Source organism: Uliginosibacterium sediminicola (assembly GCF_039631295.1).
Taxonomy (GTDB): Bacteria; Pseudomonadota; Gammaproteobacteria; order Burkholderiales; family Rhodocyclaceae; genus Viridibacterium; species Viridibacterium sediminicola.
The window spans coordinates 53346-167227 of the sequence record NZ_JBDIVE010000001.1; the positions used below are offsets into that span (position 1 = coordinate 53346).

General features: G+C 61.5%; 104 protein-coding genes and 1 tRNA gene (2 of these 105 cut by a window edge). 42 read left to right on the plus strand and 63 right to left on the minus strand.

What is annotated here, in order from left to right; translation table 11 throughout:
* Nucleotides 1-52, plus strand: partial view of a tetratricopeptide repeat protein gene (locus ABDB84_RS00315; RefSeq protein WP_345917668.1) — the 3' end only. The gene continues 1493 nt to the left of window position 1, outside the view; 52 of the gene's 1545 nt are visible here — the last part of the coding sequence; the start codon falls outside the window, past its left edge; the stop codon is at nt 50-52.
* Here the strand turns inward: ABDB84_RS00315 and ABDB84_RS00320 are convergent.
* Nucleotides 10-1083 (minus strand): sterol desaturase family protein, encoded by a 1074-nt coding sequence (locus ABDB84_RS00320; RefSeq protein ID WP_345917669.1) that lies wholly within the window; start codon nt 1081-1083, stop codon nt 10-12. The genes ABDB84_RS00315 and ABDB84_RS00320 overlap by 43 nt on opposite strands.
* A gap of 116 nt (nt 1084-1199) precedes the next feature.
* On the opposite strand from ABDB84_RS00320, the gene ABDB84_RS00325 reads away from it, so the two are divergent.
* Entirely contained in the window at nt 1200-3035 is a 1836-nt protein-coding gene (locus ABDB84_RS00325; protein WP_345917670.1) for an ABC transporter ATP-binding protein, read from the plus strand.
* A gap of 184 nt (nt 3036-3219) precedes the next feature.
* Here the strand turns inward: ABDB84_RS00325 and ABDB84_RS00330 are convergent, their stop codons facing one another.
* Genes ABDB84_RS00330 through ABDB84_RS00355 form a run of 6 tightly spaced genes read right to left on the minus strand, consistent with a single transcriptional unit; the run spans nt 3220 to nt 8859 of the window.
* Nucleotides 3220-3735 carry a response regulator gene (locus tag ABDB84_RS00330; RefSeq protein WP_345917671.1) on the minus strand — a complete coding sequence of 172 codons (516 nt, stop codon included), beginning with the start codon at nt 3733-3735 and terminating at the stop codon, nt 3220-3222.
* Nucleotides 3736-3745: 10 nt separating this feature from the next.
* Nucleotides 3746-5089 (minus strand): response regulator c-di-GMP phosphodiesterase, NosR family, encoded by a 1344-nt coding sequence (nosR, locus tag ABDB84_RS00335; RefSeq protein ID WP_345917672.1) that lies wholly within the window; start codon nt 5087-5089, stop codon nt 3746-3748.
* Nucleotides 5090-5147: 58 nt separating this feature from the next.
* A complete protein-coding gene (locus tag ABDB84_RS00340) occupies nt 5148-7022 on the minus strand; it encodes an ATP-binding protein (RefSeq protein WP_345917673.1) in 1875 nt (624 codons plus the stop codon).
* Between the two features lie 10 nt (nt 7023-7032).
* A complete protein-coding gene (locus ABDB84_RS00345) occupies nt 7033-7869 on the minus strand; it encodes an HDOD domain-containing protein (protein WP_345917674.1) in 837 nt (278 codons plus the stop codon).
* Nucleotides 7862-8035: a hypothetical protein gene (locus tag ABDB84_RS00350; RefSeq protein WP_345917675.1), complete on the minus strand. Its 174-nt coding sequence runs from the start codon at nt 8033-8035 to the stop codon at nt 7862-7864. The genes ABDB84_RS00345 and ABDB84_RS00350 overlap by 8 nt, the downstream gene beginning before the upstream one ends.
* Nucleotides 8032-8859, minus strand: a complete 828-nt coding sequence (locus tag ABDB84_RS00355; protein WP_345917676.1) for an ATP-binding response regulator — start codon at nt 8857-8859, stop codon at nt 8032-8034. Before ABDB84_RS00355 ends, ABDB84_RS00350 begins: the two co-directional genes overlap by 4 nt.
* 358 nt (nt 8860-9217) lie before the next feature.
* Between ABDB84_RS00355 and ABDB84_RS00360 the strand changes: the two genes are divergently transcribed.
* A complete protein-coding gene (locus tag ABDB84_RS00360) occupies nt 9218-10528 on the plus strand; it encodes a diguanylate cyclase domain-containing protein (protein ID WP_345917677.1) in 1311 nt (436 codons plus the stop codon).
* Between the two features lie 7 nt (nt 10529-10535).
* On the opposite strand, the gene ABDB84_RS00365 is transcribed toward ABDB84_RS00360, so the two are convergent.
* Nucleotides 10536-11945 carry an ATP-binding protein gene (locus tag ABDB84_RS00365; RefSeq protein WP_345917678.1) on the minus strand — a complete coding sequence of 470 codons (1410 nt, stop codon included), beginning with the start codon at nt 11943-11945 and terminating at the stop codon, nt 10536-10538.
* Nucleotides 11942-12652: a response regulator gene (locus tag ABDB84_RS00370; protein ID WP_345917679.1), complete on the minus strand. Its 711-nt coding sequence runs from the start codon at nt 12650-12652 to the stop codon at nt 11942-11944. The genes ABDB84_RS00365 and ABDB84_RS00370 overlap by 4 nt, the downstream gene beginning before the upstream one ends.
* 190 nt (nt 12653-12842) lie before the next feature.
* Here ABDB84_RS00370 and ABDB84_RS00375 point away from each other — a divergent pair, with 190 nt between their 5' ends.
* From ABDB84_RS00375 to ABDB84_RS00390, 4 genes are read left to right on the plus strand one after another with little or no spacing between them, the layout of a single operon-like run.
* A complete protein-coding gene (locus ABDB84_RS00375; RefSeq protein ID WP_345917680.1) occupies nt 12843-13769 on the plus strand; it encodes a PepSY-associated TM helix domain-containing protein in 927 nt (308 codons plus the stop codon).
* An 8-nt stretch (nt 13770-13777) separates the two neighbouring features.
* Complete coding sequence (locus ABDB84_RS00380) at nt 13778-14452, plus strand: PepSY-associated TM helix domain-containing protein (protein ID WP_345917681.1); 675 nt, start codon at nt 13778-13780, stop codon at nt 14450-14452.
* Between the two features lie 39 nt (nt 14453-14491).
* Entirely contained in the window at nt 14492-15016 is a 525-nt protein-coding gene (locus ABDB84_RS00385) for a DUF2271 domain-containing protein (protein WP_345917682.1), read from the plus strand.
* 13 nt (nt 15017-15029) lie between these two features.
* The gene (locus ABDB84_RS00390) at nt 15030-16481 is read left to right on the plus strand and encodes a sulfite reductase subunit alpha (RefSeq protein WP_345917683.1); all 1452 of its coding nucleotides are present in this window, start codon (nt 15030-15032) and stop codon (nt 16479-16481) included.
* A gap of 696 nt (nt 16482-17177) precedes the next feature.
* Here the strand turns inward: ABDB84_RS00390 and ABDB84_RS00395 are convergent.
* Nucleotides 17178-20993, minus strand: coding sequence for a CHAT domain-containing protein (locus ABDB84_RS00395; protein ID WP_345917684.1), 3816 nt, complete (start codon nt 20991-20993; stop codon nt 17178-17180).
* A gap of 428 nt (nt 20994-21421) precedes the next feature.
* Nucleotides 21422-21892, minus strand: a complete 471-nt coding sequence (locus ABDB84_RS00400) for a hypothetical protein (RefSeq protein WP_345917685.1) — start codon at nt 21890-21892, stop codon at nt 21422-21424.
* Nucleotides 21893-22305: 413 nt separating this feature from the next.
* Here ABDB84_RS00400 and ABDB84_RS00405 point away from each other — a divergent pair, with 413 nt between their 5' ends.
* The gene (locus ABDB84_RS00405; protein WP_345917686.1) at nt 22306-22773 is read left to right on the plus strand and encodes a hypothetical protein; all 468 of its coding nucleotides are present in this window, start codon (nt 22306-22308) and stop codon (nt 22771-22773) included.
* A gap of 48 nt (nt 22774-22821) precedes the next feature.
* Here the strand turns inward: ABDB84_RS00405 and ABDB84_RS00410 are convergent, their stop codons facing one another.
* From ABDB84_RS00410 to ABDB84_RS20040, 6 genes are all read right to left on the minus strand, one after another.
* A complete protein-coding gene (locus ABDB84_RS00410) occupies nt 22822-23937 on the minus strand; it encodes a TniQ family protein (protein WP_345917687.1) in 1116 nt (371 codons plus the stop codon).
* Nucleotides 23934-24947: a TniQ family protein gene (locus ABDB84_RS20035; protein ID WP_428715054.1), complete on the minus strand. Its 1014-nt coding sequence runs from the start codon at nt 24945-24947 to the stop codon at nt 23934-23936. The genes ABDB84_RS00410 and ABDB84_RS20035 overlap by 4 nt, the downstream gene beginning before the upstream one ends.
* Nucleotides 24944-25918, minus strand: a complete 975-nt coding sequence (locus tag ABDB84_RS00415; RefSeq protein WP_345917688.1) for a TniB family NTP-binding protein — start codon at nt 25916-25918, stop codon at nt 24944-24946. The genes ABDB84_RS20035 and ABDB84_RS00415 overlap by 4 nt, the downstream gene beginning before the upstream one ends.
* 1 nt (nt 25919) lies before the next feature.
* Nucleotides 25920-27890, minus strand: coding sequence for a hypothetical protein (locus tag ABDB84_RS00420; RefSeq protein WP_345917689.1), 1971 nt, complete (start codon nt 27888-27890; stop codon nt 25920-25922).
* 12 nt (nt 27891-27902) lie between these two features.
* On the minus strand, nt 27903-28832 hold the full coding sequence (locus ABDB84_RS00425; protein ID WP_345917690.1) for a hypothetical protein: 930 nt from the start codon (nt 28830-28832) through the stop codon (nt 27903-27905).
* A 192-nt stretch (nt 28833-29024) separates the two neighbouring features.
* Nucleotides 29025-29306, minus strand: a complete 282-nt coding sequence (locus ABDB84_RS20040; RefSeq protein ID WP_428715055.1) for a DNA-binding protein — start codon at nt 29304-29306, stop codon at nt 29025-29027.
* A gap of 93 nt (nt 29307-29399) precedes the next feature.
* Here ABDB84_RS20040 and ABDB84_RS00430 point away from each other — a divergent pair, with 93 nt between their 5' ends.
* A complete protein-coding gene (locus ABDB84_RS00430) occupies nt 29400-29846 on the plus strand; it encodes a helix-turn-helix domain-containing protein (RefSeq protein WP_345917691.1) in 447 nt (148 codons plus the stop codon).
* A gap of 936 nt (nt 29847-30782) precedes the next feature.
* Here the strand turns inward: ABDB84_RS00430 and ABDB84_RS00435 are convergent.
* The 8 genes from ABDB84_RS00435 to ABDB84_RS00460 form a co-directional block, all read right to left on the minus strand.
* Nucleotides 30783-31661 (minus strand): RES domain-containing protein, encoded by an 879-nt coding sequence (locus tag ABDB84_RS00435; protein WP_345917692.1) that lies wholly within the window; start codon nt 31659-31661, stop codon nt 30783-30785.
* A 266-nt stretch (nt 31662-31927) separates the two neighbouring features.
* Entirely contained in the window at nt 31928-32248 is a 321-nt protein-coding gene (locus tag ABDB84_RS20045) for a helix-turn-helix domain-containing protein (RefSeq protein WP_428715056.1), read from the minus strand.
* Nucleotides 32249-32390: 142 nt separating this feature from the next.
* The gene (locus tag ABDB84_RS00440; RefSeq protein WP_345917693.1) at nt 32391-32642 is read right to left on the minus strand and encodes a type II toxin-antitoxin system Phd/YefM family antitoxin; all 252 of its coding nucleotides are present in this window, start codon (nt 32640-32642) and stop codon (nt 32391-32393) included.
* Nucleotides 32643-32784: 142 nt separating this feature from the next.
* A complete protein-coding gene (gene qatD / locus ABDB84_RS20050; RefSeq protein ID WP_428715057.1) occupies nt 32785-33540 on the minus strand; it encodes a Qat anti-phage system TatD family nuclease QatD in 756 nt (251 codons plus the stop codon).
* Complete coding sequence (gene qatC / locus ABDB84_RS00445; RefSeq protein WP_345917694.1) at nt 33540-34805, minus strand: Qat anti-phage system QueC-like protein QatC; 1266 nt, start codon at nt 34803-34805, stop codon at nt 33540-33542. Before qatC ends, qatD begins: the two co-directional genes overlap by 1 nt.
* Nucleotides 34802-35362, minus strand: a complete 561-nt coding sequence (qatB, locus tag ABDB84_RS00450; RefSeq protein ID WP_345917695.1) for a Qat anti-phage system associated protein QatB — start codon at nt 35360-35362, stop codon at nt 34802-34804. Before qatB ends, qatC begins: the two co-directional genes overlap by 4 nt.
* A gap of 306 nt (nt 35363-35668) precedes the next feature.
* Nucleotides 35669-37519: a KAP family P-loop NTPase fold protein gene (locus ABDB84_RS00455; protein ID WP_345917696.1), complete on the minus strand. Its 1851-nt coding sequence runs from the start codon at nt 37517-37519 to the stop codon at nt 35669-35671.
* A gap of 73 nt (nt 37520-37592) precedes the next feature.
* Nucleotides 37593-39737, minus strand: coding sequence for a helix-turn-helix domain-containing protein (locus ABDB84_RS00460; RefSeq protein ID WP_345917697.1), 2145 nt, complete (start codon nt 39735-39737; stop codon nt 37593-37595).
* Nucleotides 39738-40479: 742 nt separating this feature from the next.
* On the opposite strand from ABDB84_RS00460, the gene ABDB84_RS00465 reads away from it, so the two are divergent.
* The 3 genes from ABDB84_RS00465 (at nt 40480) to groL (ending at nt 44023) form a co-directional block, all read left to right on the plus strand.
* On the plus strand, nt 40480-41004 hold the full coding sequence (locus ABDB84_RS00465) for an HAD domain-containing protein (RefSeq protein WP_345917698.1): 525 nt from the start codon (nt 40480-40482) through the stop codon (nt 41002-41004).
* Between the two features lie 912 nt (nt 41005-41916).
* Nucleotides 41917-42207, plus strand: a complete 291-nt coding sequence (groES, locus tag ABDB84_RS00470; protein WP_345917699.1) for a co-chaperone GroES — start codon at nt 41917-41919, stop codon at nt 42205-42207.
* Between the two features lie 169 nt (nt 42208-42376).
* Nucleotides 42377-44023 (plus strand): chaperonin GroEL, encoded by a 1647-nt coding sequence (gene groL / locus ABDB84_RS00475; protein WP_345917700.1) that lies wholly within the window; start codon nt 42377-42379, stop codon nt 44021-44023.
* Between the two features lie 333 nt (nt 44024-44356).
* Here the strand turns inward: groL and argG are convergent, their stop codons facing one another.
* Nucleotides 44357-45703, minus strand: coding sequence for an argininosuccinate synthase (argG, locus tag ABDB84_RS00480; protein ID WP_345917701.1), 1347 nt, complete (start codon nt 45701-45703; stop codon nt 44357-44359).
* Between the two features lie 86 nt (nt 45704-45789).
* Nucleotides 45790-47547: a hypothetical protein gene (locus ABDB84_RS00485; protein WP_345917702.1), complete on the minus strand. Its 1758-nt coding sequence runs from the start codon at nt 47545-47547 to the stop codon at nt 45790-45792.
* A gap of 214 nt (nt 47548-47761) precedes the next feature.
* Between ABDB84_RS00485 and ABDB84_RS00490 the strand changes: the two genes are divergently transcribed.
* The 4 genes from ABDB84_RS00490 (at nt 47762) to mgtE (ending at nt 53539) form a co-directional block, all read left to right on the plus strand.
* On the plus strand, nt 47762-49870 hold the full coding sequence (locus ABDB84_RS00490; protein WP_345917703.1) for a di-heme-cytochrome C peroxidase: 2109 nt from the start codon (nt 47762-47764) through the stop codon (nt 49868-49870).
* A 30-nt stretch (nt 49871-49900) separates the two neighbouring features.
* Entirely contained in the window at nt 49901-51202 is a 1302-nt protein-coding gene (locus tag ABDB84_RS00495) for a cytochrome P450 (RefSeq protein WP_345917704.1), read from the plus strand.
* A gap of 101 nt (nt 51203-51303) precedes the next feature.
* Entirely contained in the window at nt 51304-51993 is a 690-nt protein-coding gene (gene mtgA / locus ABDB84_RS00500) for a monofunctional biosynthetic peptidoglycan transglycosylase (protein WP_345917705.1), read from the plus strand.
* A 103-nt stretch (nt 51994-52096) separates the two neighbouring features.
* Nucleotides 52097-53539 (plus strand): magnesium transporter, encoded by a 1443-nt coding sequence (gene mgtE, locus ABDB84_RS00505; RefSeq protein ID WP_345917706.1) that lies wholly within the window; start codon nt 52097-52099, stop codon nt 53537-53539.
* Between the two features lie 16 nt (nt 53540-53555).
* Here the strand turns inward: mgtE and ABDB84_RS00510 are convergent, their stop codons facing one another.
* From ABDB84_RS00510 to ispD, 5 genes are all read right to left on the minus strand, one after another.
* Entirely contained in the window at nt 53556-54110 is a 555-nt protein-coding gene (locus ABDB84_RS00510; protein ID WP_345917707.1) for an SRPBCC family protein, read from the minus strand.
* Nucleotides 54111-54120: 10 nt separating this feature from the next.
* Nucleotides 54121-56343 carry a RelA/SpoT family protein gene (locus ABDB84_RS00515; protein WP_345917708.1) on the minus strand — a complete coding sequence of 741 codons (2223 nt, stop codon included), beginning with the start codon at nt 56341-56343 and terminating at the stop codon, nt 54121-54123.
* Between the two features lie 151 nt (nt 56344-56494).
* Nucleotides 56495-57109: an outer membrane beta-barrel protein gene (locus tag ABDB84_RS00520; RefSeq protein ID WP_345917709.1), complete on the minus strand. Its 615-nt coding sequence runs from the start codon at nt 57107-57109 to the stop codon at nt 56495-56497.
* A 101-nt stretch (nt 57110-57210) separates the two neighbouring features.
* Complete coding sequence (gene ispF, locus ABDB84_RS00525) at nt 57211-57711, minus strand: 2-C-methyl-D-erythritol 2,4-cyclodiphosphate synthase (protein ID WP_345917710.1); 501 nt, start codon at nt 57709-57711, stop codon at nt 57211-57213.
* The gene (gene ispD / locus ABDB84_RS00530; protein ID WP_345917711.1) at nt 57708-58409 is read right to left on the minus strand and encodes a 2-C-methyl-D-erythritol 4-phosphate cytidylyltransferase; all 702 of its coding nucleotides are present in this window, start codon (nt 58407-58409) and stop codon (nt 57708-57710) included. The genes ispF and ispD overlap by 4 nt, the downstream gene beginning before the upstream one ends.
* A 90-nt stretch (nt 58410-58499) precedes the next feature.
* Between ispD and ABDB84_RS00535 the strand changes: the two genes are divergently transcribed.
* From ABDB84_RS00535 to ABDB84_RS00555, 5 genes are all read left to right on the plus strand, one after another.
* The gene (locus ABDB84_RS00535) at nt 58500-59162 is read left to right on the plus strand and encodes a dienelactone hydrolase family protein (protein ID WP_345917712.1); all 663 of its coding nucleotides are present in this window, start codon (nt 58500-58502) and stop codon (nt 59160-59162) included.
* Nucleotides 59163-59221: 59 nt separating this feature from the next.
* The gene (locus ABDB84_RS00540) at nt 59222-60361 is read left to right on the plus strand and encodes a pectinesterase family protein (protein ID WP_345917713.1); all 1140 of its coding nucleotides are present in this window, start codon (nt 59222-59224) and stop codon (nt 60359-60361) included.
* Nucleotides 60362-60427: 66 nt separating this feature from the next.
* Nucleotides 60428-61162, plus strand: a complete 735-nt coding sequence (gene aat / locus ABDB84_RS00545) for a leucyl/phenylalanyl-tRNA--protein transferase (RefSeq protein ID WP_345917714.1) — start codon at nt 60428-60430, stop codon at nt 61160-61162.
* Nucleotides 61163-61203: 41 nt separating this feature from the next.
* Complete coding sequence (locus ABDB84_RS00550; RefSeq protein WP_345918351.1) at nt 61204-61947, plus strand: arginyltransferase; 744 nt, start codon at nt 61204-61206, stop codon at nt 61945-61947.
* Nucleotides 61944-62813: an NAD-dependent epimerase/dehydratase family protein gene (locus ABDB84_RS00555; protein ID WP_345917715.1), complete on the plus strand. Its 870-nt coding sequence runs from the start codon at nt 61944-61946 to the stop codon at nt 62811-62813. Before ABDB84_RS00550 ends, ABDB84_RS00555 begins: the two co-directional genes overlap by 4 nt.
* A gap of 13 nt (nt 62814-62826) precedes the next feature.
* Here the strand turns inward: ABDB84_RS00555 and ABDB84_RS00560 are convergent, their stop codons facing one another.
* Nucleotides 62827-63075: a helix-turn-helix domain-containing protein gene (locus ABDB84_RS00560; protein ID WP_345917716.1), complete on the minus strand. Its 249-nt coding sequence runs from the start codon at nt 63073-63075 to the stop codon at nt 62827-62829.
* 138 nt (nt 63076-63213) lie between these two features.
* Here ABDB84_RS00560 and ABDB84_RS00565 point away from each other — a divergent pair, with 138 nt between their 5' ends.
* The 6 genes from ABDB84_RS00565 (at nt 63214) to clsB (ending at nt 69310) form a co-directional block, all read left to right on the plus strand.
* Complete coding sequence (locus ABDB84_RS00565) at nt 63214-64125, plus strand: SMP-30/gluconolactonase/LRE family protein (protein ID WP_345917717.1); 912 nt, start codon at nt 63214-63216, stop codon at nt 64123-64125.
* A gap of 265 nt (nt 64126-64390) precedes the next feature.
* Complete coding sequence (locus ABDB84_RS00570; protein WP_345917718.1) at nt 64391-65404, plus strand: TRAP transporter substrate-binding protein; 1014 nt, start codon at nt 64391-64393, stop codon at nt 65402-65404.
* A 125-nt stretch (nt 65405-65529) separates the two neighbouring features.
* Complete coding sequence (locus tag ABDB84_RS00575) at nt 65530-66021, plus strand: TRAP transporter small permease (RefSeq protein WP_345917719.1); 492 nt, start codon at nt 65530-65532, stop codon at nt 66019-66021.
* Complete coding sequence (locus tag ABDB84_RS00580) at nt 66012-67334, plus strand: TRAP transporter large permease (protein WP_345917720.1); 1323 nt, start codon at nt 66012-66014, stop codon at nt 67332-67334. Before ABDB84_RS00575 ends, ABDB84_RS00580 begins: the two co-directional genes overlap by 10 nt.
* An 84-nt stretch (nt 67335-67418) precedes the next feature.
* Entirely contained in the window at nt 67419-68165 is a 747-nt protein-coding gene (locus ABDB84_RS00585; RefSeq protein ID WP_345917721.1) for an endonuclease/exonuclease/phosphatase family protein, read from the plus strand.
* Nucleotides 68162-69310, plus strand: coding sequence for a cardiolipin synthase ClsB (clsB, locus tag ABDB84_RS00590; protein ID WP_345917722.1), 1149 nt, complete (start codon nt 68162-68164; stop codon nt 69308-69310). Before ABDB84_RS00585 ends, clsB begins: the two co-directional genes overlap by 4 nt.
* A 10-nt stretch (nt 69311-69320) precedes the next feature.
* On the opposite strand, the gene gluQRS is transcribed toward clsB, so the two are convergent.
* Nucleotides 69321-70241 carry a tRNA glutamyl-Q(34) synthetase GluQRS gene (gene gluQRS / locus ABDB84_RS00595; RefSeq protein WP_345917723.1) on the minus strand — a complete coding sequence of 307 codons (921 nt, stop codon included), beginning with the start codon at nt 70239-70241 and terminating at the stop codon, nt 69321-69323.
* Nucleotides 70242-70388: 147 nt separating this feature from the next.
* On the opposite strand from gluQRS, the gene ABDB84_RS00600 reads away from it, so the two are divergent.
* Entirely contained in the window at nt 70389-72266 is a 1878-nt protein-coding gene (locus ABDB84_RS00600) for a diguanylate cyclase domain-containing protein (RefSeq protein ID WP_345917724.1), read from the plus strand.
* Between the two features lie 75 nt (nt 72267-72341).
* Here the strand turns inward: ABDB84_RS00600 and ABDB84_RS00605 are convergent, their stop codons facing one another.
* On the minus strand, nt 72342-72998 hold the full coding sequence (locus tag ABDB84_RS00605) for an amidase (RefSeq protein WP_345917725.1): 657 nt from the start codon (nt 72996-72998) through the stop codon (nt 72342-72344).
* On the opposite strand from ABDB84_RS00605, the gene ABDB84_RS00610 reads away from it, so the two are divergent.
* The gene (locus ABDB84_RS00610) at nt 72981-73502 is read left to right on the plus strand and encodes an ankyrin repeat domain-containing protein (RefSeq protein WP_345917726.1); all 522 of its coding nucleotides are present in this window, start codon (nt 72981-72983) and stop codon (nt 73500-73502) included. The genes ABDB84_RS00605 and ABDB84_RS00610 overlap by 18 nt on opposite strands.
* 171 nt (nt 73503-73673) lie before the next feature.
* Here the strand turns inward: ABDB84_RS00610 and ychF are convergent, their stop codons facing one another.
* The 8 genes from ychF to ABDB84_RS00650 form a co-directional block, all read right to left on the minus strand.
* Nucleotides 73674-74765: a redox-regulated ATPase YchF gene (gene ychF / locus ABDB84_RS00615; protein WP_345917727.1), complete on the minus strand. Its 1092-nt coding sequence runs from the start codon at nt 74763-74765 to the stop codon at nt 73674-73676.
* On the minus strand, nt 74762-75364 hold the full coding sequence (gene pth, locus ABDB84_RS00620) for an aminoacyl-tRNA hydrolase (RefSeq protein ID WP_345917728.1): 603 nt from the start codon (nt 75362-75364) through the stop codon (nt 74762-74764). The genes ychF and pth overlap by 4 nt, the downstream gene beginning before the upstream one ends.
* Nucleotides 75364-75963: a 50S ribosomal protein L25/general stress protein Ctc gene (locus ABDB84_RS00625; RefSeq protein ID WP_345917729.1), complete on the minus strand. Its 600-nt coding sequence runs from the start codon at nt 75961-75963 to the stop codon at nt 75364-75366. The genes pth and ABDB84_RS00625 overlap by 1 nt, the downstream gene beginning before the upstream one ends.
* A 235-nt stretch (nt 75964-76198) precedes the next feature.
* A complete protein-coding gene (locus tag ABDB84_RS00630) occupies nt 76199-77155 on the minus strand; it encodes a ribose-phosphate pyrophosphokinase (protein WP_345917730.1) in 957 nt (318 codons plus the stop codon).
* Nucleotides 77156-77245: 90 nt separating this feature from the next.
* A tRNA-Gln gene (locus ABDB84_RS00635) sits at nt 77246-77321 on the minus strand.
* A gap of 21 nt (nt 77322-77342) precedes the next feature.
* Nucleotides 77343-78233: a 4-(cytidine 5'-diphospho)-2-C-methyl-D-erythritol kinase gene (gene ispE, locus ABDB84_RS00640; RefSeq protein ID WP_345917731.1), complete on the minus strand. Its 891-nt coding sequence runs from the start codon at nt 78231-78233 to the stop codon at nt 77343-77345.
* Nucleotides 78234-78241: 8 nt separating this feature from the next.
* Nucleotides 78242-78811 carry a lipoprotein insertase outer membrane protein LolB gene (gene lolB / locus ABDB84_RS00645; RefSeq protein WP_345917732.1) on the minus strand — a complete coding sequence of 190 codons (570 nt, stop codon included), beginning with the start codon at nt 78809-78811 and terminating at the stop codon, nt 78242-78244.
* Nucleotides 78808-80514 carry a tetratricopeptide repeat protein gene (locus ABDB84_RS00650; protein ID WP_345917733.1) on the minus strand — a complete coding sequence of 569 codons (1707 nt, stop codon included), beginning with the start codon at nt 80512-80514 and terminating at the stop codon, nt 78808-78810. The genes lolB and ABDB84_RS00650 overlap by 4 nt, the downstream gene beginning before the upstream one ends.
* 114 nt (nt 80515-80628) lie before the next feature.
* Here ABDB84_RS00650 and mutM point away from each other — a divergent pair, with 114 nt between their 5' ends.
* Both mutM and ABDB84_RS00660 read left to right on the plus strand, forming a co-directional pair.
* The gene (gene mutM / locus ABDB84_RS00655) at nt 80629-81444 is read left to right on the plus strand and encodes a bifunctional DNA-formamidopyrimidine glycosylase/DNA-(apurinic or apyrimidinic site) lyase (protein WP_345917734.1); all 816 of its coding nucleotides are present in this window, start codon (nt 80629-80631) and stop codon (nt 81442-81444) included.
* A 113-nt stretch (nt 81445-81557) separates the two neighbouring features.
* Complete coding sequence (locus ABDB84_RS00660; protein ID WP_345917735.1) at nt 81558-83525, plus strand: dynamin family protein; 1968 nt, start codon at nt 81558-81560, stop codon at nt 83523-83525.
* A 72-nt stretch (nt 83526-83597) separates the two neighbouring features.
* Here ABDB84_RS00660 and ABDB84_RS00665 read toward each other — a convergent pair whose 3' ends face one another.
* Genes ABDB84_RS00665 through rsmD form a run of 3 tightly spaced genes read right to left on the minus strand, consistent with a single transcriptional unit; the run spans nt 83598 to nt 84907 of the window.
* Nucleotides 83598-83852 (minus strand): YfhL family 4Fe-4S dicluster ferredoxin, encoded by a 255-nt coding sequence (locus ABDB84_RS00665; protein ID WP_345917736.1) that lies wholly within the window; start codon nt 83850-83852, stop codon nt 83598-83600.
* Nucleotides 83853-83876: 24 nt separating this feature from the next.
* A complete protein-coding gene (coaD, locus tag ABDB84_RS00670) occupies nt 83877-84368 on the minus strand; it encodes a pantetheine-phosphate adenylyltransferase (protein ID WP_345917737.1) in 492 nt (163 codons plus the stop codon).
* Entirely contained in the window at nt 84365-84907 is a 543-nt protein-coding gene (rsmD, locus tag ABDB84_RS00675; protein WP_345917738.1) for a 16S rRNA (guanine(966)-N(2))-methyltransferase RsmD, read from the minus strand. The genes coaD and rsmD overlap by 4 nt, the downstream gene beginning before the upstream one ends.
* A 111-nt stretch (nt 84908-85018) precedes the next feature.
* On the opposite strand from rsmD, the gene ftsY reads away from it, so the two are divergent.
* The 5 genes from ftsY (at nt 85019) to rpoH (ending at nt 89739) form a co-directional block, all read left to right on the plus strand.
* On the plus strand, nt 85019-86011 hold the full coding sequence (gene ftsY, locus ABDB84_RS00680; protein WP_345917739.1) for a signal recognition particle-docking protein FtsY: 993 nt from the start codon (nt 85019-85021) through the stop codon (nt 86009-86011).
* A 49-nt stretch (nt 86012-86060) separates the two neighbouring features.
* Nucleotides 86061-87227 (plus strand): dienelactone hydrolase family protein, encoded by a 1167-nt coding sequence (locus ABDB84_RS00685; protein ID WP_345917740.1) that lies wholly within the window; start codon nt 86061-86063, stop codon nt 87225-87227.
* Nucleotides 87228-87233: 6 nt separating this feature from the next.
* Nucleotides 87234-87887 (plus strand): cell division ATP-binding protein FtsE, encoded by a 654-nt coding sequence (locus ABDB84_RS00690; protein ID WP_428715058.1) that lies wholly within the window; start codon nt 87234-87236, stop codon nt 87885-87887.
* Nucleotides 87884-88780, plus strand: coding sequence for a permease-like cell division protein FtsX (gene ftsX / locus ABDB84_RS00695; protein WP_345917741.1), 897 nt, complete (start codon nt 87884-87886; stop codon nt 88778-88780). The genes ABDB84_RS00690 and ftsX overlap by 4 nt, the downstream gene beginning before the upstream one ends.
* Nucleotides 88781-88863: 83 nt before the next feature.
* Nucleotides 88864-89739 carry an RNA polymerase sigma factor RpoH gene (gene rpoH / locus ABDB84_RS00700; protein WP_345917742.1) on the plus strand — a complete coding sequence of 292 codons (876 nt, stop codon included), beginning with the start codon at nt 88864-88866 and terminating at the stop codon, nt 89737-89739.
* A 71-nt stretch (nt 89740-89810) separates the two neighbouring features.
* Here the strand turns inward: rpoH and ABDB84_RS00705 are convergent, their stop codons facing one another.
* From ABDB84_RS00705 to ABDB84_RS00720, 4 genes are read right to left on the minus strand one after another with little or no spacing between them, the layout of a single operon-like run.
* Nucleotides 89811-90410: an SCO family protein gene (locus ABDB84_RS00705; protein ID WP_345917743.1), complete on the minus strand. Its 600-nt coding sequence runs from the start codon at nt 90408-90410 to the stop codon at nt 89811-89813.
* 42 nt (nt 90411-90452) lie between these two features.
* A complete protein-coding gene (gene zapD, locus ABDB84_RS00710) occupies nt 90453-91208 on the minus strand; it encodes a cell division protein ZapD (RefSeq protein ID WP_345917744.1) in 756 nt (251 codons plus the stop codon).
* Nucleotides 91205-91879, minus strand: a complete 675-nt coding sequence (gene coaE, locus ABDB84_RS00715) for a dephospho-CoA kinase (RefSeq protein ID WP_345917745.1) — start codon at nt 91877-91879, stop codon at nt 91205-91207. The genes zapD and coaE overlap by 4 nt, the downstream gene beginning before the upstream one ends.
* A complete protein-coding gene (locus ABDB84_RS00720; RefSeq protein WP_345917746.1) occupies nt 91876-92655 on the minus strand; it encodes an SPOR domain-containing protein in 780 nt (259 codons plus the stop codon). Before ABDB84_RS00720 ends, coaE begins: the two co-directional genes overlap by 4 nt.
* Before the next feature lie 106 nt (nt 92656-92761).
* Between ABDB84_RS00720 and ABDB84_RS00725 the strand changes: the two genes are divergently transcribed.
* Complete coding sequence (locus tag ABDB84_RS00725) at nt 92762-93610, plus strand: MipA/OmpV family protein (protein ID WP_345917747.1); 849 nt, start codon at nt 92762-92764, stop codon at nt 93608-93610.
* Here the strand turns inward: ABDB84_RS00725 and ABDB84_RS00730 are convergent, their stop codons facing one another.
* From ABDB84_RS00730 to glnA, 6 genes are all read right to left on the minus strand, one after another.
* A complete protein-coding gene (locus tag ABDB84_RS00730) occupies nt 93611-94327 on the minus strand; it encodes a type III pantothenate kinase (protein ID WP_345917748.1) in 717 nt (238 codons plus the stop codon).
* Nucleotides 94328-94375: 48 nt separating this feature from the next.
* Nucleotides 94376-95173 carry a biotin--[acetyl-CoA-carboxylase] ligase gene (locus ABDB84_RS00735; RefSeq protein ID WP_345917749.1) on the minus strand — a complete coding sequence of 266 codons (798 nt, stop codon included), beginning with the start codon at nt 95171-95173 and terminating at the stop codon, nt 94376-94378.
* Between the two features lie 72 nt (nt 95174-95245).
* On the minus strand, nt 95246-96667 hold the full coding sequence (gene ntrC / locus ABDB84_RS00740; protein WP_345917750.1) for a nitrogen regulation protein NR(I): 1422 nt from the start codon (nt 96665-96667) through the stop codon (nt 95246-95248).
* Between the two features lie 67 nt (nt 96668-96734).
* Nucleotides 96735-97820, minus strand: a complete 1086-nt coding sequence (gene glnL, locus ABDB84_RS00745) for a nitrogen regulation protein NR(II) (RefSeq protein ID WP_345917751.1) — start codon at nt 97818-97820, stop codon at nt 96735-96737.
* A 106-nt stretch (nt 97821-97926) separates the two neighbouring features.
* Nucleotides 97927-98412, minus strand: a complete 486-nt coding sequence (locus ABDB84_RS00750; RefSeq protein WP_345917752.1) for a DUF4124 domain-containing protein — start codon at nt 98410-98412, stop codon at nt 97927-97929.
* A 145-nt stretch (nt 98413-98557) separates the two neighbouring features.
* The gene (glnA, locus tag ABDB84_RS00755) at nt 98558-99970 is read right to left on the minus strand and encodes a type I glutamate--ammonia ligase (RefSeq protein WP_345917753.1); all 1413 of its coding nucleotides are present in this window, start codon (nt 99968-99970) and stop codon (nt 98558-98560) included.
* A gap of 370 nt (nt 99971-100340) precedes the next feature.
* Between glnA and ABDB84_RS00760 the strand changes: the two genes are divergently transcribed.
* The 5 genes from ABDB84_RS00760 (at nt 100341) to ABDB84_RS00780 (ending at nt 103686) form a co-directional block, all read left to right on the plus strand.
* Nucleotides 100341-100793, plus strand: coding sequence for a rhodanese-like domain-containing protein (locus ABDB84_RS00760; protein WP_345917754.1), 453 nt, complete (start codon nt 100341-100343; stop codon nt 100791-100793).
* A 98-nt stretch (nt 100794-100891) separates the two neighbouring features.
* Nucleotides 100892-101992 (plus strand): quinolinate synthase NadA, encoded by a 1101-nt coding sequence (nadA, locus tag ABDB84_RS00765; RefSeq protein WP_345917755.1) that lies wholly within the window; start codon nt 100892-100894, stop codon nt 101990-101992.
* Nucleotides 101993-102105: 113 nt separating this feature from the next.
* Nucleotides 102106-102384, plus strand: a complete 279-nt coding sequence (locus ABDB84_RS00770) for a hypothetical protein (RefSeq protein WP_345917756.1) — start codon at nt 102106-102108, stop codon at nt 102382-102384.
* A 71-nt stretch (nt 102385-102455) separates the two neighbouring features.
* A complete protein-coding gene (locus ABDB84_RS00775; RefSeq protein ID WP_345917757.1) occupies nt 102456-103052 on the plus strand; it encodes a 2OG-Fe(II) oxygenase in 597 nt (198 codons plus the stop codon).
* Nucleotides 103053-103062: 10 nt separating this feature from the next.
* Entirely contained in the window at nt 103063-103686 is a 624-nt protein-coding gene (locus ABDB84_RS00780) for a DUF6817 domain-containing protein (protein ID WP_345917758.1), read from the plus strand.
* A gap of 37 nt (nt 103687-103723) precedes the next feature.
* Here the strand turns inward: ABDB84_RS00780 and ABDB84_RS00785 are convergent, their stop codons facing one another.
* The 7 genes from ABDB84_RS00785 to ABDB84_RS00815 form a co-directional block, all read right to left on the minus strand.
* Nucleotides 103724-105208, minus strand: coding sequence for a glutamate synthase subunit beta (locus tag ABDB84_RS00785; protein WP_345917759.1), 1485 nt, complete (start codon nt 105206-105208; stop codon nt 103724-103726).
* A gap of 19 nt (nt 105209-105227) precedes the next feature.
* Entirely contained in the window at nt 105228-109910 is a 4683-nt protein-coding gene (locus tag ABDB84_RS00790; protein WP_345917760.1) for a glutamate synthase-related protein, read from the minus strand.
* Between the two features lie 275 nt (nt 109911-110185).
* Nucleotides 110186-110878 (minus strand): transposase, encoded by a 693-nt coding sequence (locus tag ABDB84_RS00795; RefSeq protein WP_345917761.1) that lies wholly within the window; start codon nt 110876-110878, stop codon nt 110186-110188.
* A 15-nt stretch (nt 110879-110893) separates the two neighbouring features.
* Complete coding sequence (locus ABDB84_RS00800) at nt 110894-112033, minus strand: deoxyguanosinetriphosphate triphosphohydrolase (protein ID WP_345917762.1); 1140 nt, start codon at nt 112031-112033, stop codon at nt 110894-110896.
* Nucleotide 112034: 1 nt separating this feature from the next.
* A complete protein-coding gene (gene aroB, locus ABDB84_RS00805; protein WP_345917763.1) occupies nt 112035-113117 on the minus strand; it encodes a 3-dehydroquinate synthase in 1083 nt (360 codons plus the stop codon).
* Complete coding sequence (locus ABDB84_RS00810) at nt 113099-113632, minus strand: shikimate kinase (protein ID WP_345917764.1); 534 nt, start codon at nt 113630-113632, stop codon at nt 113099-113101. Before ABDB84_RS00810 ends, aroB begins: the two co-directional genes overlap by 19 nt.
* Nucleotides 113633-113725: 93 nt before the next feature.
* A protein-coding gene (locus ABDB84_RS00815; protein WP_345917765.1) for a type IV pilus secretin PilQ crosses the window boundary here: on the minus strand, nt 113726-113882 show its 3' end. 1979 nt of this gene lie beyond the right edge of the window; 157 of the gene's 2136 nt are visible here — the last part of the coding sequence; its start codon lies off the right edge, out of view — the gene reads right to left on this strand; it ends in the stop codon at nt 113726-113728.

Here is a 113882-nt window from a genome sequence, read left to right on the forward strand (position 1 = left end):
CCTGCTGGCTCAGCTGGAAGACGCGCTGGAGGCGGAATTCGGACTGGCGTGAAAGCCCGCTTCGCTGCTCGGGATTGGCGTGTAATCGGGGCCGAAGGAGACATCGCCCAGGCGCCAGCCGGCCGGACGGCGGAAGGCGCCCCAGAAACGCCGCAGCGCCGCCAGCTGCATGCCGATCAGGCCGCGCTGATTGTCGGCATCGACTACCGGATCGCACACGCCGGTCGGGCGGATCGGTTCCGAGTAGAGCGCGGTCGAGAACAGGTTGTCCCACACCGCGAGCACCTGACCGAAGTTGCAGTTATGCAGATCGGGTCGCTGCGGATCAGCCTCCATGTGATGCAGGCGGTGGAACTTGGGCGACACGAAAATACGCTCGAAGAGCCGGCCAAAGCCGATGCGCACATTGGCGTGCGAGAAGTTCTGCACCAGTTCGCCGAGCAGCAGGATGCCGGCGAATTCGTCCGGCTCGATGCCGACGACCACCGCTACGCCGGCGAGGATCACCGACTGCAGGGCGCCATCCAGATAGCTGCCGCGATCATTGCACCAGCAGCTCATCTGGCGCTGGCTGTGATGCATGCTGTGCAGCGCCCACCACCAGGGAATCGCGTGCTGGGCGCGGTGCATCCAGTAGTAGAGCAAGTCGTAGAGCAGGTAATAGACGAGGAACAAGGCCAGCGGGTGCGCTGCCAGGCCCGGCAGGGCATGCTTGAGATTGAACACCGAGGGCTCGGCCGCCGCCTCGGCCGCATTGCCGGCGCCGAGGAAGAAGTCGGCCAGCGGCGTCAGCACCAGATAGCTGAACAGCGGGAACAGGCCCAGCAACATGATCAGGGTGTAGTACAGATCGACACGCGCCAGCCGGCGGTGCTCCCAGCGCTCGGCCGGGAACCAGTGCTCCAGCGGACGGAAAATGCCGCCGATGACGAAAAGCTGCAGCACGGTGAGCATCAGCGCGCCAGCAATATCGTGCGGATTGAGGCTCGCCGAGGAGAGCTGCAGGTCCGCCAGAACCGGCGCAACCAGAGAGTTTGCCAGCGCATCGACCATGCGCAGCCAGAGATCAGACAGGTAATTCATAAACGAGCCATCAGGACGAGGGACAAAGGCGCTCAAAGCGCCGTCACTCTACGCCGAGAGTCCGCCGGACGCCATGCACAGGCATAATCGAAGCCCCTCCCAGGAGCCAGTCTGCCGTGCTGTCGCGTTTCGAAAACTATATTGACCCCTATCCCGATGCCACGCCCGCCACGCCGCCGCGCGGCCTGTGGCCCTTCATCCTTGCTGGAACTCAGGGTTTGCGCCGCTACATTGCGGCGATGGCGCTGCTCACCGCGCTGATCGGCGTGTTCGAAGCCCTGCTGTTTGCCATGCTGGGCAGCGTGGTCGACTGGCTCGGCGCCTTCAAGCCCGAAACCCTGTGGCAAGAGCATGGCCTGAGCTTGCTGCTGCTGGCCGCCGTCCTGCTGGCCAGCCCGCTGATCATCGCCCTGCAGGCGCTGCTCAAGCAGCAGACGCTGGCCGCCAACTTCCCGATGCTGCTGCGCTGGAACTTCCACCGCCTGATGCTCGGCCAGAGCATGAGCTTCTACCAGGACGAATTCGCCGGCCGCGTCGCCACCAAGGTGATGCAGACGGCGCTGGCGGTGCGCGACACGGTGATGATCGTCACCGACATCCTGGTCTTCGTGATCATCTACTTCATCAGCATGGTGGCCGTGGCGGCGCACTTCGAAGCCTGGCTGCTCGCGCCCTTCCTGGTCTGGGTCGTGCTCTACGGCGCGGCGCTGTACTGGTTCGTGCCCAAGCTCGGCAAGGTCTCGCAGGCACAGGCCGATGCACGCTCGTTGATGACAGGCCGCATCACCGATGCCTACACCAATATCTCCACCGTCAAGCTGTTCTCGCACGGCCGCCGCGAAGCAAGCTATGTGCGCAGCGCGATGCAGGAATTCATGGGTACCGCACATGCGCAGATGCGCCTGGTGACCGGCATCGAGATCGTGAACTTCAGCCTCAACATGCTGCTGATCCTGGGGACCGCCGGCACCGGTCTGTGGCTATGGTCGAGCAATGCCATGGGCATTGGTGGTCTGGCTGCAGCAACCTCGATGGCGCTGCGCCTGAACGGCATCTCGCACTGGGTGATGTGGGAGACGGCGCGCCTGTTCGAAAACCTTGGCACCGTACAGGACGGCATGAACACCTTGTCGCGGCCGACGGCGATTGTCGACGCCCCCGATGCCAAGCCGCTGCAAGTGAGCCAGGGCGCGGTGCGCTTCGAGAATGTGCGCTTTGCCTACGGCGGCAAGGACGCCGTGATCGACCAGTTCTCGCTGGACATCCGCCCGGGCGAGAAGATCGGCCTGGTCGGCCGCTCCGGCGCCGGCAAATCCACCCTCGTCAATCTGCTGCTGCGCTTCTACAACGTCGAGGCCGGACGCGTGCTGATCGACGGGCAGGACATCGCCCACGTGACGCAGGAGAGCCTGCGCGCGCAGATCGGCATGGTCACGCAAGACACCTCGCTGCTGCACCGCTCGGTGCGCGACAACATTCTCTACGGCCGTCCCGATGCAGGCGACGCCGAGATGATTGCCGCCGCCCAGCGTGCCGAAGCGCATGCCTTCATCGCCACGCTGAGCGATCCGAGCGGGCGCAGCGGCTACGATGCACATGTCGGCGAGCGCGGCGTCAAGCTCTCCGGCGGCCAGCGCCAGCGCATCGCGATCGCCCGCGTGATGCTCAAGGACGCGCCCATCCTGCTGCTCGATGAGGCAACCAGCGCACTCGACTCCGAAGTCGAAGCAGCGATCCAGCAAAGCCTCTACACGCTGATGGAAGGCAAGACGGTAATCGCCATCGCCCACCGCCTGTCCACCATCGCCGCGATGGACCGCCTGGTCGTGCTCGACCAGGGCCGCATCGTCGAACAGGGCGACCACCACAGCCTGCTCGCGCAAGGCGGTTTGTATGCGCGGCTATGGGCGCACCAGAGCGGTGGTTTTCTTGGCGAGGATGCCGACAGCTGAGCGCTTGGGTCCAAGGGCGTGTTCACAGTAGGCGAGGGGATTACGTTGAGGACTATGGCTTGCGGGACAAGGCGTGCGACGCGGTGCGGGGTCTCAGTTGGCAAAAGCGCCCGCACAAGGAGCGCAACGCAGTAGCGCAGGCCATAGTCCTCAACGTAATCCCCTCGCCTACTGTGAACACGCCCTAGGGCGATCGGCGATCCACATCGAGCAGCGGATCATCATGCGGACCCCGCCGTACATGCAGCACTCCCGGCTCGTCGGCCGGCAAGTCGTGCAGCACGCCTTCATCGAGCAGACTGTGCTGCAAGCGCTGCTTGCGCGTCGCGGCGACCGCCTGGCACATGACGCTGACGAATTCTTCCTCGTCCCAGGGCTTGAGCATGAAACGCATGATGCCGACATCGTTGATCGCCGACATCAGCACGTCGAAGTCGGTGATGCCGGAGAGGATGACCCGGGTAGTTTCGGGCTGCAGCTGACGGCATGCTCCGAGCAGCTGCAGGCCGTCCATGCCGGGCATGCGGTAGTCACTGACCACGACATCAAAGCTCGCTTCGCTGATGCGCTGCAGCGCCAGCCCAGGCTGCGCGCAGGTTTCGATATACGCAGCGGTGCCGAAGGCGCGCCGCAACAGGCGGCCCAGCGCCGCCAGCACATTGACCTCGTCATCGACGAGCAGAATCCGTACGACTTGCATCGCGGTCTCCTCAACTATCGGTCTTGATGAACACCTGCACATCGCTATGCTCGCGTTCGGCATACTCCTGAATCTGTTTGAGCAAGGTGTCGTCGATCAGATAATCGGCCGCCAGCAACAAAACGCCTTCGCGACTGAGCAGGTCGCGGGCGAGCACCATACCGACGCGCAGATCGGCCACGCGCAGCACCCGTTCGGGCGGCGCCGGCTCGCGGCCCTTGCCCGCCAGGTCGAGGAAGGCATCGACCACCGCCGGGTCGTAGCGCGTGCCGCGCCCTTGCAGGATGTATTCACGCGCTTCGGCGGGCGTGAGTTTGCGCGGGAACAGCACGCCGATCTGCGCCGCATCGAAATCATTGGCCAGCGCGAGGATGCGCGCGCCCGGCGGAATCGCCAGCCCGGCCAGTCCGTCCGGAAAGCCTTGGCCGTCAAAACGCTCGTGATGGGCGCGGATCATCGCCGCCACCTTGCGCAAATGCGGCAAGGGCGTCAGCGCCAGTGCGCCGGCCGCGCAGTGCTTGCGCATCACGCCCAGCTCTTCGCCACTCATCTTCGACACCGGGCGCGACATCACTTCGTCTGAAAATCCGATCTTGCCTATGTCATGCAAAAGGCCCGCCACCATGATCTCCTGCGCTTCATGCCCGCTGATGCCCATGCGCTCGGCGATGCGGCGGCCCACATCGGCAACACGGCGGGCATGTCCGGCAAGCGCACCGGCGCGCATTTCGATCAGGTTGGAGAACACCTGGATGGTGGTGAACAAGCTCTTCTTGAGCTTCTCCTGAGCCAGCGTAAGTTCCTGATTGGCGCTTTGCAGCTCGCCCGTGCGCTCACGTACCTTTTCTTCAAGACTGTTATTGAGCGTCTGCAGCGCCTGATTCTGCTCGGCCGTGAGCCGCTGCAGACGAATCCGCTCCAGCTCCAGCCCGCGCAGATGCAAACCCTGGGCAATGACTTGCAGCAGCTCGGCCTCATCCCATGGCTTGGCCACGTAACGATAGATGCCACCCAGATTGACCGCCGCCACGGTCGACTGGATGTCGGCATAGCCGGTGAGCAGGATGCGTATGCTCTGCGGCCAGCGCTCGCGTACCTGGGCCAGCAATTCGGCGCCGCTCATGCCGGGCATGCGCATGTCGGAGATGATCAGGTCGGCCGCTTCCTCGCCGAGCAGGCGCAAGGCTTCATCGCCGCCATTGGCGATGCGCACCCGGTAGCCCAGCGGGCGCAGCATGCGACGCAAGGCCTGCAGGATATTGGCCTCGTCATCGACCAGCAACACCTCCGGGGCCGACTCGAAGCCCAGCGGCCAGAGCGTGGTTTCGGACGCTTGCAACACGGTCTCGGTCATGCCGGCTCCTTAGGCGTGACGGCCTCAATGCGCTGCGATGCAAGCATGCTCATGCGCCTCATATTTCCCATGCCGTCGGATTCGTAGCCCCAGACTCGGGCGCGGCCGGTGCCGGAGCCTCCTCAGGCTGCACGATGGGCAGCACCACCCGGAAACGCGTGCCCTCACCCAGGCGGGAATCGACCTCGATACGGCCATGATGCTTCTGCACGATGCCGTAAGAAAGTGCCAGCCCGAGGCCGGTGCCGCGCCCGATGGGCTTGGTGGTGAAGAAGGGGTCGAAGATCTTGTTCATCGTCTCTTCGCTCATGCCGCAGCCGTTATCGATGATCTCGACCCAGGCTTCCAGCTCGTCATGGCCGGTGCGCACGATGATGCGCCCGTCGCTGCGCGCGTCCAGCGCATGGGCAGCATTGACCAGCAGATTCATGAACACCTGATTGAGCTGCGAAGGCAGGCACTGCACCGGCGGCAAGGGTGCGTATTCGCGAATGACTTCGGCATGGTATTTGATCTCGTTGTTGACGATGTTGAGCGTGGACTCCAGACCGCGCTGCAGATCGGCCAGCTGCCAGTCCTTGTCCGAATCGACGTGGGAGAAATCCTTGAGGTCGTGCACGATCTTGCGAACCCGCTCAATGCCCTCGCGCGACTCGCGCATCAAGGCCTGCGTGTCCTCCTGCAGGAACTCCAGATCGAGCTGCTTGCGCAGCGCCTCGATACGCTGGCGCAGGGCCGGATCACTGACGGTGGCCTCGGCCTGGTGGTAGGCATTGATCAGCTTGAACAGATCGGCCACATAGTTTTCCAGCGTGCCGAAATTGGAGAACACATAGCCGATCGGATTATTGATCTCGTGCGCCACGCCCGCCGCCAGCTGCCCGATGGAAGCGAGCTTCTCGTTCTGCACCAGCTGGTTCTGTGCCGCCTGGATCTTCGAGTTGGCATCGGCCAGCTTGATGTTGAGCTCTTCCATCTCGGCATAGCGTGCGCGCAAAGCCTGCTCGGCCAGCTCGCGCTTGGCGACGTCCTCTTCGAGCGCCGTCTTCGCGGCACTGAGCTGGGTGGTGCGGCGCTTGACCAGCTCTTCGAGCTCGCCTTGCGTATTGAGCAAGGCCTGCTCGGCATTTTTCAGCTCGCTGATGTCGACCAGGGTCTGCACCGCACCGATGGTCGCGCCGCCGGCATTGCGGATCGGTGCGGCGGTCGACAGCAGCCAGCGCCCGCCCTCGCCCATGCCGGGAAAATGCCCGGTGGATTCCAGCGCGTTGGGGATCAGGGTCGAGCGGCGCAGACGCGAGGTGTCGGCGTAAAGCGTCTCCGCCTCGTCGAAGGGCACGTTATCGACCACCAGATCAGCGAGTACCACATGCGGCCGCTCATAGAACGGCGCCCACTGCCGCCGTGTGCCCACCATGTCCAGCGCGCGAAAGCCGATGATGCGCTCGCACGCGTGGTTCCAGTGCATGATCACGTGATCGGTATTAATCAGGAAAGTCGGCACCGGATTGCCATCGAGCAGCTCGCGCAAGGTGCGGCGCAACTCCTGCACCTCGTTGTCGATACTGGCACTGTTGCGCGGCACGTGCATCTCCACCGCAATCGCCCGCGTGTGCGGCGAACCGCCCTGCAAAGCGCTGGCGGCCAGGCGGCAGCTGCGCTGATCGCCAACCGCCTTGCGTACCTCGATGCAGCCGGCGGCAATCGGATCGCTATAGGCATCGGCCAGCCACTCGCGCAATTTCTCGCGCGGCTCGCTGGCAAAGAGCTGCAGCACATCGCGCCCGACCAGCAGGCTGCTTTGTCGCTCCAGCATGTCGCCGGCAATGGCCGAGGCACGGATGATGGTGCTGCCATGCACGGCAAGCATGCCGATGCCAAGGGTCGACAGCAAGGCGTCTGACTGGCTGAAGATCAGCTGGGGCGCATTCACGTAGGCTCTCCTAAACCATACACACCGCCATCTCGGCGGCGCTATGCATGACACACAGGGCGCGTTGCAGATCGCGCTCGTCGTGGATCACGGCATGCCAGGCATGCTCATCGATCTCATTGATGAAAATGCGTTCCCCCCCCGCCGCGGCATGGCAGGCTGCGAGCAGGTCGGCGACATAGATCAGGCGTGCCAGCGGCATGTCGCAGTCGGCGTGGTAATCGTCGAGCGCCGCGCACAGCGGCTCGGGGAAATGCCATCGGCGTGCTAGCGCACTGCCGATCTGGCCATGCGTCGGCATGCCCAGCGCCAACTCGGCCTCACACCAGCTGGCGGCGTGATCCTTGCAATACTGCTCCAGGCGCGCTTCGATATCGGGATAGAAATAGGCTACCGCGAGCTTGCCGATGTCATGCAACAAGCCAGCCACAAAAGCATGCTCGGCCGACACACCGACACGGCCAGCCAGCTCGCGCCCCGCCACCGCTGTCATGAAGGCATGCGTCCAGAAGTGGCACAGCATGGCCTTGTCACCCTCCCTGCGCATCACCCCGCCGAGCGCGCTGGCCAGCGCAATCGAACGGATGCTGCGCAAACCGATGATGGTGGCCGCTTCGCGAATCGAGCCGACCTTGCCCGCCAGGCCGAAAAACGCCGAATTGGCCACTCGCAAAGTCTTGCTGGTGAGCGCCTGATCACGTTCGATCTTGTGGGTGAGCTGCTCCATATCGATCGATTCGTCGTCGATCGAAGCGACCAGATCCATCACCACGGCGGGCATCGCCGGCAGCGTACCCAGCTTGGCGATCACGTCTTCGATTTGCGGAATCTCCAGCGTCTCAGTCATGGCAGACTCCATTGAAACTGTTGATCACAGCGGTAATCAGGCAGTTACGGATATCGGCCGGAATCTGCGTCGACAAGGCCGCCTCCAGCGCCTGACGCAGCTGCTCGCTACCGGGTGGAGGCTCGGCGATCAAGGGGTCCGCAGGAATTTCGTCTGTCGTGTTCATGTGACCTCCGCCGCCGCCTGACCGATGAATACGAAGAGGCGGCCACGTGGATGATCGGCATGGCCGACGCTGCAGCAGGAGACCTGCAAGCGACCGGCGCCGAGAAGCACTTCATGCGGTAAGGCGTCAATATCTGCGCTGACCATGCTTTGCAGCGAGGGCGGCAAGACCAGATCGGCCGGCATGCCGACCAGGGCATTGGCAAACAGGCGCTGTGCCTGGTCATTGGCGAGGACGATCAGGCCTTCGTTGTCGATGCCGACCACGGCCAGCGGCAGCGAAGCCATCAATTCATGCGCAAAATTGAGTGAGGCCTCACCCATCACGACGCGCTGCTGGCGCTCTTCGAGCAGGCCACTCAAACGCTGGTTGGCTTCGCCGAGCTCCTGCTGCAAGCGACGGTTTTCGTCGCTCATGCGCTTGTTGTGCATCGCCTCGGCGATGTGCTTGCGCAGCAATTCGTCGTCCCAGGGCTTGGTCAGGAAGCGATACACCGAGCCTTCATTGATCGCCTTGGTAACGCTCTCCAGCTCGGTGTAGCCGGAGAGCACGATGCGAATGGTGTCGGGGCAGCGCTGGCAGGCCAGACGCAGGAATTCGGTGCCGGTCATGCCGGGCATGCGCTGATCGGAGACGATCACATCGATGGGCTCACGCGCCAGCACCTCCAGCCCCTCCTGGCCGCCGCCGGCGGTGAGGATGCGATAGCCATCCGGCCGCAGCAGGCGGCGTAGCGAGGAGAGGATGTTCGCCTCGTCGTCGACCAGCAGCAAGGTGCCTGCATGCTCGACCCGTGAAGAGATTGGTGCGTCTGATTCGGCCATGTGCGCTTCGATCCGGAATGCAGCTATCCATGTCATTCATAACGGATATGCCGAACGCCGACTTGAGCAGCATTCCGGCCTTTGCGGATTGCGCAATACCCTAATGCCGGCGTTTGACGCGGCCTTGCCAGCACAGCGATACCACCCCCGCTGAGGGTGAAACGGCCATTTTTACGTCATAACAAGAATGACAGGCCATGCACCGCAAACAGAGTGCACCTGCAGCAAAACCCAGCCGGGCGGGGGAATGTCCTCCGGTTTGAGTAGCGTCAACGCCTATTCACAGGCTTGCTATAGCCTGATCTTCAGCCACTTCTCGTCCTTCAACCCTGGTTTGTCTGTCGTAACCGCCTGATCAATGAGCGCTTCGCCCCTACCTGCCGATCTTGCCAATGCTCTCGTCGAGCAATTGCCGATAGGCATCGTACTGGCTTCACATTCCGGCACACGCTACGTCAGCCAGGGGCTGTACGCGCTGCTGGGCTACCCGGCCAAAGCGGGCGAGAACGCGCTCGCACCGGACGCCCTGGTGACGACCAAGAGCTGGCAACGCTGGCACAGCGCCATCGCACAATTGCTGACCGGCGAATCCAGCGCGGAAACACTGAGCCTCACCGGCATCACGCCCTGCGGTGACCTGATCGAGCTGCAAGCGCAGCTGAGCCTGCTCGATAGCGCTGGCGAAACGACCGTGCTGAGCCTGATCCGCAGCCTGCCGGAGAGCGATCTGGACACCCAGTCGCTCAGCCGTCTGGCCTTCCGCGACAGCCTCACCGGCCTGCCCAACCGCGCCCTGTTCCTCGACCGCCTGAGCCAGTCGCTGCGCTGCAACAAGCGCACGGGGGGCGGCTTTGCCCTGCTGTGCATCGATCTTGACGGCTTCAAAGCGATCAACGATACCCATGGCCACGAGACGGGCGACGAGGTGCTGCGGCAGTTTGCCGCGATCCTGCAGAACGCGATCCGCGAGAGCGACAGCGTCGCCCGCCTCGGTGGCGACGAGTTCATCCTGATCCTGCAGGACACCGACAGCGGCAAGGCCGCCCTGCACGTGGCCGCCAATATCCACCTGGCCCTGCTCGACGGCCTGCAGATCGGCCCACTGCAACTCGAACTGGGTGCCAGCATCGGCATTTCAGCCTACCCCGAACACGGCCACGACATGCACGCCCTGATTGCCGCGGCCGACAAAGCCATGTACGACGCCAAACGCCAGGGCAAAGGCACCTCGCGCTACAAGGCGATGGCCGAAGCGGAACTCTCCAAGCTGGCGCCGATGAATCTGAACTGGTCGGCCGACATGGAGCTGGGCGTAGACTGGATCGACCGCGATCATCGCGCCATGGTCAAGATCGTCAATCGCCTGATCCAGGCCCTGTTCTCGGTCGAGGAGTTTGCCTTCATCCAGTCGCTGATGGAGCAATTCATCAGCACCACTGCCGCCCACTTTGCGCGCGAAGATCGCGCCATGGACGTGCTCAGTGAGGAAGACCGCCTGCGCCACCAGCAGGAACACGCGCAGGCGCTGGCCGAACTGCAGCGCATCCGCGCCAAGCTGGAAGCCTCCAGCCTGTCGCAAACCATCCAGTTCCTCACCAACTGGGTGCGCGAGCACATCCGCCACTCTGACCGCACCTTGTCCGAAGCGCTGCTGCAGAGCGCGCCTTGAACCGCGCCTAGCACGCCCGCCGCGGCAGGCGCAGGCTCACCCGCAAACCACCACCCGCCGCCTCATCGAGCACAATGCTGCCGCCATGTGCCTGGGCAATCGCCCGCGCAATCGGCAGCCCCAGCCCCGTGCCGCCGGTGTGGCGCGCACGCGAGGCCTCCAGACGGAAATAGGGCTCGAACACCTTGTCACGCTGCGCCGCCGGAATGCCCGGCCCGCTGTCGTCGATCTGCAGGGTGACGGCATCCGCAGCGTCGATCACCTTCAGCTGCATCTTGCCACCGCCATACAGGCGCGCATTGTCGAGCAGGTTGGCGATGCAGCGGCGCAGCGCATGCGGCTGCGCCGCAATCGCCTGGGTGACGCGCCCACTGCGTTCAATCTGCGCGCCCAGCTCTTCCATGTCCTCCACCAGACTGTCGAGCAAGGCATCGAGATGAATCATCACCACGGCTTCGGTTTGCGAGCCGGCGCGCAGGAAATCCAGCGTGTGGCCGATCATGCTGTCCATGTCCTGCAGATCTTGCTCGATCTTTGCCTTGAGCCCGGCACTCATCTCCGACTCCAGGCGCAAGCGCATCCGCGTGATCGGCAGGCGCAGGTCGTGCGACACCGCTGCCAACGCCTGGGCGCGCGTCTCGATGATGCGCTTGAGATCGCGTTGCATGGCATTGAAGGCGCTGGCCGCCTGTTGCAGCTCCTGCGGCCCGCGCTCCGCCAGCGGCGCCTGATCGAGATTCCGCGCCAGGCCCGAAGCAGCCTCGGCCAGATTCGCCAGCGGCCGCGTCAAACGACGCACCGACCAGATGGTCAGCCCGGCCACCGACACCCCCAGCAGGCCCAACCAGGCAAGCACGCGATACGGCAAATCCGTCGAGGGCAGCGGCAGCACATGGTGGAAGCTGAGCACGCTGCCATCGCTCAGACGGATCTGGGCGACGAAATTGCGCGGCAGCAGGCGCCCACGGATCGCCCCCACCTCATCATCGTCATCATCACGCTGCCGTCGCTCGGCCGCACTGTGCGGATGCAGGGCGAACATCAGCGGATCGAGCCGTTCAATCGACAGCATCTGGATCTGCAGCGGGCGCTCCAGATGGCGAGCCGCCACCTGCGCAAACAGGCGCGCATCCATCGAATCGTCCTCGCGCCCGCTGACCCAGGGCAGGCTCAAGGACACCGTGGTCGGCAGCACACTCAGCGCCTTGACGAGGGCCGGCCGCTCGGCCGGCTCGGCACTATCGAGCACCGAAGCAATGCCAGCCATGCGCTGTGCCGAATACTCGGCCAGCAACTTGTAATTGAGCTGGCCACGGTCCGTCAGCAGCAGCCACAGCGCCAGCCCCTGCGCCACCACCAGGCCGGTGAACAGGGTCAGCGCAATCTGCCCGAACAAGGTTTTGGGCAAGAGCTTCATGTCTGGCGCTCGACCTTGGCGGCGAGCATATAGCCCTCGCTGCGCACCGTTTTGATCAGCGCCGGATCACGCGCATCATCGTTGAGGCGGCGGCGCAGCCGCGAGATCATCACATCGATGGTGCGATCAGTCGGCCCCGCCTCGCGGCCGGCCAGCGCATCCATCAACTGGTCGCGCGAGAACACGCAATTGGGCGTGTCGACCAGCAGATGCAGGACACGGAATTCGCCGGTCGACAGCGCGACAACGATGCCATCCGCATCAATCAGATGGCGTGCCGCCAAATCCAGGGTCCAACCGGCAAAATGCAGGGCGCGTGCCGGCAGCGCCTGCGCGCCGGGATTTTCCGCACGGCGCAGGATGCTGCGTACGCGCGCCAGCAGCTCGCGCGGATTGAAGGGCTTGGGCAGATAGTCATCGGCGCCCATTTCCAGGCCGATGATGCGGTCCATATCGTCGCCGCGCGCGGTCAGCATGAGGATCGGCAGGCGCGAGCGCGCACGCAGGTTGCGGCACAGCGTCAAACCATCTTCGCCGGGCAGCATCAGGTCGAGGATCAGCAGATCGGGCTGGAAGCGCTCCAGCAAGGCCTGCATCGCCACCCCATCCGCCGCCGTGGCGAGCTGATAGCCCTGGCGGCCCAGATAGTCTTCGAGTAATTGCGTCAGTTCAGGGTCGTCATCGACGACCAGGATTTTCTTGTCCATGTACAGCGGCTCCCGTCATGCCATCCAGCATAGCGGCAGGAAGCGCGGCCGATACGGTTTTTGCGCAAACTGGAACAGCTGCTTACAGCGCATTACATGCCATTCACAATACGCGCAGGCAAGGCCATATCGCATTCACATGCGCGCCGCTAAATGAGCCCCGAACCAATTCATAAACGGGGTACTCATCATGTCGCCATTGCTACGCGGTTTGCTCAAGATCCATCGCTGGATCGCCATCGTCTTCTCCATCCTGTTCCTGCTGGTCATCGTGTCCGGCATGGTGCTGGCGTTCAAACCGGTGGTCGATGCGCAAACCACCGAGCGCATCGCGGTGCCCACCCTGATCAAGGCGCTCAATGCCGCCGACCCGGCCGGCAAAGCGGGCGCCGTCGCCATTGCTGGCGATGCCAGCGTGTTCAGCCTGAGCGGGCGCGGTCGTGGCCCGAGCGGCAATTTCGACATGCAATCCGGCACCAAGCTCTCGGAAGCGGGCTTCGATCTGTTCAGCTTCACCCGCCGGCTGCATGAGAACCTGCTGATCGGCGCCGACTGGCTGGTCACCGCGACCACTATCGCCATGGTCTTCCTGATTGTCAGCGGCCTCTTCTTCGGCTGGCGCACGCTGCGCAACAATGCCACCGGCTGGCATCTGGGCCTGGGCTGGCTGAGCTTGCCGCTGCTCGCCCTCACGCCGGTCACCGGACTGCTGATGGCTTTTCATCTGGGCATGCCGCAACTGCCCGACTACACGCCGGCCAGCCGTCCGCTGCCGCTCGCCGAAGCGATCACCATCGCCAGCCAGCACGCCGATCTCAGCGGTTTGAGCCTGGCGCGCAACTTCCGCGCCGGCGCCGTGATGCTGACGACCAGGACGGACAGCGGTAACGCGCAATACATCGTCTCCGGCAGCGGCGAGTTCCGCAGCATGAGCGGGCCCGGCTGGGTACGCAGCCTGCATGAGGGCACCTGGGCCGGCGCCTGGTCGGGCATCCTGACCTTGATCTCGACCTTCCCCCTGCTGGGTTTGATGGGCACCGGTCTGTGGACCTGGTGGCGTCGCACACAGCAGCGGCGCGCACGCCGCCCGGCCGTAGCCGGCCAGGCTCACGCCTAGAGACTGCGATGAACGCCCCAGAACCCCTGCGCGTCATGCAAGCCGATACCCGACAAAACGCGCCACGCGCCCAATCCAGCGGCCTCAGCCTGCTGATGCGCTGGCACTGGATCAGCTCGGCGCTGAGCCTGGTCGGCATGCTGTTCTTCGCCCTCAGCGGGTTCACCCTCAGCCGCGCCGACTACTTTGAACGGGCGGACTTCGTGGTGATACGCCACAGCGGCATGCTGCCGGCCCCGCTGCTGGCCGAGCTCAAACAGCTGCCGCCCGGCGCGGATAACCCATCCGCTGCGCTGCCGCCCGACTTGCCGCGCTGGCTGCGCCAAGCCTGGTCGCTGTCGATCCACCCCAAGGCGCTCGATGTGCGAAGCGATGAGATCTTCATTGATCTGAAGTCGCCGGGTGTCGACGCCTGGCTGCGGATCGACCGCCAAAGCGGCGCCATCGAGTACGAGTCGGACGACCGCGGCTGGGTCGCCTACTTCAACGACCTGCACAAGGGCAAGAACGCCGGCAGCGTGTGGACCGCCTTCCTCAACCTGTTCTCGCTGGCCTGTGTCGTCTTCTGCCTGACCGGCCTGCTGATCCTCAAGGCCCATGCCCGCTCGCGCTGGATCACCTGGCCGATCACCGGCCTGGGCCTGCTGGTCCCGCTGCTGTTGATCCTGCTCTTCGTGCATTAAAACCAGCCTCGATACGAAAAGAATCAGAAAGGCCTCATCATGAAAAAATCACTCTGCTTGCCCTTGCTGTCGGCCCTCGCCCTCGTCTGCAGCGCCCACGCCGCTGCGGCCGAACTGCAGCTGGACATCCAGCTGCCCGCCCTGCAAGGCGCACGCGTCAAGCGCCCATATGTCGCGATCTGGCTGGAGAAGGCCGGCTCACACGAGTTTGTCGGCAGCTTCGAGGTCTGGTACGACACCAGCAAACGCAACAACGCCGGGACCAAATGGCTGCCCGATCTGCGCAGCTGGTGGCGCGCCAGCGGTGGCCAGGCGCAGCTGTCGCTGGATGCCATCAGCAGCGCAACGCGGCCAGCCGGCCTGCAACACATCGAGCTTTCGTCCTCCGAAGTGCTGCACAAACTGCCGGCCGGCGATTACGAGCTGGTGGTCGAAGCCTCGCGTGAGCACGGCGGCGACGAAGCACTGCGCCTGCCTTTGCGCTGGCCCCTGCGCGGCGCGCTGAAAGCCGACGCCAACGGCACCCAGGAACTCGGCCGCGTCAGCCTGAGCGGCAAGCCATGAACGGAGCTCCATCATGAGTCCCCTCGATCCCGACACCTGGCGCTGGCTCTGCGCTGCACTGATCATCGCCCTGCACAGCACCTTGAGCCTCTATATGTATCGCCGCAACCAGCTCGGCAACGGCCGCGCCAGCGCCCGGCTGAGTCCCGGCGAAGCTGGCGGCAGCGCGCCCCTGCAGCACGCAGCCAAGTTCTACGTGATTTACGCCAGCCAGAGCGGGCAGGCCGAAGCCATCGCCCGCGACACCGCGCAGCACTTGTCGGCACACGGCCAACCAGCGCGCCTGCTGCGCCTGGAGCAAGACTGGCTGAGCCTGCTGCAGCCGGACAGCCGCTTGCTGTTCGTCGTCAGCACCTGCGGCGAAGGCGATGCGCCCGATCACGCCAGCCGCTTTGTCCGCCACCAGCTGCGCCAGGCCGCGCCCGCCCTGCGCGGCATCGCCTACAGCATGCTGGCCCTCGGCGACCGCAACTATGCGCAGTTCTGCGGCTTTGGCCGCCAGCTCGACGCCTGGCTGCAGGCCAGCGGCGCGCAAGCCGGCTTTGCCCGCCTGGAGGCCGATCAGCTCGATGCCGCCACCCTGCAAACCTGGTACGCCCAGCTTGCACAGCCGAGCGACACCCCGCGTGCGGACAGCGCCCGCGCCCCCATCACCCGCACCAGCAGCATGGCCTACGGCCGCTGGCAGTTGCTGTCACGGCAATGCCTCAACGACGGCAGCGCGGGCCAGCCGATGTATCTGATCCGCCTCGCCGCCGAAGCCGGCAGCCCCTGCAGCTGGCAAGCCGGTGATCTGGTGGACATCCAGCTCGCCGGCGCAGACGCGCGTCCGCGCAGCTACTCGATCGCCAATCTGCCGCCCGGCGACGGCAGCCCCGCCGTGCTCGAACTGATCGTCCGCCGCCAGCTGCGCAGCGACGGCACGCCCGGCCTGGTCTCCGGCTGGCTCTGCGAGCAAGCCGCCACGGGCAGCATGCTGTCCCTGCGCATCCGCGCCAATCCGAACTTCCAGCTGCCGGCGGCGGCGCGCACGCCCCTGATCCTGATCGGCGCCGGCGCCGGCCTGGCCGGCCTGCGGGCGCACCTGCAGGCGCGAGCCCGCAGCCTCCAGCACAGCGGCGAGCGGGCACCCACCTACAGCGCCTGGCTGATCTTCGGCGAACGCAGTCGTGCCCATGATCGCCTGTGCCACAGCGAGATCGAAGACTGGCTCGGCAGCGGCGTGCTCAGCCGCATGGACTGGGCCTTCTCGCGTGACGACGCCAGCGCCCCTTATGTGCAGCACCAGCTACGCCGCCACGCAGCCTTGCTGCAAACCTGGCTGGACCAAGGCGCCTGCATCCTGATGTGCGGCAGCGCGCACAGCATGGCCCGCGCACTCGATAAAACCCTGCGCGAGCTCCTCGGCGAAGCCGCGGTCGACACCCTGACAGCCAGCGGCCGCCTGCGCCGCGATGTGTTCTGAAGCCCCGCCGGGCATCTGGCGCAGAGCCTCAATTGTCGTTTGCAGTTCAACTTGAACCCGCAGGAACAAATAAATCAAATAGTTAGGTCAGTGTTTGCAAGGTGAACCTTGCCAGGGTTTGCAGCTCAACTTGAACCTTTTCAGGTTGTTCGCAGTTCAACTTGAACCTTTTTGCGACGTGCTCTATAGGCGTCAGCAGAGCTTGCAAACGGCGCGCGCCAGCCCTAGAGACGCCAGACCTGGCGGCCTCGACTCTGGGCCTAGCAATGCGGATAGGATTGGAGGACGTACAAAGAAAAAATCCACCATTAAGGTGGATTTTTTTACAGAAGTTGAAGCTCAGGAGGCTCTTAACCGTCCATCAGGGCATTCTTGAGCGAGTCACGTACTGTGCCACGGACCATCTGCTTGAAGCCTTTGTCGCGTCGCTCTGAACCAAAACTGGGGCTAATCTTCGGGGCGATGATACGGCTGGCGGTTACGGTGCAGATTCCGGTCCAATTGACCGCTGACGCCGGTGGCCGCTGACTACTCTGCTGGTCGTCACCAAACAACCGTCCCGGTTAAGACGCAAGCAGAGGCTGGCAGCACTGAACGGCTGCTTCTCGGCCAGAACTGTCGTTCAGCCCAAACAATCTGGGCGGCAGTTGTGGAGCGCTAAGCAGACTTAGCAGCGGCTACAAAATCCGGGGCGATTCACTTCGTCATCAGTGCATCTCCGTAGACGCTCATGGCTAACGAGTATTGGGGATTGTCACCTAGCCGCTTTGCCACAACTTCGTTGGCTACCTTTGTGGCTTGTAGGACCGTCGCTCCCGCGTTCCATGCTTTCATGAACGGCTCGAGCCAAGTGTAGGTCACCTTCACATCGAGCGGCCATGGCGAAGCCACAACAGCTCGAACTCCTTTGTCCAGCAACTGTCGTGGCAAGCCAACAGTCCGGTTTCCCCAAGGGTGTTTGTCGATCCGGCCACCGCTGCAGACGAACAGGATGACGAGCTCCACGCCGGCGAGCGATGCAGCCAAGGCCGAGGGAGGCTCAACAAGGTTCTTCTCATCACGGATGCTGTGCAGGTAGCGCCCTTCTTGAGCTAACCCACCATGCGCGGCCACGACGACCAACCCCGCATCTGACATGTCGCCGGGCAGGCGACGGTTTGTGTCGACTGAGAAGCCAAATTCTTCGAATGTTCCGCTCAGCCGTGCCAGAGCGATGTCCAGCGTGCAAGCTGCGTCCGGACCAGAATCAGCAGAAATCCACGCCCGATACGCCCCCTTCCCCGTACGCGCCCTTGCCCTCGTCACCAACAGCCAGCTGAGCGCAGGAACGAACCCTACAGCGGACTGTGAACCATAGAAGCACGCGAATCCACCATCCTTCGGCTGGACGACCACGAGATTGGCTGTGAGTTGCTGCAGCAGAGGTTCGGCGACGATCAGCAGCTTCTCCGACTCTGGCAGGCGCACATTCAGCGCCTCCATTGTGTTGAAGAACTCATTGTTCCCGTGATAAGCGTCGATGAGCCCATAGGCCTTGGGATACTTCTCAAGCCAGACCAGCATGCGCCGGCAGAAGGACTTTTCATGCTTGGGTTGCTCGATGGCTGCCGCCCCCCCCTTGGACACTACGGTTACCGACAGTTCGCCGGCTGTGTTTAAGGCCATGAATGCAACATCCAACCCCTCATCGTTCAGGCTCAGAGCGTATTGCAACGCCCAGTCCTCGGTGAGTTCGGGTGGTGAGCCAAACAAGGTCATGGTCTGGTCTGCCAGAAGCTCAACGGCAAGAGTTTTGGCCTTGCCAGCATCGGCTACAACCCCTGACTCGTTTAACAGTCTTCGCGCAGCCATGCCAACAACCTGTAAATCGGTAGCTGCATCTCCTCCGAACATCGCACGCTCAATACCATTGAACATCGAGACCACTTGGTTCGTGGTCGGGACAAGCGAGGAGGTGGACTCAACGAGTTCAGATTCGCGGGCGCCCACACGCCCAATTAGCACCGTCAAGAGCCTGCGCGCCTCCATGGGTACTGCAATGGACCGCTCATCTGCGGCCCTGACTACTTGACCCAACAGAACTGCCAAGGGCAAAACATCGCTTTTGTCCTTGGCCCGCCCGCATGCTTTGACTATGTCATCAATGAGTGTCGAGACGCTCTGGGTATCCAACCGAGAAATCTCTACTACACGGAGACCCAGCTCTGCCGACACGATGTGCGGGTCCGTCTCTGGGTCATAGCCTAGGTCTGCAATGAGCCCCTTCAGCGCCGGCAAAATCTTACTTGCGAGCTCAGTCATTCCGAGGTCTCGAAGCACGCGAATGACGGCGTAGACCTCTTGCCAAAGGTCTGCCTTCTCGACTGGTGTATCAGTCGCAAACGCGCAGGCAAGACCGACAAGCGCGTCGATGGGGTTCCTGCATCGTTGGTACACGTCTGCGTATGCAAACCATGCCAAACGTCGCCGGACTTCCGTATCCTGCCCAATAGCAAGAATTTGCTCCGCCATGTTTCTCGCGTGCTGGAAACGTCCGGCGTGCGTATAGTGTCCGGCCAGCAACCTCAAAAGGCGCAGGTCTTCGTCCCGCTCTGTAGTCGCGTAGGGTCTAACAGCACTCGCTACGAGCACCAAGTGAGACATGGTGTGCAAATCCATGTCCTCCCTCTCGATTCCCCCGGCATACAACATCATTCGAGAAACCAGCCGGATGACTTTGTCGGCGTAGGTTCCGACTAGCTCCCGAGGTACGACGGTGACGCCGAACTCACCATAGCCTCGTTCAGCAGTCCACTCCATGCAACGCATCAGCGCTTCCTGCGTCGCTACAGCGTCTGCTTTCTCGTCGCCGCTCTCCGAGTCTCCCCGCAGCTCCTTGGGGCCTTTAGCAAGAGGTACGCCTTCGCTGGCAAGGTCCAACATGGTGACTGCAATCATGGGAAGCCCAAGCTCGCCGCAAGCTTCGACGGACAGCAGGCGTGAGAAGGATGCGCGGACGTCTTTGTCTTCCGGATGCTGTGCGAGGAACCTGACGACCGCCATCAAGGGGCTGCGATAATACTCTCGCTCTTCTTGGGGCACACCTCCCTCAAGCATCAGAGCACGCATGGCCGATAAGACAATTTGCGTAGCTTGACGTCCGTAAAGCTGCGACGAAGTGATGAGACTCCCCGCGTAAATGGCATCCAAGTTCTTATCGACCGTCTGCGCGTGCATGGCGCAGCAAATGACTGCAAGATCCAGCCATTCCTTGTCCCATTTCGTCGCCTTCTCGATGAGTTCGGCATAGCGGGGGACAGGGGTCGTCACGGCATCCAGAATTTCTAGATGCCGCGCAGAGAACCCGGCGGTCGTGAAGACATGCCTGCGATGCACCGAGACTTCTCGGCAGTTCAACAAGAGCCGCCGGTCGCGATTCTCGCGAAGTCGCTCGGAGTTCGGAAAGAGCGCAGCAAGCTGAGCATCGTAGCGTTTTATGAGCTCGTCGTCCTCGAGTTCTGTGGCGATTTCTAGTCCTTCTTCGAGCCACATTTCCTCGTTCAAGCCCACGAGGTCTCGAGGCAGTAGTTGTCGAGCGGCTATGTCATCACCGCACTTGTAGGCAATCCGAGCGACTTGAACAACGTTGCTCTTCGTGAATCCCTCTAGGTGTGGTCGAAGCTGTTGCAGTAGCGCCAACGTCTCGTCATGTTGGCCAGCTCGGTACATAAGCTGGAGCAACAGATGTAGTCGCGAGGATTCTGTGAGCTCCAAGGATTGGATCTCGCTGACAGCGTCATCTATCTTGCCTCCCAAGGCCCAAGAAACCCAGACCGTACTGCGGCGAACTACAAACTCTTCAGGATCATTATGCACCCGGAGAGAGACTGGGTAGCAATCCTCGACGGCCTCCAGAATGGCCTCCAGCTCAGGGTTCTGAGGCGGCGTTTCGTCAACATGGATGAATGAGTAGCTTTCCGTCCGACGAACCGCAGCAACGCAGCGCTCGCATAGTCCAGCGACATGGGGAACCCATTGGTCTTCCGCCGTCCGCACGCCAGACAGTCCCACTGGAGCCGCCAATGAAACCGATGTGTCGCGGTACTTGCTTCCATCAGCGATGGCGACCAGACGCCCATCGCTTTCGCGAACAACCAGTTCTGCAAGGTCCGCGGCCTCAAGAGTCACGCAATGAATTACCCGAACATATTTCTTCAGGAACGCCCGTTCATTGTCATCAGGAGAAGTGCCCCGCAGCGCTTCAAGGCCAGTCGTGAGCGCTTCGTGAACGGAGCTCTCATCAACCTTCGATGCTCCTACCGGCGGCAGGATGACCGTGGCGCCAGAGAACATGCGTTTCCCCTCCGGCTTCACACGAACACACATCAAAAAGATGACCGTCTTGCCAATGACCTCTCGGAAAGTGCCACCCTGAATGAGGTCGACACTTTTCAACGTGAAGCCGTGCTTGAACAGTTCCCCCGGCTCAAATCGTTGCGTCAGGACCGCGTCCTTCGACGTCTCTTGCATCATTCGCTCCCTCCTGAATATACATGTTTGGGTTAGCTTAACTCAGGCGCCTCAATTAAGAATTGGCGAGATGCTTCGTCTGTGGCAATCCGGGGACTTTGGCGGCTGTTATGCGAAGGCGTAGCCGTCTGGCGCCGGCAAGCCGGCGCTAACGCCCCCCTTTGATTCGGCCGCTCATCCCTCTATCTGCCGAGCCAACCAGTGACCAGGAAGCAACGGACAGCGTAAGTTCAGTCATGTTTGACATGACAGAATGATCCGCCGCGAAGCAGACATTCGTTCTTTTGTGTCGAGAAGCCACTATCGGTCGGAAGCAGCCTATCGTTTGCATCATGCTCACTGACCGTTTCGGCCGAGAAGTAGCCGTCCAAATGGCCAACGTTGGCGGTCCGGTCAGAGCGCGATTCGACGGCCAAGACCAGCGGCAGAGCTCAGCCGCCACCGGCACAACGGTCGACGAGTAACAGCGCCCGCATTACGGTTTGAATCATTTGGGCGACAGCCCAATTTGGCTTCTGGTAGTGCGCCATCATTGACAGCTCGGAGGTAACTTCAACGGCGGTTTTATCGGTCAGCAGAGGTGGCTTGGAGGTGATGGGGATAACCTGAATCAAGTCCTCACTCGGGCGTTCGAGAACCCGCAGGACGACTGCGAGTCGGCGCTTGGGCATGCTGTATTGTTGGACCGTATCGACGTACCTTTTGTTGCCCCGGACATCACCACTTACTTTCCCGACGGTCAACGCATGCCCGAACTCAACCTCAACGATTGCCCATGGGTGTAGAACCCGACGAACCTTCTGGTTCCGGGCTACAACAATGTTTTTAAGATAGTCCTGTTTGTCAATCTGCGAGCGGCGTTGAAGCACAACAACGTAGGTCAGCGGTGTGACACCCTGCATGCTGCGGACATCGCTTACCTACCTACGGTATTCATGCCTGCCAGCGAATTTCTAGATGGGTGTGCTTGGGGTGGGCTTACTAGGCAGCAGCACCTCATCGATGACGTCATGTGTCTCCGAGCCAAGATGGGTCGTGGTGATAGCCCCCGTGGCGGCATTCACAATCTCTTCTTCGTAACTAACGACAATCATCGTTGGCTGGTAGCGGACGTACTCATAGGAGTAACTATTCTATAGTCAGCGGCTATTCGAAGCATGGTGATTTGACTGACCCACACAGAGCTTCTTTGGGTCATTAAGTCCCGATGGAGGCCAACCACGAGACGATGGGTGACAACCGGGAGGCGTGGACGCTTAGTTCGCCCAGCCCTCTCTGAGATTGATATGCTTATGGTTTTATGCAAGAGGCAGCTATGAAGAAACTCATCGTCCTGGCTTTCGTTGCCATGTCCAAGTTCGCAAATGCCGAATCTTTGGCGGGTATGGATTACGAATGCCGTGAAGCTAAGGTTAACCTTAAGCAAATGCTAGAAAACCATGTACCAGATTCTATCCAGGGAAAGGAACGAATCTCTTGGTTTGAAAAGAATCGGACAGTTTCAAGCCGAATCAAAGGTCGAGTTAACTTCAACGATGGTTTTGGTTCGGCCGATAACGGGAAATTGCGATTGAAAGCACAGGGAGCTTCATTCTCAGACGGCTTGGTACTGCTGCAAGTAGGTGTAGAGTATGTTTTCAAGCAGACCCCCAGTTCTCAATCAGTCTTTCGCTCGACTCCTTCATATGCACTGAAGGGTGAAGAAGTTGGCACGGTTGGTTTTGCAGATGCTGGCGAACACGACATCGATTTTCTCTGCAGCTTCACTCCCGTCCGGAAATAGCTCACTTGGAAGGGCCATCGCATGAAGGAGGCAGGGCGAGAGCTTGAACTATCTCCTCTTAGGGGCTGCGGCGTACCATTCTGCGGCCTTTGCTTCAGCCCTGGCAGTGACCATACCGAGGTCAGAGAGAGTTCGGGAGCTCCCTGTTGGCCACCAGTGGGTACTGCCCCAGAGGTCATGGCAGCCAATGAGCTGCATAAATACGGAAACTGCGTATTTGCCAAACACGCGCATCCCGTCAAGCCCTATAGGAATGCTACTGCTTGGGCCGTCAGCCCCCTGGATGCGGAGCCTCCATAGGTAGTCCTCAAGGTCTTGCTGCTCAGTATTGCGGCCCTCGTTCAAGCAATGGCTCAGCGCGCGCGAAAAAAGCGCATGAACATTCATCTCGGAGGACAAGTCGACCAAGCCATGGCTATCGGTGGTCAAACTAGAAGCGGCATGCATTTGAACGTCTTTCCATATCTGCATGAGCTCCGACCCGGCGGCGATAAGCTGCAGCAACTGCGCCTGGCGTGAGAGCATCACGTAGCGCAGTTCATCGGGTGGAGTGATTGATGTGGCATCACAGATGTCCGCTCCGCATGTGCTGCATTGCCAGAGCTGATGTTCCTTGAAGCCGGCCCGGTAGTTAGGCAACACGTATGGTTTCTGGCACTTGGGGCAAAGCTCTCTCAGAACTGTTCCGTGCAGCGGGCATATATATGTACAGGCGATGCGCCACAACTGCCGCATATACCGAACGGCATCGCCGCGCAGGCAGAGTTCACAGTATCGATAGATAGGTCGCTGGCGCAGAGGGGCGGTCGTTAAACAAGCAAGATGCGAAGCGGAAAGTAGAGAGCCTCGCGGCCATAGGAGCGGTTCAAGACTCTCTTTGTGGCACATGACGACGCCAGAAATTGCCTCAATATCTAACTCTTCAATGCCGGCATCCATCCAATAGCCGGGTGCTTTAACTTTGAATAGGGTTTGCAACACACGCGTTGGAAGTCGAAACCCAATCTGAATACGCAAGAACCATGAGCTGAAACACTCACCCGGCAGCAGCTCCGGAGCTCCTGGTAATCGCGATAGTGTTGAATCAGGCAACGGAAGATAGAGCGAGCTAAGGCCGCCTTGCAGTCGCGCGATTCTCTTCTGACGAGATTCTCCGTTGGTCATGGGTCAAAATCGAGCTCTAACTGCCGGTCGTTGGTTTGCCGCCTTCTACCCAGCCTCCGCCATATATCATGTACATGTTGCTCGTACGCGATTCGCACAAAGCTCAGCTCCTCGTCCTGCATCTCTTGAAGAAAGTATTTATGCACTGGCCCCAAGAGTCTTTCGATGAGGGTGCCTGCTCGCGCAGAGGACGCTGGGTGCTGGGCGGTATTCAGCAACTCTCCGAATCGTCTGGGCCAATCCTCGATTGCTTGGAGAGCCTTCAAAACGATGGCGTCGGCGTCAGCCGACATCGGCTTGATACGACCGTGCCCTACGCTGTAGCGCCCCAATTCGCCTAAACAGTGCCCCAAAAACCACATTGTCTTGCAAAGTCCATCAAGACTCAGGCGGGCTAGCTGTTCATGTTCGAGGATTCCAATACCAGGGTACGGACGAAGCTGTATGTCGTACCCGCTTTGCCACCCAATGAGCTCCGACACCATGAGCCCATGAGGCGAAGCAGGAGCTCCGTCAGTGATTGCCAGGTCGCCACCACAAGCGCAATAGCGCGCCAAGTGACGATTCCATCGAATGGATTTCTTACAACACGGGCAGTGACCAACCAATGCGGTCGAATGGTGAATGCACGAAGTGTAAAAGCTAAGCATCCACTCTCCACGAATATATGCAGCATCCCGAAGGCATGCAGGGCAGACCCGTGCTCTCCTCGTGGCAACAAATGGTTCCTTTGACACCCATTGACCACAGACTTGCCAAGTTCGAGCGCCGTAACAGGTCTTTCTGGAAACGCCAGACAAAGACAACATTTCGTCCAAATGAAGTCGGCAGAAGTGTGCCAAAGGGGCTGCGTCGGCAGTTGTTATCTCTGCTTGTTTTACGCCTAGCACTTCGGATAGGACCGTGTGGATATTTCCCAGTTGATTGCGAGAAGCAACACGTGCCAAGTATCCAAAGACATCTTCGTTCCGCTCGGGCTCTACCCGAAAGATGACACGTGAGCCGGTCATGAGGCGTGCCCGAACGGAGTCGCTTCTGCGCAAGAAATTTCAAAGAATGCGTCCGCCAAGTGCTGCTTTCGAACACGCCGCTCCTCAGCTGACGCCGCGAGAAACACGGCCTCGGCCAGAAGGTTCTTGAGTCGGCGAAAGTTGCCCTGTGTCGCCTGGTGAATCATGGAAAGAAGCTCAGGCTCCGCAAGATTGGAGCGTTCCTCCATGGGCAAGGAATCATCGAGAGCTTCCAGTAGCGCCGAAAACTTTGCGTCGTTCTCGAAGGGCTTGAGATGAAGAACTCCGGCCCAACGTGTATTGGCTTGTGAGTCAGAGTTAACGACGACTTCCAAGCCTGGCGTACCTGCAAACACGAAGGCAATACCGGTCTTGTCGTAGAGTTCTTTCAGGAAATCGCCAACCTCACCGCCTAGCCGGTCCGCCGAACGGTTAATTTTGCCGGTTGTACTCAGCCACAGATGCTGTGACTCATCGAACAGGATGACCCGAACGCCACAGTGCGACATCGCATCAACGACGATTTTTTCCAAGTCACTATTATTCTGATACTTCAGCATGCCTGGGTTAATCCCCAGTATTAGCATAATTGTCAGAAGTATGTCGGACTTACTAGGCCTGCTTCTAAGTGGAATCAGCATTACTTCGCATTGCCGCCATTTTGTCGTATCAACGGGAGGGTGGCGTCGTGAAAATGCGTCTAGCAGGAACGATTTCCCTTGGCCGCCATGGCCCAGTATCCATAGGCCGCCAGGGCTCTTGCTCCTCCTGGCGCGATTGAGTAATCCCTCCATAAACCGCGCACCGACCCGAAAGTCGTCGACATTAATAGATACACTTCGGACAAACTCAGCCCGGGCGGCGGGCAACCCTCGCATAGCGGCAGCCCTAAGGGCTTGGGGCGTCTGGGGCGCCACATTAAATTCGAGCGAGTCCAGGAGCGATGGCGTCTGGCAATCCCCCCCCCCCATGTCATACCCCCCACGAATATCGCGGCGTGTTGGTAACAGGCACCTCAAGCGCCGTGGGCACAATAAGACTCTGTCCTTCGAATGGTGTGGTGACGCTCTGGATTTTTCCCTGCAGTAAGGCATTCGAGTTGATTCCTGCCGTCCTGGCAAGTCGTGCCTTTACCAAGTTTTCTTTCCTATCCACCTCTGCAGCGATGGTGGCGGCAATGTCTAGGCGCGTCTGCAACAACACATCGATTGATGGTGACGCCCCTGCGGCCGACTTTGCCTGTTGCCGCAGATACTTGTGCTGGTAAAGGCTGAGTCCCGATGCGTATTCCGGGCGGGTGCAGCGAACTTTCATGTACTCACCCGAGCGCGGATTCTTAACGTGGATGTGGCCCAAGTCCTCCAAACTCACGGCATACTCGACACTTGTATTCCGACCTGCTTTTTTCATCAGGTCGTGAAGTGCTTCATCGGAGTAGTACAGCCCCATGAATCTGACCCCTTCGTGGGACAGCATGCCTTCGTGGCGAGATCCAAGGATGATGTTCAGTTCATCAACATTGGCTGGATATGGTGGCGGCGCGTTCTGTATTCCCTCATTCCACAACTCCAAAGGTGAGGCTTGGCTTCTGCTATGAGTCTGGATGTTGTGATAATCCACTGCCCACTTGTGCAGCAGATAAATGAGCGTAGAGAAGCGAATGACCGACTGTTTTACTGGGTCGTACCCTTCTCGTTTATGTAGGGCCGCGAACGTTTTGCCGGGCATCGCTTCGAAGAAGGTTTGCTCTAGCGTCAGGAAAAAACGTTCAATGGATGATTTGAGCCATGGTGTCCTGCGTTTGCAGAGTTCGTAAAGCGAACCAAGTGAGGCGATGGCTGCTCGATACCTCAAACTCTGGAAATCCAGACCTCGGTCGGAAACATACAAAGCCCCCAGTCCGTAGGCAGGCCAGGGGTTGACCAAGTCTGGCCAACGCTCATAGGCCATCTGATGGGAATGAAGTGAGTGCTTGATAGCACCAAAAATGCTCGCTAGGCCAGTCTGCTGAAATGAGACATAGAAACCCAAGAGAATCTTGGTGTAACGGTCCTTGATGGCAGTAAGCCACGGCCGTCCAAGTGGTAGATGAACCAGGTCATCTACGGAATAGAGATTGAGAGGTGTGTGGTCTATTTCTACAGCGTCTAGCGGGCGCACTGCCGGCAGGTGGCCCTTAATCATTCTGTACTTACGGTTCGTTTCTTCCCTGCCGTACCGCGCGACATCCACTTCGTACTTGTCGAGCGAATCGATTCGAACGTAGAACGTCCTTTCCGAGACCTTCTGCAGTCGCGGTAACTGCTGACGCGCTCTGTTCCGATTTTCTTGTGCGAGCTTTGCGACGTACATTTCGTACGCCGAACGCGCACTGGGACGAGTATCAACCAGGTAATGTGCGTCTATTGCGTCCTGCACAAAGCGTTCGCTCTCTTCGTCAAATCGCTGCAGGCTAGCTCGATATGTGTTCTTGCTAATCAACGCGACTACTTCTCCGCCGCTCGATATGTACTTACGCCACCACCTACAGACGGTTGAAACGCTCGGACAATTTTGTCCGTCACCGAGCTCTCGCGAAATTTCGGGCAGTATTTTGTCAATTTTCTCCTTCTGACCGACTGAGACTCCTGCTTCGACCAGCTTGTTGATGTATTCGAGTCGTCGGAGCGCCTCCTCCTGGTTGTTTTCTGATACATCGGCCAGCCGAACCGTTGGTGTCGTTTTCAGCTCTTCGCAGATGAGTTTCTTTGGAGACGAGAATGCTCGAACGATGGTAAGCGCACCAGTAGAATATGCTTGCCAGAAATCCGCTTCGATTAAGGTCTCTTGTCGGCCAGTCTCTGGGTTCTCGAAATACAGTTCTGCCGCGTGGCGCGAACGATACTCGAGCAACTCGCTACGCCAAAGAATCACCAACCCTTTTTCGAGGAAAAATTTTGCCATGTCGATTGCTCTTCAACCGGCATCGCGTGCAGGGAAAGGTCGTTTACCAGGCGCGAAATCTCTTCGGCGCTGAGAGTCTCGAGGAAACTGTTCGGTCGGCTCGAGACTACGAAGAGGCGTCTTAAGCGCAGTGCCTCCAACAAATGACCATGGCTCAAGAGGGCAATCGTGCCGTCGCCAAGTCGCCGCATCCGCCAAGAGGCGTCTATCTGTCGGTCGACGACCCATAGCCATCTCTGCCAGAAGACCACCATACCGAGTCGAGCTGAGAACGTCCTCAAGGCGAAGCCCTCCGAAGGGTTGGTCTGGCAGGCTGACAACGGAGGTGTGCCGGTCTAGGCGCGTTCCCCAGTCGAAGCAGAGATGTTTTGTCGCAACTAAGGTCCACACATCAACCAAGGCCAACGATGTCGTGGCCAGCAACTCCGGTACCGCAAGCGGGCCGCGAGTCAGCGCTAACGTCGCCTGTTCTACGACGTGCGTGGGCACGGTGCTGTTTGCATAGCGCCACAAGAGCTCGACGTTTTCTCGGCGAGGCTGGGCTTCGAGTTGAGCGTCCACGAGGAAAGAGAAAGGGAAATGCTGCTGTCGATATGCGGCCGCGATGGCAAGGTACTTGTCGCTGCGAGACCCTCCTTTGGCAAGATGAGCCAGCGACTTCACCTCTATGCGTAGTTGTGGCACAAAGGCATCGACGATGAAGTCGGGCGTATAGCCATGCAGCCTTCCGTCCAACTCGTATGTCTCGGTAATCGGCTGGGATGAAATCTTCCGGACATCGTGGCATAGCACGAAAGTCTTGATGGCTAGCTCTTCGATGTGCGATTCGTACTCGGCGTGGTGGTCCATGAGCCCCTTGTAAAAGCCGCCGCCCGTTGTTCGATGGGGGGAGCACTCCACAAGTGTGCGAACCGCTTTAGCGGTTTTGTCTTTTGACGGCATGACTATCTCCTGTGTCTGCGGCGCAAATGCCCGCAAAAGCAGACATTCACTGGAATTCTGGATACAAAAGGCGTACAGAGCCCTTGACTTCGCTGCAGGACAAGAGAGATACTGAAAGCGCCAACAGTCAGTATTCCCTGCCTATGCAGGGCGAAGCCGGATGAGCCCCAGGGTGAGTCCGGTTTTGTTTTTTTACATTTCGCTCCCCTTGTGGTTGGTCCACTGGGCTCGGTCATGAAGGCGCACGCAGAGCTGCTCAAGGCTGAGCACCGCGCCATCCTTAAGTCCGAGAGCGACCGCTATCCGGTGACTCTGACCTCTCAAGCATTTCCGCTTTCCTTCAAGCACTTGGTACACGAGGTTTGCCGAGAACCCCTGAGCGCGAGCCCATTCCGCTACAGGAATGCCGCTCTCTTCAAACGCTCTGCGGGCTAGCCTTGCAAATTCGCCATTTCTCGATATACTAAAAACCATACAATTTGCCCAAGCGTGTTTGAAAAAGAAAGCAAACGCCTCAAATCTAACACCGTTGTGTTGATTTGTGTGGGCTTGTCACGGACTTTTTGAATGGAAGAACTGGTTCGAGCAATCTCGCCAGGCTTTGGAGAGCGGCTCAAGGAAGAGCGCGAGCGGCTTGGTATGAGTCAGACGGCGCTGGCTGAAGTGGCTGGCATCAAGAGAATGGCTCAGGGACAGTATGAGTCGGAGCTTCGGTCGCCTACTGTCCGCTATCTATCGCTGGTTGCGGCCGTAGGCGTTGATACCCAATATCTACTGTTCGGGATGCGAGGCATTCAGCTCACTGCGTCACAGCGGGGCTTGGAGAAGAAGGCGTTCCAACTGGTCGAGGGTTACGCACGCCAACAGCCGGACGGCCAGTTGGGCGCCGAAGGGCGATACGCCATGTTCGAACTGCTACGTGCGTATCTGAGCCAGCATCTTGATGATGAAGGACAACCGCAAGCCAATCTAGCCGAGCTTTTGGCGGGTTTAGGTAGCCATAGCATGGTCTAGTGGGGTGGCTGTCCTATCCCTCTTGCACTACCCCTCAAGATGAGACTGGGCTGGGCGTGCGGGTCAGGCGCGAAGTAGGGCCGAGCGTGTGCCAAAGTCATGCGGCGACAGTCATGCGCGGTCCTCCTGGACCGCCAGGTGAGGCGGCTTGGCAAAAGTGGCCGCATCAGGCGGTAGCTCGGCGACGCCTTTGCTCTTTCCAGCCCAACCGTTGTTCACGCCGGGTAATTCGCATTCGCCGTAGGCGTCGGAATGTCTATCTAAAGGCCGCTTCAGGACGAAGGGCCAGTATGTCCCGTGAGCACAGTCACCACGGACGGATTGGCTTGCTCAAGACGGTCAAGCTCTACCCGGTATCCGTACAGGCAGTGCAAACTGAGGGCGACTGCGGCCGACCGCGAATAGCCCCCTAGCAATGGACCACTATCGTGTCTATCGATGCGGGCAATCCTTCGACATAGGTACGGATGAGAACCGCTTGTTCGGCTTTAAAAGCGCGAGGCAGCTTTTGTTTGGCGCGCAAGGAGATGTCTCGATTTAGGAAGTCGACGTCTTCGAACTGCAAGCGAAGGAAGAACGCAAACCCATCCAGGGCGGCGGGGGGCGTTCTGGCGCCGTAATTGAAACCACTGCAACTGTTGGCAGACGGGGCAACTTCTCTGCCTCGGTGCGAGAGCATGCAAAGACCTGCCGACCGTTTTCCGGGGTGGGGTGATACAGCTTGCTGACAAGACTTTTCAACCGTGAGGACATGTCCGGTCTCTTCGATTCATCCGTGATTGATGATAAGCGATACATCCAGGGGGGCGGCGGAAACCCTATGCGCTTAGTCAGGCCTCACCTCTGCGAATCGCCACATTGACTTGTCATCGGGCGTGAGCCTTAAGGCCTTGCGCCGTATGGGCGGAACCGTCCCCGGAGGCGGTTCCCGGTTACCTACGATGGAGTCCATAGCGGCTCAAGCGGTAGCCTCATCCCTTCTGTGGGCAGGTCTTCTTGCCACTGGAAATTACCTGCCGCGGTAATCCCAACAACGTGATTGTCTGGGGTAAAGCTGAAATAGCCTTGCGCCAAATGCTTGGCTTGACCGCAGCGCACAGCGTGTAACCCCCAGCCATCCCAGAAAGAGTCGGTGCGGACTGCGAAGTTGATGGCGAATCTCTGCCGTTTGCTTGGGTATGCGATGGCGGAAATGGAAGGTAGCTTGTTGAAGATACTCATCGCAACGCAGGACGATACGCTGTAGTCGTCTTCCTTCGCCAAGCATTCGAACAAGAACGCGTCTGCAATTAGGAGCGATTTTGCTGCTGTTCTATCACAGGCATTGACCATGTCGTTCAGCGCCTTTTGGCTTTCACCAAAGAACCCTTTTCCAGTCCGTTGAACTATATGCAGCGCACCTATCGGTAGCACTCGAATAGATGCTCCTGGCTGAATTGCAAAATCAGCGATAACCATTCGGCCTTGCCTATCTGGTGTGCCTGCTAGTGTTTCACTGAATGCCGTATCGGTATGGATGGCAAGATACAGAACAGAAAAACCTTCTGTGTTCGCACGACCAAGCCTAGCAGGAACGTCCTTTCGCCAAATGACCTCGTCAACATTGTTCGGCAAAGGGTCCGACTCTTCAAGTTTTCTGGCCCGACGAAAGTAGCGACCGGTCAGATTCATGTCCAAATTTAGCGCCGGATGAACTTGCACTAGCCGCCGGATAAACGCCCTTTTTTCATCTAGGGTATAAGTTGAGAACGCTGCAATTTCGGCAATTAACCCGTCCAAAGGGAGTGGCGGAAACTGCTCTGTAATCGTCGGCATGGTCGTTTTTAATTGGCTGCAGGGATGTCAACGCCTTCGTTGACTCTATAAGCAAACCCAGCCCAATCGCTAGGCGCAGGTTTTCTGGTACATGGGAGACAAGTTGTTTGCAGCATCAAGGGAGTCTTTCAAACGGAAGGAGGCTGCGGCGCTTCGGCTCTGAGGGCAATTCTTGCGTTTGAACATGTGGAAGGAAATCCGGCAAACGGTGACAGGGCCCGCTATCCATCAGATGGATAATGGGTGATGCCAGAGCCCCTGCCCCTCTATGATTTCTTGCCCCGGGGCTTGCTGGCGCGCTGACGAGGAGCCGCCGCGCGGGTCAACATCAGCGGGTTAATCGATGGGATGGGTGCAATCACGTCAAGCCAGGACTCACGTCCCAGCGCGCGAACGACCTGAATGAGCGTCCGCAGCGACGAGCCAGCCCCGTTCTCAAGGTTGCGTAACGTGCGAGGGCTGATGCCGGCCCGCTCGGCCAGTGTGGCCTGGTCAAGGTTGCGATGGATACGGAGAGTCTTCAGCCGCTCCCCGAGCTCTACCTCAAGCTCAGCTGACGTTCGATGTTGCTGGGTCGCGTTTGTCATCGTTACTTCGCCACCGCCTGCTCACAATAACAGGCAATATTATGCCGCTTGTTCCGCCGTGGGCAATCTAAGCGGCAGATTATTGCCTTTTGTTGCAGATGGAGCGCACGATGGCGGCCGCTGCAATTGCGGTCGCCGGACGCTACTTACGGAAGGTCACTCCATTGAACATGCTCTCGATGTCAGCGTCATGAGGGGTATCGAGGTCATCGGGCACCTCGAACATTCCTTTGGCGACGCCTAGCCGTTTCCCCGTCACAGCGGCCACGGGGACCAGTTTCGCGACTGGGTGCCCAGCCCTAGTTATGACCACCTCGTTCAACTCACCCCTCTCTAGGCTCGCGACGAGTCGGGACAGCGAAGTTTTGGCCTTTGCGATGTCAACGGTTGCCATGCCCCTCATCTCCTGAATCACGCAGTCGAAGCCATGCCTCGGCTTACTGCCACATTTTAGGCTGTAGCGCCCAGGTGCCGTTTGGCAAACGGCCCTCGTTACCCCTGTGCCGATGGCAATGGTTCGAATTGCATCCGCTCGTTCATTGAGACTGGCGTCCCAGCTCGGTTCGCATCTTTTGGATGAGTCGTTCTCCGTTCACGCAGAGAGTTGTCACGGCTTCCGTCTGCGAAATCGCCCAAGCGGTGGATAGTCCGTCTGCAACTCGCAGGCTGTGCCAAGGCATTACTGGCTCTCCCTCGTACTTCGCAAATGGACCATCGCTTTCCGGCACCACTCTGTCTCGCGGCATTTGTGCGACCAACTTGCGCCCATTGGCCGACTGAAGCATTGCAGGCCCCACGCTGAACCAGCAACCAAGGGCCACGGCCCTCCGCAGAAGGCTCGGAGAATCAGTGAACCAGTGAAGCACGGCTAGCCCAAACCCTTCATGAGCCTGAAGAGTGTCAAGAACCTCAGCTGCCGCCGCCCTGGAATGGATACTTAGTACTCGCCCCCCAAGGCTTTGGCAGCGTTGTATCACTGCCGTGAAGATTTGCAGCTGCAACTCAAAGTGCTGCCGGTATCGCGCCGACCCATCGAGTCCAACTTCTCCAACAAGTTGGCTGTGTTGAATCTGTTCCAAGAGCTGTGGCAACTCACCTTGTTTCTTGTCGGCGACTTCTGGATGCAGTCCCGGTGATAAGGACAAACGAGGGTGTGTCGGCAAAATCTCAGAGGTTGCGGCAAACGCTCTTGGACTGGTTGTGACGAGCCAAGTAAATTCCACTCGGCGCAAAGTCTCGGCGTAGACCTTTCTGGCATCGGGATACAAGTCTAGGTGGCAATGGAAGTCCATCAGAGCAGGCCATCCCGTTTGAGCAGGGCAGCAAGTTCAGCGAGACCTGCTTGCAGCACTTGCCGGTAGGCCGGACGCTCCGCAGGTGAGGCAAAGACAAGAGTTCCACCAAGGAAGCTATCAAGGCCTCGCTCTTCAGCGGAGAGCACAGCAAGCGCAGCAGCCATGGGGTCATCTGGGCCACTCATCTTGTCGGAACCTGCCAAAGAGTCATAGACATACTTCGTGGTGTCTGCGGATGGGTCCCAAGCCAGGAAGGCTGCCTTGCGAATCATGCAAGGAACACATCGACCACAGTGCTTCCGGTTGTAAGTGCGGAACCGCCCGCAGCTTGTTGAATTGGCCGCCCATTGGCGTATCAATGCTTGATTGCGACATTCAACAAGCATCTGTCCCTTGGTCTTGTAGCGGTACGGCAGCTCAAGCGCTACCGCAATGTCCAGACCGGTAAGTAGTTTCTGCAGCAGTTCAATGAATAGAGGGTGGGTCGTACGGGTGCTAAGGCTCGCAACGCGACCGGGAACCAGAGGAGGATTTACGCAGATGAATCCATTTTCCGGCACAAAGACTTGGGCAGGCGTACCAGGGATGCGTGACGCAGCAAGTACAGCGAAGGCATAGAACGCAAGGGAGCGTGCGCGAGTGGAAGGCTCTCGCAGCCCCTTGAAGCTAATGCCATGACTCCATTGCTGATGCGTCGCTGCACCGCCCAGAATTTCAGCGTAGTGTTTCTGTCGAGGGGAGTCCTCATGCGCCAACTGCGATACGAACATCGGTTTGCGCCCATCAGCCACAAGGTTGATGCCTCCAATCAAACTGTCGAGCCCACCTGACAGGAGGCAAATGCAATCACGGTCGTGTTCCTTGTCCTTGCCATCAGGAGGTGGGGCGCCTCCTTCTACGAAGTACACCGTCCAGTAGTCGCCGGTGAGGACTTTGAGCATGTTTTCAATGTGGCCCTTCCATGGCGTCCATCTCAAGGGCTCATGGAGACCTACAGTCAGCTCAATTTTCCGAGTCCATCCATCAGCGCTGGAGCGACGCAGACTCGCAAGGTCGGCGGCACAGACAGCGAGGCAAAACTGCACAAAATCCCACACCTGCGGGCTCGGCCTAAAGCCTTTTCGTTTCAGAGATCCTCGCCAGCTGTTAGCAATAGTGCCAACGCCATCTCGCTTGGCACTCTTGAAAAAGGAAAAAGCACGTTCACCATCCCTCAGATTTACAGGGATGTAGTTTGCCGTGGTACAGATGATTTTTGTCATGCGGCGAATACCTCCAGAGTCGAGGTAAGAACCTCGTGAGCCAACCGCTGAGGGTCTGCTTGGAGGGCTCCGTGTCGCTCCATCACCACCCGTACTTCGCTGGTAACAAATTCCTTCACGTCGTTTCTGTACAACTGGATTTGATGCGCGTCGTACTTCAGCCGTTCGTACGTTTGTCCAAGCAGCAAGTCCATGCGATTGCAGACATCATTTGCAATTGTGAAGCCGATAACCTCTCCGATTTGTTCGTCTGTCAGCGCGAAGATGTCGACTTCGGGCATCAGTTCGTAGAGCTGACCCAACGCTTCGGCGGCTGCATTCCGTAGCGACTCCTCGTCTACGCTTCCTGTATCAGGAAGTACCTCCCCCAGCAGCTCAAGAATCAGGTCATTGGCAGATAAATTCGCCTCGCGAACTCGCTGCACCCAATCGACTATTCGAGGGTCTGAACGGTCTCGCGCTGCAGCGAGAAACTGGCCTAGCTGGCCTGCGCCCTGCGCAGTTCGGCGCATAGTGGACGCAGCTCGCCGCGGCCCCCCCATGCCTTTGCTGACCATGCTTTTGGCGGCTGAGCGCAAAGCATCACGCCCCCCGCCTGACAAGAATCCGGACATATGCGTTCGTGCTGGGGCAAAGCGCCGACTGGGTGCAAGCTCCCCAGTTTCGCCCCCTTCAGGCGCAGTGGAATCGTTCTGGCTTGAGCCGCTGCTGTCCGCGTCCCCATCTGCGTTCGCCACACCTTCTCCATCGGTGCTTTGAGTGCCACCTGACGCAGCTCCGGCATCACCACCAGCCGCGTCAAGCCATTCCGGGTCAAACGGAGAGCCAGAGCCGCCACCTTTGCTGGATGTTGACGTCCCCACTTAGCGCCCACCTTTCTGCTTGCCCTGGATTGCTTTCTTTGAGGTTACTGACAAGTCTGGCTGTTCGGCCCACTTGTCGACAATGGGACGCGCCCAATTTTGCTCATAGAGGTAGGGAATGATGCCTGGACCAATGGCGGGGATGGGAGCCTGCGCCAATAGCGCTGTCGCAGAGGCAGAGAGCTCCGCATACACCTTGCACGGTTCAACAAGCGTCACGACGTCCTCTGCTTGCCGCCAGGTCCGCTTTGCTGCCCTTAGCTGCCAAGCTCTAGCCATGGCTTTGCCGGCCTGATGGGCTCCGGCGGCCTGAATGGCCGAGGTAAGGGGAGCGTTGGCGCCTGTCGCTACTACAAGAGCATCTCGCAATGCGCGGCCTTCTTCTGACATTTCATCAGAGCCAAAGTCTCGTGTGGCGCTATCTCTACTCAGGTGCAAAAGGGGACGAAGGTCCTCCTCTCCCAGTGCAGGATGAAGCTGGAGCCATTCTTTGGTAAAGGCCGTTTCCTTGAATGGTTCTGTTAGAGCTCCGTCCGCACGAGCCGCTTCCTCCGCTACCCTAAGCGCGTCGACTCGACCGTCTGCAGCTGATGTAACCAGCGCGGCAAGAGCGTTCGCCAACGGTTCGTCACACCGTTCAAGGAGGTGCCATTTGGCAAGCGCACGCACATCCAGTTTGATACCTTGCGGTTCGGCCAACGCGGCGCGCAAGAACACGGTATTCAAAAAGCGCTTCATGAGCCGAGGGTTGGCGTTCACTGCACTTGATTGCGCCAGCAATGGCGCCAACTCTCCTGCTAAGTCCATAAGGTCGAGCGCGGGGGCGTTGCCCAGACCTGCGAGGCTGTGCAGAAAGTCCTGTGTGATGGCGTCGCCACGCCAACTGGTTTTCAGGCGCTCCGGGAGTGCGCTAAGCGCATGTTCAAAGGTAATTTTGTCGACTCGGCCTTCGACGTGTTCGCGCTGCAACAACAACATTGCCAAGTACCCCTTGGCTTCGTTTACACCCAAGCGGGGAACATGCAAAGGCACCTGAATAAGTTTGTCGAAGTAGTTCGTTGCAACATCACCGGTGATGCCTGTTCCTTCGAAGTGCACTCTGACTGCACCACGAATGAATTCATTGTCTGCCGCGATAACAAAGGCGCTTCGCTTGAGGAATAACAGCAGTCGAATGGACTCCAAGGTAGAGATGGCTGTGCGAGGAAGACAGCGGTCTAAATCGTCGACGAACACAACCAACGTAATTTTTAGCTCTTCCAGAAGCTCCTCAAGCGCATCGCGGAAGGCTTGGATTTCGCTCGGTAGCGAGACAGGCTCAGCAGACCTCAACAACGCTTGGCTCTCGCCCTCATCCTGGTCGTCGGGGTCGTCTGCTCCACCGGCACCCGACTTGAGGATGTTTCCGCATTGCACGATGGCCCGACCTATGACTCCCACCGGAACACCGGTTGCGATGGTAGCCGCGGCTTCCCCCCCGAGCTGCACCAAACGTAAGAGGTTGATCCGCTGCAAAAGCCGCTTAGCCTTCTTGAGCAAAGTCTCGTCATTTGCGGCACGTCGCAGCACCTCGTCTCCAACCAATTGAAGAAGCGCGTTTCGCGATGTTTCAAAATCCTGGTAGAGCCACGGGTTGAAGGTCACAACAACGTAGGTGTTATCACTGTGGCTGATTGCATCGCTCAAACGTGCGGCAACCATGCGAACAAGTGACGACTTGCCTGCACCCCAACCGCCGGACACCCCAATGGAAATGGGCTCGCCACGCGCCTGCTGAAGCAGCTTCGCGCAGGCGTCCGCAACCACACCGAAGTTGAGGTAATCGACAGTTGTTTCGTTGTCATGCCACATGTTCCTTATTCTCCGCGAACGCCCTGCATATGACTTATTGCTATTTCAAATAAATCTTCCGGGTTGCTGCATCCTAAGGATTTGGCTCAAGTAGCGCGGTGACGTTGCTGAGCGCTCGGGTCCACTCCTTTGCGATAAGTGCCTTTAGCTCATCCTCCAGTCTCTTTCGAGCCTCGTTGTCGAACCACCCCTTGTTATGGGCTGCAACTCTGCTCTTGTAGCCAGGACCTTGCCCCCACTCATCCATGCACTTCTGCCAGAGCATCGGGTCAGCCTTGAGAGCATCCTTGAACACCGTTTGCCCCATCAATTGCACCTTGCGCAAAAGCTCCTCGTACGACGCGGTAAGCACCCTTTCCGCTTGCGTCAGCAGGTCAGCGGCTTCGACATAGCGCGGAGTGGCAGCAAGGATTTTGCAGTGGCCAGCAAAGTCGTGCGCCGCGTTTTCGAGAGCGATTACCGCTAGGCGCCGCGCACCGTAGCCGATGTGATGGGAATAGCTCAGCTGCTGCCACTCTCCCTCACGGCGTACCGCAGCTCGGACGGTGCTCGCATACGCCACCTGTATTTGGGCAAGCAGGCTTTCTTGAACGTGCGCTTGCACCGTGGGAACTGCTGCGTTCATTGATGCCCAAGTGCGCAACGTCTCGCCCGCGTCTCGCAGAACGGCATGGATACGTTCTTCACCATGGTTTTGCAGGAGTGCGCGGGCTCCTGTCATGGCGTCATTGATGCGGGTACGGAACGAGGCACGGGCACAATTGAGCCGCTCAAGTAAAAAACGTTGTGCGTTGGCCGCGGGGTCTTCGTTCGCGTTGTAAAACGCTATTCCGAGGGTCTGCAGCCCAAGTGGCTCCAAAGCCAGCGCAATTTGCTCGCCCTTCAGCTCGTAGCCCTCCTGTACGCTTTCCACCGAAATGCTTGTTGCGTCATCTTTCATGGCTAGCGCCTCAGCTGGCCTTGGCAGCACGAGAAGAGCAGAATTGACGTCCAGCGTCCGAATACCAGCGTCCTTGGCGCGTTCGAGAAGCAAGCGGGTCTCCGCAGCCGGCGCGTTGTTGAATTGGGAACACAAGATGGCAAGCGTGTGAGGGTCATCGAAGTGGATTTCGATGTCTTCGCGTGCTGCGGTTCGGTCGATGCCTTTAGTGTCAATAAACCGCACCGTAAGGTCAGCCGCCTGGAGCAGCTTGTCCGGAATGACCACCTCAATGCGGCGCGGCAAGGTGAAATCAGGGCTTCTGCCGTTGTTGATGGCAGAAAACATATCCCGCAACCATGCCTTGGGCGATTTGCCGGTAGCGCTGTCGTACCAAACGTCTCGTTTGTCGCGCCTATGAAGGTCCATGCGACTCAGCACCTCCACGACGAACTCACGTTGCGTGGCGAATTCGGCAGCAAGCTGTTTCGCCGGGTCGACTGTGATGCGCTTACCGTCGGCGCCCTTGGGCCTTTGAATTGGCAAGCCAGCCATGTTGCGCAGAGCTCGCGCCACCTCTTTGGAAATTCCTTGAGATTCCTGCCCGCCAGGTCCATCGTCGTCAGGGGACGGGGCAGCTCTCAAAATACTGTCCGCCAAGTCCTGGACGTCCTGGCGCAACTCGTCGTCGCTCTTAGGCTCGACGATGAGGCCGAACCCGGGCCCGGTGCGCAGATGCACCTCGCATACTGTAATACCCCCTCCACCGACCTCAAGGACTGGGGTCAGCGTTCCATCCTCCTTTGGAACCTCCAAGCCAGTCATCTTGCAGATAGCCGTAGACTTGCCTACCCCAATGCTGCCAATGAAGGCCACTTGGTGCTCCCGCTTGAGGAGCATCGCGGCACCACGTTCGAGCTCATCAACGTACTCAGAAAGGCGACGCTCGAAGGCGTGCGGTGTATCTGGCTGGTCACGCAGAACTACCAGCTCTCGAGCGACCTGTTCGGCTTCCCACAACAGGTCCTGGTCCGCGTGGTCCAGCGGCGGCCGCGGCAGCACCCGCCAGCTGCGGCGCAAAGCCTTCGCAAGGTCCTCCGCTTCAGGCGTAGCCAGTTGGGTGAGAATGTCTTGAACTTCTTCAAGGGTAACCGGCCTGTCGCCGCTTTCTATGCGGGACAGAACGGCCGGGCTGAGCGAGACGCGCTTAGCCAAATCTGCTTGCTTCACGCCGCTGCGCTCGCGCACCAGCAGGAGATGCCGACCGAGTTCGAACGGTGACCAGCCTTCATCTGTCATAGCAATACCCTCTAAACACGAAAGAATGCCTCAAATCTCTGTATCTAGACCGCACAGACACCTCGACTTCAACCTTCACTTTAGAAAGCCTTCCTGAAATAACAATATTTTTGTGAAACCTTGCTCTGAAGGCGTCAGCTGGCAACAAGCCTGACGGTTGTGGGCGTTGCGGAACTCGGTGAAGAGTAGGGGCGTCCGACCCTGTATGCGGGTTGTTCATGGAGGTCTACGAGGTGCGTCGGTACAAATTTCAGTGAGTGACGCTAGTGGGGGGCGTCTGGAAGGCCTGGGGCACTCGCTTGGGGGCAAGAAGTAACACCTGTGCAAAGTGCAGGTGAATGCATAACCTGAGAAAACTATGAACTTCTGCTTTTCGATAGCAAGGCTTGCATTTGAGCAGCCGAGCGTCCGGTAGCACGAATTGACGGCCACCCCGGGTGGCCGTTTTCTTTTATTTGCCCGCCTGAGTGGAACTCGCACCGCACCAGATTTTTTTATTGAATCAGTTTTTCCTGAAGCATTGCTATTACGGTAATCCCCCCTAAAAAGAGGCTGCCGAGTCACGACGCATCTCAGGCAAGTCTGCCATGTAGGACAGGGCTCATAACATGTTGGTTTTGGAAGTGTGCATCCGTAATAGACTAGCGTTTTTTCTTATAATCAACGGGGGCGTGGATGACCAAAACTCGCACAAGATATTCGTCATTTTCTGCGTTCCAAGCTGTGCCAAAGGCTACGTCATATGCGTTATTTGGTGCTCGCCGCTTGCAATTGGCTCAAGGTGTCTACTGTGAGCTCCGCGAATAGTGGTCCTGTGCAGGTACTGTTCGTCGACTTTGATGGTGTTCTACACGACGCGAATGAGGCCGCGTTTGACTTCGAGGCGCATGTGCTGCTCGACAATCCTCGGCTATTCGAACACATTCCTCTGCTTGCAGAGGCGCTTGCGCCTTATCCCGAATTGCGCATCGTTGTCAGCTCTGATTGGCAATCACTCTTCGATGATGCAGCTTTGGTGCGTCTTCTAGGACCTCTTGGCCCCAGGTTTAGTGGTGTGACTGAGATGCGTGCGCAGACACGTGCTGACTCCATCCTGCGCTGTGCGCAGCGCCTTAAGCTAACCTCATGGCTTGCACTTGACGACAACGAAAGCGTAGTCAAGGCAAGTCGTACGGACTCACGCTTTATCGCTTGTCCTTCAGATAAGGGTATCAGCGATGCTACCGCTTTGCGCGCACTGAAGAAGCGACTTGCTGTGGTCGTGTAGGCAGGGTGAGGTGGCCAGACTGGCGACGAGCACCTTGCTGTCCGCGGCTCTGTCACAGAGCAATAAAAGGCAATATTTTGCCGTTTAAGTGCATTTCCTGAATATAAACAGCAAAATATTGCCTTTTATTTTGGGCGGGGTGTGGAAAGGGGGGGAATTGGCAACGCCAAATTTGCACCCATTCCGACCATTAACCCGTTGACGCTCTCTCGGAACGCCTCGCCGCGCCAGCGTGCAAGTAAGCCCAGAAGCAAGAAATCATGAGAGTCGGAGAACGCCGTGCCTGTACGAGAGCGCCTCACCGCAGAGTCAGTAACAGATGCGTGTGTAGCTTGACAGGGCGGTTGCTTGCCTGGACGCGCTACAAGACCTGAGCCACCCATGAACCGAAGTGCGCTAAAACACCTCCGTAAATAGGCTGCCTTTTCAATGAACCGGCTGCAGCTTGCCGCTGTGGATGTTGATGGGGACGACCTGCTTCCCGCACCTCGTTTTCCAGTCAAGGCGAAATGACGACAGCTAGCTCTCAGTTAATGCGTCTTGGATTCTCTCGTTATGCGTCCATGCTCGGCAGAAACCCTTGTCTGGCAAGCGATGGTTTCTCAGTTTTCTTGGCCTCCCACACAAAGAACTCGCTGCTCAACGCTGCGTGGCTTGCAGGTGGCAAACGAACCCACGCCGCATAGAGGGTTCAAGTTGAACTGCGAAAGGTTCAAGTTGAACTGCAAACGACATCAATTTACAAGGCGCCCCTTGAAATACCCTGGGGGCGCCCCTATTATTAGCACTCGTCAGGGGTGAGTGCTAACAGCCAGCGCCGCGCAAGTTCGTGGCCGCACCCCCGCCTTTCGGGAAATGCCTTGTGGCTTTTTCTTTTGTTTCAAACACATATCCTTCTTTTCAGGAGCGAAAATGAGTATTCGTCCTTTGCATGACCGCGTGATCATCAAGCGTATTGAAGCTGAGCGCACCACGGCCAGCGGTATCGTCATCCCCGACAGCGCAGGTGAAAAGCCCGATCAAGGCGAAGTGCTGGCAGTGGGCAATGGCAAGATCCTCGAAAACGGCAGCGTCCGTCCGCTCGACGTCAAGGTCGGTGACCGCGTCCTGTTCGGCAAGTACGCTGGCCAGACCGTCAAGGTCAATGGCGAGGAAGTCCTGGTTGCCCGTGAAGAAGATATTCTCGGCGTCATCGAAAAGTAAAAACGGGTGCTGCGCTACTGCGCGGCCCGATCTCGATCCTGCGATGCTCGACGTATAGAACATACGTCTGCGCTTCTCGAATCGACCTCGAACCGCTCGCGACGCGCCTCCCCCGTTTTTCGCACTGCGATTACTGAATTCGAATCACAATTTCTGGAGTCATATAAACATGGCAGCTAAACAAGTTCTGTTCGGCGACGACGCACGCGCCAAGATCGTCAACGGCGTTAACATCCTGGCCAATGCGGTCAAGGTTACGCTGGGCCCGAAGGGTCGTAACGTGGTGCTCGAGCGCAGCTTCGGCGCCCCGACGGTGACCAAGGACGGTGTGTCCGTCGCCAAGGAAATCGAACTGAAGGACAAGTTCGAAAACATGGGCGCACAGCTGGTGAAGGAAGTCGCTTCGAAGACCTCCGACAACGCCGGTGACGGCACCACCACCGCAACCGTGCTGGCTCAAGCCATCGTGCGCGAAGGCTTCAAGTACGTGGCTGCTGGTTTCAACCCGGCCGATCTGAAGCGCGGTATCGACAAGGCTGTCAGCGCCATCGTTGCCGAGATCAAGAAGAACGCCAAGCCGACCACCACCAACAAGGAAATCGCCCAAGTCGGTTCGATTTCCGCCAACAGCGACAGCTCGATCGGCGACATCATCGCCAACGCGATGGACAAGGTTGGCAAGTCGGGCGTGATCACCGTTGAAGACGGCAAGAGCCTGGACAACGAGCTGGATGTCGTCGAAGGTATGCAATTCGACCGCGGCTACCTGTCGCCCTACTTCATCAACAACCAAGAGAAGCAAATCGCTGCGCTGGACAACCCGTTTGTCCTGCTCTTCGACAAGAAGATCTCGAACATCCGCGACCTGCTGCCGGTGCTGGAACAAGTCGCCAAGGCTGGCCGTCCGCTGCTGATCATCGCTGAAGATGTCGATGGCGAAGCGCTGGCAACCCTGGTGGTGAACAACATCCGTGGCATCCTCAAGACCGTGGCCGTCAAGGCTCCGGGCTTCGGCGACCGCCGCAAGGCCATGCTCGAAGACATCGCCATCCTCACCGGTGGCCAGGTCATCGCTGAAGAAGTCGGTCTGTCGCTGGAAAAGGCCACCCTGGCCGATCTGGGCCAAGCCAAGCGCATCGAAGTCGACAAGGAAAACACCATCATCATCGACGGCGCTGGCAAGGCAGAAGCCATCCAGGCTCGTGTGACGCAAATCGAAGCGCTGTCGGAAGCCTCCACTTCGGACTACGACCGTGAAAAGCTGCAAGAACGCAAGGCCAAGCTGGCCGGCGGCGTTGCCGTGATCAAGGTTGGCGCAGCCACCGAAATCGAAATGAAGGAAAAGAAGGCTCGCGTTGAAGACGCGCTGCACGCTACCCGCGCAGCCGTCGAAGAAGGCGTTGTGGCCGGTGGCGGTGTTGCACTGCTGCGCGCCCGCGCTGGCATCGGCGCCCTCAAGGGTGACAATGCTGACCAGGACGCAGGTATCAAGATCGTGCTGCGCGCTGTTGAAGAGCCGCTGCGTCAGATCGTGCAGAACGCCGGTGCCGAGCCTTCGGTCGTCGTCGCCAAGGTGCTGGAAGGCACGGGCAACTTCGGCTACAACGCTTCGAACGACACCTACGGCGATCTGGTCGAACTGGGCGTTCTGGACCCGGCCAAGGTGACCCGTTCGGCACTGCAAAACGCCGCTTCGGTGGCCAGCCTGATCCTGACCACCGATGCACTGGTTGCTGAACTGCCGGAAGACAAGGCAGCCGGCGGCGGCATGCCCGACATGGGCGGTATGGGTGGCATGGGCGGCATGGGCATGTAATTGCGCCCAACACACAGCGACTGGTGCGCTGTGTGTCAGCTCTAAACAAACCCCGCTTCGGCGGGGTTTGTCGTTTTGGGCGGCTGCGCACCTAGCGCGGAGGACGGACAAGAAAAGCCCGCCGAACTGGCTGGCGTGTTTTGTCGCAAAGTCCGCAGAAAGACAAAAGGTCCGCAAAGAGAAGCATGAATCGCTTCTTCTTTGCGGACCTTTGCGGACCTTTGCTTTTCCTTCGCGCCCTTCGCGTCTAGATCGCGGGGAACAACAATGCGATGGCCTACAGGCGCTGCATCAGCGCCGAGTGAGCAGGCTTTTTGTCCCTAAAACAGCGACTTACTGCGTGTCGTCGCCGCCGGTCAGCAGGGGAATGCTGCCATCCGATTGCTTGCCGAGCAGGCCGGTACGGCTGTAGATGCCCAGCTTCTGACGCGTATCGCTGATATCGAGGTTGCGCATGGTCAGCTGGCCGATGCGGTCAGCCGGCGTGAAGGCGGCGTCTTCAACCTTTTCCATCGACAAACGCTCAGGCGCGTAGGTGAGGTTCGGGCTTTCGGTATTGAGGATCGAGTAGTCATTGCCGCGACGCAGTTCCAGCGTCACCTCGCCGGTGATCGCGCGTGCCACCCAGCGCTGGGCGGTTTCGCGCAGCATCAGGCATTGCGGGTCGAACCAGCGGCCCTGGTAGAGCAGACGGCCGAGCTTCATGCCGTTCATGCGGTATTGCTCGATGGTGTCTTCGTTGTGGATGCCGGTCACCAGACGCTCGTAAGCGATGTGCAGCAGGGCCATGCCCGGTGCTTCGTAAATGCCGCGGCTCTTCGCTTCGATGATGCGGTTCTCGATCTGGTCGCTGGTTCCCAGGCCGTGGCGGCCGCCAATGATGTTGGCTTCATTGAACAGCGCCACCGAATCGGCAAAGCTCTGACCATTGATCGCCACCGGCACGCCTTCTTCAAAGCGCACGCTGACCGTCTCGGCCTTGACCACCACGTCCTCACGCCAGAAAGCCACGCCCATGATCGGCTTGACGATGTGCAGGCCGGCATTGAGGAATTCCAGATCCTTGGCTTCGTGCGTTGCGCCGAGCATATTGGAATCGGTCGAATAGGCCTTCTCGACGCTCATCTTGTAGTCGAAACCATTGGCGATGAGGTATTCGCTCATCTCCTTGCGGCCGCCCAGCTCGTCGATGAAGCTCTGGTCCAGCCAGGGCTTGTAGATTTTCAGTGCCGGGTTGGCGAGCAGGCCGTAGCGGTAGAAGCGCTCGATGTCGTTGCCCTTGTAGGTCGAACCGTCGCCCCAGATGTTGACGCCGTCTTCCTTCATCGCCACCACCAGGGCGGTGCCCGTGACGGCGCGGCCCAGCGGCGTGGTGTTGAAATAGGTGTTGCCGCCGCTCTTGATGTGGAAGGCGCCGCACTGGATCGCCGCGATGCCTTCGGCCACCAGCTGCGCACGGCAGTCGATCAGGCGGGCGATCTCGGCGCCGTAGGCCTTGGCCTTGCGCGGAATCTCTTCGTAATCGCTCTCGTCCGGCTGGCCGAGGTTGGCGGTGTAAGCACAGGGCACGGCGCCCTTGCCGCGCATCCAGTGCACGGCAGCGCTGGTGTCGAGGCCACCGGAGAAGGCAATGCCGACGCGCTCGCCGGCGGGAATCTTTTGGAGAATGGTTGCAGTCACGTCAGACGTCTCAGGCCAAATCAAGTCAAGCGCGCATTGTAACCCGTCCCCGCGCGCGGTCCCAGCCTCCGCACCGGATGAACGGCTCAGCGCAGCTGGATCGGTGCCTCGATCAGCGCGACCTCGATCTGGCCGCTGGCCGGCGCAAACCAGGCTTCCGCCTGCTGTTCCGCCACTTTGAAGCGCCACAGGCGCCGCCCGACGCGGCTCGCCAGCCAGCCGGGTGCCTTGACCAGGCTGGCAGCGCTGCTCAAACGCCAGCTACGGCAGGCACGTTCAAGCTTGAAGGGGTAGATCGTCAGCCCTTCGGCATCGACGCGCAGGCGCAGGAAGTTCTTGTAGTCGGCGCTGTGCAAGGACGCGAAGACATCATTGTCGTGCATGCCCGAGAATGTGCTCGACGCCGCCAGATAAACGCCAAACAGCGTGCCACCGAGCAGCATGCCCAGCGGGATCAAGCCCGCAACGATGAGCAGCACTTGCCAGGGCGTGGGCGAAGCCATGCTGAACTGGGCTGCCAGCCACCACAGCAAAGCCGCCACGCCGACATGCGCGCAGCCATGCGCCAAGCCCCAGACAGCTTTTTTAAGCGCCTGCCATGCGCGCGGCGGTGCACTGGCAAATCCCCACATGCCGCCAATCGGCAACAGCAACAACAAGACAGCGCCCGGATGATCGCGGAACACGTGCCAGGCATCCAGCGCACACGGACTCGACACCCCGCTGGCCGCCTGCCAGACCCAGATCAGCAGCAGATAGACGCCAGCGAGCAAAAGCGAGAACGCCGGGTTGTAGAAGCAGAACAAGAGATTGCGCCAGCGCATGCCACGCGCCGTCGGCTGGCTCGGGTACTCGATTTTGCGTGCATAGGTCTTCTCGCCCGCAGCCTCTTGCAGCACAAGCGTATCCGGCAAGTCATGCGTGCCATGCAGGAAGGCGCCGCCACCGCCAGCGGTGATGCGATGGCAGCTGCCATCCGCCGCGATGTAATGCGAGTAATGATGCAGATCGCCTGACAGGCTCAGCTTGAGCGTTGCCTTGCTCTGGGCAATGCGTTGCTCCAGAAACTGCAGATTGGGGTGATCGCCGGCCTGGCCGACCTCGCGCGGGATGCGCGGATCGCCCGCCTCCACCCAGCTCGAAACCGCCGGGCAGATGATGACCTTGCTGCCGGGGCCAAGCTGTTCAGCCAGCGATTCGAAATACGCTTTCTGCGGCGCATCGATGTCGCCTTCCAGCTGGATGTCGACCGCCCACAGCCACCAGTCGTGCGGCAGCTTGATGGCAAAGTAGCTGCGCTGCTGACGGGTCCGCCAGCCGCCAATCCAGCGCTGCTGGCAGAACACGCGCAGGAAGCTGGTCAGCCCGTCATACCAGTCATGATTACCCGGCAAGGCAAAGATCACCGGCGCCGCGTTGGCGTCCTCGCTCCAGGGCAAGGCCGCAGCATAAGGCGAGCAAAGCTTTTGCTGATACGCATCGCGCGAGGCAATCGGATACACCTCGTCGCCCCCCATGATGAGGAATTCCCCACGCGGCAGGCTGCGGCCGGCGGCTTCCAGCTGTGGCTGGGCCAGCAGCCAGGCGATGCTGTAACCCGAATCCCAGCCATCGCCCAGATCCGCCGTGTAGTCGAACCACAATACATCCCGCTTCGAGTAGTCATGCACCCGCGGCATATCCTGGCTGAGTGCGGCCTCGACTTCGCGGCGATCAATATGTGCGCCGAACACCGTGCCGATGAGCGCGCGGATGGCAATCTGGATCAGCTGCAACGGATTGAACCAATTGACCATGCGCGCCTGGTCAACATAGAGATCCAGCTGCTTGGGGGGCGTTGTCATCCTGGCTCACTCCACTCGTTTGCGATCATTTCAGCTGCCTGGCATTGTGGGGCGCACTCTGCGAGGCGACAAGCGCGGCACCGGCGACACCGGCCAAGCACAGACTCTGCACTGAATCCTGATGTCGCCCGCCCAGACAAAAGGGCAGGCATACAAGCAGTCAGGCTCACTGCGTGCACACTTCCGTGACTAAAACAGAGAGACGGGGGTCAGCATGGGCACACAATCCTTCCTCAAGATCAAGCTGCGCGTGCTGCTGCGCAAGATCGTCCGGCCACGCATTCTGCTGATCCTGCTGCTGGTCTTCATCGCCCTCCCCGCCGCCTTCACCTACTACTACGAGAACGTCTGGGAATTCCGCGACCACGCGCCGCAACGTGGCGCCAGCGTCGCCACACAGGATATTTTCGGCGATGCCTACACCCAGGTGCGCTATCTCGACCAGGGCTGGAAAGACAACGAAAGCCTGTGGTTCTACACCACCTCGCAAGGCTCGGACCTGCTGCCCTACGACTTCTTCCTGAGCCTGCAATCCGCAGGCAGCGACAAGCCCTTCCGCTCACTCGACAATATCCAGCGCTGGCGCTACCTGCCGCAGGAGCCGAGCGTGCGCAATCCCGATGGCCTGCCGGTCGGCTTCGTCAAGGACAGCTACAAGGGCCGCGAATATCTGGGCTTTTCCTGCGCCGCCTGCCACACCGGCCAGGTCAATTACAAAGGTACGGCGCTGCGCATCGACGGCGGCCAGACGCTCGCCGACATGGACGGCTTCATGCACGACCTGGCGGCGGCCATCAATGCCACCGCCCAGCTCGACGCAGCCGGCCACTGCAAGGTCGAGGTGTGCACGCAATTCGTCGAGCGGGTTCTGGCGCGTGGAAACTACAAGACGGCCGACGAGGTCACCACCGAGCTTGCCAAGTACCGTGACCGCATCGCCGCCTACACGCAGATCAATGCCAGCACCACGCCCTACGGCTATGCGCGGCTCGATGCCTTCGGCCGCATCTTCAACCGCGTGCTGGAGCATGTGATCCAGAAACAGCAGCTAGCCGACATGCTGCCCGAAGTGTTCCAGCGTGCCGAGCTGCAGGCCGTGCGCGAGGCGCTCAAGCCGGTACTCGAAGGCCCGCAGGAAGACCACGTCATCGAACGCGCACTGCCGCTACTCAGCGAGGCGCAACGCCAGCACTTCCTCCGCCACGTCTTCAACTCGCCGAATGCGCCGGTCAGCTACCCCTTCCTGTGGGACATTCCACAGCACGACTATGTGCAGTGGAACGGTCTGGCGGCCAATGCCGGCCTCGGCCCGGTCGGTCGCAATGCCGGCGAAGTGGTCGGCGTGTTCGGCACCCTGGACTGGAGCTACAAGCCGGGCTTTTCGCTGTCCTCGATCATCGGCGGCCAGCCGATCAGCACCAGCCACATCAGCTACGAATCCTCGGTACGCGTGCATAACCTGCGCCGCATCGAAGCGCAGCTGCGCAGCCTGCAATCGCCGCTGTGGCCGGAAGATGTGCTCGGCAGCCTCGACAAGACACGCGTCGAGCGCGGTGAAGGCCTCTTCGACAACCACTGCGCCGCCTGCCACGCCGCGATCGACCGCAAGGCCGAGGATCGGCGCATCGTCGCCAACATGACCATGCAGCCGGTCATCGGCACCGATCCGCAAATGGCGCTCAACAGCGTCACCGCCACCGGCTTCTCGGGCATCCTGCGCAACCAGTACGTGGCCACGCTGACGGCGGGCGACATCCTGATCGACAAGAAGGCGCCAGTCGCTGCCCTGCTCACCAAAGCCACCACCGGCGTGGTGGCGGACCCCTACCCTTCGGGCAACCTGATCGTGCGCGGCTTCAACTGGCTCTACGATCTGGCCACCGCCTTCTTCACCAACGAGATCAAGCCCTCGATCAAGAACGGCAACTACGACCCGGACACCACCGCCAATCCCTACGCCTCCCTGGTCGCCTACAAGGGTCGTGCGCTCAACGGCATCTGGGCTACCGCGCCCTATCTGCATAATGGCTCGATCCCGACGCTGTACGACATCCTGCTGCCCGAGCAGCGCAAGGGCGACCCGGCCGGCGAGGAATACCGGCCCACCAGCTTCGTCGTCGGCTCGCGTGAATACGACCCGGTCAAGGGCGGCTATCTGAGCCAGGGCTATGCCGGCTTCGTCTTCGACACCAAGCTCCCGGCCAACAGCAACGCCGGCCATGAATACGGCACGATCCACGACACGACGCTTGCCGCGCGCGGCCTCAAGCCGCTGAGCCGGGAAGAGCGCCTCGACCTGCTCGAATACATGAAGAGCCTGTAAGCCACACGCCATCACAGAAAGTCCGACACCATGAGCTACCTCGAACAGTTCGATGCCACACCCGATGCCGACAAGCTGCGCCTCGTGCGGCAGTGGATGGACAGCGAACCGCTGCCCTTCTTCAAGGAATTGCGCGAGCAGCGTCCGGTGCTGGTGACGCCCGGCGCCATCCTGCTGGCGCGCTTTGACGATGTCACCGAAGTGCTCAATCAGCCCAAGCTGTTCACCGTCGCGCTCTACCTGCCGAAGATGGGCAACGGCATCTACCTGATGGCGCATGACGACGATGCCCTGCACACCCGTGAAAAATCGATCATGCAGGGCCTGCTCAATCGCGACGACCTGCCGCGGGTGCGCGCCCTGGTCGCCCGCCTGGCCAACGAGATTCTCGACAAGGCGCCGGGCAAGAAGCTCGAAGTGGCCTACGACTACAGCCGCAGCATTCCCGCCGGTCTGGTGCAGGAGTACTTCGGCTTCAGCGGTGTCGAACGCAAGGACCTGATCGAATGGTCGTACTGGAACCAGTACGACACCTTTCACAACCAGCCCTTCGACATCATCGCCGACGAGCTGCGCGACCACATCAGCACACGCCACACCGAGACCGGCGAAAAGCTCAACAAGTACATCCTCGAACTGATCGCGCACCGCCTCATCACGGTCAAGGGCACAGGCTTGTGGCACTGGCTGCGCACCACCTTCAACAAGCTGATCGGCAACAAGGAGGCGGCAAACGACGACATCGTCGCGCGCATGCTGCGCAGCAGTTTTCCGGCGGAAGTCGATTTCGACATCCAGCGCCTGGGCGTCAATGCCGGCGGCCTGCTGATCGGTGCCATCGAGACCACCGCACAATGCGTCACCCAGGTCATCCAGTACCTCGTCGACAGCCCGGAGTGGTTCGCCAAGGCTCAGGCCGCCGCCCGCCTGCCCGACCCACGAGAGTTCGACGGCATCGTCTGGGAAGCGCTGCGCTTCGTGCCACTGGCGCCCTACCTATTCCGCCAGGCCGCCAGCGAATACACCCTGGGTCAGGGCACCGCTTACGCGACCAGGATTCCCGCCGGCAGTTACGTACTGCCGCTCACCCAGTCAGCCATGTTCGACCCGCGCGCCTTCGAGAACCCGGATCAATTCATCCCCAGCCGCAACTGGTATCACTATTTCCACTTCGGCTTTGGCGCGCACGAATGTCTGGGCAAGTACATCGGCATGGTGATGATTCCGGAAATGGTGCGCCAGATCCTGCTGCGCCCCGGCCTCAAGGCCAGCGCACCGATCGACTACAAGGGAGGGCCGTTCCCGGAAGTGTACGAGCTGAGCTGGAGCTGAGCCACTTGGCGGGCGCGCCCGGCTTGACGCCGGCACTTGCCTGAAGCGGCGCACTCTGCAATCCTCTGCGGCCTTGCCTCCGTCCGGCCGCCGTCTTCATCATGTCCTTGCTGCGCCTGTTCAAACGCGCCCTGCTGGTACTCGTCCTGCTGCTGCTCGCCTGGCAGCTGTGGCTGTTCGGTCATGTGCTGTGGTGGAACTGGTTCAATCCCAGTCAGACCAGCTTCATGTCGCTGCGCCTGGACGAGTTGCGCGAGAAAGATCCGCAAGCGCGGCTTAAATACCGCTGGGTGCCGTACAAGCAGATTTCGGTACAGCTCAAGCGCGCAGTGATCGCCGCCGAAGACGACAAGTTCGTCGATCACGACGGCTTCGACTGGGAAGGCATGCAGAAAGCGCTCGAAAAGAACCAGAAAAAGGGCAAGGCCGTCGCCGGCGGCTCGACGATCAGCCAGCAGCTGGCGAAGAACCTCTTCCTCACGCCATCGAAGAGCTACTGGCGCAAGGCGGAAGAAGCGATCATCACGGTGATGATCGAACTGGTGTGGGACAAGCGCCGCATCCTTGAGATCTATCTCAATGTCGTCGAGTGGGGCAATGGCATCTTCGGTGCCGAAGCGGCCGCGCAGCGCTACTTCGGCATCCCGGCTGCCCAGCTCAGCGCGGCACAAGCGGCGCGCATCGCGGTCATGCTGCCCAATCCGCGCAAATTCGAGAAAAGCTATCCGCCGCGCCTGGCCGCCCACGCTGCACGCGTGCAGTCACGCATGAACTTCTCGGAAGTGCCCTAGCGAATTCCGGCCACGAGGCTTTCGCAGCGCACAAGCTGGGTTAAACTCGGCGCCTCATCGCATGCGCCGCCATGCGCCTTCGAACCTCTGCGCATCGCCGGGCATGAACAACACACCCGAACAACTCCATCACGACGAAATGCAGCACACCCTGCGTGATGTGCAGTCCCTGCTCACCCGTCGCAAGCTCGAAGAGGACCTGGTGCACCGCCAGGAGATGAGGAACCACGAACTGGTCGAGAACCTCGTTCACAAGCAGAACGTGGTACGCATCACCGAAAAGCTCAACACCCTGCATCCGGCGGACATCGCCTACATTCTCGAATCGCTGCCACTCGACGACCGTCTGTTCGTCTGGGATCTGGTCAAGGCCGACAGCGATGGCGAAATCCTGCTCGAAGTCTCCGACGCAGTGCGCGAGTCGCTGATCGAATCGATGGCGCCGGCCGAACTGGTCGCCGCTGCCGAACAGCTCGACGCCGACGAACTGGCCGACCTCGCGCCCGACCTGCCCAAGCAGGTGATGGACGATGTCTATCTGGGCCTCGATGCCGAGGAGCGCGAACAGCTGCGCGCGGCCATGTCCTACGAAGAGGACGCCGTCGGCGCGCTGATGGACTTCGACATGGTGACGGTGCGCGAGGATGTCTCGCTCGAAGTCGTGCTGCGCTACCTGCGCCGCTTCGACGAGCTGCCCGACCACACCGACCTGCTCTTCGTCATCGACCGCGAAGAGCGCATGCTCGGCGTGCTGCCGCTGCAGCGCCTGCTCATTAACGACCCCGACAAGCTGGTTGGCGAGCTGATGGTCACCGACATGCTGTGCCTGCATCCGGCCGACAAGGCCGACGACGCCGCACGCGCTTTCGAACGCTACGATCTGGTCTCGGCCCCGGTGACGGATCGCGACCGGCGCCTGATCGGCCGCCTCACCGTGGCTGACGTGGTTGACTACATCCGCGAACAGTCCGAGGCCGACCTGCTCGGTCAGGCCGGTCTGCGCGAAGATGAAGACATCTTCGCCTCGGTCTGGGACTCGGTGAAAAACCGCTGGGCCTGGCTGGCGGTGAATCTGGTCACCGCCTTTGTCGCCTCACGCGTGATTGGCGCCTTCGAAGGCAGCATCGTCAAGCTTGTTGCCCTGGCGGCGCTGATGCCCATCGTCGCTGGCATTGGCGGCAATGCCGGCAACCAGACCATCACCATGATCGTCCGCGCCATCGCCATGGATCAGCTGCAGCCGGGCATGTTCCAGCGCCTGCTGCGCAAGGAGCTGAGCCTCGCCCTGCTCAATGGTCTGGTCTGGGGCGGCCTGCTCGGCGTGCTGTCGATCGTGCTCTACCACAGCTGGTCGCTGGGTCTGGTGCTGACGGCCGCGATGACGCTCAACCTGCTGCTGGCCGCGTTCATGGGGGTGATGATTCCGATGACCATGTACCGCCTCGGCCGCGATCCGGCGGTGGGCTCTTCGGTACTGATCACCGCCTGCACTGACTCCGGCGGCTTCTTCATCTTCCTCGGTCTGGCCACCCTGCTGCTGATGTAAGGCTGGCGCAGCGGGCTCAGCTCATCGGCAAGCCTGCGGCGGCATTGGCCGGCGCATGCACACGCGGCAAAGGAGAAGACGCGAGATGACGCGAAGTCCGCGGTGCGCTATGCACCGTCGGTAATGCCGGCTGACGTTCGAGGTGTTGCAACAGGCCGTCGAAAATGTGGCGCATCAGGCGCGAATGCACGGCGGGGATGTCCAGCACATAGGAGATCAGGGCCACCAGACGGCTGCGGATTTCGAGATCCACCGCATACGAAAGCTGAGTGCCCTTGGCCACCGCCTCCAGCTGCCACAAGCCGGCGCCCAGATAGACGCCACCCACGTAAGCCATGTGCATTGACAGCTGTGGCACGCAGGCCGCCACCTGCAAGCTCAGACGCTTGCCGTTGCGCGGCTCCAGCTCGATCTTGCTGCCGACCACTTCTGGCGTCGCCTGCAAGACATGCACGGTGACCGTGGACGGCCACCACAGCGGGTAGGCCTTGAAGTCGGTCAGCGCTTTCCACACCATGTCGGGCGGAAAAGGCAACGTGATCTGGTCGTAGGCAACACATCGTCTTGTCATGAACAACTCCTCAAGCCCTGCGGGCGGACTCCACGCCCTGCACCTCGGTCACCTGCTGCAAGATGCGCTGCACCAGACTCAGGTTGCTGACTTCGACCGTGAAGCGCATATAGGCGCGCTGACCGCGTGAGACCGTATTGACACCGATAACATTGAATTTGTCGCGCGAGAAAACATCCGAGATGTCGCGCAGCAAGCCTGGCCGGTCGTTGGCCTCGATGGCAATATCTACAGGATAGACCGCATTGCGTGCGCTGCCCAGAGCACCATTAGGCTGCTTCGCGACGCCGCCCCATTCGGCTGGCACCAGCCGCTCAGGGTGACGCTGGGCGATGTTGAGGAAGCTGCGGCAATCCGTGCGGTGAATCGAGACGCCGCGCCCGCGCGTCACGAAGCCTTCGATGGGGTCCGGCGGCAAGGGCTTGCAGCACTTGGCCAGCTGGGTGAGCAGCTGACCAACGCCGACCACCAGGATGCCCTCACCCGACTCGGCTGCACGGCGTTCGCCGATGACCAGATCGGGCGGCGGCGGAGCCGGCGTGGTATCGATCTGCAAGGCATTGTGGATTTGCCGTGCGCTGACATCGCCGCGACCGACCGCAATGAAGAAGTGCTGCGTGTCCTTGAAGTTGATCTTGCCGGCCAGGTCGTCCAGATTGGCATGCGTCTGGCCCGCGCGCTGCAATTCACGCACGACAATCGCACGGCCCTGGGCGGCAGTCTCTTCTTCCTCCTGCTGCACGAACCAGCGCCGCACCTTGGCGCGCGCATTGGCCGTGACCAGATAACCGAGCTGCGGATTGAGCCAGTCGCGCGACGGTCCGCCCTGCTTGGTGGTGATGACTTCAACGACTTGGCCATTGGACAGCGGGGTATCGAGCGGCACCATCACGCCATCGACTTTAGCGCCACGGCAGCGATGGCCCAGATCGGTATGCAATCGATAGGCGAAGTCAATCGGCGTGGCCCCCGCCGTCAAGTCGAGTACGCGACCTTGCGGGGTCACCACGTAGATGGTGTCGTCCAGCGCGGCGCGGCGCGTGTGCTCTTCCCACTGTTCGGCATCGGTGACTTCATCGCGCCACGACAAAAGCTGTCTGAGCAGGGCGATCTTCTCGTCGTACGCGCCGTCCGAGCGCGTTGCACCTTCCTTGTAGCGCCAGTGCGCAGCCACCCCCAGTTCGGCATGCTTGTGCATGTCATTGGTGCGGATCTGCACCTCCAGCGCGCGACCGTCCGCCGCACGCACGGCGGTGTGCAGCGACTGGTAGTTATTGCCCTTGGGCTTGCGGATGTAGTCGTCGAACTCGTTGGGAATCGGCGTCCACAAGGAATGCACCAGACTCAGCACGGTGTAGCAGTCGCTGACATCGTCGACCAGCACACGCAAGGCGCGCACATCGTAGACATGCTCGAACTCGATGTGCTTGGAGCGCATCTTGTTGTAAATGCTGTAGATATGCTTGGGGCGGCCATACACCTCGGCCTTCACGCCCTGCTCAGCCAGGGCTGTGCGCAGGCGCTCGATGGACTCGGCAATGAAGGCTTCGCGTTCGACCCGACGCTCGTCGAGCATCTTCGCCAGGCGCTTGTAAGTTTCCGGCTCCAGGAAGCGGAAAGAGAGGTCTTCAAGCTCCCACTTGAGCTGCCAGACGCCGAGACGATTGGCCAGCGGCGCGTAGAGATCGATGCTCTCGCGCGCAATCGCCGTCTGCGCCAGATCCTTGTTCTCGGCGAAGTAGCGCAGGGTCTGCACCCGCGAGGCCAGGCGCAGCAGGATCACGCGCAAATCCTCGGCCATCGCCAGCACCATCTTGCGCAGGGTTTCGGTCTGCACCTGCAATTCGATCGGTGAGGCATTGGCCGCCGGCCGCGACAGCAGGCGCAAACGGCTCAGCCGCGACAAGCCCTCGACCAGACGCGCCACCGGCGAGCCAAAGCGCGCCTCGATCTGCTCGATATCGTGGCGGCCGCCCTCGCCCACGGCGAACAGCAAGGCAGCCAGCCGCGCGTCGACGTCCAGCCGCAACGAGACCGTGATCAGGGTCATGCCCAGCGCGTGCTGCCAGACTCCCTCGCCGCTGCCCAGCTTGTGTCCTTCGTAGGCGGCTTGCGCCCATTCGATGGCTTGCGCCAGACGCGCACGATCAGTCGGTCCCAAGCCCTCGCCGAGCACATCGGGCAGTGACGCAGCGCCATCAGTATTGGCGACAGAATGTTGTACGGAAACCATACCAAATTATCCCACAGCCGCAGGGCTCACAGCCCGTACTTGTGGGAAGCAAGTAACGGCCCTGCTTTGGCCACTGCCTTGTCCGGACCGGCAGCGCCAGAAACAAAAAAGGCTGCCCGCAGACAGCCTCTCATGCGACCCGATCAGACGCTCAGAAACGAACTTCCGCGCCCAGCGAATAGAGTTCGTAATTGGCCTTGGCGGTCGTACCAAGGTACTTGAACTTGGCGCCACGGAAGGTTTCCGCATCTGCGCGCACCGCAAAGTGCTTGCTCACGCTCCAGCTCATGCCCGCACCGACAAAAGGCACCGTGGACTTGGTCGAGGTTTCGGACACACCGGTACACAATGTGATGCAGTTGTAATCCGTGGTCACACGGGCTACACCCAGTTTGCCATGCATGGCCACGGATTCGGTCACCGTTGCCGTGCCGACCACCGAGATGGCCAGCGCCTTGGTCTTGAACTGGTCAGCCGAGGCATCGCTGCCGATCAGACCGGAGAGCTTGTAGGTGCCAAGGCTGTAAACGCCTCCCTCAACGGCGATCTTGCCCCAGGAATAACCGCCGTACAGTTTGGTCCCACTATCACTCCGGGCGCGCTCTGTCAGGGAAGTGTAAAAAACCAGGTTGTTCGCCTTGGCGCTGACATTCGAAGTCGTCAGGCCGGCACCAGCACCGAGGTAGGCGCCAGAGAAACCATCCGCAAAGGCCTGCGGACTCAGCAACAGGCAAGCGACGATAGCAACCAGTGAGGGCTTTTTCATACTGCACTTCTCCCGTGAATGACAATGCAAACTGAATGAACACAAATTAACATGTTTTATTCAGCAAGATCATCTGTATTCAAGGGCATGCAGCGAGATTGTCATGCAGATTTGCGCGCCAGCAACACCACGGCTTGCGTGGCAATACCCTCACCGCGCCCGAGGTGCCCCATCTTCTCGTTGGTCTTGCCTTTGATATTGATGCACTCGGCCGGCACATCGAGATCGGCAGCCAGATTGGCAATCATCGCCGGCGCATGGGGCGAGATCTTCGGCGCCTGGGCGATGATCGTGGCATCCAGATTGACCAGCAGCCAGCCCGCTTCACGCACCCGCGCATAGGCCTGGCGCAACAGCACACGGCTGTCGGCGCCCTTGTAGGCCGCATCGCTGTCGGGGAACAGGCGCCCGATGTCGCCCAGGCCGGCTGCGCCGAGCAAGGCATCGGTAATGGCGTGCAGCAAGGCATCGGCATCGGAATGCCCGAGCAATCCTTTGTCATGCGGAATCTCGACGCCACCGAGGATCAGCTTGCGGCCAGCGACGAGGGCGTGCACATCGAAACCCTGACCGATGCGGAATGGAAATGCGGCGATGCTCATGAAGTGGAATCCTCTCTTGCCTGCAGGATCTGCGCCGCCAGGGCCAGATCCTGCGGCCAGGTAATCTTGAAATTGCTGGCCTCGGCAGCCACCAGGCGCGGCTGCAGGCCCAGCGCCTCGACAGCGCCTGCTTCGTCGGTCACCGCATCGGTATGCGCCAGCGCACGGCGCAACAAGCCGCGGCGAAACATCTGCGGGGTCTGCGCCTGCCACAGCTGCTCGCGCGGCACCGTGGCACACACGCGGCCCTGTGCATCGGCACGCTTGAGCGTGTCGGCCACCGGCTGGGCCAGCAGGCCGCCGACGGCATCATCGGCCAGCGTGTCGATCAATGCCTCGACCTGTGCGCCACTCAAGCAGGCGCGTGCTGCGTCGTGCACCAGCAGCCAGTCCTCGTCAGCTGCGTCGATGCAGGCGAGGGCATTGCTCACACTGGCGGCACGGGTCGCTCCACCGACATGCAAAGTTGTCAGCTTGCCACCCAAAAGTTGCCAGTCAAACTGCGGCCACCAGGCGTCGTCGGGCGCCAGCACCACATAAACCTGGCTGATACGCGGCACTGCAACAAGAGTCTGCAGGGCATGCCAGATCACCGGCTTGCCGAGCAGATCGAGGTACTGTTTGGGGCGTTCGCTCCCCATGCGGCTGCCGCTCCCGGCCGCTGGGACAATGGCGATGAATCGTTCGGTTCGTGACATATACAGGATTTTACGCTGCGATACCGCGGTTTGGCCGTCCCGGGCGATAAGCTATGCTGGAAGCTCACCGATTCACGCCTCAGCGCCCGCATGCCCTATTTCATCCGCCATACTGAAATCCGCATCCAGTCCGGGCGCATCTGGCTGGATGCGCTGCTCTCGCACGCGCCCGATGTGCGCGGCCTGATCATCGAGGCCCAGCCCTGTCTGTCGCAACTCCCATCCTCACCAGCCTTTCACGCCGCCAGCCTGATTCGCGAGGCCGGCTTCGCCAGCTTGCTGGTCAATATGCTGACCGCCCAAGAGCTGGAAGACGATGAAGATTGCGCCTATGACATCGCCCTGCTCAGCGCCCGCCTGCAGAGCGTACTCGACTGGGTGGCGCAGCAACCGCAGCTGAGCCACCTGCCGCTGGGGCTGCAGGCCAGCGATACGGTGGCCGCTGCGGCGGTGCGCACCCTGGTGCGCTTCCCGCTGCGCGTGGCGGCCTTGTGCATTCGTGACGGCAGGGCAGATCTGGCCGGCGCAGATCCGCTGCGCCAGCTGCAGACCCCGAGCTTGCTGCAAGTGCATGCCGACAGCCCGCTGCGCGTCCCAAGCAGCCAGGCCTACGCCCTGATGACCGCAACACGCGCCTGGCAGGACCTGAGCGACAAGGCCCACCACAGCGCCCTCACCGAGGCCACGCAGAGCAGCCGCGACTGGTTCCTGCGGCATCTGCCCAAGCCTGCAGAGCAAGATCCGAAAGCATAGAATCCCGTCCCGATGGACATCGCATCCACACCACTTGAACACCATGATCAGGAGACTCCATGAATCTGCAACGCCGCATGATCCTCGGCGCCAGCGCCGCTTTGCCGCTCGCCGCCATGCTTGAGGGCTGCGCCAGCACACCGGCGCTGTCGGCCTCGGGCAGCGTGGTTGACGCCGCTTACAGCGGACCGGCCGGCGCGGTCGTCGAGGGCAAGGCTTACTACAAGAGCATCCAGGCCGCGCTGGATGCGGCGCCATCGAATGCTGCGCAAGCCTGGCGCATTTTCGTGCGCAATGGTCGCTATTACGAGAAGCTCGACATCACCAAGCCCAATATCCAGCTGATCGGTGAGAGCCGCGAGAAAACCATCCTCACTTACGATGCCTACTCGGGCCTTGCCAAGCCCGGCGGCGGCAACTGGGGCACCTTTGGCTGCGCCACGTTGATCGTGCACGCCAGCGATTTCCACGCCGAAAACCTGACGATTGAAAACGGCTTCGACTACCCCAGCAACGATGCCAAGGATGCCAAGGATCCGACCCGCACCAATGATCCCCAGGCCGTCGCGCTGATGACCGACACCGGCGCCGACCGCAGCCTGTTCGTCAACGTGAAGATCACCGGCCACCAGGACACCTTGTTCACCAATGTCGGCCGCAGCCTGTTCCGCAAATCCTATGTCAGCGGTAATGTCGATTTCATCTTCGGCGCCGGCCAGAGCGTATTTGAGGAATGCGAGATCGTCACCCGCCCGCGCAGCAAGCCCGGCGTCAATCCGGTCGGTTACGTCACCGCGCCGAGCACCCAGCTGAGCGACAAATACGGTCTGGTGTTCATCCGCTGCAAGCTGCTCAAGGAAAACGACAAGCTGCCCGATGAATCCAGCCCGCTGGGCCGCCCCTGGCACCCGACCAAGAGCTTCCCGGACGGCCGCTATGCCGACCCGAATGCCGTCGGCAGCAGCGTGTTCATCGAATGCTTCATGGACGCGCACATCACCACTGACGGCTGGGCCGCGATGTCTGGCACGCAGAAGAGCGGTCCTGACAAGACCTGGTTCAAGCCTGAGGATTCGCGCTTCTTCGAATACAAGAGCAGCGGCCCCGGCGCCAAGACCGGCAGCAAGCGCCGCCAGCTGAGCGATGCACAAGCGGCTGACTACACCGTCGCCAAGCTGCTCGGCGACTGGAAACCCTGAGGCCGACACGTTTGCTATTGCCACTCAAGCAGGCGACACTTCGCTGTCGCCTGCTTTCTCTGACCCATGCTTCCCTGGCTTCATCCGCATGCTGCGCCCCGTTTCCCGCCCGTGCATCATGCCCTGCGCGAACCTAACGGCCTGCTTGCTGCGGGCGGCGCGATGTCACCGGACTGGCTGCTGAGCGCGTACCGGCAGGGCATCTTTCCCTGGTATTCGGAAGACGATCCCATTTTGTGGTGGAGCCCGGACCCGCGCATGGTGGTGATCCCCGGCGAAATGCGCCTGACCCGCTCCCTGCTCAAGACCCTACGCAACACGCCCTTCACGGTGCGCTGCGATCAGGATTTCAGTGGCGTCATGCAGGCCTGCGCCGACACCCGCGCGCAGACCGGCACCTGGATCAATACCGACATCGTGGCCGCCTACAGTGCCCTGCATCGCCTGGGTTGGGCGCATAGTATCGAAACCTGGCACGGCGAGGAGCTGGTCGGCGGGCTCTACGGCGTGGCCATCGGCCGTGTGTTTTATGGCGAGTCGATGTTCCACCGCCGCAGCGATGCCTCGAAAATTGCGTTCGCCCATCTGGTTCGCCTGCTTGAGCAGCGGAATTTTGCCGTGATAGATTGCCAGATGACGACCTCGCACCTGCAATCGCTGGGCGGACGTGAAATACCGCGCGCACAGTTCTTGCAGGGCTTGGCACAATGGACGACAGAGCAGTTGCAGCCGGAGTCCTGGGCGCACTACGACATGAGTTTTGACTGGCGGGCGGTACCAAGGCATGAAGCAGCACTTTGACCACGTTTTCTGCAGCCGCGCGCGGGAGCACTGAGATGTCCCTGCTCAAAGACCTGCCCTATTCCTTCCTGCAGTTCTATGCGACGGCGCCCTACGCCTGCTCCTACCTGCCCGAACACACGGCGCGCTCGCAAGTCGCGACGCCCAGCCACATGATCGACACCGCGCTGTACAGCGAGCTGGTGCATGGCGGTTTCCGGCGCAGCGGCGTGTTCACCTACCGCCCCTATTGCGACAACTGCCAGGCCTGCGTGCCGGTGCGCATTCCCGTCAATGAATTCAAGCCGGACCGCAGCCAGCGCCGCGCCTGGCGCCGCCACTACGAGCTGATGCCGCGCGAGCTGTCGCTGAGCTTTCGCGACGATCACTACGATCTGTACCAGCGCTACCAACAATCGCGCCACGCCGGCGGCGGCATGGACCAGGACAGCCGCGAGCAATACACCCACTTCCTGCTGCAAAGCCAGGTCGACACGCGCCTGGTCGAGTTCCGCGATCCGCAAGGCGTGCTGCGCATGGTCTCGGTGATCGATTGCCTGACCGACGGCCTCTCCAGCGTCTACACCTTTTTCGACACCGAGTCGGACCATGCCAGCTATGGCACCTACAGCATCCTGTGGCAGATCGAAGCCTGCCGGATGATGAACCGCCCCTATCTCTACCTGGGTTACTGGATCCGCCAGTCGGCCAAGATGAATTACAAGCAGCGCTTCAAGCCGCTCGAAGGGCGCATTGCCGGCAGTTGGAATGTACTGAGCGAAGCGGAGCTGGCGCAGCGGCCATGACCGACAAACCCGCTTTTGGCACGATCCTGCTGACCGGCGCGGCAGGCAAGCTCGGCAGTGTGCTGCGCGAACCACTCGCGGCGCTGTGCTCGACACTGCGGCTCAGCGACCTGCGCCCGCTCACCCAAGCCTGCTCGGCCAAGGAAGAATTCATCGCCTGTGATCTCGCGCAGACCGCCGAGGTTCAGGCCCTGATGCAAGGCGTCGAGCTGCTGGTGCATTTCGGTGGCGTGGCGCACGAGCAAGCCTTCGAACGCATTGCCGCAGCCAATCTGATCGGCCTCTACAACCTCTATGACGCTGCGCTGACGCATGGCGTGCGCCGCGTGGTGTTCGCCAGCTCCAACCACGTCAATGGTTTCTCGCGCATCGATGAAGCGACCACGCCGGCCAGCCCGCCGCGCCCCGACAGTCTTTACGGCGTAAGCAAAGTCTATGGCGAAGCGCTGGCGCGTTACTACTTCGACCGCCACGGCATCGAGACAGTGTGTCTGCGCATCGGCAGTTGCCTGCCGGAGCCCAAGAGCCCGCGCTGCCTGCAAGCCTGGCTCAGCCACCGCGACCTGATCGAACTGGTGCGCTGTGCAGCGACGGCACCGCAAGCGGGCTTTGCCGTCGTCTGGGGTATTTCGGACAATCAGCAAGCCTGCTGGCAAGGCGATGATGCCGAACGCATCGGCTACCAGCCGCAAGACTGCGCCGAGCCCTGGCGCGAGCAGGTCGAGCGCGCACGGCCCGAGATGCTGAGCGATCCACGGATGCGCTTTCAGGGTGGCAGCATCGTCAGCCGCGACTACCGCAAGCCGGCAACGCTGTTCCCGCACCCGGCGCCAGCACTGCCCGCGTGGGATGACAGCAAGGATTGAAGCGACAGCAGACTCAGTGCGCGGCGTGCTGAAGCTTGGCCAGACGTGCCGCCGCCGGACCGATGACATAACAGCCGTCGCTCAGGCGAAGGACGAATTCAGCGCGGATCAGCGACTGCAGCAGGCGCAGGATGGTGCTTTTGTAGAGCCCGGTACGGCGTGCCAACACGGCCAGCGTCAACGGCGCATCGCCCTCCTGAAAGGCGGAGAGGATGAGCAAGGCGCGATCGACTGCGGCAACACCGCTGTGCTCTGAAGTCATGCGGAGAGAAACTCAAGGACATTCAACCTTCATATTTATAACGACATCAAGGGCAATTGGCAAACGATTGCAGTTGATCCTGATCATGTTGACAGCCATTTCACAAGTTTTCACACAAATTCGCCTGGAGAGCACTTCATGAGCACCCGCCATATCGAACACATCATCAGCAGCGCGGCGGTGGTCGCCTTGCCATTTACCAGCCTCTGCGGCGAGAGTCCGATATGGTCCGTCGCCGAACAATGCTTCTACTGGGTGGACATTCCCGGCAAGCGCATTCACCGCTGGGACATGCGTAGCGAGCAGAGTCAGAGCTGGCAGGTCGAGGAAGAGATCGGCTGTATCGCGCTGCGCCAGGGGGGGGGTCTTATCGCTGCGGCCGAGACGGGCATTTTCGATGTTGATCTGTCAGCGCCGGCAGCCGTCCTGAGCCGTCGCGTGAGCATCGAGCATCCGCAGCCGAACATGCGCTTCAATGACGGCCACTGTGATCGCCTGGGGCGCCTGTGGGTCAGCACTTTCATGACACCGACCGACAAGCTGCCGGTCGGCGCGCTGTTCCGCTACACGCCTGAGGGCTTGTCTGCCCCGCAGCTGCCCGGTTTCATGACGCCCAATGGCAGCGCTTTCAGCCCGGACAACCGCAAGCTCTACATCTCCGACTCGCACGCCGATGTGCGCAAGGTGTGGGTGGTGGACTTCGATCTGGCAGCCGGCGCGCTCGGCGAGCGCCGCCTGTTCATCGATATGAGTCCCTATGCTGGCCGTCCCGACGGCGCCACCATCGACACCGACGGCTGCTACTGGGTCGCCGGCATCGATGATGGCTGCATCATGCGCTTTACACCTCAGGGCAAGCTTGACCGCATCGTTCGCGTACCGATGCGCAGCCCGACGATGTGCTCCTTCGGTGGCCCGGACATGCGTCAGATGCTGATCACCTCATTGCAACGCAAGGGTGCTATCGAGTCTGGCGATGTGCATGCCGGTCAAGTTGTACTGATTGATCCCAAGGCACAGGGGATCGCTGAAGTCCCCTTTGCAGCTTGAGCACAAAGCCTTGATTTTGTGTGCACTGCAGCAATCAGACAGCTTTGACTGACAACCCTTGCAGTAATGCAATTGCATGGTATCTTCCGCTCGGCAAGTCCGCGAACGCCTCTGTGACACCTCGTGTCAGCATTCTGAGGGCGACTCGGCTTGCTGGAGACTGCCACGAATTCTGGGACGTGCTGGCACAGACAAACCAGCGCCCCGGGTGTTGTGATTGGTGCAATTGTCGATCGACGTCTGTCACGTAAGAGGAGAATCAAAGATGCGTGCTTCAAAACTGGCTCTGGCCACCTTGATGGCAATCGGTTGCCTGAACATGGTTCATGCGGCGGATGCGCCGAAGATCGAATTGCGTGCTTCGGACGTCTGGGATGACGACTATCCCACCGTGCGCGCGCTGCGCAACATGGGCGAGCTGCTGTCGCAGCGTACCAATGGCCGCATCACGCTGAAGGTGTTCTCCGGTGGCGCGCTGGGCTCCGAAAAGGAAACCATCGAGCAGGTCAAAGGCGGCACGCTCGACATGGTGCGCGTGAACATCTCGGCCATGAACAACACCTGCCCGATCACCATCGTGCCGGCTCTGCCCTTCCTGTTCCGCTCGGTCGATCACATGCACAAGGCGCTCGACGGCGCTCCGGGTGAAGAAATCCTGCGCTCCTGTGAGCCGCAAGGCTACGTCGGCCTGGCTTACTACGACAGCGGCGCACGTTCGATCTACGCCAAGAAGCCGGTACGTTCGCTGGCCGACACCAAGGGCATGAAGATCCGCGTGCAACCGTCCGACATGTGGGTTTCGGTGGCCAATGCGATGGGCGCCAACGCCACGCCGCTGGCTTTCGGCGAGGTGTACACCGCGCTGAAGACCGGCCTGACCGACGCTGCAGAAAACAACATTCCTTCTTATGAAGGCACCAAGCACTACGAAGTGGTCAAGTACTACTCCAAGACCGAGCACTCGATGGCACCGGAAGTGGTGATGTTCTCGGCCAAGAAGTGGGCCACCCTGTCCAAGGCCGACCAAGCCCTGATCCGCGAAGCCGCCAAAAGCTCGGTGACGCAGAACCGCAAATACTGGTCTGACCGCGAAGCGCAATCTCTGGCCAAGGTGACGGCCGCCGGTTCGGTGATCGTCAGCGACGTGGACAAGAAGTCCTTCGCCGATGCAATGGCCCCGGTTTACGCCAAGTTCGTGACCACTGACCAGGCCAAGGCACTGGTCAAGGCCATCCAGGACTTCAAGGAAGCCCCGGCTGCAGCACCTGCCAAGAAGTAATCATTGAGCAGCACTGCCCGGCTGCGCCTGAAGGGGCGCCCCGGGCAAGCCTGTGCCTGACCCGCCCAGCCGCTCACCGGCTGGACGCGTCAGGCACACTTACGAGTTTCACCGGAGAGTTTGCGATGTACACAAGACTTTGTGCAACGCTGTCAAAACTGAGCCTGCAGCTGGCGGCCATCGGCTTGATGCTGATCCTGCTGTGCATGCTCTACATGGTTATTGGCCGCTATGTTTTCAACGACATGCCTGCCTGGGCAGAACGTCTGGCCTTGCTGCTGACGCTCTATGTCACCCTTTTGAGTACCGCTGTGAGCGTGCGCGACGCCGGTCACATCGGTCTGGAGTCCTTCCTCGTGCTGGCGCCCGACTGGCTGCGCCTGAAGCTTGAATACGTCATCCACGGCCTGCTGATCGTCTTCGGCGCGCTGATGCTCTACTTCGGTACCACGCTGGCGATCAGCTATTGGGGCGAAACCATCCCCACCCTGGAATGGGCACCGGATGGCCTGCGTCGTATTCCCGTCGCGCTGTGCGGCGGTCTGATGATCCTGTTTTCCATCGAGCACATCATTGCGCTCGTCAAGGGCACCGAGGTAGAACCATCATGGCACTGACCGTACTGGCAATTGTTTTCGCACTCCTGCTGATCCTGGGGGTGCCCGTGGTCTTCGCCATCGGCCTGAGCTCGGTCGCCGCCTTCGTCGCTTCGAGCGGCGGCCTCGACATGCTCGTGCCGAACCTGAACACCATGTTCAACACGATGATCGGCGACAGCGGCATGAACAAGCTCGCCTTCCTGGCCATCCCCTTCTTCATCTTTGCCGGTGAGCTGATGATCTACGGCGGCATGGCCGACAAGATCGTCAATTTCGCCAAGGCTGCGGTCGGCCATGTGCGTGGCGGTCTGGGCATGAGCAATGTGGTCGCCTGCACGCTGTTCGGCGGCATCTCGGGCTCGGCCGTGGCTGACGTCTCGGCGATGGGCTCGGTGCTGATCCCGATCATGAAGAAGGAAGGCTACGACGCCGACTACGCGGTGAACGTCACCACCCACGCCGCGCTGGTGGGCGTGCTGACGCCGACCAGCCTGAACATCATCCTGTTCACGCTGGCCGCCGGTGGCAAGGTGTCTATCCTCGACATGATCTACGCCGGCATCATCCCGGCGATCCTGCTCACCGCCTGCAATCTGGCTGCGGCTTACCTGGTGGCCCGCAAGCGTGGCTATCCGCGTGGCGAATGGCCGGGCTGGGCGATTGTGGCGCGCAGCTTTGCAGCGGCATTGCCGGGCCTGATGGTGATCGTGATCATCCTGTTCTGCATCACTGCCGGTATCTGCACGGCGACCGAATCGGCCTCGATTGCCGTGGTCTGGGCGCTGTTCCTCAGTGCGGTGGTGTATCGCTCGCTGACCGTGGAACAATTCATCGCAGCCTGCGCCAAGGCCGCCAAGACCACCGGGACGGTGCTGACCCTGATCGGTATCTCGGCGGTGTTCGGCTACCTGCTGGCGATCAATGAAGTGCCGACCATGGCCGGCGAATGGATGTCGCACATCTCGACCAATCCTTTCGTGATCTTCTTCCTGGTCAACATCATCCTGTTCGTACTCGGCACCTTCCTCGACATGGCGCCGACGATCCTGATCTGCACGCCGATCTTCATGCCGATCTGCGCCAAGTTCGGCATGGACCCGGTGCAATTCGGCATCGTCATGCTGCTCAACTGCGCACTGGGTCTGAACACCCCGCCGGTCGGCACGACGCAGTTCGTCGGCTGCGCCATCGGCGAGATCTCGGTCGGCCAGGTGATGAAAACCATCCTGCCCTTCTACGGCTCACTGACCGCCACGATGATGCTGATTACCTACATTCCGGCACTCTCGATGTGGCTGCCGAATCTGGTCCGCAGCTTTGCCGTCGGCTGATTCACACTGAACCGCAACAGCCCCCGCCTTCGCAAGAAGCGGGGGTTTTTAATTTGTGCCTGCGCAAAGGACTACACTAGACAGATGGACCCCCTGCGCCTGTGTAGCTACAACATCCACAAAGGTCTGTCGCAGTTCAATCGCCGCCTGGCGATTCACGAGCTGCGCGAACGCCTGCACCTGCTCAGCCCGGACATCCTGCTGCTGCAGGAAGTGCAAGGCCTGCATCTGGGCCATAGCCAGCGCTTCGTAGACTGGCCTGTTGAGCCGCAGCACGAATTCCTTGCCCGCAATCACTGGCACGCCGCCTATGGGGGCAACGCGCATTACGCGCATGGGCATCACGGCAATGCCATCCTCTCGCGCCTGCCGATTCTCAGCAGCGACAATCACGATGTCACGCGCAATCGCCTGGAGTATCGTGGCCTCTTGCACTGCCGTCTGGCGCTGCCCGATAAACAGGGTGTCGCGCATGCCATTTGCGTGCATCTGTCGCTGACCGAGCACCAACGGCAACACCAGTTGGAGAGCCTGTGCGCCCTCGTCGAGCAAGGCATTCCCGCCGGCGAGCCGCTGATCATCGCCGGTGACTTCAACGACTGGCAACTGCGCGCCAGCCGCACACTGGCCAAGCGCCTGGGGCTGGTGGAAGCCTTTACCGTACTCCATGGCCACCCTGAGCGCAGCTTCCCGAGCAAACTGCCGGTGCTACGTCTGGACCGCATCTACCTGCGCGGCTGGCAGGCGCTCGAAGCACGGGTTCACTGGGGCCAGCCCTGGTCACGCATTTCGGATCACGCTCCGCTGTGTGCGAGCGTGCGCAGGTCATGAATCTATCTCGCGGCAACCAGATCGAGCTGCTGCAAAGCGGTGGCGAATTCTTCCCCGCGCTGTGCGAGGCCATCGCCGGTGCGCAGCAACTGGTCCATCTGGAGACCTATATCTTCGCCCTCGACGAAACCGGTCAGCGCATCAGTGCCGCGCTGTGCGCCGCCGCCCGGCGCGGCGTGAGCGTGCGTCTGGTGATCGATGGCTTTGGCTCGCGCAGTTTCGTGGACAGCCAGCTGGATGCCCTCACTGCAGCAGGCGTCGAGGTAATGGTGTTCCGCCGCGAAATCAGCCTGCTCTCGCTGCGCCGGCAGCGCTTGCGCCGCCTGCATCGCAAACTGGCCTGTATCGACGGCCGCCTGGCCTTTGTCGGCGGCATCAACATCATCGACGACCACGACACACCCGGACAGACACCACCGCGCTTTGATTATGCGATCCGGATTGATGGACCATTGGCACAGCAAGTCCGTCAGACGCAGGAAAACCTGTGGCGCACCCTGCGCTGGAGCCAGCTGCGTAGCCGTACGCACGCGCATGCCATCAAGCTGCCGGCGCCCTCGCATGCCGGCAAGATCCAGGCACGACTGGTGCTACGCGACAACCTGCGTCATCGGCGTGACATCGAAGATGCGTATCTGGAAGCCATCGCACACGCACGCCACGAGATCCTGATTGCCAACGCCTACTTCTTGCCTGGCCGGCGTTTTCGCAACGCCTTGCTCGAAGCACGCCAGCGCGGTGTACGTGTCACCTTGCTGCTGCAGGGGCGCGTGGAGTACTGGCTGCTGCACCACGCCTGCAATGCGCTCTACCCTCAGCTGATGGCCGCCGGCATCCGCATCGTGGAGTACCGCAAGAGCTTTCTGCACGCCAAGGTCGCGGTGATCGACGACAACTGGGCCACGGTGGGCTCCAGCAATATCGACCCCTTCAGCCTGGCCCTGGCGCGCGAAGCGAATGTCATCATCCTCAACGCCGATTTCTGCCACAAGCTGCGCAGCAGCCTGCAAGCGGCGATCGCTGATGGCGGCCACGAACTCTCGGCCAACCACTGGCAGACGCTACCACCGTTGCGTCGCCTGCTCAGCTGGACCGCCTATTCCCTGCTGCGCTGGCTGGCCGAGCGGCTGGCTCCGCCACACTGAGCGCCAGCGCTTACCGCGCGCGCTCATCCAGCAGCAGACTCGGCTGATGCGGCACGGCCGCCAGCGACCAGTGTGCCAGCGCCCATGCCCAGACATCCCTCACCTCGGCCACCTGCAACGCGGGCGGCACCTGCTGGCCGAGAAACTTCAGCGCACGACATAAAGCAGCCGCCGGCGGCAAGGTACTGACCGAACGCGCCAGCGTCTGCTTGGAGAGCTTTTCGCCCGCCGCATTGGTGCCAACCGGCAGATGCGTGTAGGCCGGCGTCGGTACGCCCAGCGCACGCTGCAAGGCAATCTGGCGCCCGGTGGACGCGAGCAGATCCGCCCCGCGCACAACATGGCTGATGCCTTGCGCCGCATCGTCCACCACCACGGCCAGCTGGTAGGCGAACAGGCCGTCGGCGCGCAGCAGGACGAAATCGCCCACATCGCGCTCGACATCCTCGGCCTGCGCGCCCTGCAAGGCGTCGTCCCAGACGATGAGGCCTGCCGGCGCCCGCAAACGCCAGGCGCGAGCACTGCGCCCGGCGGGCAAGCCATGACGGCAAGTCCCCGGATAACGGCGCGAACCGTCACGCGCCAGCGCCGAATCAGCCAGCTCGCTGCGACTGCAGGCACAGGCAAAGACCTGGCCGGCGGCCTGCAGCTGCGCCAGGGCCTCACGATAGAGCGCGATGCGCTGGCTCTGCCAGAGCGGCGTCTCGTCCCACTCGAAGCCCAGTGCATCAAGCTGCTGCAGGATCAGCTCGCCAGCACCGGGCAGGCAACGCGGCTGATCGACATCCTCGATGCGCACCAGCCAGCGGCCGCGCTGGCGACGTGCTTCCAGGCAGGAGCCCAGTGCGGCAACCAGTGACCCCAAATGTAAAGGTCCAGTCGGAGAGGGCGCAAAGCGTCCGACATAAGGCATGCTGCGGGGATGAATCATCTGCGTATGAGCGCTATAGGTGGGCAAGGCAATGACGATAAGTTAGCATGCTGCACTCGCACCTGTTTACCTTGCCGCCCTGTGCTGGCGTCGATGAATGTGAGCAGGGCCTGAATGATCGCCGCTCAAACGCACTTCGGGAAGCCCATGATCGCAGCGGATGCCACATCCCTGACCCAGCATGATCGTGAACAACAGCGCCTGCTGGCCGCCAGCATGCGTATCGGCATGCTTGGCATGCTCGCCGCCACACCGCTGGGCGCCTTGTGGCTTGTCGAACAGGGAGAGGCTAGCTGGGCCGCCTTATGGGCACTCGCCATGGTCACTCAGAGCTTGCTCAGCATGCCTCTTGCCATGCGCCTGCTACGCAGCGGACACCAGCCCGGCATAGCGCAGCGCACCGAGCGCCTCTACGTATTGAAGATGCTGCTCTGCGGTGGCCTCTGCGCAGCACTCAGCTGGTGGCCTGGCGCCAGCGAACATGCGCTGCTCGAACTGGCGCTGATGCAGACCCTCCTGCTGCTGACCAGCTCGGTGGTACTGGTGGTCTCGCGCCTGGCCTTCCCTGCCCTGCTGATCTCGCTGAGCCTGCCGGTGATCGTGCGCCTGCTGCAACAGCCTCCCGCGGTCTGGCCCGAGGCCGGCATCGCCTTCATGATCATCGCCATCGTGCTGGCGCTCGCGCACCAGATCATGCATCGCAGCCTGCGCCGCCTGCTGCAGCGCCGCGATGTCCTGATGCAGGAACAGGAGGCGCTGTTCCATGCGGCCTCCGAGGGCATCATGCTGATTCGCGACGAGCGCATCGTCAAATGCAACTGGCAAGGTGCTGCCATGCTCGGCCTCACGCCCGAAGAAGTCATGCAGACGCGCATCCGCGACTGGCTGCATGATGAGCTGGAATGGTCCAGCTATGAGCAGGAGATGACGCAGTCTTTTACCCGAGGCGAGCGCTTCAGTTTCATCACCCGACTGCGCAAGCATAACGGCGACAGCTTTTTCGCCGAGCTATCGGCCAGTTCGATTGATCCGGATGGTCGCCAGGCTGGAGTGGTACTGGTCGCCACCGACATCTCGGTGCGTCTGGCCACCGAAGCGGAGTTGCGCAACAGCGAGCGCCGCTTCCGTCGCCTGCTGTCGCTGTCCTCGGACTGGTACTGGGAGCAGGACGAACAGTTCCGCTTCACCCAGGTCACCGGCACGCGCCTCGATGCCACCCACGATTCGCTCAGCGCAATCATCGGTCGGACGCGCTGGGAATTCGACACCCCCGGCACCGACGAACAGCGCTGGGCGGCGCACCGCGCCACGCTCGAAGCCCATCTGCCGTTCACTGACTTCATCTACCAGATGCGTACCGGCGAGGGCAAACTGGTCTGGTTCTCGATCACCGGCCACCCGATGTACGACGAGCTGGGCAACTTCTGCGGCTATCACGGCGTGGGCATGGATATCACCGAGCGCATCGCGCACCAGGAGCGCTACCACCACCTGGCGCATCACGACACGCTCACCGGCCTGCCCAACCGCCGCCTGCTATTCGACCGACTCGAACAAGCGACCGCGTACGCACGCCGCAACCAGCAGATCGTGGCGATACTGATGCTGGACCTGGATGGCTTCAAGGCGATCAATGACAGCGACGGCCATGAGGCCGGCGACCAGGTGCTGATCGCCGTCGCCGATCGCCTGCGCTCACAGATTCGCGAAAGCGACACGCTATGTCGCATGGGTGGCGATGAGTTTGTCATTTTGCTGCCCGAAGTGGCCAATGCCAACGCGGCCGAGCTGGTCGCCCACAAGATCATCATCGCGCTCGGCATCCCCTTCGACATCGACCGCAAGCGCTACAAGGTGGGCACCAGCATCGGGATCTCGCTCTACCCCACACATACCGAGGACGCCGAGAAACTGCTCGGCATGGCCGATGCGGCGATGTATCAAGCCAAGCAAGCCGGCGGCAACCAGTACTGCTTCGCCCAGCTCGGTGACCAAGGGCTGCTGCCGCTGGATACGCCGGCCTAAAACCACAACCGCAGCAACAAAAACGCCCCGTGCATCGCAAGGATGCCGGGGCGTTGCGTCCAGCCGAGAGGCTGCTTACTTCTTAGCCAGCTCAGGCGCCAATGGGCTGGTCACCCGTGCCGATGTCGTCTTCTGCCAGCCGTAAGCGAGCTTGAACAAGGTCGGCTCGGCAAAAGCACGGCCGAGCATTTCCATACCAACCGGCTCGACCGAGCTGGCGGCATCGGTGGCTTTGACGAAGCCGGCAGGAATCGCCAGCGCCGGAAAACCGGTGAAGGGACTCATGCGATTATTGCTCCCCGAATTCACGCTCGTGCCGTTGAAGCCCTGCAGCACCGGATAGACCAGCACATCGTATGCGGCACCTTTGCTCACCCCAGTCGTGAAATCCACGTTATCCAGCGCCGCCTTGACGCGCGGAATGACATATTCATCACGCGGAATGAGGTTCTTCTGGTAGGTCGCGTTGGCCTCCTTGTTGGTGCCATTGGTGACATAGTTGTTGAAGTTGCTGACCCGCGTCGGCTCCAGCGTCGCCATCCCGGCCGCAACCTCCTCGGTGGTACGCGGATGCTTATCCACAGCAGATGGCCAGGACGCCAGGTAGTCGGTCAAATCATCGCGGAACTCATAGCTCGACAAGCTTGCATAGGTGCTCAGAATCGTCGTGCGATCGGCCGCTTGCCCCGACGCCTGCTTCACCTCGCCCTGCTGATGCTCCTCAGCGCTCATGTCCACGCCGCCCCCGCGCTTCGCAAAGGGGTCGATCAGGGCGCCTGGCAAGCGGCCATCCATAGCGCCGATCTCCCCCGCGTGCAGCGCCTGCTGCGTCTTGGCACACCGGTCGACACCCGCGACCGCCTCGGCAGCAGCGCCCTGATGCAGGCGAGCGCCATGGCCAAGCCTTTGTTAGCACTGGAACTTCTGAACGCAGGCGCCGATCTCTACGCCACCGATCTGCGTGGCAAGCCGGTGGTTGCCTATGCCGTCGAAGCAAACAGCTGCGAAATTCTGGAGCAGCTTATCCAGCATGGTCTGGTCGTAGACCGCAGCTATGCGGACGGCTACACGGCCCTGATGTGGGCAGCGCAAAACGGGCGTTACCAGGCGCTGCAATGCCTGCTCAAGCACGGCGCGCAGAAGGAATTGCGCAACGCAGCGGGCTTCACAGCGCTCGATCTGGCCCACCAGGCACGACAAGGTGATGTGATTGCCCTGCTGCAAGACGCCTCATGAACGCCTGCTGGCGGCAGCCGGGCGCTCAGAGCGCCAGGGATCAAGCCCATTCCCGTGCAAAGAACGCCGAAGATTGGGTTAAGCCTGGTTAATTTGGTGCATCAGCCGGGTGGCGCGCCGGAAAACAAAAACCCCCGCACGCGGCGGGGGTTGGAAGGAAGCGGGTAAAGCTCAGACGTTGAACAGGAAGTTCAACACATCGCCGTCCTTGACCACGTAGTCCTTGCCTTCGGCGCGCATCTTGCCGGCCTCTTTGGCGCCCTGCTCACCCTTGTACTGGATGAAATCATCGAAAGCGATGGTTTGCGCGCGGATGAAGCCCTTCTCGAAATCGGTGTGGATCACGCCGGCCGCTTGCGGTGCGGTGTCGCCCTTGTGGATGGTCCAGGCACGCACTTCCTTCACACCCGCCGTGAAATAAGTCTGCAGGCCGAGCAGGTCGTAACCGGCGCGGATCAGGCGGTTGAGGCCCGGCTCGGAGAGGCCCAGATCAGCAAGGAAGGCCAGCTTGTCTTCGTCGTCCAGATCAGCGAGTTCCTGTTCGATCTTGGCGCACAGCGCGACGACCGGCGCGCCTTCCTTGGCGGCGTGCTCGCGCAGGCGATCGAGGTGCGGGTTGTTCTCGAAACCGTCCTCCATCACATTGCCCACGTACATCGCCGGCTTGAGCGTCATCAGGCACAGCGGCTTGAGCAGCAGCTTGTCGTCGTCGGAGAGCTTGAGGGTGCGCGCCGGCTGACCTTCGTTCAGGTGCGGCAGCATGCCTTCGAGCAGGGCGACGAGCTTCTGCGCTTCCTTGTCGCCGGACTTGGCTTTCTTGTTCTCGCGCTGGATCGCCTTTTCCACCGCACTCATGTCGGCCAGGGCCAGCTCGGTGAGAATGGTTTCGATGTCGGCCAGCGGATCGACCTTGCCGGAGACGTGCACGACATTGTCGTCATCGAAACAGCGCACCACGTTCACGATGGCATCCGTCTCGCGGATATTGGCGAGGAACTGGTTGCCCAGACCTTCGCCCTTGGAAGCGCCTGCCACCAGACCGGCGATATCGACGAATTCGACGATGGCCGGCTGCATCTTCTGCGGCTTGACGATCTCCGCCAGCTGCTGCATGCGCGCATCGGGCACTTCGACGATGCCGACATTCGGCTCGATGGTACAGAAGGGGTAGTTCTCGGCCGCGATGCCCGACTTGGTCAGCGCGTTGAACAGGGTGGACTTGCCCACGTTGGGCAAACCGACGATGCCGCATTTGAGGCTCATGATGCTTTCTCGCTTTTCGGCGCCGCAGGGCGCACGTTGATGGTACGGGTGGCCGCTTCCCACTCGCCGGCCGCCATTTTCGGCCAGGCCTGCAAGGCGCGGTCGATGGCGGTGTCGATTTCGCTCTGCTCTTCGCGCCGCGCGCGGTTGAGCACGTAGTTTGCCACCTGATTCTTGTCGCCGGGATGACCGATGCCGATCCGCAGCCGCCAGTAATCCTGAGTGGACAAACGCGCGCTGATGTCCTTGAGGCCGTTGTGGCCGCCCAGACCGCCGCCGAATTTGAGCCGCAGCTGTCCCGGTGGCAGATCCAGCTCGTCATGAACGACGAGGATCTCATTGGGCAGGATGCGGTAAAAATGCGCCAGCGCCAGCACGGCCTGGCCGGAACGGTTCATGAAGGTCTGCGGCAACAGCAGCCAGTGCGGCCCGCTGCGGCCGACCACACCGTGGTATTTCGACTCATGATTGAGCGGCGCACGCAGCATCTGCGCGAGGCGCTCACAAAACCAAAACCCGGCGTTGTGCCGGGTTTCGGAATATTCGGGCCCGGGGTTACCGAGCCCGACAATCAGCTTGGGCGCTGCAGCCTGCGTCATCAGGCCGCCGGCGTTGCCTCGGCCTCACCACCACCGCGCACTTGCAGGATGGTTGCAACGACCGGATCGCCTTCACCGTGATGCACGACTTCCACACCCGCCGGCAGCTTGAGCTGCGAGACATGCACCGAGTGACCCGAAGCCAGATCCTTCAGATCGACTTCGATGAATTCGGGCAGGTTGGCCGGCAGGCAGCTGATGTCGAGTTCGGTCAGCACGTGCGAAACGATGCCGCCATCGAGCTTCACGCCCGGGCTGACTTCAGCGTTCACGAAGTGCAGCGGCACCTTGGTGTGCAGCTTCTGGTCAGCGGCGACGCGCTGGAAGTCCAGGTGCAGCACTTGCTGCTTGAACGGGTGCCATTGGGTGGCGCGCAGGATCACGGCTTCCTTGCTGCCTTCCACATCGGCGGTGACCACCGAGGAGTGGAACTTTTCGTTGCGCAGCAGGTGAAACAGTTCGTTGTGATCAAAGGTCACATTGATAACCGGTTGGTTACCGCCGTAGATGATGCCGGGAATGCTGCCAGCGCGACGCAGGCGGCGGCTCGCACCCGTACCTTGTTCTTCGCGCTTGGTAGCTGCAAAAGTGAATGCCATGTCAATCTCCAGATAATCGGTGACGCCCGCGACCAGACTGCCACCACACAAAAAGGGCCACGCCGACGGCGCGACCCTGAAACTTGTCAACCACTACCACCGACCGTGCCCGCTCTAGCAAGAGCGTGGTGCGCCGGGAGTAAAACCTAAGCGGATTTACTGCCGGGCAGCCCCAAGGAAAATCCGCAACCCCCTCGGGGTGGTGCGCCGGTCAGGCGCACCGGGGGCACTACAATCACTCATCCATGAACAAGGACGAAACCGACTCTTCGTTGCTGATCCGCAGCATCGTGTCCGCCATCAGCGAACCAATCGACACCTGTTTGATCTTGCCCGTCGCACGCGCATCGTCACGCAGCGGAATGGTGTCAGTCACCACCAGCTGATCCAGTTCGGAGTCAGCAATACGGCTCACCGCTGCGCCCGACAGCACCGCGTGGGTGATGTAGGACACCACACGTGCAGCCCCCTGTTCCTTGAGCGCCTGGGCCGCCTTGCACAGCGTACCGGCGGTATCCACGATGTCATCGACGATCACACAGGTACGGCCTTCGACGTCACCGATGATATTCATCACTTCCGAGACATTGGCCTTCGGACGACGCTTGTCGATGATCGCCAGATCGGTTTCAAGCTGCTTGGCGACGGCACGCGCACGCACCACACCGCCCACGTCCGGCGACACCACGAGCAGGTTTTCGGCCTGTTCGTTCTTGCGCAGCGCATCGAGCAACAAAGGCGTGGCGTAGATGTTGTCGACCGGAATGTCGAAGAAGCCCTGAATCTGGTCAGCGTGCAGATCAACCGTCAGCACGCGCTGCACGCCCACAGCCTGCAGCATGTTGGCCACCACCTTGGCGGTGATCGGCACACGCGCCGAGCGCGGGCGGCGATCCTGGCGGGCATAGCCGAAATACGGGATGGCTGCAGTGATGCGCCCGGCCGACGAACGCTTGAGCGCGTCGACCATGATCATCAGTTCCATCAGATTGTCATTGGTCGGCACGCAAGTCGGTTGCAGCACGAACACATCCTTGCCGCGCACATTGTCGAGAATCTCGACATTGACTTCGCCATCCGAGAAGCGACCCACGGTCGCAGAACCGATGGACATGCCCAGACGCTTGACAACGTCTGCCGCCAATTTAGGGTTGGCGTTGCCGGTAAAGACCATCAAGCTGCCGTAAGCCATGCAAACCTCATGACAAGTAATCCACCGGCTAAGCTGCGCCGGCTGCATAAAGCACTCGGGCAGACCGCCAAAACGGTCTGCCCGATCATCTGGCTGGGGAAGAAGGACTCGAACCTTCGAATGCCGGAATCAAAATCCGGTGCCTTGCCAACTTGGCGACTCCCCAAAAACTTTTCAAACAACTACTTCAAGCTGCGGCCCAGTCATGCAGCGGATGAACATCCAGCGCCGCTGCCGACCAGACCCGCCACGCGCTGTTTTGCGCGGCGATGAATTCTTTGACCTCTTCTACAACCTGTCTGGCACGGTCCGGGCCATCCAGTGAAACAAAGACGCAAGCACCCGATCCGCTCATGCGCGCCGCACCAAACTGCTGCAGCACTTGCACCGCCTGCGCCACTTGCGGATACAGCCTGCAAGCCACGCTTTCTAGATCATTTCTGGCGTCGTTTTCGAAGCGCTTGATTATGTCCAGCGCCGGAAAGCCCGAGATTATGATCATTTCGCTGTCCCGAGTCAAACCCTTATCGCGAAAAATTTCTGGAGTCGGGACATGAACCCCCGGCTCCACCACCACATACCAGGCTGGCGGCAGGCTCAGAGCCTGCAATTGCTCGCCCACGCCGGTGGCCATCGCGGTACGTCCGTAGATGAAAAACGGCACATCCGCGCCCAGCGACAAGGCCCAATCCTGCAGGGTCTGGCGCGGCACATCGAGCTGCCACAGGCGGTTGAGCGCAAGCATCACGGTCGCGGCATCCGAGCTACCACCGCCCAGCCCGCCGCCCATCGGCAAGCGCTTGTCGACGCGGATCTCGGCGCCAAGCCGGCAGCCGGTTTTCTCCTGCAACAAGCGTGCGGCGCGGATCGCCAGATCCTGCTCGGCCGGCACGCCCGCCACCTCGTTGAGGCGCAGAATGCTGCCATCATCGCGCACGCGCAGCGCCACGCGGTCGCCGTGATCGAGCATACGGAATGCCGTCTGCAAACAGTGGTAACCATCGGCACGACGCCCGGTGACGTGGAGGAAAAGATTGATCTTGGCGGGCGCCAGACACTCAACAAATTCATCACTCATATCAGAACTCAGAACTGCCAGCTTTCAATGGCCAGACGGATGCGCAGCGCGCCACGCTCGATTTCGAGCTGTGCCGGCAAGGCATTCGCCTGCTCGTTTTCATAGGCCAGGATGCGTACGGTCCAGCCTGCTTCCTGCGCGCCCAGCATGCGCCCTTGGGCATCAAGCTGCAGCGCCGCTCCGGGCGCCGCACGCCCGGTCACCCACAGGGCGAGCGCGTCGATCGGCACCGGATCATGGGTCAGCCGGGCGATCAGCGCATCGGCCGAATAGGCCTCGACGCGCTCACCATCGGCGCTCAGCCAGCGCGCGCCCTGCGCATCGCGCTGCAGCTCGGCCAGCTGCATGCCAAGCATGTTGGCGAAGCTGATCGTGTCGCGGCCTTCACTGTGCTCCCAGGACAGATGCACGCTGTCGGCACGCGAGCCCTGGCGGATCACCGCACGCCCTTCAAGGACGAAGCTGGCAAGCGCGTCACGCGGCGGGCGCGGCGTGATGTCCTGACGCAAGCCTGTGGCCGCACAGCCCGCCAGCAGCACAGCGCTGCCCTGCGCAAGAAACGCACGTCGCGCGCTCATTTAAGCAGGCGCCGCACCACTTCGTTGAGCGCTTCGTTATCCGGTTCGCGTAACAGGGCCGCCTTCAGCACGGCGCGCGCTTCGTCCTGCTGGCCGTGCTGCCACAGCACCTCGCCCAGATGCGCCGCGATCTCGCCATCGGCTTGCAGAACATAGGCCTTGCGCAACAGCTCAAGCGCATCGTCATAGCGCCCCTGGCGGAAGCGCAACCAACCCAGACTATCGACGATGGCGCCATTGCCCGGCTCCAGCTTGAAGGCCTGGGCCAGCAAGCCATCCGCTTCATCAAGGCGGATATTGCGGTCAGCCAGCGAGTAACCCAAGGCATTGAGTGCCGAAGCATTATCCGGCTTGGCAGTCAGAACCTGCCGCAGCCATTGCTCCATCTGCTCGTAGCGCTTGAGCTGGTCGGCCAGCATGGCGGCCTGGAAGCGCAGCTCCAGTGCCTCCGGCTTGCTGAGCATGAGCTTTTCGAGCAGCGCCAGCGCCTGCTCGGGCTGCTTGTTGCGGTTGAGCAGTTCGGCCTGGGCCAGGGTCAGCATCACCACGTCGGCCGGGCTTTTTTCCGCCCCCTCGGCCAGCACGCGCAGCGCATCGGCATACTGCCCCTGCTTGCTGGCGAGCAGATCTGCAGCACGCAAGCGGGCGGTCAGGAAATACTTGCCGACAGGCACCGCGCTGTAACTGACCACCGCCTCCTGCGCACGGCCGCTATTGGCCTGGATTTCGCCCAGCTGCAGGTAGAGCACCTCGGAGGCGCGGTACTGGCGTGCCAGCAGTTTCTTGATCAAACCCTCGGCGCGCGCGGTATCACCAATCTGCAGCAACATGCCGACCGACTGAAAACTGAGGTCATCATCATCAGGGAATTCGGCCTGCAGCCTGTTAAAGGCCTCGCTGGCTTCCGCCTGACGCCCCTCGCTGACCAGCCAGCGCGCATACGCCTCACGCGCCAACTTGGCCTGCGGATAGCGCTTGCCGAACTTGCCCAGCTCCTCCATGGCCGCCGCACGGCGCTTCTGCGGTGATGCTTCGGCGCGTACCAGGGCGGCCGCTTCGGCATCGGGGCGAATATCGAGCACCTTTTGCGCTTCGCGCTCAGCCTTGCTCATGTCGCCTGCACTCAGCGACATGATGGCGCGTGTCAGATGCGCTTCCGGATACTGCAGATAAGGCTGGGTCAGGCGTTCGAGCATGGCGGCCGCAGCGGCCTTGTCGGGGTAGCGCGACAGCAGCTGGGGCAGCTGGCCGAGCAAGAGTTCGGTCGGCAAGGTGTCGGATTCGAGCATGCGCCGCAGCGGCGGCTCGATATCGGCCAGATTGGCGTGCTCGCCGGACAAGGCCAGCGCCAGCGCTTGCAGGGCATTGCTGGAATTCGGTTCGAGCGTGCTCCACAGGCGTGCAGCCTTGCCACCCAGTTCGATCTGGCCGACTTGCAAAGAGAGCTCGGTGGCGCGCTTGGCGATCCGCGCGTCCCGCGTCGTCTGCGCCAGATCGACATACAGATACGCCGCCAGCTCAGGCTGCGCGCGCACAGCGGCGGTCTCGGCCAGCATGATGCGCAACAGGACCTCGCCGGTCGACATCTCCTGCTTGACGATGATCGCCGGCTTGGGATCAGCCGTTTGCGCTGCCGCACCAGCGGAGCAGGCCGCAACAGCCAGGGCAAGCAGGGTACGGCGCAAGAATGCGGGGGCAGGCATGGCAACTCCGGTGGGCAATGCAGCGAATGTTAGCAGTTCGCCCGGAAGGCGGCAGCGCCGTGCGGCCGGCCACAGGGAATATCATGTCGCCACCCCATCCGACAGCAGCGCGCCATGCCCGAACTCCCCGAAGTCGAAACCACCCGCCGCGGCATTACCGAGCACATCGGCGGCCAGCAGATCACCGCCATCACGGTGCGCCAGCCGCGTCTGCGCTATCCGGTGCCGGACAATCTGGCCGAGCTGCTGTGCGGCTACCGCATCGATGCGGTCAGGCGACGTGCAAAATATTTGCTGCTCGATATCGCCAGCGGCAGCCTGCTGATCCATCTGGGCATGTCTGGCAGCCTGCGAGTACTGCCCGCCGAGACGCCCGCCGACAAGCATGATCACTTCGACCTGGTACTGGGCGAACGCCTGCTGCGCCTGCATGACCCGCGCCGCTTCGGCGCCGTGCTATGGGTCGCACCGCCAGTGGAGAGTCATCCGCTGCTGGCCAAGCTGGGGATTGAACCGCTCGAAGACAGCTTCGACGGCCCCTGGCTCTACCAGGCAACGCGCAGCAGCAAGACGCCGATCAAGCTGTGGCTGATGGACGCCCAGCGGGTGGTCGGCATCGGCAATATCTACGCTTCGGAATCCTTGTTCCGCGCCGGCATTCATCCCGACACGCCCGCCGGGCGGCTCTCGGCTGCGCGCTGCGCGCGCCTCGTGCAGTGTGTGCAAGAGACGCTGCAGGAAGCGCTGGCGGCCGGCGGCAGCACGCTGCGCGATTTCGTCGCGGTCAACGGACGCTCGGGTTATTTCCAGCAGAATTACTTTGTCTACGCTCGCGAAGGCGAAGCCTGCCGCGTCTGCGGACGCGCCATCCGCAAAGTCGTCATGGCGCAACGCAGCACTTTTTTCTGCGCTCACTGCCAGCGTCGCTGACGGCAGACAAGCGGCGTGCTGCGCTGTGCCAGCGGAATCCCCCTGTTGTTTCAGGCATGCTGTTTCGGGCTATGCTTGAGAATGTTTGCTCATGTACAAGCGGAGGCCCGTTCATGGCCCTGATTGACCAGTTTTCCGAATTTTCGCGCTGGCGCGGCGAGGTCAGCGCCGTCGTGCAGCAGCTGCGTACCTGGCTGCAAAACAATGATTTGTCCGACGCCCAGGCCGACCTGCGCCTGCAGCACGTGCTCGAACGGCTCAAGGACGACAAGCTGGTCGTCGCCTTCGTCGCCGAGTTCTCGCGCGGCAAGTCCGAGCTGATCAATGCCATCTTCTTTGCCCAGTACGGCATCCGCATCCTGCCTTCAAGCGCCGGCCGCACCACCATGTGCCCGACCGAACTGGCCTGGGACGCACACAGCAAACCCGGGATCCAGCTGTTGCCGATCGAGACGCGTCGCCGTCAGGAGAGCGTCGCCGAACTGCGCCGCACGCCGGCCGAATGGCACTTCGAAGCGTTTGATGTAAACAGCGCCGAGAGCCTGCAAAAAGCCTTCATGCGGGTTGCCGAGACCAAGCGGGTCAGCCGCGAAGAAGCCGAGAGCATGGGTTTCCCGGTCGATGACACCGGCGTCGACGGCACCCGCCCCGACGCCGAAGGCCTGGTCGAAGTCGCCTGCTGGCGCCATGCCGTGATCCAGTTCCCGCATCCTTTGCTGGAGCAAGGCCTGGTCATCGTCGACACGCCGGGCCTCAATGCCATCGGCTCCGAGCCTGAGCTGACCCTGTCGATGATTCCCAACGCACATGCCGTGCTCTATCTGCTGGCCGCCGATACCGGCGTGACGCAGAGCGACCTGCAGGTCTGGGAGAAACACGTCAACGTCGGCCGCGCACAGAAAAACGGTCGCCTGGTGGTGCTCAACAAGATCGACGGTCTGTGGGACGGCATGCGCAGCGAAGCGCAGATCGATGCCGAAATCGCGCGCCAGGTCAGCTCGGTGGCAGAAACCCTGCACATCACCAGCGAGCAGATCTACCCGGTGTCGGCGCAGAAAGCGCTGTACGCCAAGGTCAATCACGACCCGGCCCTGCTCGCACGCTCGCGCATCGAAACCCTGGAATCTGCGCTGAGCACCGAGTTGCTGCCGACCCGTCGCCACATCGCTGGCGAGAATGCGCTCGCCGAGAGCAGCGAAGTGATCCGCCGCGTCAGCGAGCTGCTGCAGGTGCGCGAACGCAATCTGCGCGAGCAGCTCAAGGAGATGTCGGACCTGCGCGGCAAGAATCAGGGCGTCATCGAATACATGATGCGCAAGGTGCGCGCCGAAAAGGAAGAGTTCGAGGACGGCCTGCAGAAATACCATGCCGTGCGCAGCGTATTCACCAGCCTCTCCAACCGCCTGTTCGCCCACATCGGCGTGGACACCGTGCGCTCCGAGACGCGCCGCACACGGGCGCGGATGAGCGAGGCGAACTTCTCGCGCGGCCTGCGCGAGGCGATGCTGCAGTTCTTCGGCAGCCTGCGCGGCAATCTGCGCAAGTCCTCGGCCGAGATCAACGAGATCACCTCGATGCTCGACGCGATGTACAAGCGCTTCGCCGTCGAACACGGCCTCAAGCTGGCGCCGCCGGCAAACTTCTCAACCGCGCGCTACGAGCACGAGATCACGCGTCTGGAGCGTGCTTTTGACGACCAGATCAACACCGTGAGCGCCATGCTCACGCAGTGGAAAGGCACCGTCACCCAGCGCTTCTTCGACACCATCGCGATCGAGGCGCGGCGCACCTTCGAACTGGCCAACCGCGACATCGAACAATGGCTGCGCGCGGTGATGGCGCCGCTGGAAACCCAGGTGCGCGAATACCAGCTGCAGCTCAAGCGCCGTCTGGAGAGCGTCAAACGTGTGCACGAAGCGACCAGCACGCTCGAAGAGCGCATCCTTGAACTGCGCGAGGCCGACAACGCACTGGCGCGCCAGCTGCATGAGCTGAACGCGATCCGGCAGGCCATTCAGCAAACCCTGGGCAGCGAACAAACCGAGGACCGCACGCCGCCGCAACACAGCATGGCGGCCTGAGCGGGCGGCCAGAACGCAACAAGGGCGCCCGCGGGCGCCCTTGTTGTTGGCCCAACAACAAGCCAGCCGTGATCAGGCCTTGGCTTCGGTGAGCTTGTAGTACTTCTTCATCAGCTGGTCCTTGTCTTCGACCACATCCGGGTTGAGCGGAATGCAATCGACCGGACAGACCTGCTGGCACTGCGGCTCATCGTAGTGACCGACACATTCGGTGCACTTGTTGGGATCAATCTCGTAGATTTCCGCGCCCTGCGAGATCGCTTCGTTGGGGCATTCGGGTTCGCAGACGTCGCAGTTGATGCACTCGTCCGTAATCATCAGGGCCATCGTTCAAAACCTTTCCATAACAAATCAATTTTCAGCGCGCAATTTGCGTTCGATCCGCTCAACCACGCAGGGCTGCACGAAGCTGGTGACATCGCCGCCGAGCAAGCCAATCTCGCGCACCATCGTCGCCGAGACGAACATGAACTCTTCACCAGGCGTCAGGAATACGGTTTCGACATCCGGATAGAGCTTTCGGTTCATGCCGGCCATCTGGAACTCGTATTCAAAGTCCGACACCGCGCGCAGGCCACGCACAATGATATGCGCGCCGTGGCTGCGGATGAAATCCATCAGCAAGCCGGAAAAGCCAACCACGCTGACATTCGGCAAAGGCGCCAGCACCTCGGTGGCAAGCTCGACCCGCTCTTCGAGCGAGAACAGCGGCCGCTTGCCGGCACTTTGCGCGACACCGACGATCACGCGGTCAAACATATTGGCTGCGCGGCGCACGAGATCCTCATGCCCTCGCGTCAGCGGATCGAAGGTGCCGGGATAGACCGCCAGATTTCGACTCATTCATCCTCTCCAGCGGCAAACAGCTGATAGTGCACCTGGCCGGCCTTTCCCGCCTTGAGCAGACTCAAGCCGGCAAAGGCTGTCAGCGGAGTTTCGGCTTCCACATAAACCCGCGCGCCCGGCCTGAGCAGGCGCGCCACATGCGCTTCGATCTTCTCCAACCAGCCCTGACGATAGGGCGGATCGAGCATCAACAGATCGAACTGGCCGACCTGTTCCTGCACGAATCTTAGCGCATCACCCCGTTGCAACCGAACATTGTTTGGCCCCAGCGCAAGCAGGGTTTTCTGCAAATGGGCATGCACTTTGGCCGAAAATTCGAGCAGCACGACCTCCTCGGCGCCGCGCGAGGCCGCTTCCAGCCCCAGCGCCCCGCTACCGGCAAAGAGGTCCAGACAGCGCCAGCCGGCCAGATCCTGACCCAGCCAGTTGAACAAGGTCTCGCGCACCCGGTCGGGCGTTGGCCGCAGACCCATGGCGTCCGGCACATCAATCAGGCGCGAGCGCATGCTGCCGCCCACGATACGCACCTTGCTCACTATGCTTTCGTCCTCAAGCCGGGCTCTCTGCTAGACTTTGTACCCATTCCATTGCCGCCTGTCTGCACTGTACCAGGCCGGCCTTTGCAGCAGCCCACACAGCACCACACCATGTTCAGTTTCTTCAAGAAATCCGGCGACAGCGCCGCTCCCGAAACCAGCCCCACGCCGGCCGCCGAAAAGCCCGCCGGCTGGCTCGACCGTCTCAAATCCGGCCTGTCGCGTACGCGCGAGCAGTTCGGCGCCATCGGCAGCCTGTTTTCACGCCGCAAGATCGACGAAGAGCTGCTCGAAGAGCTCGAAACGACCTTGCTGATGGCCGACTGCGGCGTGGAGGCTACCACGGCTTTGCTAACCGAGTTAAGGCTGCGCTGGAAGCGCGACAAACTCGAAACCGGCGAAGAGCTGCAAGCGGCGCTGGCTGAAGCGCTCAAGCAACTGCTCGCGCCGCTGCAGGCACCGCTCGACATCAGCGGCAAACAGCCTTTCATCATCATGCTGGCGGGCATCAACGGCGCCGGCAAGACAACCTCGATCGGCAAGCTCACCCACCACTTCCAGGCGCAGGGCAAGAGCGTGCTGCTGGCCGCCGGCGACACTTTCCGTGCCGCCGCGCGCGAACAGCTGCTGGAGTGGGGACGGCGCAACAACGTGACGGTGATCGCCCAGGATGGCGGCGACCCGGCGGCAGTGGCCTTTGACGCTATTGCTGCGGCGCGCGCGCGCAATATCGACGTAGTGCTGATCGACACCGCCGGCCGCCTGCCCACCCAGCTGCACCTGATGGAAGAGATCGCCAAGGTGCGCCGCGTGATCCAGAAAGCCGAGCCGAGCGGCCCGCACGAGGTGCTGCTGGTGCTCGACGCCAACATCGGCCAGAACGCGCTGGCCCAGCTCAAGGCCTTCGACGCCTCGATCGGCGTTACCGGCCTGATCATCACCAAGCTCGACGGCACCGCCAAGGGTGGCGTGCTGGCCGCCATTGCGCGCAGCCAGCCCAAACCGCTGCGCTTCATCGGTGTGGGCGAAGGCATCGAAGACCTACAGCCTTTTGATGCAGGTGAATTCGTGGAAGCGCTCTTTGTGACAAAACCTGCAGCCTGAGGTATGGTGAAGGCATGCTACCGGTAACACACAACAAGGAGACAAACCCATGTTCCGCCTGCCAGGCCTTAAAACGGCGCTGCTCAGCGCCCTGCTGCCCATGATTATCGCGCCCATCGCTCACGCTGCCGAAGCCGACTTCCAGACCGTCGGCATTCAGGACAACATGCCTGCCTTCTACAAGGCACTCAAGGCCAAGCTCAATTTCCAGCTGGCGTGGACGCCGGCCGTCAAGGATCTGCCCGCCTGGCGCAAGGCCGGTCGCGACAAGATGTGGGAGCTGACCCTGCAGTCGCCCGAGCGCACCCCGTTCAACGCCGTGGTGCTCGACGAACAGGACCGCGGCAGCTACCTCGCGCGCAAGGTCGTCTTCAATGTCACCGCCGAGAGCCGCGTACAGGCGCTGCTGCTGGTGCCCAAGGGCAAAGGCCCGTTCCCGGCCGCGCTGATGCTGCACGACCATGGCTCGAAGTTCGACATCGGCAAGGAAAAGCTGATCGAAACCTGGGGCAATGATGCGCGCCTGGAGTCCTCCAAGGCCTGGGCCAAGAAGTACTTCTCGGAACGCTTCCCCGGCGACGAACTGGCCAAGCGCGGCTATGTGGTGCTCGCCACCGACGCGCTGGGCTGGGGCGACCGCGCCGCGCTGGCTTTCGACATCCAGCAAGCCGTGGCGGCCAATGCCTTCAATCTGGGCAGTTCGCTGGCCGGCATCATGGCGCTGGAAGATGCGCGCTCGGCGGACTTCCTCGCCACCCAGGCCCAGGTCGACAAAAAGCGGGTCGCCGTCGTCGGCTTCTCGATGGGCGCCTTCCGCGCCTGGCAAGTGGCTGCGCTGTCTGATTCGATCACCGCGGGCGTGGTCGTCAATTGGCTGGCCACCACCGAAGGTCTGATGGTGCCGGGCAACAACCAGCTCAAGGGCGCCTCGGCCTGGAACATGCTGCACCCGGGCGTCTTGCGTTATCTGGACTTCCCGGATGTCGCCAGTCTGGCCGCCCCCAAGCCCATGCTATTCTTCGCAGGCGAAAAAGACCCGCTGTTCCCGGTGGATTCGGTCAAAGCTTCTTACGACAAGCTGCACAAGGTGTGGGGCGCGTGGAAGGCCGATGACAAGCTCGATACGCGCATGCTGCCGGGCGGTCACGAGTTCATCAAGGATACGCAGGACACTGCCTATGACTGGCTCGACAAGCAGTTTGCCAACACCCGATAAGTCTTCATGATCCAGTTCGATCACGTCAGCAAGCGATACCCCGGCGGCCACGAGGCCCTCATCGACCTTGAGCTCGAAATCCGCCACGGCGAGCTGCTGGTGCTGGCCGGCCATTCCGGCGCCGGCAAGAGCACCCTGCTCAAGCTGATTGCCGCACTGGAAGCCCCGAGCAGCGGCCGCGTCCTGGTCAATGGCCTGGACGTCGGCCGCATGCGCCGCTCGCAAGTGCCTTACCTGCGCCGCAGCCTCGGCCTGGTGATGCAGGAGCATCGCCTGCTGATGGATCGCACGGTATTCGACAACGTGCTGCTGCCGCTGATCGTCTCCGGCGAACGCCCCAGCGACGCCCATGCGCGCGTGCGCGTCGCGCTGGAGAAAGTCGGCCTCGGCGAATTCGAAAAAGCCATGCCGATCACCCTCTCCGGCGGCGAACAGCAGCGCGTGGCGATTGCCCGCGCCATCGTCAATCGGCCGAGCATCCTCATCGCCGACGAACCGACGGCCCACCTCGATCCGGCCTATGCGCGCGAGATCGCAGCGCTGTTCCGCAGCTTCCACGCCGCCGGCGTGACCCTGATCCTCGCCACCCACGACGACACGCTCTACTCGCCCTATGGCGCTCGCCGCGTCGAACTCGCCCATGGACGGCTGCTGGCATGAGCGAACACGTCCACGCCCTGCAGCAAGCGCTGCAACGCCTGATCAGCAAACCCTTCGGCACCCTGCTCTCGTCCCTGGTCATCGCTATCGCGCTGACCCTGCCGGCGCTGGGCTATGTGCTGGTCGATAATCTCGCCAGCCTCGCGCGCGGCCTCACCGGCCGGCCCGAGATCAGCGTCTTCCTCAAGCTGGAGGTCAGCGGAGCGGCCACCCAGGCGGTCGAACAACGCCTGCGCAGCATGCCGCAGATTGCCGGTCTGCGCTTCGTCGCCCGCGACGTGGCCCTCAAGCAGCTGGCCGCCAAGGGCGGCTTTGCCGATGTTGCCGGCGCGCTGCGCGACAACCCGCTGCCCGATGCCTTCATCCTCGACCCGCGCGATGACAGCCCGGCCAGCGTCAAGGCGCTGCAAAGCCAGCTCAGCAAAATGCCCGAAGTGGCCCTGGTGCAGCTCGACGCCGAATGGGTCGAACGCCTCGCCGCCATCGTTGCGCTGGCACGCACGGCCAGCGTGGTGCTGGCGATCCTGCTCGGCACTGCGCTGATCATCGTTACCTTCAACACCATCCGCCTGCAGATCCTCACCCAGCGGCATGAGATCTCGGTCAAGCTGCTGCTGGGCGCCACGCGCAACTATGTGCGCCGCCCCTTCCTCTACTTCGGCCTGCTGCAAGGCCTGCTCGGCGGTCTGCTGGCCTGGGGCCTGGTCGCTGCGCTGGTGGCGGTGCTGGCGCCGCAGATCGCAGCGCTGGCCCAGCGCTACAGCATCGTGCTCAGCCTCAGCGGCCCGCTGCCCTGGCAAGCCGCCGCCCTGCTGATCTTTGCCGCGCTGCTCGGCCTGCTCGGCGCAGCCTTGTCGGTGTCACGCCATATCCACGACGGTCTGGTCGATTGAATCCTGGAACTTTCGCGAGGTGTTAGCACTCCATGCTGGTGAGTGCTAAAATTTCTGCAAGCGTCAGTCTCAAGGAGGTTGCCATGACTACTAGCGCATTGAGTTTTCCGATGCCCAGTGCCCTGGGCAGCATTGATCAGTACATTTCCGCCGCCAACCAGTTCCCGCTGCTCAGCGAAGCGCAGGAGCTCGATCTGGCACGCCGTCTCAAGCGCGACAACGATCTCGAAGCGGCCCGCGCTCTGGTGCTCTCGCATCTGCGCCTGGTCGTCTCGATTGCGCGCAACTACCTCGGCTACGGTCTGGCCCATGCCGACCTGATCCAGGAAGGCAATGTCGGCCTGATGAAGGCGGTCAAGCGCTTCGATCCGGATCGCGGCGTGCGCCTGGTCTCCTTCGCGATGCACTGGATCAAGGCCGAGATCCACGAATACATCCTCAAGAACTGGCGCTTGGTCAAGATCGCCACGACCAAGGCACAGCGCAAGCTGTTCTTCAATCTGCGCAGCATGCGCAGCCAGAACGGCGAAGCCGCGCACAACCTGACCGGCGATGAAGCCGCCGAGATCGCCAAGAAGCTGGGCGTCAAGACTGAAGAAGTGTTCGAGATGGAAGCGCGCTTTGCCGGCGGCGATGTGGCCCTGGACGGCTCTTCCGACGAAGACGACGAATACCGCTCGGCACCCAGCGCCTGGCTCGCCGACAGCGCACCGGAGCCCTCGGAAGAGCTGGCGACGGCGCAGATCGAACGCCTCAACGAAGACGGCCTGCGCAATGCGCTGGCCAGCCTCGACGAGCGTAGCCGCGCCATCGTCGCCCGCCGCTGGCTGGTCGATGAAGACGGCAGCGCCGCCACCCTGCACGAGCTGGCCGCCGAATACGGCGTCTCCGCTGAACGCATCCGTCAGATCGAAGCCAAGGCAATGCAGAAGATGCGTGGCTTGCTCACCGCCGCCTGAGCACGCAGCAAGCGCATACCAAAAGGCCGACTTGAAGTCGGCCTTTTGCATTCTGCGGACAGAACACTTCCCTATTTGCCCGCCATCAGCAGGCGGATGTCACTCAGCAGCTTGTCCGGCGCCTCGCCGTAGCGCACGAACAGGCGGGTGCGGCCCTGCGGATCAAACAGGTAGATGCCGGCCGTATGATCGACCGTGTAACGCCCGCTGGCGATGTCGCCACGCTTCTCGTAAAACACGCCGAAAGTCTTGGCGACCGCCTTGACCTGCTCGGCATCGCCGCGCAAGGCAATGAAATCCGGATTGAACACCGCCACATACTGGCTGAGCATCTCTGGCGTATCACGCTGCGGATCAACACTCACGAAAAGGGTCTGCAGGCGTGCCGCATCGGCGCCCAGCTGCCGCGTCACATCGGCCATCAAGGCGAGACTGGTCGGGCAGGCATCGGGGCATTGCGTGTAGCCGAAGAACACGGCAACGACCTTGCCTTTGAAATCGGCCATGCTGCGCGCTTTGCCATGGCTGTCCGGCAAGCGCAGCGCGGGACCGTAATCGGTGCCGGTGATATCGGTCGCGCTGAAGCGCGTCGGCGCCTCACACGCCGCCAGCCCAAGGCAGAGCAGTGCCGGCAGCAGCCAGCGGCGGAATCTGGACGGGAATTGGATCATGCGCTCACACAGCGGCTCGGAGGCCGCAGCCAAAGACTGCGCTCAGAGATTGCAGAAAGTCAGTTCGAAAGAGACATCCTTGTCGAAGGCCGAGGGCCGCGCAGCGAACTCCAGACCGACAAAACGGATGTTGAAAGCATATTTGTTGGCGCTGATCTCGGGCACGCAAGCCTGTTCCTGCGACAGGCGCACACGCGCCATCTGCGCCGCACGCCCGCTCATCATGATCTGGTAGGAACCCAGGCGCGCCAGCTGCAGCTCGGGCCGCCCGCTCTCGCGCAGCAGGCGCAGCACGATGGTCAGGCCGTCGCGGATCGGGAACATCGGTGCCAGCCAGGCGCGGATATCCTTGCGCCGCAGCTCGGCTTCTTCATGCAGCCAGTGGTGGTAGGAGGGCAGATCGAACTCGCACAGTCCGCCGGGAATCGCGGCCCGCGAACGCACCGCCATCAGCCATTCGGAGTCGCGCACGTACTGGCCGATCTTGCCGGTCATGGCGAGCAAGGCGACGCTGGCCTGTTCGATCTCGCTGAGCACGTCGGCCAGCGCTTCCTTGGAAATCTGCGGATTGTCACGGTAGGCCTGCAGGGTCTGGCGCTGACGCTCCAGCTCCTGGACCAGGTCGACTTTCAGATCCGCGCGCCCGGCGACCTCCAGAATCTCGAACAAGGCCATCAAGGCTGCGTGATGCGCGTAGGCATTGTCTGCCGTGGCAAAGTGCAGCGCCTTGTCGAACAAGGCCTCCAGACGCAGCAGCGTGCGGATGCGCTCGTTCAGAGGATATTCATATGTAATCACTGCACACCGGGCACGGGAGCGGGTTGGACTGAGGGGGAAGGCAAGCTGCCGGACCAAGTCGCGGCAGCAGACAGACAGCGGGCATGCAGGCTATCCACCTGTGCTCGCAAACTATCAAAATCCCCGCCATTGTCAATGATTTCGTGCGCAATCGCACGACGCGCTTCACGGCTGGCTTGCGCGCGGACAATTGCCTGAACTTCCTCACGGCTGATGCCGCTGCGCGACATGACGCGCTCGATCTGCACCGCTTCCGGACAATCGATGAGCAGCACACGATCACAGCGCTGCAACCAGTAGGGATGCTCGACCAGCAAGGGCACCACCAGCACCGCATAGGGCGTGCTCGCAGCGTCCAGCAGGGCCTCGCAGCGGGCGCGGATCAGCGGGTGGAGAATGCCTTCAAGGGTGCTGCGCGCGTCGCTGTCGGCAAACACCAGACGACGCATTGCCGCTCTGTCCAGCGCGCCCTCGGCGTTGATCATCGCGGCGCCGAAAGCCTCGCGCAGCGCAGCAATCGCTGCGCCCCCCGGCGCGGTCAGCTGATGAGCAACCACGTCGGTATCGACCACGCACACCCCCAGCTCGGCGAAGCGATTGGCGGCAGCGCTTTTGCCGCTACCAATGCCGCCGGTCAAACCCAGCACGGGCGGACGTGAGGGAGCGCTCATCCCGCCGCCTTGCAGCTTTGCTGTTCGCTACCCTTGATGCTGTCCTGCGCCGCCTGCAGAAGTCGCTCCAATACGCCGCCCGGCCCCTGGATTTCGACACGTGCGCTGTTGGCGTTGTAGCGCGTGCTCACCGTCGCCCCTTTCACACCACGCTTCTGCAGGGTTTCCAGATGGCGGCGGGCCAGTGTGTCGCCACGGAACAGCCCCAGCGAAATGGCATAGCGATTGGGGCCAGCCTCCTGCACGATGAAGAAGTCTTCCAGGCCGAGTTTGTGCAACTCGGCAGCGCGCCGATCCGCGCCCGCCTTGCCGCCTTGCGGGGGAATATTCACCCAGTAGGCTGATGGCGCGGCTTCGCCCTCGCGCACGACAATCGATTTATCCGCCGCGCGCGCCTGCTGCGTCAGACTCTGCGCCTGATCAGCACTGAGATTACTGATCGCCACGCAGGCCAGCGCCGTGCTGCTCAAAGCGGGCGTGCCGCTCGCACTGACCGCGCTGGCCGCGGCGGGAACTTCGGAAGCAGCGGCCTGCGGCGCGCTGGCCGGCGCTTCAGCGGCCGCCACACTGGCTGCTGCGGCAGGCGCCGACGCGGCATCGGTGCTGGTCGATGCAAGCACGCGCAATTTTTCGGGGAACAGCTGGTTGCGCATGCGCTCAGGCTCGCTGGTGCCCATGAACAGCGGTTCAAATCCCAGCCAGGGCATGGCCGCAACGGCAAGGCAGGCGATATTGAGCACCAGCAGGAAGTAAAAGGAAACGCGCAGACCAGTCATGCACGCGATTATCCTTGCCTCGCGCCGCAGTTCCAAGCCCTCATGCCAAACGGTCGCAGCAAAGAATTCTGCGAGAATGCGGCATTACCTCCGGATACCGCTCACCATGCGCCAGCTAGCTGCACCACTCTGTTTCCTGCTCTGCATCGGCCTCCAGCCTGCCAGAGCAGCCGACTCGACCGATGCGGCACCTGCGCGCAGCCAACCCAAGTGGGAACTGGGCGCGGGCCTGAGCGTGTTTTCGCTGCCGGATTATCGCGGCGCCGATCACCAAACCACGGCGACCCTGCCCTTCCCCTACGCCATTTACCGTGGCGAGATCATCAAGGCTGACCGCAGCGGTGTGCGCGGCATGCTCTTCGACAGCGAGCGCCTCGATCTCGAACTGAGTCTGAGCGGCGGCGTGCCCGTCAAGAGCAAGGACAATGCGGTGCGTCAGGGCATGCCGGATCTGGACCCGACGCTGGAAATCGGCCCGCAGGCCATCGTGCGCCTGCTCGGCAAGGCCAGCGATGAAACACGTCTGGACTTGCGCTTGCCGCTGCGCCAGGTGATCACCTCGGGCGGCGAAGGCCAGGGGCTGACCTTCACACCGGCGCTCAATCTGTCGATCACGCCCCCGGCGGGCTGGCATATCGGCACCCAGATCGGGCTGTATGCCGGTACGCGGCAATATCATCGCTTCCTGTACGCCGTCGATTCGCAATATGCAACGGCCAACCGCCCGGCCTACCAGGCACAGAGCGGCTACGGCGGCTGGCAGATGACTGGCAGCCTGTCACGCCGCTTCGACAAGCTGTGGCTGGGTGGTTTTGTGCGCCTGAGCTCGGTCAAGGGCGCGGTGTTCGACAACAGCCCGCTGGTCGCCCGCAAGACCAATGTCTCCGCCGGGATCGGCATCGCCTGGGTCTTCGCGCAATCGGATGAGCGCGTCATCTCCAACGACGACGATTGATCAGGACGCTACCGGCGCGCTGCGTGCAATCTGCAGCAGACCTTCGAGCACCAGACGCGGCGCCCACACCAGGGGCTCCGCCAGGTGCTCACGCAGCACGCCCGCCGCGCCGCCCGCCAAGAGCAGCGGCGCGCCGGCCGGCAAACTGGCGCGCATGCGCTCGATTGCGCCCAGCTGGGCATGCAGGCAGCCGGCGTAGATGGCATCCGCCGTATTGCGCGGCCGCGCGACCAGACGGCCCTCGGCGAAGGGCAAAGCCGCCGTACCGCTGGCCAGCGCCGCGCGCATCATGTCCAGGCCCGGCAGGATGCAGCCCCCCTCAAACACGCCCTCAGCGCTGATCACATCCACCGTCGTCGCGGTGCCGGCGCTGACCACCAGACACGCCCCCTGCACCTGATGCCAGGCGCCCACGGCAGCCGCCCAGCGATCTGCGCCCAGCTGCGTCGGCTGCGCGTAATCATTGCGCAAGCCGGCCGCCGCCGCACTGGCGCGCACCCGCGTCATGCGCTGGGCATGTGGGCCGAGCAAGCTGGCGATGCGCGCATTGAGCGCCTCGTCCGCCACGCTGAGCCAATGCACGGAATGCGGCTCAAAACAGGCCGGCAAGGCCAGCTGCAAAGCGTCATGTGCCTCGGCCTGCTCGAACAGCCAGTGCTGGCCGTCATGGCCGGCGAACTTTACGCGGGTATTGCCCGCATCGATAAGAAGGTACATAGGCGCCAGGCGCTGAAGTCGGCAAAGGGGAAGATGAATGCGGCGATCTTACGCCTGGACGCGGCGCAAGCTCACCTCGCCACCGAAAACGAAGACCTGCCCCTCGGGCATGTCGATCGCCAGGCGGCCCAGGGCATCCACGCCACCGCAGCGACCATGACGCACCAGACCATGCTGCTCCACCGTCACCTCTGCCCCCAGCATGGCGTGCCAGGGCATCCAGGCCTCGACGAAAGGCGCGAAGCCCTCGCGCGCAAAAGCTTCCAGCACATCGAGCAAAGCCCGCAGCACGGCGGCCAGCAACAGCTCGCGCGCAGGCGGCTCGCCGCATTCGGACAAGGCCGCAAAGGGCTGCGCGATCTCCTCAGCCAGATCCGGCGCCTGGCGCAGATTGAGGCCGATGCCGATCACCACCGCCCACTCGCCTTGCGCGCCCTGCGCGACTTCAACCAGCACGCCGCCGAGCTTGCGACCATCGAGCAGGATGTCGTTCGGCCATTTGAGCGACAGGCCGGACACCTGCAGGCTTTGCAAGGCGCGCACGATGGCGAGGCCGACGACCAGGCTGAGGCCTTCCAGCCGCTGTTGCGCCGCGAAGCGCCAGAGCAGGGAGAAACAGAGATTGCCGCCGGGAATCGACACCCAGCTGCGCCCGCGACGGCCACGCCCGGCGCTCTGCACGTCGGCCACCAGCACGGTGCCCGAGCCGGAACCGCGCTGGGCGCGCGCCAGCAATTGCGTATTGGTGGAATCGCACTGGGCGAGATGGTCGACGTCAAAACGCGAGGCTTGTTCGCCCAGTGCGTCACGTACGCGCCGCAGGTCAAAGGATGCAGTGGCTGCCATGAACCGTGAATGTCATGCAAAAGCAAAGGCGCGATGATACGTCCTGCGCGCCTTGCCGCGCAGCCTGGCGGATCAGTCCAGCTCTTCCTTGCCGCCGTCGATGCCCAGTTCCTGGATCTTGCGGGTGATGGTGTTGCGCCCGATCCCCAGGAGCTGTGCCGCTTCAACACGGCGCCCGCCCGTGGTGGCCAGGGCACGCATGATCAGCGCTTTCTCGAACTCGCGGTTGAGACGGTCATAGACCTCGCCCGGCGCCACCGCCAGCAAGCGGTCGGCTTCAGCATTCAGCGCGGAGAGCCAGTCGCCGGAGAGTGCGGTCGGCGTCGCGCTGGGCGTCGCTTCGCGAATCTCGGAAGGCAGATCGGCCAGATCGACCATCTGCCCCGGCGCCATCACCGTCAGCCAGTGACAGAGGTTTTCGAGCTGGCGCACATTGCCGGGGAAATCCAGGGTCTGGATGTGTTTGACCGCCGCCTCGGTGAGGCGCTTGGATTCCACACCCAGCTGCTGCGCGCTCTGCGCGAGGAAATGGCGGGTCAGGATGGAGACGTCTTCACGGCGCTCGCGCAAAGGCGGCAGGCGCAAACGGATGACGTTGAGGCGGTGGAACAAGTCTTCGCGGAACTGACCTTCGCGCACGCGCTGATCCAGATTCTGGTGGGTCGCGGCAATCACGCGCACATTGGCCTTGACCGGCGTATGGCCACCAACGCGGTAGAAGTGGCCGTCGGAGAGCACGCGCAAGAGACGCGTCTGCAACTCGGCTGGCATATCGCCGATTTCGTCGAGGAACAAGGTGCCGCCCTCGGCCTGCTCGAAGCGGCCGCGCCGCTGCGCGGTGGCGCCGGTGAAGGAGCCACGCTCGTGGCCGAACAGCTCGGATTCAAGCAGATCACGCGGAATCGCCGCCGTGTTGATCGCCACGAAAGGCCCTTCCTTGCGCGGGCTGTGACGATGCAGGGCACGCGCCACCAGCTCCTTGCCGGTACCGGATTCGCCATTGATCAGCACCGTGGCATGTGACTGCGAGAGACGGCCAATGGCGCGGAACACCTCCTGCATCGAGGGCGCCTGACCGAGGATCTCGGGCACAGCAGTCACCTCTTCGACCGCGCCCGGATGATGCTTGCTCTCCTCCAGTGCGCGGCGCAGCAAGTCGATGGCCTGATCGACATCGAAAGGCTTGGGCAGGTATTCGAAGGCGCCGCCCTGGAAGGCCGCCACGGCACTATCCAGGTCGGTGTAGGCGGTCATGATGATGACCGGCAGCTGAGGATAGCGCTCCTTGGCTTTCTGCAGCAGCACCAGGCCGGATTCACCCGGCATATGGATATCGGACATCAGCACCTGGGGCGGCGTGGCATTCGACTCCAGCACCGCCAGCGCCTCGGTCGCCGAGGAAAAGCTGCGGAAGGCAATGTCTTCGCGGGCCAGGGCCTTTTCAAGCACCCAGCGAATGGAGCGGTCGTCGTCAACAATCCAGACAGGATTCATAAAAGGGTCCGTCGTTGTAGTCTGCTGTGATTAGCCAGCATGCGCTGCGCGCATGACAGGCCATACGTCAATTTGAATTCGGTTGGGTCAGCGGCAGCATGATGGTGAACACCGTCCTGCCGGCCACGCTTTCCAGATCAATGGTGCCTTGATGCTGCTCGACAAAGCTTTGCGCAATCGACAAGCCGAGACCGGAGCCACCCTCACGCCCCGAGACCAGCGGGTAGAAGATCTTGTCACGAATCTCGTCCGGAATACCCGGGCCGTTGTCGATCACCTGCAATTCCAATGCCAACTTGTGGCGGCGCTTGGCCAGCGTGACCTGCCGCGCCGCGCGCGTGCGCAACACGATCTCGCCTTCGCCATCCATGGCCTGGGCGGCGTTGCGGGCGATGTTGAGCACAGCCTGGATCAGCTGCTCGCGGTCCGCCGTCACCTGCGGCAGGCTGACATCATAATCGCGCCGCATACTGACCGAAGGAAATTCGGCCTGCACCAGGCGCAACACACGTTCGAGCACATCGTGAATATTGAGCACGATGGGCCGCATCATGCGATGCGAATTGAGCAGGCGGTTCATCAAATCCTGCAGGCGATCAGCCTCTGCAATGATCACCTGGGTGTACTCGCGCCACTGCGGATCATCGAGTTCGCGCTCCAGCAATTGCGCCGAACCACGGATGCCGCCGAGCGGATTCTTGATCTCATGGGCGAGATTGCGGATCAGCTCGCGATTGGCCTGTTGCTGCTCGATCAGCCGCTCTTCACGCGCCACGCGCAGCTGCGCATCAATCGGCCGGAATTCCAGCAGCAAGCGCGCCGGCGACAGATCGACCGGAGTCACCGTGCAATCGAGATGCAATGAGGTGCGATGCACGCGGCGGATCACCACGTTCTGACCGGTATAGCTCCAGTTGTGGGCCAGTGCGCTATCCAGCGCCGCCTTCAAACCCGTGGTATCGCCAAGCAAGGGCAGCAAGGCACGACCCAGCGCTTGCCGGTTACCGACGGCAAACAGATTCTCGGCGGCTGCATTGATGTAGCAGACCGTCAAGGAGTTATCCACCATGATGATGGCGGAGGACAGCAGTTCCAGACCCTGGGTCTTCTCGGAAAAGTGCTGTGAAGGCAGTGGTGCGCTAGGAGGGCTCATATTCCCTGTTGCAGAGCAAGAATTACGCCATCGCGCACCCGAGTGGCGCAAACCTCAGGGCGCGGGCACGCATCAGACGAATCAGAGCACAATCGCGGTGCCCGCATCAGCGGGTATTCCCCAGTTCGGCCTTGAGTTTGTTGATATTGGTCTCGTGCTGCAGCAGCTCTTCACGCAAAGCATTCTGGCGCGCCTGGTATTTGGGCGTCGTACGTTCCTGCGGCGCAGCCTGTTCTATCTCTCGCTGATTCTTGCGCGCCTCGTCCAGCAGGCGCTGCTCAGTGGCCAGCTCCTGCTCGAGTATGCGGCGCCGGTTGCTGTCGCGATCGCGCTGCTGCGCGCCATCCACTCGCGGGAAATCCGCTGGCGAAGAGCCTCCGCCACTTGCTGCGCGCTTGGGTGAGGACAGTGTGGGCGCGCTACCGCCAGAAGGCAGATCGCGCGACAGCAGACTGCAGCCTTTCTGGCCGCGCGGTTTGTCATTCGTATAGGTCACACGGCCCGCCTCGTCGACACACTTATACACGTCGGCGCAGGCCAGACCAGGCAGCAAGGCAAACAGCAAAACAAGCTGGAGACACAGGGATTTCATGGCAAGCGGAGGAATGGGGGCGCAGCCGAGTGTAGGGTGATGCGCGAAAAAAGCAAGCCAAGACCCGCTCTGCGGCAGCCATGAAAAAAGGACGGGTCACCCCGTCCTTTTTTGTCTTGAACCAGCGCCCCGAGGGGCGCGCAGATCAAACCGAGTAGTACATCTCGAATTCGACCGGCGTGGTGGTCATGCGCAGACGATTCACGTCTTCCATCTTCAGATCGATGTAGGACGAGATGAAGTCTTCGCTGAACACACCGCCAACGGTCAGGAAGGCGTGATCCTTCTTCAGGTTGTCCAGCGCTTCTTCCAGGCTGGCGCAAACGGTCGGGATCAGTGCATCTTCTTCCGGCGGCAGGTCGTACAGGTTCTTGTCAGCCGGATCGCCCGGGTGAATCTTGTTCGCCACGCCATCCAGACCGGCCATCATCAGTGCAGCAAAGCACAGATAGGGGTTTGCACCCGGATCCGGGAAGCGGGTTTCGATACGGCGCGCCTTGTCGCTATGCACGAACGGAATACGGATCGAAGCCGAACGATTCTTGGCCGAGTAAGCCAGCTTGACCGGCGCTTCGTAGTGCGGCACGAGGCGCTTGTACGAGTTGGTCAGCGGGTTGGTGATGGCATTCAGCGCCTTGGCGTGCTTAATGATGCCGCCGATGTAGTACAGCGCGAACTCGGACAGGCCGGCATAGCCATTGCCTGCGAACAGGTTCTTGCCATCCTTCCAGATCGACTGGTGAACGTGCATACCGGAACCGTTGTCGCCAACGATGGGCTTGGGCATGAAGGTCGCGGTCTTGCCGTACTGGTGTGCAACGTTGTGCACGATGTACTTAAGCAGCTGGGTTTGGTCAGCGCGGCGCACCAGGGTGTTGAACTTGGTGCCGATTTCGTTCTGACCGGCCGTTGCCACTTCGTGGTGATGCACTTCAACCGGCACGCCAGCGGCTTCGAGCAGCAGCACCATTTGCGCGCGCATGTCGTTGAAGGAATCAACCGGGGGAACCGGGAAGTAACCACCCTTCACCGACGGCCGGTGACCGGTGTTGCCGCCTTCGAACTTCTCGTTCGAGGCCCAGGCACCTTCTTCAGCGTGGATCTTGACGTAGGAGCCGGACATATCGGTCTTCCACTCGACTGCGTCGAAGATGAAGAATTCGGGTTCCGGACCGAAGAAAGCGGTGTCACCAATACCGGAGGACTTCAGGTAAGCCTCGGCGCGGTTGGCGATGGAGCGCGGGTCACGGTCGTAACCCTTGCCGTCGGACGGCTCAACGACGTCACAGGTGAGCACCAGCGTGGTTTCATCGAAGAACGGGTCGATGAAGGCGGTGCTCGGGTCCGGCATCAGCTGCATGTCGGAGGCCTGAATACCCTTCCAGCCAGCGATGGACGAACCATCGAATGCATGCCCTTCAGTGAACTTGTCTTCAGAGAACGCGCTGATGGGCACGCCAACGTGCTGTTCCTTGCCGCGAGTATCGGTGAAGCGGAAATCAACAAACTTGACGTCGTTTTCCTTGATCAGCTTGAGCACGTCTTGAGAGGTCGTCATATACACTCCAAAAAAGAGAATTGAACCAGTTAAGCGGTGAAAACCTGTTTGCCTGTCAGCTTCCGCGCACTGCCGATGCGAAAGCACACCAGAGACAAGAGTCCTTGCTGGTAGCGGGTAATCGGAAAACTGGAAGCATTTAACATGCCACGGGTTCGATTACGCCTTGCTTACAGATCGAGGCGCATTGTGCCACAGACCATGCCCTATCAAAGGGCATCCCGCGCGACATAAGGCCGCACAAAACAGGCGCACCGACACTTTTTGACGCACCAATTCGGAGCATTGCACCGCAGCGGCGCGGCGATTGTCGCCCGCAAGCTGACAGCGCATACTCTCGCCTGCTAGCCAACACCTATCCAGACTCAAGATGAAAGAGATCAGCGACATCCTCAAACTGGCCCACGACCGCGCCAGCCAGCTCAAACTGCCGTATCAGGGCGCCCTCACGCCCAGCGAGGCACATGCCCTGGTGACGCAGAATGCGCAAGCGCGCATCATCGACGTCCGCACCCGTGCCGAGCTGGACTGGGTCGGCCGGATTCCGGGCGCGCTGGAGATCGAGTGGAATTCCTGGCCGGGCAGCCAGCCCAATCCGCTGTTCCTCGAGCAGCTGCGCAAGCAGCACGCCAGCGACGCGCCGGCGCTGTTCATCTGCCGCAGCGGTGCGCGCTCGCACGCTGCCGCCTCGGCCGCGCACGAGGCCGGCTTTGCAGCCTGCTACAACATCCTCGAAGGCTTCGAGGGTGACAAGGACGTCAACGCCCATCGCGGCAATATCGGTGGCTGGCGTCACGCCGGCTTGCCCTGGACCCAGTCCTGAACCGAGGACGCACCCAGCGCCCATCCCAGACACGGGCGGCTGATGGATAATCGCCGCCAACGCGTGCGTGCAGCACGCCCCACGTAGCAGAGCTCAACATGCAAACCGCCACTATTTCCTTTGACCGCTTCAACCAGCTTCAGGATGCCGATGCGCACGAACGCATCCGCGCCGCCAAGGCCGCGCTGGGCAAACGCGTCACCCTGCTGGTGCACCACTACCAGCGCGCCGACGTCTACCAGCATCATGACCTGACCGGCGATTCGCTCAAGCTCTCGCGCCTGGCCTCCGAGTCAGACGCCGAATTCATCGTCTTCTGCGGCGTGCACTTCATGGCTGAAGTCGCCGACATCCTCTCCAAGCCCGAACAGATCGCCATCCTGCCCGACCTGGCGGCAGGCTGTTCGATGGCCGATATGGCCAATCTGGCCAAGGTCGAGCGCAGCTGGCGCGAGCTCAGCGAAGTGCTGGGCAATTGCGATGAGCTGATCACTCCGGTCACCTATATCAATTCGGCCGCCGATCTGAAGGCCTTCTGCGGCCAGCATGGCGGCATCGTCTGCACGTCGAGCAATGCACCGAAAATTCTCGATTGGAGCTTCGCCCAGCGCGAGAAGATCCTGTTCTTCCCGGACCAGCATCTGGGGCGCTGGACCGGCCACCAGATGGGCATCGCGCTTGACGAGATGATCGTCTGGGATCCGGACCTGCCCTTCGGCGGCCACAGCCCGGAAGCGATCCGCAAGGCCAGGATGCTGCTGTGGAAAGGCCACTGCTCGGTGCACCAGATGTTCCAGCCGGCGCACATCATCAAGTGGCGCAACCAGCATCCGGACGGCTTCGTCATCTCGCATCCGGAATCCGCTTTTGAAGTCTGCAAGCAGTCTGATTTTGTCGGCTCCACCGAATACATCCTCAAGACCGTCAAGGACGCCGCCCCCAATACCAAGTGGCTGGTCGGCACCGAGCTGAACCTCGTCAATCGCCTGGCGGAAGAGGTCAAGCACGAAGGCAAGCTGGTGCAGTTCATGTCACCGACGGTGTGCATGTGTTCGACCATGCAGCGCATCGACCCGCAGCACCTGGCCTGGACACTGGAAAACCTGGTCGCTGGCAAAGTGGTCAATCGCATCACCGTGCCGCAAGACGAAGCCGTGCTGGCCAAACTGGCGCTGGAGCGCATGCTGGCAGTCTCTTGAGAAGAACCTGCCCTTTAGGGCATATCCTCGCATTCGTTTCGCCAAGCCTGTTTTAGACTGCTTCGGTGGCGTTATGTCGATGCCATGTCGAGTAAGCAACCCTGGGAGAGAACATGAGTGACAAGACTGAGCGCGAGGACGGCGGCCTGCCGGGCTCGAACTGGGCATTGGCAATGAGCATCCAGAATGCAAGACGTGCCCGTTTGAAAATCAGCGGCAACAGCCTGTTCGCAGATGGCGGCCCCGGCGGCGGTGATGGTGACGGCGGCGGCGGCACGGGTGGCGGTGACGACAGCGACGGCGACAGCGACGGCGATAGCGGCGGCGATAGCGGCGGTGATGGCGGCGGCGGCGGTGATGGCGGCAGTGATGGTGGCGGCAGCGACAACTGAGCACCTGCCCCACGGAGCTGCCGCATGCGCGTGGCAGCTCCGTCTCTGACGACCTACCCCCGAAAGCCCCCATGACCACGCCAGCCCTCGCCTTTGGCGATGTCCGCATTCAGGACGATTTCATTCCCCCCGCACTACACAGCGAACTGGTGCGCTTTTTCCAGGAACCGATCTGGTTTTACGGCTGGAAATCCAATGCCGGCAACAAGCAGGCGCCCAATTCGCACTGGAACGTATTCTTCGCAGGCAACATGAGCAAAAGCCCCGCTGTCGATTGCGAAGCCGAGCTGATGGAAAACGCGTTCTTCCAGCCCATCCAGGCGCTGTGGCAATTACTCAAGGCTGGCCCACTGGCCGGCCATATTCCCGTGCGCATTTATGCCAATGCCCACACCTACGGTACGGATGGCTACGTACACACCGATTCCGAAGACCCCAACTACTACTCCACCGTGGTCTATCTGCACCCGCAGTGGCACCCCAACTGGGCGGGCGAAACGGTGTTCTTCACGCAGGACAAGTCCGACATCACGCGCGCGGTGTTCCCCAAACCCGGCCGCATCGTGAGCTTTCACGGCGCCGTGCCGCATTGCGCCCGCCCACTGTCGCGCGACTGCGGCGCCTTGCGGGTCTGCCTGGTGTTCAAGACCCTGCTGCCCGCAGCCTGAGCGCACGCCAATGGGAGTCCAGGGGCAATCTGCACGGCGCGGCCTGAGCCTGCCTGCGCAGCGCTTGCCGCGCGAGCGGCGCACGCGGCAAGCCATCGTCCTGCTGCAAAGCTTGCATACCGATGGCACGGCGCACGCGCATGGGCGCAGCCTGCTCGAACACCTGGTCGGCACGGCGCAATTGCTGCTGGCCTGGAACGCGCCGCTGGATCATGTGCTGGCCGGTTTGTGCCACAGCGTCTACGGCACCCAAGCATTCAGGAAGATCAGCCTCGCACACGCCCAACGCCCGCGCCTGCAGCAGCTGATCGGGCGGCGTGCGGAAGCGCTGGTGTGGCTGTTCAGCACCCTGCGGCGCCCAGCCTGCCTGCTCAAGGCCAGCGCAGGCGGACATTGCCTGGTGCGCACGCGTGCCGGACGCAGCCGCCATCTCGATCCGGACACGCTGGGCGCGCTGTTCGTCATCGAATGCGCCAATCTGCTCGACCAGGGCGTCTCGCTGGCCCTCGCGCGCCGCCTGCTCAAGCTCGCCCGACGTCACGCCGTCACGCCGCCAGCCATGCTGCAGGCGCTGCAAAAAGAAATGCGGCTGGCACTTTACGCGCGCAGCCGCATTCACATCTCGTCGCACTGAGTCCTGCCCGCTCCAGGCGGCAGGACCCGGCCCTGGCTCAGCGAGGCAGGACGCTGCTGCCCATCAGGAAGCTATCGACCTCACGTGCGGCCTGACGGCCTTCACGGATCGCCCACACCACCAGCGACTGGCCACGACGCGTATCACCGGCGACGAAGACCTTCGGCACATTGGTGGCGTAGCAGCCAGCACCATCGGTACTCGCCTTGGCGTTGCCGCGTGCGTCCTTCTCGATACCGAAGTTCTCCAGCAGGCTGCCCACCGGATTGACGAAGCCCATCGCCAGGAACACGGCTTCGGCCGGGATTTCCTTTTCGGAACCGGGCACTTCGCTCATCTTCATCTGGCCGGTCTTGTCGTCCTTCTTCCACTCGACCTGAGCGGTGACCAGCGACTTCAGCTTGCCGTTCTCGCCACGGAATTCCTTGGTGGTCACCGACCAGGCGCGATCACAGCCTTCGTCGTGCGAAGACGAGGTACGCATCTTGATCGGCCAGTACGGCCACACCAGAGACTTGTTTTCCTTCTCCGGCGGTTGCGGCATCAGCTCGAACTGCAGCACGCTCTTGGCGCCGTGACGGTTGGAGGTACCCACGCAGTCAGAACCCGTGTCACCACCACCGATGACGACAACATTCTTGCCGGTGACCTTGATCTGATCCTTGAGCTTGTCGCCCGCCACAACCTTGTTCTGCGGAATCAGGAACTCCAGCGCGAAGTGCACGCCGTCGAGCTCGCGCCCCGGAATCGGCAGATCGCGCGGCACTTCGGAACCGGCCGCGATCAGCACGGCGTCAAAGTCCTTGGCCAGCTTCTTCGGCGAGAGCTTTTCCTTGGCATCGCTATTGATGCCCTTGGGCAGCTCGGCGTCACCGATAAAGACACCGGTCTTGAAGACCACGCCTTCAGCTTCCATCTGCTTGATGCGGCGGTCGATGATCGACTTGTCGAGCTTGAAGTCGGGAATGCCATAGCGCAGCAGACCGCCGATGCGCGAGCTCTTCTCGAACACCGTCACCTCATGACCGACACGTGCCAGCTGCTGGGCCGCCGCCAGACCGGCAGGGCCGGAGCCGACGACAGCGATCTTCTTGCCGGTCTTCTGGGCCGCCGGCAACGGCTTCACCCAGCCGTTTTCCCAGGCCTTGTCGATGATGGCGTGCTCGATCGATTTGATGCCGACCGGCGCCACATTGATACCCAAGGTGCATGCAGCCTCACACGGCGCCGGACAGATGCGGCCGGTGAATTCCGGGAAGTTGTTGGTCGAGTGCAGCACCTCGATCGCCTCTTCCCACTTCTGCTTATAGACCAGGTCATTCCAGTCCGGAATGATGTTGTTGACCGGGCAACCGTTGTTGCAGAACGGAATGCCGCAATCCATGCAGCGCGCGCCCTGGATCTTGGCCTGCTCGTCGCTCAGGGCCAGCACGAATTCCTTGTAGTGCTTCTTGCGTGATTCGGGCGCTTCATAGCCCTCGTCCTGACGCTCGAATTCCAGAAAGCCGGTTACTTTTCCCATTTCTAATCTCTCCCCTGAATCAGACGGCAGCCGCTGCGGTCTTGCCGCGTGCAGCCACAGCGAGTTCCTTCAGCGCACGGCGGTATTCCTTCGGCATGACCTTGACGAAGGCTTCGCGCGAGGCGTCCCAGCTCTCAAGCAGTGCCTTGGCGCGCATGCTGCCGGTGTAACGGAAGTGGTTCTCGATCAGACGCTTGAGAATCACTTCGTCCGCTTCGGCCTTGGCGCCACGCGCAGCAGCGTGCCAGACATCGGCATCCGTGCTCTCGGTCTGCTTGGCGACCGGCAGCACCGGCTCCAGATCGACCATCGCGGTATTGCAGCGCGCAGCAAACAAACCGTCCGGATCGTAAATGTAGGCTACGCCGCCCGACATACCGGCCGCGAAGTTGCGCCCCGTCTCACCCAGCACAACCACGGTGCCGCCGGTCATGTATTCGCAACCGTGGTCGCCGACACCTTCGACAACCGCCGCAGCGCCCGAATTACGCACCGCGAAGCGCTCGCCACCGACGCCGTTGAAGTAGGCCTCGCCGGCAATCGCGCCGAACAACACGGTGTTGCCGACGATGATGTGTTCCGGACCAAAGCCGCGGAAGTCATTCGGGCAACGCACGATGACGCGACCACCCGACAAGCCCTTGCCGACGTAGTCATTGCCTTCGCCAACCAGATCCAGGGTCACGCCATTGGCGAGGAAGGCGCCGAAGCTCTGCCCTGCCGTACCGTTGAGCTGGACGTGGATGGTGTCGTCCGGCAAGCCGTCAAAACCATAACGCTTGGCCACTTCGCCGGAGAGCATCGCGCCGACCGAACGGTTGACGTTGATGATCGGCTGGATGAAGGACACGCGTTCGCCCTTTTCGAGCGCCAGCGCCGACTTTTCGATCAGCTTGTGGTCGAGCGCCTTTTCCAGCAGGTGGTCTTGACGTTCGGTGACACGGCGCGTCGAGTCGACTTGCGGCACGTAGAAGATCTTCGAGAAGTCCAGACCCTTGGCCTTCCAGTGCTCGATGGCCTTCTTCTTGTCGAGCAGATCGGCGCGGCCGATCAGATCGTCGAACTTGCGGATGCCCAGTTGCGCCATCAGTTCGCGCACTTCTTCAGCGATGAAGAAGAAGAAATTGACGACGTGTTCGGGCTGGCCGGAGAAGCGCGCGCGCAGCACCGGATCTTGCGTCGCGACGCCGACCGGGCAGGTATTGAGGTGGCACTTGCGCATCATGATGCAGCCTTCGACCACCAGCGGCGCGGTGGCAAAGCCCATTTCATCGGCACCGAGCAGCGCAGCGATGACCACGTCACGGCCGGTCTTCATCTGACCGTCAGCCTGCACGATGATGCGGCTGCGCAAGCCGTTCATCATCAGCGTCTGTTGCGTCTCGGCCAGACCCAGTTCCCAGGGCGAACCAGCGTGCTTGATCGAGGACAGGGGCGAAGCACCCGTGCCGCCATCGTGACCGGCGATCACTACGTGGTCAGCCTTACACTTGGCGACGCCGGCGGCGACGGTGCCGACACCGACTTCCGACACCAGCTTGACCGAGATGTCAGCCTTGGGATTGACGTTCTTCAGGTCGTGGATCAGCTGTGCCAGATCCTCGATGGAGTAGATGTCATGGTGCGGCGGCGGCGAGATGAGGCCGACACCCGGCACCGAGAAACGCAGTGCGCCGATGTACTCGGACACCTTGCCGCCGGGCAGCTGACCGCCCTCACCGGGCTTAGCGCCCTGCGCCATCTTGATCTGGATCTGGTCGGCCGAGCTCAGGTATTCGGTGGTCACACCGAAGCGGCCCGAGGCGACCTGCTTGATCTTGGAGCGCAGCGAGTCACCCTCTTGCAGCACCACGTCACGCTCGATGCGATCCTTGCCGATGATGCCGGCCAGGGTCTCGCCCTTCTTGATGAAGATGCCCTTCATCTCGTTCTTGTAGCGTGCCGGATCTTCACCACCTTCACCGGTGTTCGACTTGCCGCCGATGCGGTTCATGGCAATCGCCAGCGTGGAGTGCGCTTCGGTCGAGATCGAGCCCAGCGACATGGCGCCGGTGGCAAAGCGCTTGACGATTTCCTTGGCCGGCTCGACTTCGTCGATCGGCACCGCCTGGCTCGGGTCGAACTTGAATTCGAACAGGCCGCGCAGGGTCATGTGGCGCTTGCTTTGATCATTGATGATCTGCGCATATTCCTTGTAGGACTGGAAGGAGCCCGAGCGCGTTGAGTGCTGCAGCTTGGCGATCGCGTCCGGCGTCCACATGTGCTCTTCGCCACGGATGCGGAAGGCGTATTCGCCGCCGGCATCCAGAGCATTGGCGAGCACCGGCGAAGCGCCGAAGGCTTCTTCGTGCAGACGCAGCGCTTCTTCAGCCACTTCGAAGATGCCGATGCCTTCGACATTCGAGGGCGTGCCGGCGAAGTACTTGTCAATCAGCGCCTTGTTGAGGCCGATGGCTTCGAAAATCTGCGCGCCGCAGTAGGACATGTAGGTCGAGATACCCATCTTCGACATGACCTTGTTGAGGCCCTTGCCGATGGCTTTGACGTAGTTCTTGACGGCCTTGTCCGGACCCAGATCGGCCGGCAAATCCTTGGCCATCTCGTGCAGGGTTTCCATCGCCAGGTAGGGATGCACGGCTTCTGCGCCATAGCCGCCGAGCAAGGCGAAGTGATGCACTTCACGCGCCGAACCGGTTTCGACGACCAGGCCGGTCAGCGTGCGCAGGCCTTGCTTGACCAGGTGCTGATGGATCGCCGAGGTTGCCAGCAACGCCGGGATGGCGACGTTTTCAGCGTCGATCTTGCGGTCCGAGATGATCAGGATGTTGTAGCCCGAACGCACGGCTTCAGCCGCTTGCGCACAGAGCGAAGCCAGGCGCGCTTCGACGCCTTCCTTGCCCCAGGCCACCGGATAACAGATGTCCAGTTCGAAGGACTTGAACTTGTTGTCGGTGAACTTCTCGATGTCACGGATCTTCGCCATCGCCTTGAAGTCGAGCACGGGCTGCGAGACTTCCAGACGCATCGGCGGGTTGATGTTGTTGAGGTCGAGCAGGTTCGGCTTGGGGCCGATAAAGCTGACCGTCGACATCACCATCGCTTCGCGGATCGGGTCGATCGGCGGATTGGTGACCTGCGCGAACAGCTGCTTGAAGTAGTTGTAGAGCGACTTGTTCTTGTTGGACATGACGGCCGGCGGCGAGTCATTGCCCATCGAGCCGATCGCCTCCTCGCCCGAGGTGGCCATCGGCGCCATCAGGAACTTGGTGTCTTCCTGCGTGTAGCCAAAAGCTTGTTGCAAATCCAGCAGCGCCGCGCGCGAAGCGACTTCAGGCGCCGGCCCCTCGATCTCGTCGAGCTTGACCTGGATGCGCGAAATCCACTCACGGTAAGGCTTGGCATTGGCCAGCGCGTCCTTGAGTTCCTTGTCGTCGATGATGCGGCCGGCTTCCATGTCGATAAGGAACATCTTGCCCGGCTGCAGGCGCCACTTCTTGACGATCTTGCTGGCCGGCACCGGCAGCACGCCGGCTTCGGAAGCCATGATCACCAGGTCGTCGTCGGTGACGATGTAACGCGCCGGGCGCAGACCGTTGCGGTCCAGCGTGGCGCCGATCTGGCGGCCGTCGGTGAAGGCGATGGCGGCCGGGCCATCCCAGGGCTCCATCATCGCAGCGTGGTATTCGTAGAAGGCGCGACGGTTCTCGTCCATCAGCGTGTGCTGTTCCCAGGCTTCCGGGATCATCATCATCGCAGCCTGGGCCAGCGGGTAGCCCGCCATGGTCAAGAGCTCGATACAGTTATCGAAAGTCGCGGTGTCCGACTGGCCTGCGTAGGCAATCGGATAGAGCTTCTTGAGGTCGTCGGACAGCACGGCGGACTTCATCACGCCTTCACGTGCGCGCAGCCAGTTGAAGTTGCCCTTGACGGTGTTGATTTCACCGTTGTGGGCAATCATGCGGTAGGGGTGAGCCAGTGGCCACTCGGGGAAGGTATTGGTCGAGAAGCGCTGGTGCACCAGGGCCAGTGCCGAGATACAGCGCGGATCAGCCAGATCCTTGTAATACACACCGACCTGGTTGGCCAGCAGCAGCCCCTTGTAGATGACGGTACGGGCCGACATCGAGGGCACGTAGTATTCCTTGCCGTGCTTGAGCTGCAGCTGCTGGATGGCGTGGCTGGCGGTCTTGCGGATCACGTAGAGCTTGCGTTCCAGCGCTTCGGTGACCATCACGTCGGGGCCACGGCCGATGAAGATCTGGCGGATCTCCGGCTCTTTGGCGCGCACGCGCGGCGACATCGGCATCTCGCGATCCACCGGCACATCGCGCCAGCCGAGGACGATCTGACCTTCGGCGCGCACCGCGCGTTCGAGCTCCTGCTCACAGGCCTGGCGCGAAGCGCTTTCCTTGGGCAGGAAGATCATGCCCACGCCGTACTCGCCAGCCGGCGGCAGCTTGACGCCTTGGGCGGCCATTTCTTCGCGGTAGAACTGGTCCGGGATCTGGATCAGAATGCCGGCACCGTCGCCCATCAGCGCATCGGCGCCGACCGCGCCGCGGTGATCGATGTTCTCCAGAATCTTCAGGCCGCCCTGAACGATGTCGTGGCTTTTCTTGCCCTTGATGTGCGCAACAAAGCCCACACCGCAGGCGTCGTGTTCATTGGCGGGGTCGTAGAGCCCCTGGGGAAGCATGGTCATCAATCCACTCCTGGAAGAAACCCAGCCGCACGCACCGCGCGCGTTCTGGCACAGGCCTGAAATATAAGACCTCTGCGCACGCAATCCAAGAAATATAAAACGGGGTCAGATTGCACTAAATAAGCGCCCTGTTGCGGTGCTCCAAAAAAATAGGGACATATTAAAAAGCGCCACATCGGTGCGAACCGGGACGAGCCTCGGCAAGCCATTCCGTTTTTTCAGCAAAACAGGCTAGAAACAAGCAGCTAGATGTAGAAATTAGACCGCAGGCATGTTCAATCGGGTGCCTGGATTTTGCGTGGGCGCCCCTTGGGCAAGGGTGCAATCCGGCGATTGGCCGCAGCATCGCGACCTGCATCGACCTCGCCGAGCAACCAGCCGCGATGCGCGGCATAGCGTAGGGCCGCCAGCGCCTCATCACTCGGCAGCGCTTCGATCAGCTGGCGATAGCTGGCCTGACGGTCGAAAGGGGTATTGCCCAGCGCCCAGTACTCGCGGTGATCGGTGACCAGGGCATCGGTGGCGAGTCCGACGTGATGACGACAACTGGACCAGGGGTAATGTGCCGCCTGGGCGGCCAGGCCGGCGCGTACTGGGTTCTGCTCGATGTAGCGGTAACACGCCAACAGCCAGGCCCGAGGCTCGATCACCGTCGAGCGGAAGCGCCCTTCCCATAAAGTCCCGGTGCGCGCGTGGCGATCATTGAAATAACGCACATAACGCCGCCCCAGGCGCTGCATCAAGGAGCCCGCCCCGCCCTGCTCCGGCGCGCTGAGCAAAAGATGCACGTGATCGTTCATCAGCACATAGGCGTGCACCGGCAGCGCCAGCTCGCGCGAAGCATCGCGCAGCATGTCGCGATAGGCACGGAAATCCGCTTCGTCGATGAAAATCGGGGTGCGGTTATTGCCGCGCTGCAGAATCAGCTGCGGCAAGCCGGGCACATAAAGACGGGCGAGACGACTCATCGCGAACGGGGCAAATCAGGGCTCACTGATCGAGAACAGCCGGCGGTGTTCCTTGACCGCGTAACGGTCGGTCATGCCGGCGATGTAGTCGGCCACCGCGCGCGCCTTTTCATCCTGCGCCATGCGCTGGTATTGCGGCGGCAGCAGGCGGGGGTCGTTCATGAAGGCGTTGAACAGCTCGCTGATGATGCGCCGCGCCTTGCTCATCTCGCGCAAGACCTTGTAATGCCAGTAAAGATTGTCACGCAGGAAGCGCTGCAGCGCTTGCAACTGCTCCAGCATGGCCGGCGAAAATGCCACCAGCGGCGCGCCGGCGTGATGCACATCGGCCAGGCTCGCGACGCCTGATTCCGCGATCTTGTGGCGACTGGTCTCGATCAGGTCGAGCGAGAACTCATTGATCAGGCGGCGCACGGTTTCATGGATCAGGCGGCGTTCGGCCAGGCCCGGATACTGGGCGCGCACGGCGGCGCAGTGACGCGCGAAGACCGGCACCGCTTCGAGCTGTTCGAGGCTGATCAGGCCAGCACGCAAACCATCATCGACATCGTGATTGTTGTAGGCCACGGCATCGGCCAGATTGCATAGCTGCGCTTCCAGCGAGGGCTGGGTCTTGTTGATGAATCGCGCGCCGACTTCACCGAGCAGGGCCGCATTCTTCAGCGAGCAGTGCTTGAGGATGCCCTCGCGCGTCTCGAAACAGAGATTGAGCCCATCGAAGGCGGCATAGCGCTCTTCGAGCAGATCGACGATGCGCAGCGACTGCAGATTGTGTTCGAAGCCGCCAAAGGCTTTCATGCAGTCATTGAGCGCGTCTTGACCGGCATGGCCGAAAGGCGTGTGACCGAGGTCGTGCGAGAGCGAAATCGCCTCCACCAGATCTTCGTTCAAGTGCAGGGCGCGCGCCAGCGAGCGGGCAATTTGCGCCACCTCGATGCTGTGCGTCAGACGGGTGCGGAACAGATCGCCCTCGTGATTGACGAAGACCTGGGTCTTGTACTCCAGCCGACGGAAGGCCGTGGAGTGGATGACACGGTCGCGGTCACGCTGGAACTGGCTGCGCGAGGACGGCGCATCCTCAGGCACCAGACGCCCGCGGCTATTGGCCTCGCTGACGGCGTAAGGAGCCAGGGGAGAGGCCGACGCGCCGCTCATGTCAGACGCAGCAACTGGCAATCGCCAGCTCGATCTCGGCCTGGCTGGCCGCTTCGCTGATCACCGCCTCGCCAATGCGGCGCAGGAGGATCAGGCGCAGGCGGCCATCGGCCACTTTCTTGTCGTGTCGCATCAGATCCAGATAGCGCTCGACACCCAGCTTCGGGCCCTGCACCGGCAAGCCGGCGCGCTGGAACAAGCGGCGGATGCGCTCGACATCAGCCTCGGGCAGCATGCCCAGCTGGGCGGAGAGCTGGGCCGCCATCACCACGCCCGCCGCCACGGCTTCGCCGTGCAGGTATTCGCCGTAGCCCATACCGGTCTCGATGGCGTGACCAAAAGTGTGGCCCAGATTCAGATGCGCGCGCTCGCCCTGCTCGGTTTCGTCGGCCGCCACCACGGTCGCCTTGATGCGGCAATTCCACTCCACCGCTTCAGCGAGCAAGTCTTCATCGCAGGCCAACAGACCATCGATGTGCTGCTCCAGCCAATCCATGCGCGCAGCATCGCGAATCAGCGCGTGCTTGATGACTTCAGCCAGCCCGGCACGCAGCTCGCGGATCGGCAGGGTGCGCAGGGTGGACACATCGGCCAGTACCAGACGCGGCTGGTAGAAAGCGCCGATCATGTTCTTGCCCAGCGGATGATTGATCGCCGTCTTGCCACCGACCGAGGAGTCGACCTGTGACAGCAAGGTCGTGGGCACCTGGATGAAGGGCACGCCGCGCTGATAGCAGGCGGCCGCAAAACCGGTCATGTCGCCGACCACACCGCCACCGAGGGCGATCAAGGTCACCGAACGCTCACAGCGCGCTTCCAGCAAGCCACTGAAAATCAGGTTGAGCGTTTCCCAGTTCTTGTTGGCTTCACCATCGGGCAGCACGATCGCGGTGCTCGCCACGCCAGCCGCGTCCAGCGCGGCTTGCAGGCGGCCCAGATAGAGCGGGCCAACGAGCTCATTGGTGACAATCGCCACACGCGGGCGCTTGAGATACGGCAGGATCAATTCAGCATTGTCGAAAATGCCGGCGCCAATGTGTATCGGGTAGGCGCGCGCGCCCAGTGCTACGTCGAGTGTGCGCACTGTTTCTCCCATTCTTTGAGGATGCGAACGACGGCCAGCTGCGAATTATTGCGCGCGCCGTCAACGATGATGTGTGCGATCTCGCGGTACAAGGGATCGCGCTGCACGCGCAAGGCATCAAGCTTGGCGCGCGGATCCGCCACCTGCAACAAGGGGCGGTTGGTGTCGTGGCGTGTGCGTTCGAGCAGCACGTGGGTCGGCACATCCAGATACACCACCCAGCCACTGCCATGCATGATCTGGCGATTGGCCGGATCGAGCACTGCGCCGCCACCAGTGGCCACGACAATGCCGGACTCATGCGACAACTCCTCGATCACCATGGCTTCGCGCTTGCGAAAGCCGGCCTCGCCCTCCATCTCGAAGATGGTGGGAATGCGCACGCCGGTACGGTGCTCGATTTCATGGTCGGAGTCCAGGAAGCGCCGTCCCATGCGGCGTGCCAGCGCACGGCCGATGGTGGTCTTGCCGGAACCCATGAGTCCGACCAGGTAGATATTTTCTGACTGATTCATCACATGCCAATTCTAGCCCGGATGCGCTGGGCCCGGCACAAAAGCAAACGGCCCGATCAACTCGGGCCGCTTATGAGGACTTGAGCCAAGGAATCAGCGTGCAGCGGTCTGATCGGTCAGGATGCGCGGCGTGATGAAAATCATCAGCTCGGTCTTGCTGTCCGAACGCTCGTTCTCACGGAACAGATAACCGAGCACCGGCAAATCACCCAGCCATGGAATCTTGGTCGTGTTGTTGCGGATATCTTGC

What these genes read in the sequence shown, in the direction of transcription:
- ABDB84_RS00370 (WP_345917679.1), bottom strand. Translation starts at nt 12,652, where the DNA reads ATGGACAAGAAAATCCTGGTCGTCGATGACGACCCTGAACTGACGCAA.
- ftsX (WP_345917741.1), top strand. Translation starts at nt 87,884, where the DNA reads ATGAGCGAACACGTCCACGCCCTGCAGCAAGCGCTGCAACGCCTGATC.
- ABDB84_RS00735 (WP_345917749.1), bottom strand. Translation starts at nt 95,173, where the DNA reads ATGGCAGCCACTGCATCCTTTGACCTGCGGCGCGTACGTGACGCACTG.
- ABDB84_RS00795 (WP_345917761.1), bottom strand. Translation starts at nt 110,878, where the DNA reads ATGAGTCGTCTCGCCCGTCTTTATGTGCCCGGCTTGCCGCAGCTGATT.
- ABDB84_RS00690 (WP_428715058.1), top strand. Translation starts at nt 87,234, where the DNA reads ATGATCCAGTTCGATCACGTCAGCAAGCGATACCCCGGCGGCCACGAG.
- ABDB84_RS20035 (WP_428715054.1), bottom strand. Translation starts at nt 24,947, where the DNA reads ATGACCGGCTCACGTGTCATCTTTCGGGTAGAGCCCGAGCGGAACGAA.
- ABDB84_RS00610 (WP_345917726.1), top strand. Translation starts at nt 72,981, where the DNA reads ATGCTCCTCAGCGCTCATGTCCACGCCGCCCCCGCGCTTCGCAAAGGG.
- ABDB84_RS00660 (WP_345917735.1), top strand. Translation starts at nt 81,558, where the DNA reads ATGGCCCTGATTGACCAGTTTTCCGAATTTTCGCGCTGGCGCGGCGAG.
- qatD (WP_428715057.1), bottom strand. Translation starts at nt 33,540, where the DNA reads ATGGACTTCCATTGCCACCTAGACTTGTATCCCGATGCCAGAAAGGTC.
- ABDB84_RS00600 (WP_345917724.1), top strand. Translation starts at nt 70,389, where the DNA reads ATGATCGCAGCGGATGCCACATCCCTGACCCAGCATGATCGTGAACAA.
- ABDB84_RS00580 (WP_345917720.1), top strand. Translation starts at nt 66,012, where the DNA reads ATGGCACTGACCGTACTGGCAATTGTTTTCGCACTCCTGCTGATCCTG.
- ABDB84_RS00455 (WP_345917696.1), bottom strand. Translation starts at nt 37,519, where the DNA reads ATGTGGCATGACAACGAAACAACTGTCGATTACCTCAACTTCGGTGTG.
- ABDB84_RS00510 (WP_345917707.1), bottom strand. Translation starts at nt 54,110, where the DNA reads ATGACAAGACGATGTGTTGCCTACGACCAGATCACGTTGCCTTTTCCG.
- lolB (WP_345917732.1), bottom strand. Translation starts at nt 78,811, where the DNA reads ATGAGCGCGCGACGTGCGTTTCTTGCGCAGGGCAGCGCTGTGCTGCTG.
- ABDB84_RS00630 (WP_345917730.1), bottom strand. Translation starts at nt 77,155, where the DNA reads ATGGCTTACGGCAGCTTGATGGTCTTTACCGGCAACGCCAACCCTAAA.
- ABDB84_RS00535 (WP_345917712.1), top strand. Translation starts at nt 58,500, where the DNA reads ATGCCCTATTTCATCCGCCATACTGAAATCCGCATCCAGTCCGGGCGC.
- ABDB84_RS00460 (WP_345917697.1), bottom strand. Translation starts at nt 39,737, where the DNA reads ATGACAGATGAAGGCTGGTCACCGTTCGAACTCGGTCGGCATCTCCTG.
- ABDB84_RS20040 (WP_428715055.1), bottom strand. Translation starts at nt 29,306, where the DNA reads ATGGTTTTTAGTATATCGAGAAATGGCGAATTTGCAAGGCTAGCCCGC.
- ABDB84_RS00575 (WP_345917719.1), top strand. Translation starts at nt 65,530, where the DNA reads ATGTACACAAGACTTTGTGCAACGCTGTCAAAACTGAGCCTGCAGCTG.
- qatB (WP_345917695.1), bottom strand. Translation starts at nt 35,362, where the DNA reads ATGGTCAGCAAAGGCATGGGGGGGCCGCGGCGAGCTGCGTCCACTATG.
- ABDB84_RS00410 (WP_345917687.1), bottom strand. Translation starts at nt 23,937, where the DNA reads ATGACCAACGGAGAATCTCGTCAGAAGAGAATCGCGCGACTGCAAGGC.
- ABDB84_RS00395 (WP_345917684.1), bottom strand. Translation starts at nt 20,993, where the DNA reads ATGATGCAAGAGACGTCGAAGGACGCGGTCCTGACGCAACGATTTGAG.
- ABDB84_RS00605 (WP_345917725.1), bottom strand. Translation starts at nt 72,998, where the DNA reads ATGAGCGCTGAGGAGCATCAGCAGGGCGAGGTGAAGCAGGCGTCGGGG.
- ABDB84_RS00420 (WP_345917689.1), bottom strand. Translation starts at nt 27,890, where the DNA reads ATGGCAAAATTTTTCCTCGAAAAAGGGTTGGTGATTCTTTGGCGTAGC.
- ABDB84_RS00390 (WP_345917683.1), top strand. Translation starts at nt 15,030, where the DNA reads ATGAGTCCCCTCGATCCCGACACCTGGCGCTGGCTCTGCGCTGCACTG.
- ABDB84_RS00495 (WP_345917704.1), top strand. Translation starts at nt 49,901, where the DNA reads ATGAGCTACCTCGAACAGTTCGATGCCACACCCGATGCCGACAAGCTG.
- ABDB84_RS00345 (WP_345917674.1), bottom strand. Translation starts at nt 7,869, where the DNA reads ATGACTGAGACGCTGGAGATTCCGCAAATCGAAGACGTGATCGCCAAG.
- pth (WP_345917728.1), bottom strand. Translation starts at nt 75,364, where the DNA reads ATGACGCAGGCTGCAGCGCCCAAGCTGATTGTCGGGCTCGGTAACCCC.
- ABDB84_RS00330 (WP_345917671.1), bottom strand. Translation starts at nt 3,735, where the DNA reads ATGCAAGTCGTACGGATTCTGCTCGTCGATGACGAGGTCAATGTGCTG.
- ftsY (WP_345917739.1), top strand. Translation starts at nt 85,019, where the DNA reads ATGTTCAGTTTCTTCAAGAAATCCGGCGACAGCGCCGCTCCCGAAACC.
- mtgA (WP_345917705.1), top strand. Translation starts at nt 51,304, where the DNA reads ATGTCCTTGCTGCGCCTGTTCAAACGCGCCCTGCTGGTACTCGTCCTG.
- ABDB84_RS00790 (WP_345917760.1), bottom strand. Translation starts at nt 109,910, where the DNA reads ATGACCATGCTTCCCCAGGGGCTCTACGACCCCGCCAATGAACACGAC.
- ABDB84_RS00780 (WP_345917758.1), top strand. Translation starts at nt 103,063, where the DNA reads ATGGGAGTCCAGGGGCAATCTGCACGGCGCGGCCTGAGCCTGCCTGCG.
- rpoH (WP_345917742.1), top strand. Translation starts at nt 88,864, where the DNA reads ATGACTACTAGCGCATTGAGTTTTCCGATGCCCAGTGCCCTGGGCAGC.
- ispF (WP_345917710.1), bottom strand. Translation starts at nt 57,711, where the DNA reads ATGAGCATCGCCGCATTTCCATTCCGCATCGGTCAGGGTTTCGATGTG.
- ABDB84_RS00465 (WP_345917698.1), top strand. Translation starts at nt 40,480, where the DNA reads ATGCGTTATTTGGTGCTCGCCGCTTGCAATTGGCTCAAGGTGTCTACT.
- ABDB84_RS00760 (WP_345917754.1), top strand. Translation starts at nt 100,341, where the DNA reads ATGAAAGAGATCAGCGACATCCTCAAACTGGCCCACGACCGCGCCAGC.
- ABDB84_RS00320 (WP_345917669.1), bottom strand. Translation starts at nt 1,083, where the DNA reads ATGAATTACCTGTCTGATCTCTGGCTGCGCATGGTCGATGCGCTGGCA.
- ABDB84_RS00365 (WP_345917678.1), bottom strand. Translation starts at nt 11,945, where the DNA reads ATGAAGCTCTTGCCCAAAACCTTGTTCGGGCAGATTGCGCTGACCCTG.
- ABDB84_RS00540 (WP_345917713.1), top strand. Translation starts at nt 59,222, where the DNA reads ATGAATCTGCAACGCCGCATGATCCTCGGCGCCAGCGCCGCTTTGCCG.
- ABDB84_RS00730 (WP_345917748.1), bottom strand. Translation starts at nt 94,327, where the DNA reads ATGTACCTTCTTATCGATGCGGGCAATACCCGCGTAAAGTTCGCCGGC.
- ABDB84_RS00570 (WP_345917718.1), top strand. Translation starts at nt 64,391, where the DNA reads ATGCGTGCTTCAAAACTGGCTCTGGCCACCTTGATGGCAATCGGTTGC.
- ABDB84_RS00415 (WP_345917688.1), bottom strand. Translation starts at nt 25,918, where the DNA reads ATGGGGGGGGGGGATTGCCAGACGCCATCGCTCCTGGACTCGCTCGAA.
- ABDB84_RS00355 (WP_345917676.1), bottom strand. Translation starts at nt 8,859, where the DNA reads ATGGCCGAATCAGACGCACCAATCTCTTCACGGGTCGAGCATGCAGGC.
- ABDB84_RS00520 (WP_345917709.1), bottom strand. Translation starts at nt 57,109, where the DNA reads ATGAAAAAGCCCTCACTGGTTGCTATCGTCGCTTGCCTGTTGCTGAGT.
- ABDB84_RS00375 (WP_345917680.1), top strand. Translation starts at nt 12,843, where the DNA reads ATGTCGCCATTGCTACGCGGTTTGCTCAAGATCCATCGCTGGATCGCC.
- ntrC (WP_345917750.1), bottom strand. Translation starts at nt 96,667, where the DNA reads ATGAATCCTGTCTGGATTGTTGACGACGACCGCTCCATTCGCTGGGTG.
- ABDB84_RS00720 (WP_345917746.1), bottom strand. Translation starts at nt 92,655, where the DNA reads ATGACTGGTCTGCGCGTTTCCTTTTACTTCCTGCTGGTGCTCAATATC.
- ABDB84_RS00685 (WP_345917740.1), top strand. Translation starts at nt 86,061, where the DNA reads ATGTTCCGCCTGCCAGGCCTTAAAACGGCGCTGCTCAGCGCCCTGCTG.
- qatC (WP_345917694.1), bottom strand. Translation starts at nt 34,805, where the DNA reads ATGACAAAAATCATCTGTACCACGGCAAACTACATCCCTGTAAATCTG.
- ABDB84_RS00405 (WP_345917686.1), top strand. Translation starts at nt 22,306, where the DNA reads ATGAAGAAACTCATCGTCCTGGCTTTCGTTGCCATGTCCAAGTTCGCA.
- ABDB84_RS00555 (WP_345917715.1), top strand. Translation starts at nt 61,944, where the DNA reads ATGACCGACAAACCCGCTTTTGGCACGATCCTGCTGACCGGCGCGGCA.
- ABDB84_RS00400 (WP_345917685.1), bottom strand. Translation starts at nt 21,892, where the DNA reads ATGCAGGGTGTCACACCGCTGACCTACGTTGTTGTGCTTCAACGCCGC.
- ABDB84_RS00560 (WP_345917716.1), bottom strand. Translation starts at nt 63,075, where the DNA reads ATGACTTCAGAGCACAGCGGTGTTGCCGCAGTCGATCGCGCCTTGCTC.
- ABDB84_RS00705 (WP_345917743.1), bottom strand. Translation starts at nt 90,410, where the DNA reads ATGATCCAATTCCCGTCCAGATTCCGCCGCTGGCTGCTGCCGGCACTG.
- mutM (WP_345917734.1), top strand. Translation starts at nt 80,629, where the DNA reads ATGCCCGAACTCCCCGAAGTCGAAACCACCCGCCGCGGCATTACCGAG.
- ABDB84_RS00425 (WP_345917690.1), bottom strand. Translation starts at nt 28,832, where the DNA reads ATGCCGTCAAAAGACAAAACCGCTAAAGCGGTTCGCACACTTGTGGAG.
- ABDB84_RS00565 (WP_345917717.1), top strand. Translation starts at nt 63,214, where the DNA reads ATGAGCACCCGCCATATCGAACACATCATCAGCAGCGCGGCGGTGGTC.
- ychF (WP_345917727.1), bottom strand. Translation starts at nt 74,765, where the DNA reads ATGAGCCTCAAATGCGGCATCGTCGGTTTGCCCAACGTGGGCAAGTCC.
- glnA (WP_345917753.1), bottom strand. Translation starts at nt 99,970, where the DNA reads ATGACGACCTCTCAAGACGTGCTCAAGCTGATCAAGGAAAACGACGTC.
- ABDB84_RS00775 (WP_345917757.1), top strand. Translation starts at nt 102,456, where the DNA reads ATGACCACGCCAGCCCTCGCCTTTGGCGATGTCCGCATTCAGGACGAT.
- groES (WP_345917699.1), top strand. Translation starts at nt 41,917, where the DNA reads ATGAGTATTCGTCCTTTGCATGACCGCGTGATCATCAAGCGTATTGAA.
- ispE (WP_345917731.1), bottom strand. Translation starts at nt 78,233, where the DNA reads ATGAGTGATGAATTTGTTGAGTGTCTGGCGCCCGCCAAGATCAATCTT.
- ABDB84_RS00785 (WP_345917759.1), bottom strand. Translation starts at nt 105,208, where the DNA reads ATGGGAAAAGTAACCGGCTTTCTGGAATTCGAGCGTCAGGACGAGGGC.
- ABDB84_RS00770 (WP_345917756.1), top strand. Translation starts at nt 102,106, where the DNA reads ATGAGTGACAAGACTGAGCGCGAGGACGGCGGCCTGCCGGGCTCGAAC.
- ABDB84_RS00380 (WP_345917681.1), top strand. Translation starts at nt 13,778, where the DNA reads ATGAACGCCCCAGAACCCCTGCGCGTCATGCAAGCCGATACCCGACAA.
- ABDB84_RS00490 (WP_345917703.1), top strand. Translation starts at nt 47,762, where the DNA reads ATGGGCACACAATCCTTCCTCAAGATCAAGCTGCGCGTGCTGCTGCGC.
- mgtE (WP_345917706.1), top strand. Translation starts at nt 52,097, where the DNA reads ATGAACAACACACCCGAACAACTCCATCACGACGAAATGCAGCACACC.
- ABDB84_RS00430 (WP_345917691.1), top strand. Translation starts at nt 29,400, where the DNA reads ATGGAAGAACTGGTTCGAGCAATCTCGCCAGGCTTTGGAGAGCGGCTC.
- ABDB84_RS00665 (WP_345917736.1), bottom strand. Translation starts at nt 83,852, where the DNA reads ATGGCCCTGATGATTACGGACGAGTGCATCAACTGCGACGTCTGCGAA.
- ABDB84_RS00360 (WP_345917677.1), top strand. Translation starts at nt 9,218, where the DNA reads ATGAGCGCTTCGCCCCTACCTGCCGATCTTGCCAATGCTCTCGTCGAG.
- clsB (WP_345917722.1), top strand. Translation starts at nt 68,162, where the DNA reads ATGAATCTATCTCGCGGCAACCAGATCGAGCTGCTGCAAAGCGGTGGC.
- ABDB84_RS00440 (WP_345917693.1), bottom strand. Translation starts at nt 32,642, where the DNA reads ATGGCAACCGTTGACATCGCAAAGGCCAAAACTTCGCTGTCCCGACTC.
- ABDB84_RS00350 (WP_345917675.1), bottom strand. Translation starts at nt 8,035, where the DNA reads ATGAACACGACAGACGAAATTCCTGCGGACCCCTTGATCGCCGAGCCT.
- groL (WP_345917700.1), top strand. Translation starts at nt 42,377, where the DNA reads ATGGCAGCTAAACAAGTTCTGTTCGGCGACGACGCACGCGCCAAGATC.
- ABDB84_RS00725 (WP_345917747.1), top strand. Translation starts at nt 92,762, where the DNA reads ATGCGCCAGCTAGCTGCACCACTCTGTTTCCTGCTCTGCATCGGCCTC.
- gluQRS (WP_345917723.1), bottom strand. Translation starts at nt 70,241, where the DNA reads ATGATTCATCCCCGCAGCATGCCTTATGTCGGACGCTTTGCGCCCTCT.
- glnL (WP_345917751.1), bottom strand. Translation starts at nt 97,820, where the DNA reads ATGAGCCCTCCTAGCGCACCACTGCCTTCACAGCACTTTTCCGAGAAG.
- ABDB84_RS20045 (WP_428715056.1), bottom strand. Translation starts at nt 32,248, where the DNA reads ATGACAAACGCGACCCAGCAACATCGAACGTCAGCTGAGCTTGAGGTA.
- ABDB84_RS00650 (WP_345917733.1), bottom strand. Translation starts at nt 80,514, where the DNA reads ATGCCTGCCCCCGCATTCTTGCGCCGTACCCTGCTTGCCCTGGCTGTT.
- coaD (WP_345917737.1), bottom strand. Translation starts at nt 84,368, where the DNA reads ATGAGTCGAAATCTGGCGGTCTATCCCGGCACCTTCGATCCGCTGACG.
- ABDB84_RS00385 (WP_345917682.1), top strand. Translation starts at nt 14,492, where the DNA reads ATGAAAAAATCACTCTGCTTGCCCTTGCTGTCGGCCCTCGCCCTCGTC.
- coaE (WP_345917745.1), bottom strand. Translation starts at nt 91,879, where the DNA reads ATGAGCGCTCCCTCACGTCCGCCCGTGCTGGGTTTGACCGGCGGCATT.
- nosR (WP_345917672.1), bottom strand. Translation starts at nt 5,089, where the DNA reads ATGACCGAGACCGTGTTGCAAGCGTCCGAAACCACGCTCTGGCCGCTG.
- ABDB84_RS00585 (WP_345917721.1), top strand. Translation starts at nt 67,419, where the DNA reads ATGGACCCCCTGCGCCTGTGTAGCTACAACATCCACAAAGGTCTGTCG.
- aat (WP_345917714.1), top strand. Translation starts at nt 60,428, where the DNA reads ATGCTTCCCTGGCTTCATCCGCATGCTGCGCCCCGTTTCCCGCCCGTG.
- ABDB84_RS00750 (WP_345917752.1), bottom strand. Translation starts at nt 98,412, where the DNA reads ATGAAATCCCTGTGTCTCCAGCTTGTTTTGCTGTTTGCCTTGCTGCCT.
- ABDB84_RS00810 (WP_345917764.1), bottom strand. Translation starts at nt 113,632, where the DNA reads ATGAATCAGTCAGAAAATATCTACCTGGTCGGACTCATGGGTTCCGGC.
- nadA (WP_345917755.1), top strand. Translation starts at nt 100,892, where the DNA reads ATGCAAACCGCCACTATTTCCTTTGACCGCTTCAACCAGCTTCAGGAT.
- ABDB84_RS00800 (WP_345917762.1), bottom strand. Translation starts at nt 112,033, where the DNA reads ATGAGCGGCGCGTCGGCCTCTCCCCTGGCTCCTTACGCCGTCAGCGAG.
- ABDB84_RS00435 (WP_345917692.1), bottom strand. Translation starts at nt 31,661, where the DNA reads ATGCCGACGATTACAGAGCAGTTTCCGCCACTCCCTTTGGACGGGTTA.
- ABDB84_RS00515 (WP_345917708.1), bottom strand. Translation starts at nt 56,343, where the DNA reads ATGGTTTCCGTACAACATTCTGTCGCCAATACTGATGGCGCTGCGTCA.
- ABDB84_RS00625 (WP_345917729.1), bottom strand. Translation starts at nt 75,963, where the DNA reads ATGGCATTCACTTTTGCAGCTACCAAGCGCGAAGAACAAGGTACGGGT.
- ispD (WP_345917711.1), bottom strand. Translation starts at nt 58,409, where the DNA reads ATGTCACGAACCGAACGATTCATCGCCATTGTCCCAGCGGCCGGGAGC.
- ABDB84_RS00485 (WP_345917702.1), bottom strand. Translation starts at nt 47,547, where the DNA reads ATGACAACGCCCCCCAAGCAGCTGGATCTCTATGTTGACCAGGCGCGC.